The sequence below is a fragment of the Geodermatophilus africanus genome (assembly GCF_900107105.1).
In the GTDB taxonomy this organism is placed as follows: domain Bacteria; phylum Actinomycetota; class Actinomycetes; order Mycobacteriales; family Geodermatophilaceae; genus Geodermatophilus; species Geodermatophilus africanus.
Map to the genome: position 1 here is coordinate 1 of NZ_FNOT01000011.1, position 115,100 is coordinate 115,100.

Genomic DNA, 115,100 nt, shown 5'->3' on the forward strand with positions numbered 1-115,100 from the left:
CAGGAGGAGCCATGTCCGAGCAGAGCGTGCTGAGCCCGTTTCCCGGTGCGACGTCCCCGCCGACCCGGCTGATGCTGATCGGCGGGAACTGGGTGGAGGCCGTGGACGGCGACTGGCGGGAGATCGCCAGCCCGGCCCGCCGGGGCTCGGTGATCGCCCGGGTTCCGCGCGGCACCGCCACCGACGTCGACCGCGCCGTCGCCGCCGCCCGGGAGGCGTTCCCGGGCTGGCGCGATCAGCACTTCAAGGAGCGTCAGCGGGTGCTGCTGCGGATCGCCGACGCGCTGGAGGGCCGCGCCGAGGAGCTCGCCCGGGTCACCGCCGCCGACACCGGCAACGCGCTGCGCAGCCAGGCGCGGCCCGAGGTGGCGCTGCTGGTGGACCTGTTCCGCTACTTCGGCGGGGTCGCCGGGGAGGTCAAGGGCACCACGCTGCCGGCCGGGGCGACCCAGCTGCAGTACACCCGGCAGGAGCCGCTGGGGGTGGTCGGCGCGATCCTGCCGTGGAACTCGCCGCTGATGATCGCCGGGTTCAAGGTGCCGGCCGCGCTGGCCGCGGGGAACACCATCGTGCTCAAGGCCGCCGAGGACGCGCCGCTGTCGATCCTGCTGATGGCCGAGATCGGCGAGCAGTTCCTGCCGCCCGGTGTCCTGAACGTGGTCACCGGCACCGGCCGGGCGGCGGGCAACGCGCTGGTCGAGCACCCCGGCGTGGACAAGATCTCCTTCACCGGCTCCACCGAGGTCGGCCGCGGCATCGCCGGCCGGGCGGGGCAGCGGCTGGCCCACCTGTCCCTGGAGCTGGGCGGGAAGAACCCGTCGATCGTGTTCCCCGGCGCGGTGACCGACGAGCTGATCGAGGGGCTGGTGCTGTCCTCGCGGATCAGCCGGCAGGGCCAGAGCTGCACCGCCGGCTCCCGGCTGTTCCTGCACCGCGACGTGCACGACGAGGTGCTCGCCCGGCTGTCCGGGCGGCTGGGGTCGATGCGGGTCGGGGATCCGCTGGACGAGGCCAGCGACATCGGCGCGGTGATCAACGAGACCCAGTTCGGCTCCATCCGGGAGTACCTGCAGGACGGGCTGGCCGACCCCGCGCTGCACGTCGAGACCGGCGGGCTGCCGCCGACCGACGGGCCGCTGGCCGAGGGGTTCTTCCACGTGCCGACGCTGTTCTCCGGCGGCGACAACAGCTTCCGGCTGGCCCGCGAGGAGATCTTCGGGCCGGTGGTCGTGGCCATCGCCTGGAACGACGTCGACGACGTGGTCCGGATGGCCAACGACACCGCCTACGGGCTGGGCGCCTACGTGTGGTGCTCCGACATCGACCTGGCGCTCACCACCGCGCACCGGCTGGAGGCCGGCTGGGTGCAGGTCAACCAGGGCGGCGGGCAGGTCGTCGGGCAGTCCTACGGCGGCTACAAGCAGAGCGGCATCGGCCGGGAGGTGTCCCTGGAGGGCATGCTCGCCGGCTTCACCCAGACCAAGCAGGTCAACGTGCGCCTCGGCTCCGGCCCCACCCCCGCGCCCCGCACGGGACCCTGAGCACCTTCGCCTCTGACCCAGTCCCACATGTCCAGCTCGACCGTGTACCCGCCCTGCTGCAGCTGCCAGGCCAGCCGCTTGCCTAGCTGGTCTCCTGGCCGGCGTGGCTCCGGCGTGGCTGATGAAGAAGTCGATCTGCTACCGGATGGACGGCGCTGTGAAGGACGGTCCGGCTAAAATTTCACAGGTCCCACCGCTCGCACCGCTCTACCGTCACCGGGCCGGGAGGCACGATGAGCAGCTCCACCGGCCCGGCGCCGGCGACGCCCGAGCGCGAACGGTTGGTGGATCAGGCATACCGGCAGATCCGCGACGCCATCGTGGCGGTGCGCCTGCAGCCGGGGGCCCCGCTCGACGAGAAGGCGCTCAGTGCCTCCCTGGGACTGGGGCTCACCCCCATCCGTGACGCGCTGAAGCGGCTGACGCTGGAGAAGCTCGCGGTCACCTTTCCCCGCCGGGGGACCTATGTCTCCCCGATCACCATCGCCGACGAGGCCCGGCTCACCGAGGTCCGCGTGGAGCTCGAGGGACTGGCGGCGTCGCTGGCCGCAGGGCGGGCCACGGAGGACGACCACCGGACGTTGCTCGAGCGGCTGGCGGACCTGGAGTGCGGCAGCTTGGAGCGCGCTGACCACACCGAGTTGGACGCGAGGGTGCACCGGGCGATCTACGCCGCCGCCCACAACGACTTCCTCGAGGCCACCCTCAACCAGTACGCCAACCTGGCCTGGCGCATCTGGAACGTCGGGCTGGAGGAGCAGCGGGCGGTCGGCGAGCACATCCACAGCCAGCGGGCCGTCGTCGAGGCCATCGTGCGGGGGGACGCGGCCACCGCGCGGATGGCTGCCGAGCAGCACCTCCGCGGGTTCTCCGACGAGGTGCGGTCGGTGGTGCACGCCCGCGAGTGAGCGCCGGTCCCCGGGCGCGTGACCGGGGACGGCGTCGTCCCGACCTCCCGGCTCACCGAGCCACGTTGTGCATGACGTGCTTGGTCCGGGAGTAGTCGTCGAGCGCGTAGATGGAGAGGTCGCGACCGTAGCCGGAGCCCTTGAAGCCGCCCCAGGGGACCTCGTTCGCCAGTACGAGGTGGGCGTTGACCCACACCGTGCCGGCGTCCAGCTTCCCGGCGACATCGTGGCTGCGCCGGGCGTCGTCGGTCCAGACGGAGGCCGACAGGCCGTAGGGGACGGCGTTGGCGCGGGTCACTGCCTCGTCCTCCTCGGTGAAGGTCTCGATGGTGATGACCGGGCCGAAGATCTCCTCGCGGGCCGCCTCGGCGCCGTCCGGCACGTCGACCAGCACGGTCGGTGCGACGAAGTAGCCGTCGCCCTGGATCGCCCCGCCGCCGATGGCGGCGCGGAGTCCCGCCGCCTCGGCACGCTGCAGGTAGCCGGTGACCCGCTCGAAGTGGCCCTTCGAGATCAGCGGCCCGATCTCGACGTCCTCGCCGGCGCCGGGCTCGCCGACGACCATCGTGGCGACCTCATCGACCAGCAGCCGGGCGAACTCGTCCGCCACCGACTCGTGGACCAGCACGCGGCAGGCGGCCCCGCACTCCTGGCCGGAGTTCCAGTAGCCGGCGGCGCGCAGCGCGGTCGCGGCGGCCGCCAGGTCGGCGTCCGGAAAGATGAGCACCGGCGCCTTGCCGCCCAGCTCCAGGTGGACGCGCTTGAGCGACTCCGCCGCGGCGCGGGCCACCGCCTGGCCGCTCCGCACCGAACCGGTGAGCGCGATCATGGCGACGTCGGGGTGCTCGGCGAGCCGGGCGCCGACCACCGGGCCGAAACCGGTCACGACGTTGACGACGCCGGGCGGCAGGATGTCGGCCACCAGCTCGGCGAACTTCAGCGTGGTGAGCGGGGTCTGCTCCGACGGCTTGATGACCAGGGTGTTGCCGGCGGCCAGGATGGGCGCCATCTTCCAGGCGGCCATCAGCAGGGGGTAGTTCCACGGGGTCACGACCCCGATGACGCCGAGCGGCTCGCGCAGGATGACCGACAGGTGGTCCTCGGCGTAGCGGCCGGCGGCCACGGAGGTGGTCGCCCGCAGCGCCCCGGCCATGAAGCGGAACGTGTCGACGGTCTGGGCGACGTCGTCCTGGGCGACCGCCGGCGGCTTGCCGGTGTTGGCCGACTCCAGCCGCGCGAGCAGGTCGGCGTGCTGGGCGACGCGGTCGGCCACTCGGTGCAGCAGCTCGGAGCGCTCCTTGGGCGTCAGGCCGCCCCACGTGTCCTTCGCGGCGTACGCGGCAGCCACCGCGATATCGGTGTCCTCGACCGTGCCCTCGGCGACCTGGGCGATCGTGCGCGCGGAGCTCGGGTCGACCACGTCGATGGACGTGCCGGACCGACCCGGCCGGAACGCCCCGTCGATGAAGTGCTGGCCGGGAGGGAGGTCGCCCTCCTGGAGGAGGCTGCCGGGGGCCTGAGCCCGGCGGACAGCCGGCATCTCGCTCGTGGTCGAGTGGGACATGGGGGGTACCTCCGCAGGGGTGGGGGACAGCGACGCCGTCCGGGGTGTGCGGCTGGTCGGTGCGGACGGGGATGTGCGGGCCGGTCCCGGTGGCATCCCGCCATCGACGGGATGCCACCGGAACGCCGGCCGTGCTGTGTGCTCTCGGGTCAGGACGCGAGGATCGGGTCGCCGACTGCGGTGGCGAGTTTGGCGATGTGGGCGATGGCGTCGGGGTCGAGTTCGGCGACCGGTGGGCGGGGTGGGCCGACGGGGAAGCCGACCGCGGTCAGTGCCGCCTTGACCGCCGGGATGAACGGCTGGGCCATGATCGCGCCGATGAGGGGGTAGACCTGGGACCAGGCCCGGCGGGCTTCCTGGAGGTCGCCGGCGCTTACGGCGTCGTAGACGGCCACGAGCTCGGCGGGCACGACGTTGGCGGTGCCGGCCATGACTCCCGCGGCGCCCTCGGCCAGGGCGGACAGCAGCAGGCTGTCCCAGCCGACGAAGGTGGAGATGACGTCGCCGTGGTCGTGGATCAGCGCGGCGGACTGGGCCATGTCGACGGTGGTGTTCTTGATGTAGCGGATGTTGTCGACCTCGCGGGCCAGGGCGCCGACGGTGTCGGGGTCGAGGTCCACGCCGGTGGCGGGCGGCAGGTTGTAGAGCATCACCGGGATGTCGACGGAGCCGGCGACGGCGCGCAGGTAGGTCAACGTCTCGGCGACCGACAGCGCCTCGTAGTACGGGGCCACCGGCATGATCACGTCGGCGCCGGCGGACTGGGCGTGCCGGGAAAGCGCGATGGCCTCGGTGGTGCTGGTGGCGCCGGTCTGGGCGATCACCGGTACCCGGTGCGCGGCCTGGTCGACGACGGTCTCGACGACCAGGCGGCGCTCGTCGCCGCTGAGCGCGCTGAACTCACCGGTGGAGCCGCACGCCACGACGCCGTGCACTCCTCCCTCGATCGATCGGTCCACCAGGGCCCGCAACCTCGCCGCGTCGACGCTGCCGTCGTCGGCGAAGGGGGTGGCGAGGGCGGTGAGGACCCCGCGCAGCTGCACTGTCATTGGTCGTCTCCTTCGAAGTGGTCTGAGTTGTGGAGGACGCGGCCGCCCTGCAGGGAGGCCTTCTTCAGCCGGCGGTCAGCGGGAGGCTGCGCACCGTGTTCTGCTGGCGCTCGGTGGCCAGCAGGCTCGCGGCTTCCTGGGCGGCCGAGAACCCGGTGGAGATGGCGGTCTCGGTGTAGAGCGTTCCGAGGTAGTCGCCGGCCAGCAGCACCCGGCTGCCCCGCCGCATGAGGGACGGCTGGAGCGCGCCCCGGCCCGGGAAGGAGTACGGGGCGCCGGTCTCCCACCGCTGGACCTGCGCCTCGACGACCGAGTCGCCGAAGCCGGAGCCGAGGACCTCGTTCAGATCCTGCGTGTAGATGCGCAGGATCTCCTCGTCGCTCTTGGGCAGCAGGGTGCGCGCCAGGCTGGCCGGGGAGAACGTCATGATGCTGCTGCCCGGCTGCCGCACCTGCTCGCTGCCCCGCACCAGGCTGGCCTGGTTCAGCACGATGTTGAACGACCGCTTCGGTGTGGCGATGCCGTACGCGGCGTCCCAGCGTTGCGGCGTGGATTCGTCGGTGAGGAACGCCGCGCTCACGTACGGGCCGTAGACGATCTTCCCCAGGGCCTCGCGGACGTCCTCCGGGAGGTCCACGGCGACCCGGTGGCTGACCGTGGCCGGGGTGGCCAGGACGACGTAACGCCCCTCGACCTCGTCCTCCACGCCGTTGTGCCGGTACCGGACCACGACCGAGCGCTGCTTGTGGACGACCTCCACGACCTCGGTGTCGAGCTGCACGCGGTCGCCCAGGGCGACGGCGAGGCTCTCCGTCAGGGTGGACGGGCCCCCCACGATGTTCCGGTTCAGGCCCTGGCCGATGTTCCAGACCAGGCTGAAGTAGCCGATCCCGGCGCCGGCCGAGATCTCGTGCGGGTCACCGGCGGAGCGGGTGACCGTCGGGCGGAACAGCGCGTCCGCGTCCTCGGGCAGGTCGCCCACGAAGTCCTGGAAGCTGCGGCGGTTCTCGAAGTCGTAGATCCGCTGCTGGCGGACGGCCGGGTCCTCGCCGGGGCGCTGCCGGACGATGTTGGCGTAGCGCAGGACCTGTGCGCTCACCTTGACACCGGCCCTGAGCAGGGCGATGCGCGACGAGGTCGGCATGGGGATGCGGAACGGGTAGGCCTGGACCGGTCCCTTGGTCAGCAGCTTGCCGTTCATCGACAGACCTGCCAGGGAGCCGGGCACCTGCGCCGCGGTGACGCCGGCCTCGGTGAGGAGGGCGTCGGTGGACGACCCGGGTCCGGCGAAGACGTGCCCGCCCCAGTTCAGCCAGTACCGGCCACGTCGCTCCGAACGGATGCGGCCGCCCACTCGGCCGCCGGACTCCAGCAGCACGGTGTCCCAGTGCCGCAGCCTCCACCCGGCGGACAGGCCCGCCAGGCCGCCCCCGACGATGATGACGTCTTTCATGAAGCTCTTCCTTCAGTAGTGGAGACACGTCTCACGTGCTCTCCGTCGGAGTGGAGCTGCGGTCCTCGACGCCCTGCTCAGTGCGAGTACACGGCAGCCGCCTCGGTGAGGCTCATGCCCTTGGTCTCGGGTGCGAGCCACTGGGACAACCCCGCGCCGGCGGCGGCGACGACGGCGGCGATGAGCATGGTCGGTCCGGTGCCGAGCGTCTCGATCGAGATCGGCAGCAGGAACGTGCCCAGGGCGGCGCCGACCCGGCTGACCGCGGCGGCGAAGCCGGTGCCGGCCCCGCGGATCTCGGTGGGGAAGACCTCGCCCGGGTAGACGCCGGTCAGCGTGTTGTACCCGGCGTTGAAGAAGGAGAAGACCAGGAACAGGGTCAGCACGACGGCCGGCGGGGCACCGGTCCACAGGCCGATGACGGCCAGGACGGCGGCGCACAGCCACTGCGGCGGGATGGTCAGCGCGCGGCGGCCGAGCTTGTCGATCAGCAGGACCGTGGCCACGACGCCGGCGGTGGCGAGCGCGGAGAGCCCGACCCCGCCGGCGAGCGGGTCGTCGAGGCCGTAGGTCTCCAGCACGCTGGCGGCGAAAGTGGCGATCGCGAAGTACGGCGTCACGGCGCAGAACCAGAATCCCGAGGTGAAGACCGTGGCCCGCCAGTGCTGCTTGGAGAACAGCATGCCGAAGGTGCCCTTCAGGACGTCCTCGTGCTCGAGGTCGGCCAGGGTGTCGTCGGGCATGTACTTGTCGGCCAGGGCGCGGGCCTCGTCCCGGCGGCCCACGCTCCACAGCCAGCGGGGCGATTCGGGCAGTCCGATCCGGCCGAGGAACAGGGCCGCGGCGAGGAACGTGCTGGTGCCCAGGATGAACTGCCAGCTGAGGTCGGTGTTGTTGATCAGCAGGTAGCCGAACAGGAACGCGACCATGAAGCCGCTGTACCAGGCGATCGTCATGCCGCCGAGCAGGCGCCCGCGCAGGTGGGTGGGCGAGAACTCGGCCAGCATGGGCCACCCGACTCCGTACTCGATGCCGATCGCGATGCCCATCAGCAGCCGGATCGCCAGCAGCAGCCCCGGTGAGTCGACGAAGAACTGCAAACCCGACGCGACGGTGAACAGCGCGATGTCGAACATGAACACCGGCTTACGACCCAGCCTGTCGGTGACCCAGCCGCCGATCGGCGCGCCGACGAAGATCCCGATGAGCGCGGCCGCGGCGATCAGGCCCTCCATGAGCGAGGAGAGCTGCAGGTCTTCGGCGATCGTCGACGACAGCGGTCCGATGATGCCGAGGATGTAGCCGTCCAGGAACATGCCGCCGATCAGCACGGTGATCATCCTGATCAGGAAGCGCCGTTTGTTGACCGCCGCGGCACCGCCGCCCGGATCGGCGGCCGTGTTCCTCAGATCTGACATGGGTCTCTCCTGCCAGTAGGGGGTCGTTGACATCGGGTCCCGCTCCTCCTGCACCGCACCGGGGACGTTGGCGGGTCCTCGAGTGCGTGAGGCACGTCTTCGTCTGAACGGGACGGAGCAGGCAGTGGGGGACGTGGAGCCAGACGATGTGGCGGGTGGACTGCGGGATGAGCGATGTGGTGCGGGGGGCGGAAGGACCTGGGCACCCACCCGTCTGACATCGAGCTGATATACCAAGACAATGTAAGAGTGAGGCGCAGCTGTGTCAACGGTCACGGAGCGGCTGCTGCCGGCCGCGGTCGGCGCTCGCGCATCCGGCCAGGTCGGAGTGCTCGTCTCGCTGCGCTGCCGGCCCCGTCACGACCACAGCGATCCGCCGGTTCCTGAGCCCGGTCACCTGGCAGGGTGCCTCGCAGAGGTGCTGCCCGAGGAGCTCACCGACGACTACCGCTCCATCCCGCGCCAGGTCGACGGCGTCCTCCAGCCGCCGCGGTGACGCCGCGGGTCGTCTCATGAGCCGAAGGGCGACGGGGGCGTAGGGCCACGTGCAGCGCATGCGCGGAGTGGTCCGGCGACCGACACAGCAGAGCGCTGCGCACGGCGGCGAACTCGAGCGGGACGGCGATGGGTCCCGTAGGCCACGGCCCTGTCGAGGGGAACACCGGAGTGACTGCGCGGACACGATCGGGGTCGAGGGGACGCAGGTCGGGGTCCCCTCCGCCCGACTGAGGCGGGCCGGAACCCGAGGGGCCGTGTTGGAGAGATCCGACGTGTCCCCTCGGCCGCTTACCGGATGGGGTGACCACGGTCGTGACGACCGTGCGCGACGACGGATTCGCGCTGCCGTAGTACGACCCGGCGAGCAGCTTGGTCGGTGGTCGACTCAGTCGGTGGTCATGGCCCGCCGGCGGACCCGCTCGTCGTACCGGTCCCGCGCACCACTGACCGGTCTGCCGAGGTACTCGCCCAGCGTGACGCCGGCGGCGAGGGCGAGCCCGACGGCGGCGGCCCCGACGAGGGCGAGCAGCCCACCTTCGATGTCGGCGTCGACGACGATCGCGAACAGGCCGTGGTAGATCGCCAGCCCCGGCAGCAGGGGGACGATGCCGCAGACGGCGATGACCTGCGTCGGGACCCGCAGCCACTCGGTCAGCACCTCCCCGCAGAACCCGAGGACAACGGCCGCGACCCCGCCCGCCAGCGCCGGCCCGGCCCCCAGTCCGCCGGCCGCCCAGGACGTCGTCCACGCCAGGGCCCCGGCCAGCGCGGCGAGACCGACGGCGCGCGGCCGGGCATGGCTGGCCAGGGCCCAGCACCCGGCGATGCCGGCCGCCGCGGCCAGGGCGACGGCGAACCGCACGGGGGACAGCGAGGTGTCGACGACGGTCAGGGGCAGCTGCGCGCGCTGGGCCAGGTCGAGCACGCCGGCGATGCCCACGACGATGCCGGCGGTCAACGTCACTACCTCGAAGGCCCGCGCTCCGGCGGTCACCGGGAAGCCGCTGATCGCGTCCTGGGCGGAGCTCACCAGGGACAGCCCGGCGAGCAGCACGACGATGCCGGCGGCGACGACCAGGGAGCTGCGCACGTCGACGTCCCAGGCGAGCAACAGGACGGCGACGCCGGTGGCGAGCGCGGCCCCGGCCGCCTGCTGGAAGAACGGCGGCAGGCTGCGCCGGGTGAGCACGCGCAGCACCTGCTCGATCAGGGCGGTGGTCAGCGCCGCGATGAGGGCCTCCAGCCATCCGCCGCCGAGGAGGACCCCGACCGAGCCGGCCAGGCCGGCCCAGGCCAGCGTGTGCACGGTGCGGCGGTAGGTGGCCGGTGCCGACACGACGGCGTCCAGCCGGCGGTGCGCCTCCTCGACATCCCGGCCGCCCGCGCCGACCGCGCGGGCCAGGTCGTTGATCCCCTGCAGGCGGGTGTAGTCCGTCCGACTCGTGCCCACGATCCGCATCGCGGTCAGCGGCAGCGCGTCCTCCCGGTCGTAGCTGACCGTGAGGGACGTGTGGGTGATGTCGATCTGGCAGCTGGTCAGCCCGTAGGCGGCGGCGACCCGCAGCACCGTCGCGGTCACGTCCGCAGCAGCAGCGCCGACAGCGAGCATCGACTCCCCGATGCGCAGGGCCAGCCCCAGGGCAGCGTGCGCGGTGAGGTCGTCCATCCCGCTGCGCTGCGCCCGCAGCCCGATCGGCGCGGTCGGCGGGTCGGTCCCCGCGATCGCCCGCCACGCCCGCTCCGGGATACGCGCATACGGCATGTGACGATTCGGGGGCCAGGCGGGCACGCCTCCAGGCTATGGCTGGGGGAACTGACCAGCGGGCACCACGCAACCAGTCGTCCCATGACATCGGCAACAGTGGCTCGCGGGTGAGGTCGGGACGCGGCCGACGCGACCAACCTATGCCAACACATCACCCTCAACAGCCGACGGCAGCCGATGACGTCCGGCGATGGAGGGCCTCGCCGACCTGCACGTTCATCTTTGACCAAGCGCCGTCAACCCCGTCAGGATCAAACTCGCAGGGTTGAGGGCTTGGCGCTAACAGATGTCACTACGCTCGCGACGATTCAGGGGACTGGCTGAAGAAGAACTGGTGAAGGCTCCGGCCGCTGTGTGGTCTCACCTCTCAACGCCACCTGCCCTGGCTGGGGCGGACCGCGTCCGCAAGGACAGGTCGGGGTTGGAGCGGCGCTGAGGTGGACGACACGCCCGGATGCGGGAGAGTCTTACAGCAGCCAGTACAGCAACGCGCTCCGAACAGGGGCGCATCGGGCCGGACGCCGGCAAACGTCACAGGCCTCTGAGCTGCACTGTCGCACAGTCGCGAACCGTGGCGGACCCCTCGAATGTGACTGGGGGTCAAGGGCGAAGGATTCGGGTCGTGTCCGCTGTCAACGGGCGATGAAGGCGCACCGGTGGGCATTGGTCGCGGTCCCGGCAGCCTGTGACCCCGCGCCCGGCAGGCTCATTCGGTGAGGCTGCCTCGCCGGGGCGCCGGGGCGTCTGGTCCTCCGCCCGGGTCCGGTGCCGGCGCACTCGCCTCACGGCGGCGTCGTCGTCGTCGTCGTGGCGAGCAGGTCCTCGGCCAGTGCGGGATGGTCGATGAAGGGATTGCGGTTGCCCTGCCGGTCGAAGATGGCGGCGTTACGGTGCCGCTCCCACTCGGTGACCGGGTCCTGCTCGTGCCAGTCCAGCAGGATCTGCCGCCGCGGCGGTGGCATCTCGCCGGGTTGGACCTCCCCGGGATAGCGCAGCAGGAAGTAGCAGACGGCCCGCGCGGCGGCCCCCTTGCCGCGGGCCGGCTCGAACCCGTTGGCGTGGCTCTTGCCGCACTCGCCCCGCACCACCCGCAGGGCCGCGCGCACCGCGGTGGGCTGGGGGAAGTCCGTGAACTCGGTGAAGGGGGTGTTGCCACGGAAGCTGTTGCAGCCGGCCTCGCAGGCGAACAGATGGTGCAGGTCGCCGCGCATCGGCTGCCGCTTGGCGAACCAGCTCTGCGGCACCACGTGCTCGCAGTTGAACGGCAACGCCGCCTCCACTGCGGCCTCCATCTCGGCCGGCGCCGCGCCATCGGCCTGGGCGTGCAGGGTGGCGAGCCGGGCGGTCAGCTCCTGGGCGCGGGTCTCGGCGATGGCCAGGTCGGCGCGGATGAGCGCTTCGGGCTCCCACTCGTGACCGGTGTACAGGCTGCGCAGCAGGCCGGAGGGCTGTAGGTCCACCCACGGATACAGCTCCCGCGCCGGCTCGTACGCAGGCCTGCGCGTGTGCGAACGCGTCACCAGGTCGGCGTACTGGTCGAGCGCGACCCCGTGGTAGTAGGCGTCGGCGGCCACGGCGTCGGCCTCGGTGTCGTAGTAGACCCGGTTCCTGGCGGCCGCCGGTTCGGCCGGTGCGGCCGCCACATCAGCCGTCGCGACCCCCGACACCTGAAACGCCGCATCCGTGCTCACCCGGCAACACCTACAACCCGGCCGTCACGGCCGCGTCAACGCCTACCCCGGTCATGAACCGTCGCCATTCACTGACCGCTGTTCGTATTACTTGGACTATGACGAACCCCGTCGAGGTCTGCTCATCCTCACCCATGCGGGCTCTTTCGCTTGACAACCATTCTGCGCTCCTGATCTCTTTGCTCCATGGCTACCAAGACTCAAGTTGTTCTGATCGATGACCTCACCGGTGACCCGGCCGACACGACCGTGAAGTTCGCTCTGGACAGGACCGAGTACGAGATCGACCTCTCGGATGAGAACGCAGCGGAAATGCGGGACGAACTTGCTCGCTATGTTGACGCTGCGCGGAAGGTGACCGGCGGTGGACGCCGGAGCGCGCCTGTGGCGAAGCCGGCCTACGCCGGATACGACCCGGCCGCGGTGCGCGCGTGGGCGGCCGGGCAGGGCATCGAGGTCAGCGCCCGCGGGCGCATCAAGGCAGACGTCGTGGAGCGGTTCCGGGCCGCCGGCAACTGAGCCCACCGCCTCCGGTCGGCGCGGGCCGACGGGGGCGGGACGGGCCCCCGGGCGTCCTCAGCTGCTCCCGGTGCGGCCGGCGGTCAGCGGTTGACCATCTCGAGCAGGACGTCGGCGTGGCAGGACTGGTTCGGGGAGCACCCGTAGGCGAGATCGTGGCCGCCAAGAGATGTCCTTCGTCCACGGGGGAGCCGAGACTCCTCCTGGGAGGCGCAGCGGGCGCGACGGTGACCCGTACGCAGCTCCCCGTTCCCACAGCCCGGGAGGAGCGGTCATGCGGGTAGACGTCACGGTCGACACCAGCGCGCCACCGGAGGTCGTGTGGGCGGTCCTCTCGGACGTGGAGTCCTGGCCGACGTGGACGGCGTCGATCACCTCGGTACGCCCGGCAAGCCCGGACCCGCTGCAGGTTGGCTCGCGTGTCCGCATCAAGCAGCCGCGGCTGCCCGCCACCGTGTGGACCGTCTCGGATCTCGTCGAGGGGGAGCGGTTCACCTGGACCTCCACCGGCCCCGGGGTGACCACCCGCGCGTCTCACCGCGTCGTCGGGACCGCCGCAGGGTCACGGGCGACCCTGTCCATCGACCAGGCGGGTGTCCTCGGGCGGTTGGTGGGACGTCTCTACGGCGGCCTCACACGTCGCTACGTGGAGATGGAGGCCGCCGGCCTGAAGCAGCGGTCCGAGAGCTCCGCACCGCAGACGCGGCTGTGAGCAGTGGCGGCGGAACGCCTGAATCCCTCACGTCCCGCATCCCGCCTGGCCCCACCACTGTCCGAACGCCGAGCTGGTGCACACCTCGGTTGTGTCCCTGAGCGGCCACTCAAGGACAGCACATGGGGACCAGAACAAGGCTGATTCGGAACAAGCCGTCCGTAAGCCACGCGTTGGGAAGCGCATCGGGGCTAGCAGATGCCCGTTCGAGGGGTCCCCTGGCTCGAACCGCGCGGCCGGCCCTCCCGTCTCCGGCCAGCGCGCTGGGCTCGGGAGGCAGCACGATGAAGGCAGATGAGCGGGTCACCTGGGAGGACTGCCCGAACTGTCAACGGGCAGCGGCTGTGCTGGGTGAACGGGCGGCCCGTCGAGCACGACTGTCCGCGCGGCTGCTGCCTCAGCGCGGAGCAGGCCCAGGCCTTCGACGCCAGGCACGGTCGGCGGCCGGTCGACTGGTTGACGCGCTTCGTGAGCGCCTGGCGCGGTGTTCGCCTAGAGACCGCCCTCATGGCGAGCCGGGCCGGGGGTATCCCGGAGCGTCCCACTCAAGGACGGTCCGCAGCGTCTTGCCGGACCACCTCCATGAGGCGCTGACTCGTCGGGAGTGCGGGACGAAGGGCATGGTGACGGCCGACGTCAGAGGCGGATCTCGGCGACCAGTTGTGCATGATCGGACATGGTCCGACCAGGGCGATCGTTGCTGAGCTGGCTGTCGAACAGATGGTCGTTGAAGTACCGCAGGTTCATCACTTCCCCGATGCGTTGCGGATTGCGCTCGTAGAACTCCTGGCTCACGAGGATGTGGTCGAGGTTCTCATAGTGCCCGTTGAAGATGTGCGTATAGCTGACGTCGCGTCCGGTTCGGCGAACAGTGAGTTCGTAGGCCGAGTACAGCAGTCGGTCCCAGTAGGCCTTCCGCTCCTCGGGATCTCTCGGCCAGAACCGGGAGGGTGCGTCGCCCATGATGATGTCCGTGGTGACCGCGCGGGCGGCGTCATTGAGATCTCCGAGCACGATCACCGGTTGCGCGTTGCCGATGATCTCCTCAAGTACGAGGAACCGCAGAGCCGCCGCCTCGGCGGCGCGACGGATGAGCGCTCGCGCCTTGCCGAGTGCCTCCTCGCGCGGATCGTCTTCCGGCGCCTGCGGGTCCCGGATCGGCCGCTTGGACTTCAGGTGGGCGACGAAGACCGTCGAGGTCGTGCCCTGTTCCGGGTCGAGGACCACGCGGGTCCGCAGGATCGGGCGACTGAACGTCCCGACCGGCAGGGCGAGACCCTCGGCTTCCGCGTCCATCCCGGCCGGGAAGTCGCTGATGGTCGTGACCGGCTCGTCGATGGGCAGTCGGCTGGCCAGGCCGAGCCGTGGACCACTGGCCCCGTCGGCGCCCGGCGCCACGACCGTGCCGTCGGGGAACTGACCCGACCGGTTGCAGACATCACGCAGGGCCTCCTCGTGAAAGACTTCTTGGAAGCCGACCACATGCGCCTCCATGCGGTCCAGCTGCCCAGCAATCCATCTCGCCTTCCGGTCGTATTCGGCGGCCGTGTACGGCTTCTCGTCGGGGTAGTAGCGCTCGCCTTCCCGGGCGAGGTTGAGCACGTTGAACGTGCCGACCTTGATGTCCATATTCAGCCCCCCCATCATGGCGCGTCGGCATCCTCGGCTAGAGGGCGTCACCGCGACGTCACCGGGCGGACCAAAGCCAGCTCCGCCTCGCCCAGCTAGGTCAGGGCCCGGGTAAGGCTGCGGCCGCCGTCAGCGCGATCGGGTTGTCCAGGCCGAGCACCCGGCGGCAACGCCGCAGCGTGTCCTCGCCCAGCGCGCGGCCTGGCTCGGCCTCGCCCAGACGGACCAGGGCACCGGTCAGGGCGGCCGCGGCCAGAAGGGTGATGGCGTGGTCCGGGCCGAGCACTCGGCGGCAGCGCTCCAGCGTGTCCTCGCCCAGCGCGCGAGCCGACTCAGCCTCGCCCACCAGACTAAAAGCGCCGGTCAGAGCTGCCGCCGCCCCCAGGCTGATGACGTGGTCCGGGCCGAGCACCCGGCGGGCCACGACATCCTCACCCGGCGCCCAGTCCCACACGTCCAGCTCGACGGTCCAGCCGGCCTCCTGCAGATGCCAGGCCAGCCACTCCGCCCACCCGGTGTCCTGACCGGCGTGACTGATGAAGAAGTCGGTCCTCCGACCGCTCACGCATAAGCCCTACACCCCATCGCCCGCCGTAGGCGATACCCGGCGCTGCCGGTCGTCCGCGCCGGACGGTGCGCGCGGGAGCGGTTCGGTGTCCCCGTCGCCAATCTGTAGACAACCGGGTGTCCCTCAAGCCGCCTTCGGGGACACCGAGGACCTACGTGTGGAGGCCTCGAGGACCGCGGCGGCGCCGGTGGCTGCGACTTTGCGGCCGAAGTAGACGTCGGTGGTGATGGCGGTGTTGGCGCGGCCGAGCTGGTCGGCAGCGGCCCGGGAGGACAGGCCGGCGTAGTCCATCAGGGGTGGCCACGGTCGTGCAGAAGGTGTGGGAGGTGACCCAGTCGAAGCCGGCGGTGAAGGCGTCTCGCAGGTCGGCCTGGGTTTCGGAGGGATCGCGCCGGCCGCCCATGGGAGCGGGAGAGACCGGCCGACCTGCGGTCATCCGTGGTCGCGTTCAGGCGGGCAGCCCGCTCCTGCAGCGTCGCGACGCACCAGCGTGCCAGCAGCAGGGTGCGGGTTCCGGTGTCGGTCTTGCTCGTCTTGACGACCAGGCCCTGGCCGCGGACCCGCACCGCGGCCGCCCGGACCTCGATCGTCCCCGCCGGCCCTACGGCGCCTGGCATCACCGCCCCCGGCCACGCGGCCAGGGGTGGTGACGCCTGGCTGTGGTTGTCCGACCGGCCCGACGTCCTGCCCTGAGTGTGCCGCCGGGCGTCGACTGGCGGGACGGTGATCCAGGGCGACGTACTCACGACGCGCCGATGCCAGGGTCCCCGGTCATGGAGCTCGTCGACGTCGACTCCGCTGCCCCAGCGGGCTCGTCGAGGCGGGTCGCGGTGGCCTCGTAGCCGCCGCCGGGCCACTCCCAACGTCCGACGATGGTGCCGGCGTCACGGTCGATCCTGCCGCTGAAGCGCGCCGGGGAGTCCTTGGACCCGTGCCAGATCGTGAGGTCGTCACCCTCGATCCGCCAGAAGTACTCGAGCGCGAAGGAGCAGAACGGACCTGGTCCCTCGCTGCTGAAGAACATCGAGCGCAGCATGGCCTGGGCGTGGTCGTAGCCGATGTACTCGGCGCCCTCGTGCTCGTCTCCGTCGATCCTCGTCTCCTGTACGAGGAAGTGGCCGCCTGGCAGCCAGCGACGCGTCACCGTGCCCGTGAACGGCGCGCCGCCATCCAGGTCGCGGCCCTCAAGCCGCCATGTGCCTTCCAGCACATCGAGCTCGCGCAGCTTCGGGTGGGGCTCCGGTGCGCTGGGCCCGCCCGCCCGGTCGGTGTGGTCAGGCTCGGTCATCACGGCGGTCCTCCTCGAGGGACGGTGGTGGTCGGACCCGCGAGGCGCGCGAAACTCATCGCCGCGCTGTCGTCCGACCTCGGCGTGCCCCGACCCATGAGATGCCGCGCCCGGTGCACCGCGCTCGACTTGAACGCGGCTCGCGGCCACCTGCTGAGCGCATCCGGAGGAACGGCAGGAGGCCGAGGCGGTGGCGCACCGCGGACTTGATCAGGTCGAGGAGCCAGGTCGGCGCACCGTAGCGTGGAGTTCATGGGCCTCGACTCAGCACCGGACACCGAGGCGGTCTACCGAATCGCGACGGCCAACCGGCTGTTGGCGGCCGACATGTTCGCGGACCTCACTCCGGAGCAGTGGCGCACACCGAGCCTCTGCGCCGGGTGGACCATCCGCGAAGTCGCAGCCCACCTCCTCGAGCCTCTCGAGACCCAGGTCGGCACGCTCAAGCTGCTGGCCTACCTGGTGCGCTATCGCGGCTCGCTGGACCGCATGGTGGACGACACGGCCCGCAGGGTCGCGGCCCGACCCACCGACGAGCTCGTCAGCGGCCTGCGCGAGCGCGCCTCGACACGACTGGCACCACCGGTGGTCGGGCCGCTGGGTCCGATGACCGACACCTGCATCCACCTCCGTGACGCCGCCCGCCCTCTGGGTCTCGACGTCTGTCCGCCCCCGGCGAGCTGGCGTCCGGCCCTGGACTTCCTCGTCTCCACGCCAGCCAGCCGGGGGTTCATCCCCCGCGACCGACTCGTCGGCCTGCGCCTCGTCGCCACCGACCAGGACTGGCAGCACGGAGCGGGAGCCGAGATCCTGGGCAGCAGCGAGGCCGTCGCCATGGCGGTCTCCGGTCGCCCAGCCGCCCTCGACGACCTCACCGGCGCAGGTACCGATGTACTCCGCGCCCGAGTGGCGCCGTCCTCACCCGCCGAGTCGTAGGCCTGACCGATCACCGGCGGCGCCGGTCCCGCCGCTCTGACCCCACGCCACCGACTGAAGCTCGGCCGCGCGGTGGTCGAGCAGGGCTGGACGATCAGCTACGCCGCGGCGGTGTTCCACGTCTCCTGGCCCACGGCGGACAAGTGGGCCCAGCCGTACCGGAGCGGCGGGCCGGCGGCGATGGCCGACCGCAGCTCACGGCCGCACTCCGACCCCCCGGCACACACCCCGGCCGGTGGTCCGCAAGATCGTGCACCTGCGCTGGAAGAAGCGGCTGGGGCCGGTGGCCATCGCCGGCCGGCTCGGCCTGGCGCCCTCGACGGTGCACGCGGTGCTGGTCTGCTGCCGGCTCAACCGGCTCTCCCACGTCGACCGGGCCACCGGTGAGCCGATCCGCCGCTACGAGCACGACACCCCCGGGCTCGCTGCCGCACGTCGACGTGAGGAAGCTGGGCAACACCCCGACGGCGGCGGCTGGCGCTACGTCGGCCGCGCGCAGGGCAAGCGCAACCGCGCCGATACCGCCGACGTCGGCTGCAACGCCCGCCGCAACCCCGTGCTGGGCACGGCGTTCGTGCACACCGTGCTCGACGACCACAGCCGGGTCGCCTACGCCGAGATCCACGACGACGAGACCGCCACCACCGCCGCCGGCGTGCTGCGCCGGGCGGTGGCCCGGTTCGCCGCCCGCGGCGTCATCGTGCAGCGGGTGCTGAGGGACAACGGCTCGGCCTACCGCTCCCACGCCTGGCGCGACACCTGCGCCGAGCTGGGCATCAGGCCCGAGCGGACCCGACCCTACCGGCCGCAGACCAACGGGAAGATCGAACGCTTCCACCGCACCCTGGCCGACGGCTGGCCCTTCGCCCGCGTTTTCGGCGGCGAGTCAGCCCGCCGGAAGGCACTGCCGGCCTGGCTGAGGGGGTCCGGATCCCGATCAGTGACTCGGGCCGGGCGCGAGTGACGCCAGTTGACGTGCCGCCTCAGATTTCGGGACGGTCCTGCTGGACCTCACGTGCGGGGAGTTCCTCGACGGTCACGGGCGCGGGTGTGGCGGACCCGAAGACCCTCGTCGCGGCCGTGATCGTGCCCTTGAGGACGTGTTGCATGTAGTTCGCGGCGGCCATGGGACCCAGCCCGAAGGGCAGCAGCCCGGCCAGCAGCGGCGGTCCGACCGCCAGCGCCCATGCCCGGAGGATCTCCGACTGCGAGGCGGCGATCTCCTGCCGCTCCTCCGCCGTCAGGGCCGCCAGAGCGTCGTACGCAGCGGCCTGCTTCAGCAGCGACGCGTGGGCTCCCAGGATCGCGTCCGGACGGATCCGCCCGGTCTTGTCGAGCTTGACCGCGCCGTCGGTGAGGACCAGGAGGACGGCGATGCGGGTCAGTTCAGGGTCGGTGAGGTCTCTGTCGTGGAGCAGTCCGACCTTGATCGCCGCACTCACCGCCTCCTTCAGGACCTCCCTCAACGCGACCGGGAGCGCGGCGGCCGAGATCGCCGTCCCGTAACCCGGGAGGATCGACGGCAGGGAGTAGGAGACCGCTCGCGCCGCCCTGATCCGGTTTCCGCGCGTCACCTCACCGACCAGGTTCTCCGCTGGGACCAGCGGCTTGCCCGCACGGACCTTGTCGACGACCTTCTGGGCCTCCTCCAGGGAGGGTTGGAGCGTCCGGTTGATCAGCGCCATCGCACGCTCGACGGTCGACTCGATGTCGAACTCCGGCTTGGGGAAGGTGAAACCGCTGGTCATGTCGGTCTCCTGTTCGTAGGCGACCCCCGGAGGATGCCAGCGGGCCGCTCCCGAAGGGAGACGACTGCGTCCGACCCGTGGACCGGGTCCCCGACTGCTACGAGGCCTCCCCCGCGACGCTCCTGGCCGACCGCGGTAGCGGCTGCTCCGACGGCTCGGCGCACCATCCCGTGATCGTCCAGGATGTCGCGCACCGCCGAGGAGGACCGCTCGGTGAGCTCAGCGACGGACCGGCGGCGTACTGCGCGAGCTCGAACCCCTCGACTCGGGTCTGGACGCTGGGCTGCGGTCGGAACATCCCCGTACCCGGCGAAACTCGGTAGCCCCGAGCTACAGGTCTCCCCCCACCGGGCAGTGGCCGCCGACCAGGGTCACGGCTGCAGATCGATCAGCACCAGTGGTCCGGTTACGCGCGGCGTCGACCGCGGCCAGCGTGTCGTGTAGGCCTGCCGGGCCGATTCCCATTGCGGATCGCTGGACTCGACCACGCGCGCCGTGCCGTCGCGCAGTCGGCCGGCCAGGCGCACGGTCACCGGCTGGGGGATGCGGAAGTTGCGCCACCACGTGGCGCGCTCCCAGTGCTGGGGCCTGACCACGAGTTGCTCCCCAGCCTGCGCGTACTGCACCGGCAACGCGTACTCCCGGCGGCTACGACGCCCGATGTAGCGCAGCTCGATCGCCGCGGCGCTCAGCAGTCGATGCGCGCGCGATCGCAACACGGCGAGCACGATGGCGTTGCCCTGCGGCAGCTTGGTGCGCCTGCCCGCGCGGCGCCGCCACCGCCGGCGCACGCGGTCGACAGCGGTGATCGCCGCCCGCGTCCTGGGAGTCTTCGGCGTGCTGATCATGCTGTCCTCCCCAGCATCTGTCTGACCTCGACCTTGGCCTTCTCCGCGATCGGCGTGTTCCGCCGGGATCAGCGAGCCCCCGCTGCGCGGGACAGGTGCTGCAGCGCCGGACAGCACCGCCCCTGGGACGACGCGGATCTCGAAATGCCGCCCGGGGTGTCGCATGGGCCGGGCAGCAGGCCGACGAACGCGGCCGGCCTTCCGGCCGGCACCGCAGGGCCTTCGCGGATCCGGCGCCATGGCCTACCGACCTGTCGTGGACCAGCCGAGAAGACCGCACCTTCCGAGGGCGTGCGGCTCTCGACCGTGGGCGGGATCGACGCCTGTGCTTCCCCGCTGTCCGCACCCGTCGCACGGGAGGAGCGCCGAGCTTCCTGGTCTGATACACGTCCTCGGCGTTCGAGGCTCAGGTCTGTGACAAGGGCTCTCCGAATCTGCCGCGTGTTGACGGCGGTCCTCGCCCGGAGTCGTGGCGTCAGCGCGCCAGATCCTCGAGCGCCCCGACGGTGCGTGTCACGAGCGCCTACGTAGGGTTCTGGCGCTGCCGCTCGGCGCTGCGCTCGTGGTTGCCCTGCGGGCACTCGAAGCGCTCGCGCGACGACGCGTCGCTCGGGCCCACGGCTGGTCATCGCTCCGCCGATCGCCGGACAGCTCGCGCAGCATCCGCTGTGCGAGCTCGGGGAAGTCACCCGGGTCAGGTCGGTTGGTCGCCATTCGTTCCCCCCGCTCACGTCGAGCGTGTCGCGGGACCGAAGGGTGGCCTCGGCGACGACGCGACCGACGTACGCGGCCATGACCGGTGCCGGCAGTCGACCGATGACCGGGACCAACGAACCACCACCGCCAGCCGACGGCTGCCAATCCCGACCGACGCCGTGCGCAGCCGCTGATCCGTGTGTTCATCGCTGACCAGCCGCGGCCGCCCCCCCGAGATCGACTCGCAGGGTCATCGGTTCGAGTCCCATCGGAGGAGCAGATGGGAGCCGCGGACCAGCGTGTCTGCCGGTCGGGGGCCGTCGTCGTCAGCCAGCCGGACAGGTACCGCTGAGCACGTGCCGGTGATCCGGTCGGAGGTTGCCGTGGGCCGAGGACGACGGCGCGCGGCCGCTCTCGGGGTCACGACGTCGAGGGCGGACCGCTGCCTCTCGGCCTGTGGCGCCGCGCTGCCCCGCGCGCGGCGCCCCCCTCCGACGACGACGAGGCGAGTGCTCCCACCGGTCGGACGTCGGGGAACCGGGCCGGAGCGTCGGCGGAGGGGAGCGACGGACCGGTCAGGTCTGCTGGGTGCGCGCGGCGACGAGCTCTCCGCCGGCGTATCCCTCCACGCGCACGGTGTCGGCGCCGGCCACCCCGGTCACGGTGACGCTCGAGGCGCCGTCCGCCACGTCGGTGCTGGCCCGCGGTCGGCCGTCGACGTACACGTCGAGCCGCTCGATGCCCGCCGTCGTCACCTGCAGGGTGAGCGTGCCGCCGCCGTCGAGTGAGGACGTCAGCCGCAGGGTGCGCTTCGGCATCTGCTTCAGCAGCGCTCCGGCCGCGTCGAGGAGGTCGACGTTGTCCTCGAGCACGTCGCGGCGGGTCAGTTCGTGCCGGTGGTCCGGCACGATCCCGAGGTCCTCGAGCGGGGTGCCGGCCAGCTCCCCGACGCGGAGCGTGCGCCGGATGGAGACCCGCATCGCGGCACCGTTGGGCAGCGTCTTGTACGGGGTCTCCGGGTTGGCCTGCGGCCGCTCGAGCAGCTGCTTGAGCAGGCTGTGCGTCCACACGTTGGCACCGCCCGCTCCGGTGTTGTCGTCCACGCCGAGCACCGGACCGATCCCGTGGTCCTGGAAGCCGGCGGCGAAGATGTCGGTCGCCGAGTAACAGCGTGCGTCGGTGACGAGCACTACCGGGCCGGAGTAGCGCTGGCCTCTGCGGTTGGCGCCGTCGACCGGGGTGATTGGGAAGGCCGACGAGAAGGCCGACCCGGTCTCCACCGCCTGCTCCATCGACCGGAACCAGGCTCCCAGGTCGATGCCGCTCGGGTTGTCCTTGTGCTGGCGCACGACGGCCAGGTTGAGGGGGGTGCAGATGAACTGCACCGGCTCCGGGGTGATCCGGCGCGGCGTCAGCGTCTGCAGGGCGAACTCGCTGGCGTGGATGTGGCCGCCGCCGTTGCCGCGCACATCGAGGATGAGTCCCTCCTGCGGCAGCAGCTCGGTCAGGCGCACGAACTCGTCGACGAAGGCGTCGGGGTCGTCCACGTTGAAGGTGCGGATGCGCAGGTGGCCGTACGTGCCGGACGCGGTCACGACGCTGCGTGCGCGGAACACCAGCGGCATGGTCGTCGTCAGCTCGGCCCCGGCGGCGGCGGGCGTCGTCTCGACCTCGGCCTGGACGTCGGAGAGCTGCTGCTCCACGGCTCGCGGCGCGAACAGCAGCGCACGTGCGCGGCCGACGTCGTCCGCGAACAGGTCCAGCCCCATGGAGGCCGCGGCGGTGGTCGGCGCGTCGGCGTCGGCCATGGGCGGGACGTTGGGGCCGACCAGCCAGGGCTGGCGCAGCTCGTGGCGCACCCCGCCGGCGTCCAGGTAGCTGATGGTCACCCACTCCTCGTCCGGGGGCAGGTGCAGCCGCAGTGGCCGGAGGGTCAGGGCGTCGGTGCCGCGAGCCAGGCGGGCGGCCCGGTTGCTGCCGGCGAACCGGTCGCCGCTGACGGCCACGGCCAAGGCGATCGGCACCCCGTTCCAGTGGGTGACCTCGACACCACGGGTGAACGGTGGGTTGCTCACGCCCTCGGCCATGTGGCTGACGATGTACTTCTCCGCCCCGCCCTCCACACAGCGCTCCACCTGGAACGGCAGGTAGGCGACCATCCCGTTGAACGGGGTCGGCAGCACGTAGTTGGTGTGCAGGTCGCGCACCGAGTGGAAGATGCTCGACATCTCCCGGTGGAACTCCCGCTCCGGCGCCATCGTCGCATCGGTCTGCTGTCCGAGGCGGGCCCGCAGCAGCCGCAGCCGCTGCACCGGGTTGACCGCGTGCATGGCCGCTTTCAGGGGCAGGTGCACGTAGTTGCCCTCGAGCAGGATCAGTGCCTGCTGGACGATCGTCATGCGCTGGGCGTGGCTGAGGGTGCCGGCCGAGGTGACGAACTCCTGCAGCGGCACCGAGTCCGCGATCGGCGCCCCCGCGCTGCCGACCTGCACGGTCAGGTCGGCAGGCAGGGACTCGTCGGTGACGTCGTCCAGCGGACGACGGGGCGCCAGTACCTCGACGCGGGTGCTCGTGGTCATCGTTCGTGGCTCCTCACGTGGCATGTCGGCCGGAGGTCGGACGGCCGTTCGTGAGCAGGGGACCAAGGGGCCCGTCACCGGTACGTCACCGGTACGTCAACGGGCGCCCTCACCTGAGGCGGCAGACGTGCGCCGCGGCGACGTCACCGTGCACCAGCCGACCGGTGCCGACCGTGCTCGCCGCCGTGGCTGCGTGGGTCCGGCACCCGGCCGACGTCGCCGGCGGGACCGGCCGTCGGTGCGACGGGCTGCGACGGGTCGTGCTGCTCACCGGCACACCCGTTGGGAGCGCCGGACCGGCGCACGCCGCGGCCGGGGCCGCGGTCGCGCGGCCGGCCGCGGCTGTCCGCCCTGAGGTCCCGACTCGGGCGGATCGGTCGCGACGAGGCCGGCGAACCCGGTGAGTCGCAGCAGGCGCAGCACGCGCCGGGACCCGCCGGTGCGGACCACCAGCTCCGCACCGCGCGCCAGGCACCGCTGGTGCGCCCGCGCCAGCACGGCGACGCCGGCAGCGCCGAGGAAGGTCACCCCGCTCAGGTCGACGACGAGCACGCGCAGGCCGCGCTGCCGGGCCTGGGACTGCAGGCAGACCTCCAGCGCCGGGGCGGTGTAGGCATCGACCTCGCCGGTGACCTCGACGACCACGGACGTGGGGCGGGGGCCGGGCACGGCGACGACCGACAGCAAGTCACGGGGACCGGGGTCGGTCGGGGGAGCGGGCGTCTGCGGCACGGGCGACTCCTCGCGGGATGGTCACCCGTCGGCGCCGGGGGCGGGGGAGGGCGCCGACGGGTGGGTGCGGGCGGCTCAGCGCTCCTGCTGGCAGGACACGCAGCCGGCCGCGAACGGCCGGAACTCCAGCCGCTCGGCAGGGATGGCGCCGCCGCAGTACACGCAGGCGCCGTAGGTCCCGGCGGCGATGCGCGCCAGCGCCGCGTCGATCTCCTCGATCGTGCGCAGCAGTCCGGCCGCGCGGCGCTGCGCGACCGGGTCCGGCACGGAGGTGGCCGTCTCGGCCAGGGCGAGCTCGCGCTGCCGGACGCAGTCGGCCCGCTGGGTCTCGAGCAGCACCCGGGAGGGCGCGCGGTCCGGGGACGCGGTGGGGGGATCGGGGCTGAGGGTGGTCGTGGTGTCCTCCTGGGACGACGAGGACGCGTCCCGCCGGAGCGGGACGCGCACGGACGGGGCCGGCGACCCGGAGCGGGTCGGGGACCCGCCGGTGGCGCCCGGTCCTGACTGCGTCGCAGCACGTCCAGGCCGCGCAGCCCGCGGGCCCGCAGGCTCGTCGCCAGGGCCAGGAGTCCGCCGCCGGTGACCGGGGACGGGTGCTGCGCCGAGGACCCGGCCGGGCCGGAGGTCGGCAGGGCCTGCGGATCCACCCGGGTCACCTCTCCTCCTCGTCGCGGTCGGTGCGGAACGGGCGCGACGTCGGCCGGCCGGAGCGGGTGGCACCGGCGCACCGACGCCGGCGCCGCGGCGCCCCGTGACCGCACCGGCAGGGCCGGGCAGCCACCGGCCGAGGCCCGTCGGCCTCGCACCGGGACCCACCCTGCCCTCCGACGACCGGTCCGGACACGCCGGTTCCCGGTCAACTCGGGCCGGGGCAGGTTGCCGACGACCGGCAAGGGGCGGCGGTGCGGAGCCCGTCGATCCCGTGCAGAGGGGACCTGCCCGGTCGGCCGGGCCGCGGAGCGCCCGCCGTCCCCCGCGCTGGTGGAACCGCGGCGTGACGACCGAGGACTCGGTGCTGCTGGCCCTGGACCTCGTCGGCACGTTCGCCTTCGCCCACAACGGCGCCCTGACCGCGTTGCGCGTGGCCCGGCTCGACATCGTCGGCGTCGTCACGTTGGGCATGATCACGGCGCTGGGCGGCGGGATCATCCGGGACGCCCTGCTCGACGTCCACGGCCCCGCGACCGCGGTCGGTGCGGCGGCGCTGTGCTTCCTGATCCGCATGGTCGGCGTCCGCTACGACCTGGGTGCACCGATGCCCCGACGAGCCCCCGACACGGGGCCCGGCGACGCCGGGTCGCGCTGACCGGCGGTCGCTACGCCGACGAACCAGCAGGTGTACGGCACACCCAGCGTGGTGGGGATGACGCCGGAGTCCTCGCTGGCCGACTGCCGGCCGGACGGCCCGGCCCGCGCCCCGGGCGGCCGGCAGCCCGACCGGCGCGGCGGCCACCCGGCAGACCACTCCTCGTCGTCCCGGCCTCACTGCCAGGGCAGCCGGCCGCGGGCGCCCCAGTAGTCCCCGGGGTGCTGCGGCTCGACCAGCCCGCCGAGGTCGAGGCCGGCGACCCGGGTGCCGGCCGCGTTGCTGGTCAGCTGCGCCACGGTCACCGCGCCGCTGAGCACGACGTCGCACCACGGCCGGGCGAGCGCCGCCCCCAGCGCCACGGCGTCGACCCCGACGCCGTGCTCCCGCGCGGCCGCGGCGAGCGGGCTGCCGGCCGGCTGGCCGTGCCCGGTGAGGCGCCCGTTGGCGACGGCCTCCTTGACGACGACGCGCAGTCCGGCGTCGTGCGCCTCGGCCAGCGCGCCGGCCGCGGACGTCTCGAGCAGGTTCCAGGTCGACTGCACGCTGGAGAACAGCCGCACGCCGTCGACGGTGAGCGCCAGGCCCCGGCGGACGGCGGCGGCCTGCTCCGGCCCGGACGTCGAGAAGCCGATCTCGGTGCCCGCCGCCCGGACCTCAGCCAGCCGGCGCAGCAGCGGGCGGTCCGCCCACAGCGGGCTGTCGAGCGTCAGCGAGTGCACCTGGGAGAGCCGCAGCCAGGGGCCGAGCAGCTCGGTGGTCTCCCGGTGCTGGCGCTCGAACGCCGCCGCGGTGTGCTCCTTGACCTCGTGCCGGTCGGCGTCGGTGCGCCAGCCGCCCGTGTACCGGTAGCCCCACTTGCTGGCGACGAACGGCACCCGCTCGCGACCGCGCAGCCAGGACGCGAGGAACTCCTCCGCGCGCCCGTAGGAGCGGGCGGCGTCCACGTAGCCGATGCCCAGGGCCGCCGCGGCGTCGAGCAGCGCGAAGGCGCGGGCGGCCAGCGCTGCGGGGGAGCGGTCGGCGGGCAGGTCGCGGTCCCGGCCGAGGGTGATGTAGCCCGGCCGCCCGATCGCCGCGAGGCCCAGCCCCAGCACGGCGGACGGGCGGCTCCCGGTCCCGGTCATCGTCGTCCTCCCTGCCCGGTCAGCCCGGCACCTGGACGTCGAGCTGCAGCGGCAGGACGCCGGACGACGGTCCCACGTGCAGCCGGAAGACCCCCGCCTCGGTGGCCCAGCGGGAGCCGGTCTCGTCCCAGTGCCGGTAGGTGCGCCCGGGCAGGTCGACGGTCACCGCCACCTCCCCGCCGGGGTCGGCCTCGGCCGCCGCGAAGCCGGCCAGCCAGCGGACCGGCCGCTCGAGGGCGCTGTCCGGGCGGCTCGCGTAGACCTGCACCACCTCGCGTCCCCGCCGGCCGCCGGTGTTGCGCAGCCGCACGGTGACCGACGTGGCGTCGCCCTCGGCGGAGAGGTACTCCCACGTGGTGTAGCCGAGGCCGGAGCCGAACCGGAACCGCGGCTCCCGGCCGTCGCGGTCGTAGGCGCGGTGGCCGACGAGCAGGCCCTCGTCGTAGCGCAGCGTCCCGTCCACCGGGAGCGGGGAGGGCAGCCCCTCCTCGGTGGCCGGCCAGGTGACCGGCAACCGGCCCCCGGGCTCGGCGGCCCCGAGCAGCACGTCGGCGAGCGCGTTACCGCACTCCTGACCGGGGAACCAGGTCAGCAGCACCGCCGGCACCTCCTCCGCCCACGGCAGGAGCGCCGGGGCGCCGGAGTTCACGACCACCACCGTGCGCGGGTTGGCCGCCACCACCCGGCGGACCAACTCGTCCTGCCGGCCGGGCAGCGCGAGCGAGCTGCGGTCGAATCCCTCGCTCTCCACCTCCTCGGTGGTCCCCACGACGACGACGGCCACGTCGGCGTCCCGGGCCAGCGCCACGGCCTGCTTGAGCTCGGCGGCGTCGTCGGCCTCGCGCGCGAGGTTCAGCTGGCAGGTCACCGACTCCACGTCCGTGCCCTCGACGCCTCCGGCGGGTACCGGCACGTGGCGGACGACGACCTCGACCTCCTCGCCGGCCCGTAGCTCCAGCGCCACGGACTCCTGCGGGGGCCGCATCATGCCCTCGACGGGGTCCGCGCCCGGTGGCAGGCCGATCCGGGTGTCCAGGCGGACCTGTCCGCCGACCGTGACCCGGAACGAGCCGACGCCGGACACGCCGATCCGGTGGGCGCCGCCCTCGACGGCCCGCACGCGGGTGTACAGCTCGACCGCCTGCACCCGGTCCATCGGCACGCCCGGGCCGTAGGAGCCCAGCCAGGTGAAGGCCGCCGCCTCGCGCTCGTCGGTGCCGAGCACGGCGCCCTCCGCGTCGCGGAACCGCACCGCCACGCCGCGCCCGCCGTCGGGGCGGCGCAGCAGGTCGAGGTCCGCCGGCGGCAGGCGGTGCGTGCTGCGGCCGCCGCGGGCGTGCCCCACCTCGACGTCCGGCCCGAGGGCGGCGCGCAGCCCGGCCAGCGGGGAGACGGTGTACGGCGGGAAGACCGTCGCGCTGCCGCCGCCGAGGGTGCGGGCCTCGACCGCATTGGGCCCGAGGACCGCGACCCGCCGCAACCGGCTCCGCTCGAGCGGCAGCAGCGGGTCCGCCCCGGCGGCGACCGGCTCGTTGCGGGCCAGCACGAAGCCCGCAGCGGCGGTGGCCCGCAGCTCCGCGCCGACCTCCGCCGCGGACCAGGGGGCGGCGTCCCGGCCGGGGACCCCCTCCAGGGCGCCGACCCGTCCGGCGAGCCGCAGCACGCGGAGCACCTTGTCGTCGACGGCCGGCCCCGGTACCTCCCCGGAGCGCACCGCAGCGACGAGGGCGTCCCCCCAGGGGCCGCGCGGGCCGGGCATCACCAGGTCGAGCAACCCGTCCCCGGCCGCGGCGAGCGACCGGGCGGCGTACCAGTCCGACACCACCACCCCGTCGAAGCCCCAGTCGCCCTTGAGGACGTCGCGCTGCAGGGGGCTCTCGGTCATCGTCGTCCCGTTGACGCCGTTGTAGGCGGCCATGACCGCCCAGGCGCCGCCCTCGCGCACGATGGCCTCGAACGGCGCCAGGTACACCTCGCGCAGCACGCGCTCGCCCACCCGGACGTCGGCGGAGAAGCGCTCGCTCTCCTGGTCGTTGGCGACCAGGTGCTTGACGGTGGCCCCGACGCCCTCCTCCTGCAGCCCACGCACGTAGGCGACGCCGATCCGGGCGGTGAGCAGCGGGTCCTCGCTGAAGCACTCGAAGTGCCGCCCGCCGTAGGGGGTGCGGTGCAGGTTGACCGTCGGCGCGAGCAGCACGTCGACACCCCGGCGGCGGGCCTCCGCGGCCAGCAGCCGGCCCAGGCGCTCGACGCGGTCGACGTCCCAGGTCGCGGCCAGGGCCGTGGGGGAGGGGACGTTCGCGGCGGTGTCGCGTTCGTCCCAGCGCTCGCCGCGGACGCCGGCCGGCCCGTCGGAGACCACCAGACGGCGCAGCCCGACGGCCGGCTCGGGATGCAGCGACCAGGCGTCCGCCCCGGTGAGCAGGCGCACCTCCCGCTCGAGGTCCAGCCGGTCGAGCCGCTCGCGCAGGTCGTCGTCGTCCACGGGGCGTTCCGTCCTCGGCGGTGGAGGGGCAGCGGGCGGGCTGCGGCGCGGCCACCGCAAGGTCTAGTTCGGTCCGGCGGGCGCGGTCAACCGGAGTGCCGTGCATCCGACGTCGTCCCTCGGGCAGGCTGGTCGCCGTGAAGCTGCTGCTCCCCGACTCGGTCCCGCTCGCCCCCGCGCTGCCCGAGGGGGTCGAGGCGGTGCGCTACGACGCCACCGCGCCCGTGCCCGGCGAGCACCTGGACGCCGAGGCGCTGGTCGTGTGGGGCAACCGGGCGGACGACCTGCGCGCCGTCGCCGGCCGGATGCCGCGGCTGCGCTGGATCCAGACGCTCGCGGCGGGTCCGGACGTCGTCCTCGGCGCGGGCTTCCCGGACGACGTCGTCGTCACCTCCGGCGTGGGCCTGCACGACCGACCGGTCACCGAGCACGCCCTCACGCTGGTGCTCGCGCTGCTGCGCCGGGTGCCGCAGGCGATCGCCGCCCAGGCCGAGCACCGCTGGGCCGGCGAGCTCGGCGGGCTGCAGCCGCTGCACCCCGACGGCGCGGTCACCACGCTGCTCGGTGCCCGGGTGCTCGTCTGGGGTTTCGGCAACATCGGGCAGCACCTGGCCCCGCTGCTGCGGGCCCTCGGCGCGCAGGTGCGAGGCGTGGGGCGCAGCGCGGGGGAGCGAGCCGGGTTCCCCGTCGTGGCGGAGGACGAGCTGGACGCGGAGCTGCGGCGGACCGACGTCCTGGTGATGATCCTGCCCGCCACCGAGGCCACGACCCACGCCCTCGACCCCGCCCGGCTGGGCGCGCTGCCACGGCACGCGTTCGTCGTCAACGTCGGCCGCGGGACGACGGTCGACGAGCCCGCCCTCGTCGCCGCGCTCGCCGAGGGGCGCATCGCCGGTGCCGCGCTCGACGTCACGGAGGTCGAGCCGCTACCGGCCGACTCCCCGCTGTGGGACGCGCCGAACCTGCTGCTCACCCCGCACGCCGCCGGCGGCCGGCCGGTCGGCTCCGACGAGCTCGTCGCCGCCAACCTCGCGGCCCTGCTCGCCGGGGGCGAGCTGCGCAACGTCGTGGCGCGCTGACTCGGGGGCGGGCCGCGCCGCTCGGTCCGAGGAGCCGCGGTCGGCCGCCGGTGCGCGTCGGACCGGCGGCGCGGGTTGGTCCCGGTGGGCAGCGCGGACGACGATGAGCCCGTGGACGCACTCTCCAGCCCTGGTCCCACAGCCGGTGCCGCCGTGCGGTGCGCACCGTGACCGCCGACCGCCGCACCGCGGTGGTGACCGGCGCGGGCTCCGGGCTCGGCCGCGCCATCGCCCACGCGCTGCTGGCCGACGGCTGGTCCGTGGCGCTGCTGGGGCGCACCCGGCCCTCGCTGGAGGAGACGGCCGGGGCCGGGGACGCCGCGCTCGTGCTGCCCACCGACGTCGCCGACGAGCAGCAGGTGGACGCCGCCTTCGACGAGGTCCGCGACACCTGGGGCCGGCTGGACCTGCTGGTCAACAACGCCGGCACCTTCGGTCCCGCGGGCGAGGTCGACGAGGTCGCGGTCGCCGACTGGCGGGCCACCGTGGAGGTCAACGTGACGGGCGTCTTCCTCTGCGCCCGCGCCGCCGTCCGGCGGATGAAGGCCCAGGACCCGCCGGGCGGGCGGATCGTCAACAACGGCTCGATCTCCGCGCACGCGCCGCGGCCGGGCAGCGTCGCCTACACCGCCACCAAGCACGCCGTCACCGGCCTGACCAAGGCGATCGCGCTCGACGGCCGCGCGCACCGGATCGTCTGCGGCCAGATCGACATCGGGAACGCCGCCACCGAGATGACCGCCGGGATCGCGCACGGCGCCCGCCAGGCCGACGGCTCCGTCCGGCCCGAGCCCACCTTCGACCCGGCGCACGTCGCCGCGGCGGTGGTGCAGATGGCCCGGTTACCGCTCGAGGTCAGCGTCCCGTTCACCACGATGCTGGCCACCGGGATGCCCTACCTCGGGCGCGGCTGAGGGCTCCGCGTGCGCTTCGCCGTCAACACCTCCCTGCTCTTCGGCGACCTGCCGCTCGAGCGCCGGCCGCAGGCCGCCCGGGACGCCGGGTTCACCGCGGTCGAGTCGTGGTGGCCCTTCTCCTCGGTCGCGCCGGCCGACCGGGAGGTCGAGGCCTTCGCGCGGTCGGTCGAGGACGCCGGGGTGCGGCTGGTCGCGCTGAACTTCCCGGCCGGTGCGATGGCCGACGGGGAGCGCGGCCTGGTGTCCCTGCCCGGACGGGAGGCGGAGTGGCGCGACGCGGTCGCCGCCACGGTCGGCGTCGGGGAGCGGCTGGGCGTGCGGCTGTTCAACGCGCTGTACGGCAACCGGGCCGACGGCGCCACCCCCGCCGCGCAGGACGCGCTCGCCGTCGAGCACCTGGCCCTCGCCGGGCGGGCGGCGGCCCGCATCGGCGGCACGGTGCTGCTCGAGCCGCTCAGCGCCGCGCCCCGGTACCCGCTGCGGCGGGCGGAGGACGCGCTGGCCGTCGTCGACCGGGTGGCGGACGAGACCGGGGTGGGCGCGCTCGGCCTGCTCCTCGACCTCCACCACCTCGCGGTCAACGGCGAGGACCTCGACCGGGTGGTCGCCGTCCACGGCCCCCGGGCCGCGCACGTGCAGGTCGCCGACGTCCCCGGGCGGGGCGCGCCGGGCACCGGGCAGCTCGACCTGCCGCGGCACCTGCGCGATCTCGAGGACGGCGGCTACTCCGGCTGGGTCGCCCTCGAGCACCTGCCCGGGGACGGCGACCCGTTCGCCTGGCTGCCCCGGGAGGCCCGCGACGCCGGGTGACCGGGGACGGCGGTGTGCCAGGTCGGCGTCCGCGGCCTCCCCCGGTGGACGGACCGGCACTGGCCCGGGCGCGTCGGGTCTCGCAGATTCGTCGTCGACACCGTCCACGTCCCGAGGAGGACGCATGACCACCCCCTACTGGGTCGCCGGGGAGCCCCGGACCGGCACCGACGTCGTCGAGGTGCGCTCGCCGTTCGACGGCGCCGAGGCCGGGCGGACGACGAACGCCACCGCCGAGGACGTCGAGGCCGCGGTGTCGGCTGCCGCCGCGGCCCGCGCCGCCTGCGCGGCGCTCCCGGCCCACGCGCGGGCCGCCGCCCTCGACCACGTGTCCCGCCGGCTGGCCGAGCGCAGCGAGGAGGTCGCCGCGCTGATCACCGCCGAGTCCGGCAAGCCGCTGAAGTGGGCCCGCCTGGAGGTGGCCCGCGCCGTGTCGACCTTCCGCTGGGGTGCGGAGGAGGCGCGGCGCTGGTCGGGCAGCCTGCAGCGGCTGGACACCGACCCGTCCGCGACCGGGCGGATGGCACTGGTCCGGCGCGTGCCCCGCGGGCCGGTGCTGGGCATCGCGCCGTTCAACTTCCCGCTCAACCTGGTCGCCCACAAGGTCGCGCCGGCGATCGCCGCCGGGGCGCCGATCGTGGTCAAGCCCGCACCGGCCACGCCGCTGACCGCGCTGCTGCTCGGGGAGATCCTGGCCGAGACGGACCTGCCGGCCGGCGCCTGGTCGGTGCTGCCGGTGCCCAACGAGGTCGCCGCGCGGCTGGTGCAGGACCCGCGGCTGCCGGTCGTCTCGTTCACGGGGTCCGTGCCGGTCGGCTGGTCGATCCGCGAGTCGGCGCCGCGCAAGCACGTCACCCTGGAGCTCGGCGGCAACGCGGCGGCCGTCGTCGCCCCCGACCAGGACGACGCGGCGCTGGACTGGGCCGCCTCCCGGATCGCGACCTTCGCGATGTACCAGGCCGGGCAGTCCTGCATCTCGGTGCAGCGGGTGCTCGCCCACCGCGCGGTCGCCGACGCGCTGACCGCCCGCGTGGTGGAGGCCGTGGAGAAGCTGGTCACCGGCTCCCCGACCGACCCGGCGACGGACGTCGGGCCGCTCATCGACGAGCCGGCCGCCCGGCGGGTGGAGAGCTGGGTCGCCGACGCGGTCGCCGCGGGCGCCCGCGTGCTCACCGGCGGCAGCCGCGACGGCGCCACCTACGCGCCCACGGTGCTCACCGACGTCCCGGCCGACGCGAAGGTGTCCTGCGAGGAGGTGTTCGGCCCGGTCGTCGTCCTGGACGTCGTGGACTCCGTCGACGAGGCGTTCGCGCGGGTCAACGATGGCCGCTTCGGCCTGCAGACCGGCGTCTTCACCCGGGACCTGCAGGTGGCCTTCCGTGCGGCCGCGGTGCTCGAGGTCGGGGGAGTGGTGGTCGGCGACGTCCCGAGCTTCCGCGCCGACCAGATGCCCTACGGCGGCGTGAAGGACTCCGGCACCGGGCGGGAGGGTGTGCGCGCGGCGATGGAGGACCTCACCGAGGAGCGCGTCCTCGTCCTCACCGGCATCGACGTGTAGGACGCCGGAGGATCCCCCGGCCGCTCCCGACGACCTCGCGCTGCGTTCGACTCGGTCGTCTGCGACCGCCGTTGATCATGGGGTTGTTGCCGTCTCGCGCGGCGCGTCCGCGCGTGTCGCCGGCAACAACCCCATGATCGACTGATCCAGGCGTCCGGGCGACTCCCGAACACAAACGCTGAGCGCCCTCTCCCGTCGCGGGAGGGGGCGCTCAGCGTGTGTTCGGGGCGGACGCGGTCAGCGGCTCAGCTCTCCAGGTTGGCCATCACGTGCTTGACGCGGGTGTAGTCCTCGAACCCGTACATCGACAGGTCCTTGCCGTAGCCGGAGTGCTTGAACCCGCCGTGCGGCATCTCGGCGACCAGCGGGATGTGCGTGTTGATCCACACGCAGCCGAAGTCCAGCGCCCGGCTCATCCGCATGGCCCGGCCGAAGTCCCTCGTCCAGACGCTCGAGGCCAGCCCGTACTCGACCCCGTTGGCCCAGGCGAGGGCCTGTCCCTCGTCGGAGAACCGCTGCACGGTGATGACCGGGCCGAAGACCTCCTGCTGCACCAGCTCGTCGTCCTGCCGCAGCCCGGCCACGACGGTCGGCTCGACGAAGAAGCCGCGGTCGCCGATCCGGCGGCCGCCGGCGGTGATCTCGGCGTGGCCGGGCGCGCGGTCGAGGAACCCGGTGACGTGCGCGAGCTGGTTGGCGTTGTTCACCGGCGGCACGAGCGCGTCCTCGTCGCCGGCGCCACCCTCGTACGTCGTCCGCGTGTTCCGCGCCTGCTCGCTCAGCGCCGCGACGAAGTCGTCGTGGATGCCCGGCCCGGCCAGCACGCGGGTGGCGGCGGTGCAGTCCTGGCCGGCGTTGAAGTAGCCGGCGACCGCGATCGCCTCGGCCGCGGCCTCGAGGTCGGCGTCGTCGAAGACGACCACCGGGGCCTTACCGCCCAGCTCAAGGTGCACCCGCTTGACGTCGCGCGCGGCCGTCTCCGCCACTGCCATGCCGGCCCGCACCGACCCGGTGATCGACACCATCTGCGGCGTCCGGTGCTCCACGAGCGCCCGGCCGGTGTCCCGGTCGCCGCAGACGACGTTGAGGACGCCCGGCGGGAGGAACTCCGCGGCGAGCTCCGCCATCCGCAGCGTCGTCGCCGGCGTGGTGTCGCTGGGCTTGAGGACGACGGTGTTGCCGGCCGCGATCGCGGGCGCGAACTTCCAGACCGCCATCATCATCGGGTAGTTCCACGGCGTCACCTGGCCGATGACCCCGACCGGCTCGCGCCGGATCCAGGACGTGTGGCCGGACAGGTACTCCGCGGCCGCCTTGCCCTCGAGGTTGCGCGCCGCACCGGCGAAGAACCGGATCTGGTCGACCATCGGCGGGATCTCCTCGCTCGCGGTCAGCCCGATCGGCTTGCCGGTGTTGCGGCTCTCCAGCGCCACCAGCTCCTCGCCGTGCGCCTCGATCGCGTCGGCGATGCGGAGCAGCGCCAGGGATCGCTCCGAGGGGGTGGCGTCCCGCCAGCCCGGGAAGGCGCCCGCCGCCGCGGTGTAGGCGCGGTCGACGTCCTCGGCCGACGACACCGGCGCCGAGGCGAACACCTCGCCGGAGGCCGGGTCGACCAGGTCCATCCGGCGGCCGTCGGTGGCGTCGACGTGGTCCCCGCCGACGAAGTTGCGCAGCTCGAGCTTGTCGCTCACCGCAGGTCCCTCTCGTTCGTCTGTGCTGATCCGGTCGTCATGGTGCACTGTGACCGTGGATAGGTCCAGTGCCAGCGCCCGACTGCTGCGGATTCCGCAGCTCGGCCTCCGCGTCGACCTCCGTGAGGAGCTCCGATCCGGTGATCACCCGCTCAGCGAAGTGCTGGTGCATCCACGCCAGGTGGTCCTGCCGGCTGCGCATGATCCGCAGCGTGTCCCAGTTGGGGAACACCTGCTGCAGCACGTGGGTCTGCATCAGCCGCGGGTCGACCTCGTAGACGTGCTCGAAGGTCGTCTGGGCCACCTCGCTGACCCGCAGCGGCGCCGGTGGGGTGTGCTGCTCGGCGAAGCGGTAGGGCGCGGTTGCGGCCGGGCCGGTGGGCTGGTCATCGGTTCTCATCGGTGGTGTCCCTCCCGTAGGCCCGGTCGAGCAGGTACTTGCCCGGGTTCATGACGTTGTTCGGGTCCAGCGCACGCTTGACCTCGAGCATCACGTCGAAGCCCGTGCCGAGCTCCTGCGGCAGGAGGTCGACCTCGCCCTCCCGGCACGACCCGTGGCAGGCGCTCATCGAGCCGCCGTTGGCCAGGGCGACCGCGGCGATCTCCCGCTTGGCCTGCACCCACGCGGCCCACGCCGCGTCGTCGAGCCGCTGCTCCCAGATGCCGATGTCGATCTCGGTGAGGTAGTCGACGCCGGTGGCGGCCGAGGTGTAGGCGAACATCCCCCAGTCGTCGAAGACGTCGGTCTTCCGGCGCAGGTCGGCGACGATCTCGTGCCAGGCGCGGCTGACCGCCGGGACGTTGGAGTAGTTCACCGCCGCGTCCTCGCAGTGCCAGGACATCGGGATGACCTGGCCGTCCTTGGTCCGGCCGTGCAGCGGGGTGGCGTACCGGTCGTGCCGGGCCGCCCAGTCGCCCTCGGAGATCTCGTCGCCCAGGTAGCGGGCGCCGTGCTCCTTGGCGATCCGGAACAGCCGCCGGCCGCCGGCGCGCACCTCGTCCTCGTAGCCGTAGGCGACCGCGCACACCAGCGCCCGGACATCGGTCGGCTGCGGGATGTAGGCCTCGTCGTCCCGGCGCAGGTAGGCGACCTTGTGCTCGTCGAAGAGCACCGCGCCGGCGAAGGTGGCCACGCCGGCACGCGCCAGCGCGCCGACGCATTCGTAGGCGGCGTCGTAGTCGTCGAACGCCCAGAACGGCGAGAGCTCGGCCTCCGGCTTGGGGAACAGCTTGAGCGTCGCCTTCGTGGCGATGCCGAGCGTGCCCTGGTGCCCCATGAACAGGTGCTTGAGCTGGTAGCCGCTGGAGCTCTTGCTGATCTTGCGGCCGATGCCGTCGCCGACGTGCAGCACCTCGCCGGTCGGCAGCACGTGGTCGAAGCTGAGCACCAGGTCGCGGGTGTGGCCGTAGCGGGAGCCGATGAGCGACCAGCCGCTGGTCCCGATCCGCCCACCCACCAGCGAGCACGGGTAGGACGCCGGGTCGTCCGGGTAGAACAGCCCGTGCTGGGCCAGCCGCTCGTTGAGCTTGAGCATGCTGATGCCGGTGCCGACCGTGACGGTCCGGTTCACCAGGTCCAGCTCGTGGATCTGGTTCATCTTCTTGACGTCGACGACGATGCCGCGGCGGTGCGGGACGGCACCGTCGGTGAGCCCGGTGCCGCCGTCGCGGGGGACGACGGGGATGCGCAGGTCGTTGGCGATCTTCACCACCGCGGCCACCTGCTCGGTGGAGGTCGGCATGACCACGACGTCGGGCACCCGCTCGGACCAGCGGTGCACCGGGAACGGCGCCGGCACCCGGGCGCGGTTGTAGCGGTCGGTCTTCGCCAGCAGGATCTGGTCGTCGCCCAGCACCGGCCGCAGCGCCGTCACCAGGGTGGTGAGCGCGGCGTCGTCCAGCGGCTCCCGGGTGAAGGGAGCCGGTTCGGTGATCGTCATGGTCAGTGCCCTCCGCACCCGCAGCCGCCGGAACCGTTGCCGCAGCCGCCACCACCGCAGCCGCCGCGCGAGCTCCCGTGGGCCCGCCGGGCCCGGCCGGGGACGCCGGTGCGCTCCTGGGCGAGCCGGCGGTCGCCGACGTCCCCGCGGGAGCCGCCGACCGTGATGCCGAGCGACTGCGCGAACAGCTCGTGCAGGTCGACGACGTCGATGTCCTCCGCGTCACCGGCCTCCGACAGCGGGCGCTCCGACCACGGGCAGGCGCTGACGAGGGTGTCCACGTCGAGCTCGGCGGCCCGCTCGAGCCGCATCGCGCTGATCTTCGCGGTGAGCTCGGGCTTCTCGATCGGCAGCCCGCCGCCCCCGCCGGAGCAGTACGACCACTGGGTGACCCGGTCGACGTCCTCGAACCGGAGGCCGGGGATGGCGCGCAGCAGCTCGCGCGGCTCCTGCCAGATGCCCTTGCGCTTGTTGAGCCGGCACGGGTCGTGGTACGTGATCGCGCGGTCCACCGGCACGCTCGGGGTCAGTCGCCCCTCACGCAGCAGCTGGGCCAGCACCTCGATGACGAGCACGACCTCGATGTCGAACTCCTCGCCGAAGTACTTCGGGTAGTCCTCGGTGAAGCTGATGTAGTCGTGCGGGTCGAGCACGAGCAGGCGCTTGGTGCCCGTGGCCCGCCAGTCGTCCAGGTTGTGGCGGGCGAAGCGCTGGGCCTGCTCGGCGTAGCCCATCTCGGCCGCCGGGCCGCCGCAGCACCACTGCTCGCCCATCAACCCGAACTCGTAGCCGGCCATCTGCAGCATCTGGGCCACGGCCCGCGGCACCGACGTCCGGTAGAACGCGGCCTCGCAGTCGACGAACAGGACCGTCTCGCCGCCGATGGGGATGTCGAGGCCCTCGGCCCAGTCGCGCACCCGCTCCTGGCTGACCGGGGCCTCGCCCAGGACGGGCTCGTGCGTGCGCAGGTCGGTGCGCTCGTTCCAGACCTGCCAGTTCGGCTGGTGCACGCCGCTCTCGACGGCGAGCGAGCGGACCGCCTTGACGACGTCGACGGTGCGGGTGCGGAACCGGTAGAAGTCGCCGGTGAACAGCGTGTTCGGACAGCGCAGCTCGCAGGCGCCGCACTGGGTGCAGTTGACGTAGTCGGCGGCGATGTCCTCGATGTCGAGCTCACCGCGCTCCATCGCGACGACGTTGGCGTGGAACGCCGTCGGGGTCCACGACTCGTTGCGCTCGACCTGGGTGACCGGGCAGACCTCGCGGCAGAACTTGTGGCCGGACGAGTAACAGTTGTACGAGGTGTTGCGCCACTGCTCGACGAACGCCGCGGTCTTCGGGTCCTGGCGCGGCGCGGGGATCGGTCCGGCGAGCGTCTCCGCGTAGTCGGCGAGCTCCGGCGGGTTCGACGGGGCGCCCGGGGTGAACGGCTGGGAGAGGGCGTCGGCCCCCGGCGCCCGTTCGGGCTGGACCTGTGTCACTGCGTGCTCCTCGTCACAGGATGGCTGGGGTGGAGGCCACGCTAACGACCAAAACCTATGGAATCAACGGTTATGCCTGGGTTCCATTGGTGTCACACTTGGTCACACCCCGAACAGGAGGCGAGCGTGCAACTGCTCAGCGGTGACGCGCGGCGCGCCGTCTTCGCCCCGCTCGACGACGGCGCGCTGCGCAGCGAGGCCGTCGTCCGCCGCGTGGGGAGCGCCATCGCCCTGGGCCTCCTCGCGGACGGCGAGCAGCTGCCCACCGAGACCGACCTCGCCACCATGCTCAACGTCTCGACGGTGACCCTGCGGGAGGCGCTGGCCGAGCTGCGCAAACTGGGGCTGGTCGAGACCCGCCGGGGCCGCGGCGGTGGCAGCTTCGTGCGGTCGCAGGAGGACGTCCTCGCCGAGCTCGCCGACGCGCGCCTGGCCGAGCTGGGGACCACGGACCTCCGCGAGCTCGGCGACGTCCACAGCGCGGCCGCGGCGGCCGCGGCCCGCCTCGCGGCGTCCCGCGCCTCCCGGACGGAGATCGCCCGCCTGCGGGACATCGTCGACCGGCTGGCCTCGGCCGGCTCGGTCACCGGTCAGCGCCGCACCGACGGCCGCTACTACATCGAGCTGGCCGCCTCGGCCCAGTCGGTCCGGCTGACCATGCAAGAAATGGACCTGCACCTGGAGCTCGGCCAGCTGCCGTGGCCGCCGGCGCACGCCCCCGGGCTGCTCGACGTCATCGTCGCCGGCCACCGGGCCGTCATCGACGCGATCGAGGACCGCGACGCCGCCCGGGCCCGGGCCCTCACCGAGTCGCACATCGAGACGCGGACGCTCTGGGCCATCGAGCTGCGGCTGCAGCGCCTCGACGAACTGGCCGCACTGCAGCGGGAGGTCTCGTGACCCCTGGCGGGGCCGAGGAGGTCGCCCGGGTCGCCGCCGCGGTGTCCGACCTGGTCGAGCAGGTCTTCGTCACCGTCGCCCGGGTGCACGAGGCGGCGCTGCGCTCGATCGAGCGCGAGGGACCGCGGGCCGCGAGGTGGCTCCTGCCGGACGACGTGCAGGAGCTGCTGCGCGCCCCGGGGCAGCTCGCCGTCGGGCTCGGCCTGGTCGTGGCGCCGCGGCCCGCCGAGGGCCTGCCGCTGCGGCTGGAGTGGTGGCAGGTCGACCCGGACGGCGGGGAGCTGCACACCCTGGAGCCGGACCTGCGGCCGACGAGTCTGGGGTACTACGACTACACGGCCACCGAGTGGTACGACGTCCCGCGGCGGACCGGACGGCGACACGTCTTCGGTCCCCACGTCGACGTCCACGGCACCGGGCGCTACGTGCTGACGCTGACCGAGCCGGTCGGAGCCGGGAACGGGTTCGTCGGCGTGGCCGGCGCCGACGTCCCGGTGCGACGCTTCGAGACCCACCTGCTGCGGACCCTGGGGCGGCTGCCCGCGCCGTTCGTCCTGCTCAACGACGAGGACCGGGTCGTCCTCTCGACGGCACCGCGCCACCTCGTGGGCAGCCTGCTGCCGCCCGCCGCCGGGTCGACGGAGGGGGTGCGGGTCCCGGGTGCGCCCTGGCGGCTGCGGCTGGTCGACGACGGGCAGCTCCTCGCCGGCTGACCCGTCGGTCCGGCACCCCGGGACGGGGACGCAACACGAAAGCAACTCCGGGTGTCTTGTCCGATGAACTCTGGCTCTATAGGTTTCCGCCCGACCTTGTGGTCCGGGGCACCGCGGCGTCCGTCGGCGAGCCCCGCCACCGAGCCGAGGAGACCCGGTGACACCACCCGGAGCACACGGCGGGCGCACCGCCGACGACGCACAGCTGGCCGCGCTCGGCTACACCGGCGAGTTCGACCGCAGCATGGGCCTGTGGGCCAACATGGCCCTCGGCTTCACCTATCTGTCGCCTCTCGTGGGCGTGTACTCCCTGTTCGCCTACAGCCTCTCGATCGGTGGCCCGCCGGCGATCTGGTGGATCGTCATCGTGGGCGTCGGTCAGCTGCTGGTGTCGCTGGTCTTCGGCGAGGTGGTCTCGCAGTACCCGCTGGCCGGTGGCATCTACCCGTGGACGCGGCGGCTGTGGAACCGGCGCTACGCCTGGATCGTCTCGTGGGTCTACATCTGGGCGATCATCGTCACCGTCACCTCGGTGGCCGAGTTCGGCGGCGGGTTCGTCGCCGCGCTGTTCGGCATCGAGGCGACCCCGGGCGTGGCGTTGGCCACCGCGGTGGCGTTGCTGGTCCTCGCCTTCGTCATCAACTACAGCGGCACCCGGACGCTGGCCCGCATCGCCAAGATCGGCCTGGCCGCGGAGCTGATCGGCGTCATCGCGCTCGGCCTGTTCCTGCTGCTGTTCCGCCGCGAGCAGCCGTTCTCGATCTTCTTCGACACCCTGGGCGCCGGTGGCGAGGCCGGGTACGTCGGCACGTTCCTGGCCGCGGCGCTGTCCGGCCTCTTCCTGTTCTACGGCTTCGAGGCCTGCGGCGACGTCGCCGAGGAGGTCGCCGACCCGACCCGGCGCATCCCGCGGGCGATGATCCTGACCATCCTGGTCGGCGGCGTGTCGGGCTTCATCTCCTACGCCGGCTACGTGCTGGCCGCGCCGGACGCCCAGCTGCAGGCGATCATGGCCGGTGAGGACGTCGACCCGATCCCCACCATCCTGGAGAGCTCGCTGGGCACCGCGGGGTCGAAGGTCTTCCTCGTCGTCACCGTCGTCGCGTTCATCTCGTGCGTGCTCTCGCTGCAGGCCGCCGGCAGCCGGCTGCTGTACGCCTTCGCGCGGGACCGGATGCTCCCCGCCAGCGGCTGGCTGTCGCACGTCTCGGAGCGGCACGCCGTCCCCATCAACGCGCTGCTCGTCGTGTGCGTCGTCCCGGTGCTGATCTGCCTGTTCGTCTTCTGGCGGCCCGACAGCCTCGCCCGGGTCACCGCCTTCGCCGTGCTCGGCATCTACATCGCCTTCCAGGCGGTCGTGCTCGCCGCGCTGCGGCAGCGGCTGAGGGGCTGGCGGCCGGCGGGTCTGTGGAACCTGGGCTCGGCCGGCCTGGTCGTCAACGTCCTGGCGCTGGCCTACGGCCTCTTCGCGATCGTCCTGCTGCTCAGGCCCGCCCCCGGCACCGAGACGTTCCTCGACCGCTGGATCGTGGCGATCGGCCTGGTCATCGTGTCCGGCACCGGGTTGCTCTACCTGTTCCTGGCCCGGCCGGACCGGCACTCCGCGGACATCCCCGAGGGCGACGCCCACGAGGTCGCCCAGCACCTCCAGCAGATCCGGCGGGACGCCGGCGTCCCGGTGAGTGAGGAGATCCGATGAAGTTCAGCTATGCGATGCTGCCCGACTACTCCCTCGAGGAGTCGCTGCGGGCGATCAGGCTGGCCGACGAGCTCGGCTTCCACGCCGTCTACTCCGCCGACGAGACCTGGCACAAGGACCTGTGGCTGCTGTTCGCCGCCGCGGCCGCTCACACCTCGCGGATCAGGATGGGGCCGAGCGTCTCGCCGGTCACCCTGCGCGAGCCCACGCTCATCGCGCAGGCCGCGGCCACCCTCGACGAGCTCACCGGGGGACGGGCCGAGGTGGTGCTCTCCAGCGGCAACTTCGGCCTGCTGGCGCAGTACAAGCTGGACTGGACGAAGACCAAGCCGCTGTCGCGGGTCGTCGAGGCGGTGCACGTCGTCCGCACCCTGCTGGACGAGGGCACCATCACCTTCGACGGGCAGTTCTTCCGCTACGACGGCCTGTTCACCTTCGCCCGGCCGGTGCAGGAGCGGCTGCCGGTGAAAATGGGCGCGATGCGCGGGCCGAAGTCCTTCGAGGCCGCCGCGGAGCACTCCGACGGCTGTCACCACGCACTGAGCTACAGCCGCGAGGCCTACGAGTACGCCGCCGAGCACCTGCGGATCGGCGCCGAGCGGGCCGGCAAGGACTGGACGACGCTGGACTTCGGTGCGTGGGTGGTCGTGGCGGTGGGCCGGGACGGCGCGGCCGCCAAGGACGCCGCGCGGAGCATGGTCGGCATCTACGCCTCGTCGATGCCGGCCGAGCAGCTCGAACGGCACGGCATCGACGCGGCGCAGCTCAAGCCGATCATCGACGCCATCGGGAGCGGCGACCTGGCCAAGGGCATCGAGCTGACCACGCCGGAGCTCGCCGAGAAGCTGTCGTTCGCCGGCACCCCCGAGGAGGTGACGGCGAAGATCAAGGCGATCGAGCCGACCGGCGTCAACCACCTGATCGCCGCCATCACCGACGCCTCGATCGTCAAGACCTTCACCGGGCGCGAGCTGCCCGGCGTGGCGACGGTCGAGGAGCAGCTCCAGCTGATCCACGACGAGGTCATGCCCGCGTTCGCGTAGTCGAAGGAATCCCGGCCCCCGCCACTCGCCGGCCCCGTCCAGGGCACCGCCCCGAGCCTGCGAGGGGTGGGGAGAACGGGGCCCTTCGACCTGCACCGAGGCCGTTCCAGGACGTCACTGGGTCGGCGGGTGCAGGGCCAACCACAGCTCGGCCCGGACACCCGGGGAGTCCAGGTCGCGGCCGAGCAGCTCCCCGGCGCGCCCGATCCGCTTGCGCAACGTGTGCCGGTGCACCCCCAGCCGCGCCGCGGCCGGCTCCCACTGCCCGTGGGCGGCCAGCCAGGTGCGCAGCGACTCGACCAGGTCGCCGGGGCCGGCCCGGTCGGCGGCGACCAGCGGCGCGAGCGCGGCCTCGGCGAAGGCGGCGGTGGCGTCCCGGTCGAGCAGCGCCGCCAGGCCCCGGCCGGCGAGGTCGGCGAAGGCGGTGACCGGCGCGCCAGCGGCCCGGCCGTGGCCGGCCGCCTGCCGGGCCTGGCGCACGCCGTCGGCGAGCCGGTCCCAGGGCACAGGTGCGGCGGTGCCCAGGACGGCTCCCGGCACCCGCTCGGGCAGGACGGCGAGCCGCCCGGCCAGCGGGCCGTCGGCCGACACCAGGACGAGCAGGGCGTCGTCGAGCTCGGCCGACAGCACCGGCTCGCGGACGTGGGCGGCGGCGTCGGCGGCCACATCGACGGCGGCGGCCCGCTGCTCGGCGGTGCCCAGCACGGCCAGCGCCTGGACCGGCTCGCCCGGCAGCCGCTCGCCGAGGGCCGCCACGACCGGCCCGGCGGCGGCGGTCTGCCCGGCGAGCAGCAGCTGCAGGATCGCCGCCCGCAGCGCCGCGGTGCCGCTGTCGAGTGCCCGGGACTGCTCCAGCCGCAGTGTCAGCAGCAGCGCGGCGGCGTTGACCACGTGCCGGTCGCCTGCGGAGAACGGCCCCGGCCGCCCGACGGCGAGGAAGCCGCGCACCCGCGAGCCGGTGCCCAGCGACTGCAGCAGCACCGTCTCGCCGGGCTGGGTGAGCGCCGCGCCTGCCGGGGGCCGCGCCGTCCGCAGCCGGTCGACCGCCGCGGTCAGGCCCCCGGCGCGGCCGCGCGCCGCGGGTGGCGCGGCCTCCAGCGGCGTTCCGGCGGCGTCCACGAGCAGCGCCCAGCCGCCGAGGTGCCGGGCCAGCCGGTCGACGACGGTGCCCGGGGCGCCGGGCGCGACCGCGGCGCGGGTCAGCTCCCGCTGCACCGTGGACGTCCGGGTCACCGCCGCGTACTCCTCGGCGGCCAGCGCGCTGGACACCGTCCGCGAGAGCGCGATGAACGGCGTCTGCCGCGGCACCTCCAGCACCGCCAGCCCGTGCTCGTCGGCCGCGGCCACCAGCTCGGCGGGCACCGCGGCGTGGCTGAGGCCGGTGCCCAGGCCCAGGCCGACCACGCCGGCCGCGGCCAGCCGGCGGACGTACTCGCCGGTGCCCTCCGGGGTCAGCGCCAGGCCGGTGGTGAGCAGCAGCTCGCCGCCCTCGAGGAACGGCGTCGGGTCGGCCAGCTCGCTGACGTGCACCCAGGAGACGGCACGGTCCACCCGCGCGTCGGGGGTGTGCAGCGTCAGCTCGAGCGACGCGGAGCCGAGCAGGGTCGCGACGGTGACCGGCACGGGGGGACCTCTCGACGATCTGGACACCCGGACGCCCCGGGAGTGCCGATCCGGACGGTACCGGCGGAGACGTACGCCACGGACCCTGGACGCGAGGACCTCCCCCGTCGGGGGAGGCCGGCCCCACGAGGAGACAGCGATGACCGACCTGCTCACCGGCCCCCAGACCGTCGCCCAGGAGCGGCGCCTCGTCACCGAGCTGCCCGGTCCCCGCTCGCGCGAGCTGGCCGCCCGCCGGGCCGCCGCGGTCACCTCCGCCGTGGGCAGCGTCCTGCCGGTCTACGTCGAGCGCGCGGCCGGCGGCGTGGTGGTCGACGTCGACGGCAACTCCTTCATCGACCTGGGCTCGGGCATCGCCGTCACCAACGTCGGCCACGCCGCCCCGGAGGTCGTCGCCGCCGTCCAGGCGCAGGTCGCGGCCTTCTCCCACACCTGCTTCATGGTCGGCCCCTACGAGGGCTACGTCGCCGTCGCCGAGGAGCTCGACCGGCTCACCCCGGGCGACCACGAGAAGCGCTCGGCGCTGTTCAACTCCGGCGCCGAGGCCGTGGAGAACGCGGTCAAGGTGGCCCGGGTGGCCACCGGCCGCTCGGCCGTCGTCGTCTTCGACCACGCATACCACGGCCGCACCAACCTCACGATGGCGCTGACGGCCAAGAACATGCCGTACAAGCACGGCTTCGGGCCCTTCGCCGGCGAGGTCTACCGGGTGCCGATGTCCTACCCGTACCGCGACGAGCCCGGGCTGACCGGTGCGCAGGCCGCCGCGCGGGCCATCGACCTGATCGAGACGCAGATCGGCGCCGCCAACGTGGCCGCCGTGCTGATCGAGCCGATCCAGGGCGAGGGCGGCTTCGTCGTCCCGGCGCCGGGCTTCCTGCCGGCCCTGACCGAGTGGTGCCGCCGCTCGGGCGCGGTGTTCATCGCCGACGAGGTGCAGACCGGCTTCTGCCGCACCGGCGCGTGGTTCGCCTCGGAGCACGAGGGCGTCGTCCCCGACCTGGTCACCACCGCCAAGGGCATCGCCGGCGGAATGCCGCTGGCCGGGGTGACCGGCCGTGCCGAGCTGATGGACGCCGTCCACACCGGCGGCCTGGGCGGCACCTACGGCGGCAACCCGGTGGCCTGCGCCGCCGCGCTGGCCAGCATCCGCACCATGCGGGAGCTGGACCTGGGCGCCGCCGCCCGCGCGATCGAGGCCACCATGCTGCCGCGGCTGCGCGCGCTGCAGGAGCGCAGCGGCGTGGTCGGCGACGTCCGCGGCCGCGGCGCGATGCTCGCCGTCGAGCTGGTGAAGCCGGGCACCGACGAGCCCGACCCCGCGCTGACCAACGCCATCTCCAAGGCCTGCCACGCCGAGGGCGTCATCACCCTCACTGCCGGCACGCACAGCAACGTGCTGCGCTTCCTGCCCCCGCTGGTCATCGGGCAGGAGCTGCTCACCGAGGGGCTCGACGTCCTCGACGCCGCCTTCGACGCGCACGCGGGGAAGTGAGCGCCCCGGCCGCCGGCGCCGACCGCCGGCTGACCCTGCGTCCCGAGGGCCCTGCCGGGAGCGACCGGGTGGGCGGTCTGGTGACCTGGCCGGCCGCCCGGCCGCTGCTGGCCGACGTCGTGCCGGTCTTCGACCGGCTCGGCGTGCGGGTCGCCGACGCCGCCGCCGTCCCTGGGGACGACGGCGCGCCGGCCACCCGGCTGGAGCTGCTCCTGCCGCCCGGCACGGCGGCGGCCACGGCGCTGCCCCGCCTGGAGCAGGCCCTGGCCGCGGCCTGGGCAGGGGAGACCGAGCTCGACGGGCTCGCCCGCCTGACCGTCGGCGCCGGCCTGCCGGTCCGCGACGTCGCCGTCCTCCGCGCCGCCTGCCGCTACCTGGCCCAGGTCGGGCTGGGGCTCTCCCGCGGCTACGTCGAGGAGACGGTGCTCGCCGCGCCGGAGTTCGCCCGCGCCCTGCTGGCGCACTTCGCCGCCCGGCACGACCCCGACGCCGCCGACCCCGCGGCCGCCGCCTCGGCGGCGGAGCACCTGGCCGAGCTGCTCACCCGGACGACGAGCTTGGACCAGGACCGCATCCTCCGCGGCCTGCGCGACGTGCTCGCCGCCGTGGTGCGCACCAACCGCTACCAGACCGACGCGGCCGGGGCGCCCCGGCCGGCCCTGGCCCTGAAGATCGCCTCCGCGCAGCTGGACCTGCTGCCCGCACCGCGGCCGGAGGTCGAGACGTTCGTGTGCTCACCGGCCATGGAGGGGCTGCACCTGCGGGGCGCCCGCGTCGCCCGCGGCGGGCTGCGCTGGTCGGAGCGCCCGGAGGACTTCCGCACCGAGGTGCTCGGTCTGGTCAAGGCGCAGATGGTCAAGAACGCGGTGATCGTGCCGGCGGGGGCCAAGGGCGCGTTCGTCGTCCGGGAGGACCTGCGCGGCCTCGACCGGCCGGCGGTCCAGGACCGCGTGGCCCGCGCCTACCGCACCTTCGTCGACGCGCTGCTGGACGTCACCGACGACCGCGACGGCGACCGCGTCGTCCCCCCGCCGCGCACCGTGGTCCACGACGGCGACGACCCCTACCTGGTGGTCGCCGCCGACAAGGGGACGGCGACCTTCTCCGACCTGGCCAACGAGGTGTCCGACCGCCGCGGCTTCTGGCTGGGGGACGCGTTCGCCTCCGGTGGCTCCAGCGGCTACGACCACAAGGCCATGGGCATCACCGCCCGCGGCGCGTGGGTGTCGGTGCGCCGCCACCTGCGGGAGCTGGGGGTGGACCCCGACGGGCCGCTGACGGCGGTCGGCGTCGGCGACATGTCCGGCGACGTCTTCGGCAACGGGATGCTGCTGTCCGACGAGCTGCGGCTGGTGGCGGCCTTCGACCACCGGCACGTCTTCCTCGACCCGGACCCCGACACCGCGCGGTCCGCGGCGGAGCGGCGCCGGCTGTTCGCGCTGCCGGGCTCGTCGTGGGACGACTACGACCGCGGCGTCCTGTCCCCGGGCGGCGGCGTGCACCGCCGGGACGCGAAGTCGGTCCCGCTCTCACCGCAGGTGCGGGCCCGGCTGGGCGTGGCCGCCGAGGAGCTGTCGCCGGCCGAGCTGGTGCGGGCGGTGCTGCGGGCGCCGGTCGACCTGCTGTGGAACGGCGGCATCGGCACCTACGTCCGCGCCGCCCACGAGACCGACGGGCAGGTCGGCGACCGCGCCAACGACGCCGTCCGGGTGACCGCCGGGGAGCTGCGCTGCCGGGTGGTGGGGGAGGGCGGCAACCTGGGCCTGACCCAGCGCGCCCGGATTGCCGCGGCGCGCGCCGGGGTGGCGCTGAACACCGACTTCATCGACAACTCGGCCGGCGTCGACACCTCCGACCGCGAGGTGAACCTGAAGATCCTGCTGGCGGGGGTGCCCCGCGCCGAGCGGGACGTGGTGCTGCGCGCGGTCGAGGACGAGGTCGCGGCGGCGGTGCTGGCCGACACCGCGCTGCAGGTGCGGGCGCTGTCGGTGTGCGCGGCGCAGGCGCCGTTCCTGCTCGACCGGCACGCGCAGCTGATCGGCGACCTGGAGCGGCACGGCCTGGACCGCGACCTCGAGGTGCTGCCCTCGGAGGCGGAGGTCGAGCGGCTGCGCCAGGCCGGGGCCGGCCTGACCCGGCCGGAGGCCGCGGTGCTGCTCGCGCACTCCAAGAACCTGGTGCGCGAGGAGCTGCTGGCCAGCGACCTGCCCGACGACCCGTCGGTGGCCGGGGTGCTGGCGGCCTACTTCCCGCGGGCGGTGCGCGAACGCTGGCCCGACCGCGTGGCCGGCCACCCGCTGGCCCGCGAGATCACCGCGACCCAGCTGGCCAACGACCTGGTCAACCGGGTGGGACCGGGTTTCCTGCTGCGCCTGGAGGAGCGCCACGGCGTCCCCACGCCGGTGGCGGCGCGGGCCTACACGGTGGCCACGCGGGTGCTCGACCTCGACCCGCTGTGGGCGCTGGTGGACGACGACGTGCCGCTGGCCGTGGAGCGGCTGGCGCTGCCCGAGCTGCAGGCGGCCACCGAGCGCGCGGCCGACCGGCTGCTGGGACTGCACCGCGACCCCGCCGCCCTGACGGCGGCGGCACCGGCGCTGACCGCGGGCGTCGCCGGGCTGGAGCCCTCCGCGTGGCTGGGCCGGCCGGGTGCCGCGGGCGACCGGGCCCGCGCGCTGCGGGCCGAGCTGACCGCCGCGGGCGCGGGCCCGGAGCTGGCCGCGGGGGTCGCCGTCCTCGCGTCCCGGGCCGACCTCGTCGACCTGGCCGGCGTCGCCCGGACCACGGGGGTCGCCGTCGGCCGCGTGGTCGAGGCCGACGCCGTCGTGGAGCGGCTGCTGGCGCTGCCGGGGGTGCACGCCTGGACCGCCGAGCAGGCCGGCGTCTCGCACTGGGGCGTCGCCGCGCGGGCGGCGCTGCGGGACGAGGTCGACCAGCTGCGGTGGGACCTCGTGGCGGCGCTGCTGCGGGACGCCGACGCCGACGGCGACGCCGACGCCTTCGCCGGCCGGCACGCCGCGGCGCTGGCCCGCTTCACCGCCGTCCGCGAGCAGGCCGCGGCCGCCCGTGACGACGTCCTGGGCCGGGCGTGCGTGGTGGTGGCGGAGCTGCGCCGGCTGGTCCGGACCGTCGCCTGACGAGGGGGCCTTCCGCGATCATGGAGTTCGGGAAGCGACACGCCGTCCCGCCGCGGGGTGTCGCTTCCGGAACATCATGATCCCGACGGTTCAGCCACCCTCGCGCATCCTCCAGGGGGAGCCGTAGGCGGTCAGCAGGTCGAGGAACGGCACGGCGTCGAAGGCCTCCGGGCCGAGCACCCCGCTGCCCCGCCACTGCCCGGTCGCGAGCAGTTCCAGGGCCACCACGGGGTTGACCGCGGTCTGCCAGACCACCGCCTGCGACCCGTACTCGGCCATCGACCAGGCGTTGTCGACGACGTGGTACAGGTACACCCGGCGCGGCCGGCCGTCGGTCCCCGTGCCGCTGACCCAGAGCCCCGCGCACGTCCGCCCGGTCATCAGCTCGCCCAGCGAGGCCGGGTCCGGCAGCGCCGCGGCGACCAGGTCCCGCGGCGCGACCTCGACGTCCCCCACCCGGACCGGAACGGTCGAGTCCAGGCCCGTCTCGTGCAGCACCCGGAGCACCTGGACGACGTGCGCTCCGAGGCCGTACTTGAAGGTGACCCGCCGGGCGTCGACCCAGCGCGGCACCAGGAGCACCTCCTCGTGCTCCACGTTGACGCACTCGACCGCGCCGATGCCCTCGGGGAAGTCGAAGACCTCCGGCTCGCTGAACGGCTCGGTGGTGTACCAGCCCCTGTCCCGCTCCCACACGACCGGCGGGTTGAGGCACTCCTCGATCGTCGTCCAGATGTTGAAGGACGGCGCGAACGCGTGGCCCCGCACGGTCAGGTCGGACCCGTCGCGGACGCCGAGCTCGTCGATCTCGGCGAACAGGTGGTCGGCGGCGTAGCGGGCGAAGACGTCGGACAGGCCGGGCTCGACGCCCATGCCGACCAGGGCCAGCCGCCCGGCCGCCTCCCACTCACCGGCCAGCGCGAACTGCTCGTCGCCGAGCTTGACCCCGGTCAGCTCGTACGGGCGCTCGGGGTGCGGGCGCGACAGCGACATCGCCATGTCCAGGTAGTCGACGCCGGCGGCGAGCGACGCCCGGAACAGCGGCATCACGAACCGCGGGTCGGTCGCGTTGAGCAGCACGTCGCAGCCGTGCTCGGCGAGCAGGGCCCGGACGCCGGCCTCGTCGGAGGCGTCGACGCGGGCGGCGACGAACCGCGGGTCGCCCGCCGCGGCGACGGCCTTCCCCGCGCGGGCGGGGTCGAAGTCGGCGACGACGAGTCGCGTCACGAAGTCCCGGCGCGCCGCGATCGCCGTGACCGCGCTGCCGACGCCGCCGGCGCCGACCAGCAGGATGCGCATGCCCACCTCCACAGGAGGCGGACACCCTAGCGACGACTTCCGCGGTCAGGACAGGTCTCCGAATGCAGAACCCTTGTCGGACAGCCGGCCTGCTGCGATAACCGTCGGATGCAGCCGGACCCTCCCGACTCCACCGTCCGCCCGGGTGCGGAAGCCACCCTCCGCCCGGGCGCCATCGGGTTCCTCGACGCCCTCGTGATCGGTCTGGCCTCGACCTCGCCGGCCTACTCGCTGGCGGCGATCATCGGCGCGCTGGTGGCGCTCACGGGCGTCCACGCGCCCGGCGTGCTGCTGGCCTCGTTCGTGCCGATGCTGCTCATTGCGTCGGCCTTCGCCGCGCTCAACCGGGTCGACCCCGACTGCGGGACGACGTTCTCCTGGGTCACCCGGGCGATGGGGCCGTGGGCCGGCTGGATCGGCGGCTGGGCCATCACGATGACCGGCGTCCTGATCATCGGGTCGCTGGCCAACGTGGGCGTCGTCTTCACGCTGCGGACCCTGAACCTGGACTCGCTGGCGGAGAACACAGCGGTCGTGCTGGTGCTGACCGTCGCGCTCATCCTGCTGATGACCTGGATCTGCGTGCTGGGCACCGAGTTGTCGGCCCGGCTGCAGAACGCGCTGATCCTCGCCCAGACCGTCGCCCTGCTGCTGTTCGCCGCGGTCGCCACCTACCGGGGGGTGACCGGCGACAGCCCGCTGGGCGGCCTGGACCCGAGCTGGGACTGGCTCGACCCGTTCGGCGCCGGCGGGGCCGCGCTCACCGGGGGGCTGCTGCTCGGGGTGTTCGCGTACTGGGGCTGGGAGTCGGCCGTCAACCTCACCGAGGAGACCCGCGACTCCACCTCGACGTCCGGCCGCGCCGCGATCGTCTCGACCGTCGTCCTCCTGGTCACCTACCTCGCCGTCGCGATCGCCGTCCTGGCCTTCGCCGGCACCGACTACCTGGCCGAGAACGCCGACGAGGAGGAGGCGATCTTCGCCCTGCTGTCCACCGAGGTGATGGGCGGCTGGGACTGGGTCGTCCTCCTGTCCGTGGCCACGGCGGCGATCGCGTCGACCCAGACCACGATCCTTCCGGCGTCGCGGACCGGGCTGTCGATGGCCCGGCGGCACGCGTTCCCCCGCCGCTTCGGCCACATCTCGCCGCGGCACCGCACACCGGACGTGTCCACCTGGTGGGTGGGCGGCATCGCCAGCGTCTGGTTCGTGGTGGTGAGCCTGGTCAGCGAGAACGCGCTGTTCGACTCGATCACCGCGCTGTCGCTGCTCATCGCCTTCTACTACGCGCTGACCGGAATCGCCTGTGCCGTCTACCACCGCCGGCAGTTGACCCGCAGCGCGTCGGCGCTCCTGCTCATCGGGGTCGGGCCGCTGGTGGGCGCCGGGCTGCTGATCTGGCTGCTGGTGCTGTCGATCCGCGACCTCGCCGACCCGGAGAACTCCTACACCGGGCAGGCGTGGCTCGGCGTGGGCCCACCGCTGGTGATCGGCGTCGGAATCTTCGTCGTGGGGCTGGTGCTGATGGTCGTCTGGCGGGCGAGGGACAGCCGGTACTGGCAGGAGCGGCCGGGGATCGCCGGCGACCGCATCCACGTCGACGAAGACCTGCGGTGAGCATCGTCCCGGGCTACGACGAGTCGCCGGGGTCCCGGCCGGCCCTGGCGCTCTCCCTGGAGCTGGCGGCCGGGTCCGACGAGCCGCTGGTCCCCGTCGACGGCGTCGAGCCGCCCGGCGGTGTGGGGCCCAGGCGCTGATCGACGCCGCCCACCGGCACGACGGCCGGGTCGTCGTCGTGGGCACCCGGGGAGAGCCCGCTGCGCGGCGCCGTCGTCAGCTCGGTGTCGCACCGGCTGCTGCATCTGTCTGACCGGCCGGTCCGCTGTGTCACGGCGAGGGACGAGGGCTCCTGACCGGCCGTCCCGAGCGTCGGGCGTCCGGCCGGACGATCTTGCGCGTTCCTTGCGGGTGCGGCGCGGGAGCCCTGCGGTAGGGGGGTCACGGTCGTCACGTCGGCGGGGGACCCCGCCCGTGAGCGAGACCTGGAGACGATCGTGACCCTCACCCTCGACCGGCCCGACCAGCTGGCGCGCACCACCGCCGGCTCGGCTCCCCGCGTGCTGATCGTGGACGACCACCGGACGTTCGCGGAGCTGCTCTCCGGCGCCCTCCAGGCCGCCGGGATGGAGGTGGTGGGAACCGCGCACTCCGCCGCGCAGGCCGTCGCCATGGCGCAGGACGTGCAGCCGGACGTCGTGGTGATGGACATCCAGATGCCCCGGCAGGACGGGTTGTCCGCCACCCGTCGGCTGCGCGAGGTCGCTCCGACCACGGTCGTCGCGGTGGTCAGCGACCACCGCGACCCGGAGTGGGTGGTGCGCGCCAGCCAGGCCGGTGCGTCCGCGTTCATCCCCAAGGAGGGCTCGCTGGCCGAGATGATCGACGTCCTCACCCGGGTGCGGCACGGCCAGATGTTGATCGCCCCGTCCACGTTCGCGACCGCACCGACCGCCGGCAACCGCCCGGCGCCCGTGGACGAGGTCGTGCCGCGGCTGACCCGCCGGGAGCAGGAGGTGCTGGACTGCCTGGGCCGCGGGATGCACGTCAAGGCCATCGCCCGGGTCCTGGGGATCACCCTGGAGACCTGCCGGGGCTACGCGAAGTCGCTGCACGCCAAGCTCGGCGTCCACTCCCAGCTGGAGGCGGTCGTGAAGGCCCAGCACCTCGGACTGCTGCTGCCCGCGGCGGCCTGACGACCTCCCCCGTCGGCCGGTGGCTGTCCCGATCCGCCGGTGGTCAGGGTCAGGCCTCCGGTCCGGCACCAGGCCTCCGTCAGCACGTCGCGCAGGTGGCCGTTTGTTGCGGATCCCGTCGTCGTTACCGGCTCTGGATGCCAGAATCGTAGCGGTGAGCCACCCTCGCGAGCCATGTCGTCGCCGTCCTGGTCTGGCTACGATCCGGGGGCCCGGGTCCGTCGGGACCACCGCGCGGGGGAGGACTGGCATGAGCATCCGTCGGCAGTTCGTGCTGGACGACGTCTCGCGGGCGATCATCGAGCAGCTGCAGGAGGACGGCCGCCGTCCGTACGCCCGCATCGCCGCAGCGGTGGGGCTGTCGGAGGCCGCCGTCCGGCAGCGCGTGCAGCGGCTGCTCGACGCCGGCGTCATGCAGATCGTCGGGGTCACCGACCCGCTGCAGGTCGGCTTCTCCCGGCAGGCGATGGTGGGCGTGCGCACCGGCGGTGACGCCCGCGTGGCGGCCGACCGCATCGCCGCGTTCACCGAGGTCGACTACGTCGTCATCACGGCGGGTTCGGTCGACCTGCTGGTCGAGGTCGTCTGCGAGGACGACGACCAGCTGCTCGACGTCGTCGCCCGCATCCGCGCGGTGGAGGGCGTGGAGTCCACCGAGACCCACCTCTACCTCGGGCTGGCCAAGCAGACCTACGCCTGGGGCACCCGCGGCCCGCAGGGCGCGGCGTCCCCCGACGCCGGGCTCTGAGACCAGAGCCCACGGAGGTCGCGGGGGCCGCGACGGGGTCAGCCTCCGCGCCGGCCGGGCAGCGCCGCTCGGGGTGGGTGTCCACCGAACCGGCGGGTCACCTCGGCGGCGACCCGGGTCACTCGCAGGGCCAGCCCGTGGCGGGCCGCGGCATCCAGGGCCTCGGCGGGGAAGGTGACCGCGGCACCGGCCACCGGGTGCCCGGAGTGGTCGAAGACCGCCGCGGCCACGGAGGCGAAGCCCGGCGTGACCTGGCCGTCCTCGGTGGCGTACCCGCGCTGGCGGACCTCGGAGAGGACGCGCCGCAGGGCCGACAGGGACGTCGGGCCCGTGCCGTGCCGCTCGACGAAGGCGCTGGGGTCGGGGAAGAGCGCGCGGACCTGGATCGCCGGCAGGTGGGCGAGCACGGCCCGTCCGCTGGCCGTGAGCTGCGCGGGCAACCGGACGCCGACGTCGGTCACCAGGGGAGGGCGTCCGGGGGCCCGTTCCTCGACCACGTAGAGAACCTCCCGGCCGTGCAGCACCGCGAGGTGGGCGGTGCAGCCGACGGCGTCGACCAGCCGGCCCAGCACCGGCCGGGCCAGCCGGGCGAGGGGTTCCTGCCGCAGGTACGCGGACCCGAGCTCGAACGCGCTCACCCCCAGGCCGTACCGGCGCTCCTCGGGGAGGTGGACGACGAAGCCCGCGGCCATCAGCTCGGCCAGCAGGTGGTACGTCGTCGACCGCGGGAGATCGAGGTCCCGGGCCAGCGCCGCCGCGGGGACGGGGCCGGGATGGCGGGCCATCGTCTGCAGGACCGCGAGGGCCTGCCGAGCCGCGGGCACGCCTCCGCGGGGTCTCCGGCGGTCGCCGTCCGTCCTCGGCGTCACCCCCGGAGCGTAGGCAGGTGTCTGGCATACCGGACACCAGTGCGGCCGCACGGCTGGGATCGCCGTCCTCCGGGGTGTGCCATGACTCCGTGGACGCGGAGCGGATCGCAGTGGGCACCGGCCCGGTGGACCCGGACGACCTCGTCCGGGTCGCCCGCCACGGCGCCGGTGTCCGGCTCACCGACGGTGCGCTGGCAGAGATCGCCCGGAGCCGGGAGGTCATCGAGAAGCTGGCGGACGACGACCGGCCGCACTACGGGGTCTCCACCGGCTTCGGCGCGCTGGCCACCACGCACATCCCGGGGGACCGGCGCGCGCAGCTCCAGCGCAGCCTGATCCGCTCCCACGCCGCGGGCAGCGGTGCGGAGGTGGAGCGCGAGGCCGTGCGCGCCCTGATGCTGCTGCGCCTGTCGACGCTGGCCACCGGCCGCACCGGCGTGCGGGTGGAGACGGCTCAGGCCTACGCCGCGATGCTCGACGCCGGGCTCACCCCGGTCGTGCGCGAGTACGGCTCCCTGGGGTGCTCCGGTGACCTCGCGCCGCTGGCGCACGTCGCGCTGGCGCTCATGGGCGAGGGCGAGTTGCGGGACGCGGCGGGTCGCCTGCGGCCGGCGGCCGAGGCGCTCCGCGACCACGGGATCGAGCCGGTCGAGCTGGCCGAGAAGGAGGGGCTCGCGCTGGTCAACGGCACCGACGGCATGCTCGGGATGCTCGTCCTGGCGCTGGCCGACCTGCGCCGGCTGCTGACCACGGCGGACGTGGCGGCCGCCATGAGCGTCGAGGCGCTGCTGGGCACGGACGCCGTCTTCGCCGAGGACCTGCAGGCACTGCGTCCGCACCCGGGGCAGGCCGACTCCGCGGCGAACCTGCGGGCCCTGCTCGCGGGCAGCGGGATCATGGCCAGTCACCGTGGCCCGGAGTGCACCCGGGTGCAGGATGCCTACTCCCTGCGGTGCGCGCCGCAGGTCCACGGCGCCGCCCGCGACACCGCGGCGCACGCTGCGGCGGTGGCCGACCGGGAGCTGGCCGCGGCCATCGACAACCCGGTGGTGACCGTGGACGGGCGGGTGGAGTCCAACGGCAACTTCCACGGCGCCCCGGTCGCCTACGCGCTGGACTTCCTGGCGATCGCCGCCGCCGACGTCGCCGGCATGAGCGAGCGGCGCACCGACCGGTTCCTCGACGTCGCGCGCAACCACGGGCTCCCGCCCTTCCTGGCCGGCGACCCCGGGGTCGACTCCGGCCACATGATCGCCCAGTACACCGCGGCCGGGATCGTCAGCGAGCTGAAGCGCCTCGCGGTGCCCGCCAGCGCCGACTCGATCCCCTCCTCGGCCATGCAGGAGGACCACGTCTCCATGGGCTGGGCAGCGGCGCGCAAGCTGCGCCGCGCGATCGACGGCCTGACCCGCGTGCTCGCCATCGAGGTGCTGACCGCCGCTCGCGCGCTGGACCTCCGCTCCCCGTTGCGGCCGGCACCGGCCACGGCGGCGGTGCGGGACGCCGTCTGGGCGGCCGGCGTGCCGGGACCGGGATCCGACCGCCACCTGGCCCCGGAGATCGAAGCCGTCGTCGGCCTCGTGGACAGCGGCGCGCTCCTGGCCGCCACCGGCCTCGACCTGCACTGAGGAGGAACCCATGGACGGAGCCCGACCGGTCCGCGCCCCCCGCGGCACGACCCTGACCGCGCGGAGCTGGCAGACCGAGGCCCCCCTGCGGATGCTGCAGAACAACCTCGACCCCGAGGTCGCCGAGCGCCCCGACGACCTGGTGGTCTACGGCGGCACCGGACGGGCGGCCCGGGACTGGGCGAGCTACGACGCGATGGTGCGCACCCTGACCACGCTGGCCCCGGACGAGACGATGCTCGTGCAGTCCGGCCGCCCGGTCGGCGTGCTGCGCACCCACGAGTGGGCGCCGCGGGTGCTCATCGCCAACTCCAACCTCGTCCCGGACTGGGCGACCTGGCCGGAGTTCCGCCGGCTGGAGCGCCTGGGCCTGACCATGTACGGGCAGATGACCGCCGGCTCCTGGATCTACATCGGGACCCAGGGGATCGTCCAGGGCACCTACGAGACCTTCGCCGCCGTCGCCGCCAAGCGGTTCGGCGGCACGCTCGCCGGCACCCTCACGCTGACCGGCGGCTGCGGTGGCATGGGCGGTGCCCAGCCGCTGGCGGTCGCGCTCAACGGCGGCGTGTGCCTGGTCGTCGACGTCGACCCGAGCCGCCTGCGCCGCCGGGTCGAGCACCGCTACCTCGACGAGGTCGCCGACTCGCTGGACGACGCGGTGTCCCGCTGCCTCGCCGCCAGGGCGGAGCGGCGGGCGCTGTCCGTCGGCCTGGTCGGGAACGCCGCCACGGTGTTCCCCGACCTGCTCCGCCGCGGGGTGGACGTCGACGTCGTCACCGACCAGACCTCGGCCCACGATCCGCTGTCGTACCTGCCCGAGGGGGTGGACCTCGGCGACTGGCACGACTACGCCGCGGCCAAGCCGGAGGAGTTCACCGACCGGGCGCGGGCGTCGATGGCGAAGCACGTCGAGGCGATGGTGGGCTTCCTGGACGCGGGCGCGGAGGTGTTCGACTACGGCAACTCCATCCGCGACGAGGCCCGGCTGGGCGGGTTCGACCGGGCCTTCGCCTTCCCGGGCTTCGTGCCCGCCTACATCCGCCCGCTGTTCTGCGAGGGCAAGGGACCCTTCCGCTGGGCGGCCCTGTCCGGCGACCCGGCCGACATCGCGGCGACCGACCGCGCCGTGCTGGACCTCTTCCCCGACGACGACCACCTGCACCGGTGGATCCGTGCCGCCCGGGAGCGGATCGCCTTCCAGGGACTGCCGGCCCGCATCTGCTGGCTGGGCCACGGCGAGCGCGACGTCGCCGGGCTGCGCTTCAACGAGATGGTCGCCTCCGGCGAGATCAGCGCGCCGATCGTCATCGGCCGCGACCACCTCGACTGCGGCTCGGTGGCCTCGCCCTACCGGGAGACCGAGGCCATGGCGGACGGCTCGGACGCGATCGCCGACTGGCCGCTGCTCAACGCCCTGGTCAACACCGCCAGCGGGGCCACCTGGGTGTCGATCCACCACGGCGGGGGCGTGGGCATCGGGCGGTCGATCCACGCCGGCCAGGTGAGCGTCGCCGACGGCACCGACCTGGCCGCGGCCAAGCTGGCCCGCGTCCTGGCCAACGACCCCGGCACGGGCGTGATCCGGCACGTGGACGCCGGCTACCAGCGCGCCGAGGAGGTCGCCGCGGCGCGCGGCTTCCGGGTCCCGATGCGGGAGAGCTGATCGTCAGCCGACGACCTGCCGCCCGGCCTGCCACACCCCGGTGACCAGCGGGACGCCCGGCCGGTAGGAGAGGTGGACGTGCGAGGGTGCGTCCAGCAGGACGACGTCGGCGCGGGCGCCGACCCCGAGGTGCCCGACGTCGTCGCGCCGCAGCGCCCGCGCGCCGCCGAGGGTGGCCGCCCACACCGCCTCGTCGGGGGTCATCCGCATGTCCCGCACCGCCACGGCGATGCAGAACGGCATGTTGGTGGTGTAGCTGGACCCGGGGTTGCAGTCGGCGGCCAGCGCCACGGGAACGCCGGCGTCGATCAGGCGGCGGGCGTCGGGATAGCCCGCCCGGGTGGAGAACTCCGCCCCGGGCAGCAGGGTGGCGACCGTCCGGCTGGACGCCAGGGCCTCGACGTCGTCGTCGGTCACGTGGGTGACGTGGTCGGCGGAGGCGGCGTCGACCTCGACGGCGATCTGCACGCCCGGCCCGGGGCCCAGCTGGTTGGCGTGCACCCGGGGGAGCAGCCCGCGGGCGGCGCCGGCACGCAGGACCGCCCGGGTCTGGTCCCCGTCGAAGGCGCCGCGGTCGCAGAAGACGTCGATCCACCTCGCCACCGGTGCGCAGGCGTCGAGCATCGCCGAGCACACCAGGTCGACGTAGTCGTCCGGGCGGTCGGCGTACTCCGGGGGGACGACGTGCGCCCCGAGGAAGGTGACCTCCGCGGTGTGCTCGGCGGCGACCTCGAGGCTGCGCCGCTCGTCGGCGACGGTCAACCCGTAGCCGGACTTGCACTCGATCGTCGTGGTGCCCGACCGCCTCGCCTCGGCGACGAGGGCCGCGGTGGTGCGGTCGAGCTCGTCGCGGGGAGCCGCACGGGTGGCGGCGACGGTCGTCCGGATCCCCCCGGCCGTGTAGGGGCGGCCCGACATGCGGGCGGCGAACTCCGCCGTCCGGTCCCCGGCGAAGACCAGGTGGCCGTGGCTGTCGACGAAGCCCGGCAGGACCGCGCGGCCGCCCGCGTCCACCCGCTCGTCGGCGGCGCCCTCGGGGACCCGGCTCCGCGGTCCGGCCCAGGCGACGACCCCGCCGTCGAGGACCAGCGCGGCGTCGCGGACCAGGCCCAGCGAGCCCTCGCCGAGCGCGGGGTCGTTGGTGACCAGGGTGCCGATGCGGTCGATCAGCACGCCCCTGTCGCCGGCCGCCTCGCTGACGGGCTCCGGCCCCTGTCCGCTCACGGCAGCACCGCCGCTATGGCCGAGTCGAGCGCCGCGGGCACGTCGTCCACCGCGGTGTGCCGGCCGTCGGCGACCACCCTGCGGCCGCCGACGACGACCTCGCGCACGTCGGGGGCGCCGCCGGCGAAGACCACCGACTCCAGCAGGGTCGCCGGCCGCGCCCCCGCCAGCCGCACGGAGCCGAGCCCGACGGTGACGAGGTCCGCGAGTGCGCCGACGGCGAGTCGGCCGGTCTCCGGCCAGCCCAGGGAGGCCGCGCCGTCCCCGGTCGCGGCCCGGAGCAGCGCGGCCGCGCTCCAGTGGCCCCGCCGCTCGGTGGCCAGCCGTTCCCCGAGCTCCACGCCGCGGGCCTCCTCGAACAGGTCGATGACGGCGTGGCCGTCGCTGCCGAGGGACAGCGGGCAGCCGGCGTCGGCGAGTGCGCGGGCCGGCCCGATGCCGTCGGCGAGGTCCCGCTCGGTCGTGGGGCACAGGCAGACCGTCGTGCCCGACCGCCCGAGCAGGCCGGTGTCGGTGGCCGTGAGGTGGGTGGCGTGCACGGCGGTGGAGCGCGGGCCGAGCACGCCGGAGCCGGCGAGCAGCTGCGTCGGGGTGCAGCCGTGCGCCGCCAGGCAGGCCTCGTTCTCGGCGCGCTGCTCGGAGAGGTGGACGTGCAGCGGTGCGCGGCGCTCGTCCGCCCAGGCCGCCACGGTCCCCAGCTGGTCGGCCGGGACCGCGCGCACCGAGTGGATCGCCGCGCCGACGCGGGCCCGGGCGGTGCCGCGCAGCTGCGAGGCGCGATCGGCCCACGCCGCGGCGTCCCCGTCGCCGAAGCGCAGCTGCGGGCCCTGCAGGTCCTGGTCGAAGCCCCCGGACAGGTAGCAAGTGTCGAGCAGGGTGATCCGGATGCCGGCGTCGTCGGCGGCCGCCAGCAGCGCCTCCCCTACGGCGTTGGCGTCGGCGTAGGGCACCCCGCCGGGGCCGTGGTGCAGGTAGTGGAACTCCCCGACGCAGGTGACCCCGGCCAGCGCCATCTCCGCGTAGGTGGCCCGGGCCAGCGCGTGGCAGGAGTCCGGGGTCAGCGCGGTGGCGACGGCGTACATCTCCTCCCGCCACGTCCAGAACGTGCCGCCGGCCCGGTGGGTGCGCCCCCGCAGGGCCCGGTGGAAGGCGTGCGAGTGGCCGTTGGCCAGGCCGGGCAGGGTGAGCCCGCGCAGGTGGACGGCTCCGGGCGGACGCTCCGCACCTGGCCGCAGCGCCGCGATCCGCTCGCCGTCGACCTCGATCAGCACGTCGGCGTCCGCCCGGTCGCCGCCGAGCCACGCGTGGTCGGCGAAGAACGCCGTCACCGGCATGCCAGGTCCTCGAGCACCGCGGCCAGGGCGCGCACGCCGGCGGTGCAGTCGTCGGCGGTGGCGTGCTCGGCCGGGCTGTGGCTGACCCCGGTCGGGTTCCGCACGAACAGCATGGCCGTGGGCACCCGGGCCGCGAGGACCCCCGCGTCGTGGCCGGCGCCCGTCGGCAGCGCCGGGACCCCGCCCAGGACGGCGTCGATGCGGTCGCGCAGCCGCGCGTCGAAGTCGACGACGGGGGACCAGGACTCCTGCGTCACCCGGACCGTCGTGCCGTGGAGACTCCCCGCTCGTTCGGCGGCCGCGGTGATGCCGGCGACGAGGTCGGCGACGGTGGCGTCGTCGGGCGCGCGGCCGTCCAACCACGCCTCCACCCGCGAGGGGATCGCGTTGGTCCCGTTCGGGGAGACCTCGACTCTGCCGAAGGTCGCCACCGCGCCGGCCCGCTCGGCCAGCCCTCGCGCCGCCAGGACCGTCGAGGCGAACGGCAGCACCGGGTCCCGCCGGTCCTGCAGACGCGTGGTGCCGGCGTGGTTGGCCTCGCCCTCGAAGGAGCACCGCCAGCGGCCGTGCGGCCAGATCGCCGTGGCCACTCCCACGGGCTCGGCGGAGTGCACGAGCGCCTGCCCCTGCTCGACGTGCAGCTCCACGAAGCTGCCGATCCGCGCGAGCGCCTCGTCGTCGCGCCCCAGGTCGGCGGGGTCCGCGCCGGCCCGCCGCATCGCCTCGGCCAGCGTCAGGCCGTCGCGGTCCCGCAGGCCGCGCGCCCGGTCCGGGTCGAGCGCGCCGGTGAGCAACCGGCTGCCGACGCACGCGACGCCGAAGCGGGCGCCCTCCTCGTCGCTGAAGGCCACCACCGCGATCGGGCGCGCCGGCTCGACGCGCCGGGCGCGGAGCTCATCCACGGCCAGGAAGCCGGAGACGACCCCGAGCGGACCGTCGTAGGCGCCGCCGTCCGGGACGCTGTCGAGGTGGCTGCCGGTCACCACGGCACCGGCGGCCGGCGTCCCCCACCAGGCCCACAGGTTGCCGTTGCGGTCCTGCTCGCAGGCCATCTCGCGCTGCGCGGCCTGGTCGGCGAACCAGGTCCTCAGCTCCAGGTCGGCCGGCGTCCAGGCGGCGCGCCGGTAGCCGCCGGTCGTCCGGTCGCGGCCGATCCCGCCGAGCGCCGTCCAGGTCCGGGCGAAGCGCCGGTCCAGCGACTCCTCCATGGCCCCATCGCACACCGTCAGGACGGCGCGGCCCAGGTCCGCGGCGGCGTGGCTGTCTGTCATCCCAGACGGTCGGCCCCGCTCCGCGCGGGCGCCGGGCTCAGGCGCGGTTGAGCGCCAGGACCGACAACAGCTCGTAGCCCACGTGGGCCGCGGCGATGCCGGTGAGCTCGGCGTGGTCGTAGGGCGGGGACACCTCGACGATGTCGGCGCCGACCACGTCGACCCCGACCAGCCCGCGCAGCGTGTTGAGCAGCTCCCGGCTGGTGAGCCCGCCGGCCTCCGGCGTGCCCGTGCCCGGCGCGTGCGCGGGGTCGAGGACGTCGATGTCGATCGACACGTAGACCGGGCCGCCGGCCAGCCGGCCGCGCATCCGCTCCACGATGCTGCGCACGCCGTCGACCTCGTAGTCGTCGGAGCGGATCATCTGGAAGCCCAGGACGGCGTCGTCCTCGAGGTCCTGCTTGCCGTACAACGGGCCGCGGATGCCCATGTGCAGCGAGCGCTCCAGGTCGATGAGCCCCTCCTCGCTGGCGCGGCGGAACGGCGTGCCGTGCGTGTAGGGGGCGCCGAAGTAGGTGTCCCAGGTGTCGAGGTGGGCGTCGAAGTGCAGGACGGCGACCGGTCCGTGGTCGCGGGCCAGCGAGCGCAGGATGGGCAGCGCGATGGTGTGGTCGCCGCCGATGGTGAGCAGCTGGGCGCCGTCGGCCCGCAGCGCCGTCACCTCCCGGTCGATGGTGTCGATGGCCTCGCCGAGGTCGAACGGGTTGACGCCGATGTCTCCGGCGTCGGCCACCTGCTGGGTGCCGAAGGGCGTGGCGTCGAGCGCGGGGTTGTAGGGCCGGAGCAGCTTCGAGCCCGCCCGCACGTGGCCGGGCCCGAACCGGGCGCCGGGCCGGTAGCTGACGCCGGAGTCGAACGGCACCCCGAGGACGGCGACGTCGGCGCGGGAGACCTCGTCGAGGCGCGGCAGCCGGGCGAAGGTCGCCGGGCCGGCGTAGCGGGGCACCCGGGTGGCGTCCACGGGACCGATGGGCGTCTGCTCCTGCACGGGCTCTCCAAGGGCTCGGGGCGGGGTCGCGTCCCCCGTCCGGGTCGGCCGCCACTGTCAACTCGTGTTTCCCACTTGTCAACCTCCCGCGTCGGCTGGCTAGTGTCCGGGAGACCGGGGAGGTGGTCATGACGGCGGTTCCGGAGGGCACGGCGCGCGCGGACGGCGTGCCGCGGATCGGTGGGCGGCTCAAGGCGGTCAGGCAGGCGCGCCGGCTCACGCTCACCGACGTGGCCGAGGCCAGTGGGCTGACCAAGGGGTTCCTCAGCAAGCTCGAGCGCGACCAGGCCACCGCCTCGGTGGCGGCCCTGGTGCGGGTGTGCAACGCGCTGGGCATCTCACCGGGGAGCCTCTTCGAGGCCGCGCCGGGCGGGGAGGCCGTCCGCGCCGGCAGCTACCCGCCGATCGCCTTCGGCGGCCAGGGGCTGACCGAGTACCTGCTCACGCCCGCCGGCGAGCGGCGGATGCAGGCGATCCTCTCCGAGGTCGCCCCCGGCGGCGGCAGCGGCGCGGAGAGCTACGCGCTGCCCGCCGAGGTGGAGTTCGTCTTCGTGCTGGAGGGCGAGCTCGAGGTGACCGTGGCCGGCGAGGGGACCGTGCTGGGGCCCGGCGACGCGTTCACCTTCTCGCCCGGCACCGAACACGGCTTCCGCTCGCTGCGCACCGACGGGACCACCCGCGTGCTCTGGGTGTTCGCCCCGGCACTCTCGGAGGGGCGGGCCGCGCTCCCGTAGTCTGCCAGGAAACAGTAGTTGACATATGAGCAACCGATGGTGATGCTCGCTGCGACCCACGCCACAGGAGTCCGCGGAGGACTCTGGTGGCCGGACCCCGAGGCCCGGACGAGGCCGCAGAGGAGCGCACGTGAGCACACTCCAGGGCGGGACGGGCAGCGTCGCCCCGGCCCGCAGCCAGCTGTTCCGGCTCAAGCCGGTGGACGTCATCGTCGCCCAGCACCAGGAGGCCGGCGGGCACGGCCTGCGCCGGTCGATGAGCCTGCTGCAGCTGACCGCGCTGAGCATCGGCGCCACCCTCGGCACCGGCATCTTCGTCATCCTCGGCGAGGCCGTGCCGCTGGCCGGGCCGGCCATCGTGCTGAGCTTCGTCCTGGCCGCGGTGACCGCGCTGTTCTCGGCCCTGTCCTACGCCGAGCTGGCCGGCAGCATCCCCGTCTCGGGCTCCTCCTACTCGTACACCTACGCCACCATGGGCGAGCTCGTCGCCTGGGTCTGCGGCTGGTGCCTGATGCTCGAGTACGGCGTCTCGGTCGCCGCCGTCGCCGTGGGCTGGGGGGCCTACATCGACGACCTCGCCGCCAACACGGTCGGCGCGGTGCTCCCCGAGGTGCTGTCCGCGCCGCCCGGTGACGGCGGGGTGTTCAACGTGCCCGCCGTGGTCGTCGTGCTGCTCGCCATGGCGCTGCTGCTGCGCGGCACGAGCGAGAGCGCGCGGGTCAACACCGCGATGGTCGTGCTCAAGGTCGGCGTCCTGCTGTTCTTCTGCGTGGTGGCCTTCACCGCCTTCCGCGCCGGCAACCTCGCGCCGTTCGTGCCCATGGGCCTCGCCGGCGTCACCGCCGCGGCCTCCCAGGCCTTCTTCTCCTACATCGGCTTCGACGCCGCCTCGACCGCCGGCGACGAGGCGCGCGACGCCCGCCGCGACCTGCCGCGGGCGATCATGCTGTCGCTGCTGGTCGTCACGGTCGTCTACTGCCTGGTCGCCCTGGCCGCCGTCGGCGCGGTGCCGTGGCCGCAGATCAGCGGCTCGGAGGCGGCGCTCGCCGACGTGCTGAGCATCGCGACCGGGCAGACCTGGACGGCCGTGCTGCTCTCCATCGGCGCGGTCATCGCGATCGCCAGCGTCGTCCTGACCGTGCTGTACGGACAGACCCGCATCCTCTACGCGATGTCCCGCGACGGTCTGGTCCCGCCGGTCTTCGGCCGGGTCAGCGCCCGCCGGCGGATCCCGGTGGCCAACACCGTCATCGTCAGCGTCGTGATCGCCCTGCTGGCCGGCCTGGTCCCGCTCGGCGAGCTGGCCAACGCCACGAGCATCGGCACGCTGTTCGCCTTCGCGCTGGTCAACGTCGGCGTGGTGCTGCTGCGCCGCAGCCGGCCGGACCTGCCGCGCACCTTCCGGACGCCGCTGTACCCGATCACCCCGGTGCTGGGCGTGCTGTTCTGCGTCCTGCTGGTGCTCGGCCTGGGGTCGGCGACCTGGCTGGTGTTCCTCGCCTGGATGCTGCTCGGGCTGGCCGTCTACGCCCTCTACGGGTACCGCCACTCCGCGCTGCGGACGGGCGCGGACGTCCCGGGGGCCTGACCGTGCGGATCGCGCTGCTGCAGGGCCCGGCCGAGACGCCGGACCCCGAGGCCGGCCTGGCGGCCGTCGCCGACGCCGCCGCCCGGGCCGCCGCGGCCGGCGCCCGGCTGCTGGTCACCCCGGAGATGTCGCTGACCGGCTACGCCATCGGCGCCGAGCGGGTCGCGGAGCTGGCCGAGCCGGTGCCCGGACCGCTGACCGACCGGGTGGCGGCCATCGCCGCCGAGCACGGGCTCGCGATCGCGGTCGGGCTGCCGGTGCGCACGCCGGCCGGCGTGGCGAACACCGTCGTCGTCGTGGACGCCGACGGCGGGCTGCTGGCCCGCTACGCCAAGACGCACCTCTACGGCGACGTCGACCGCGACGCCTTCGTGCCCGGGGACGTCGGGGTCGTCCGGTTCCGGCTGGACGACCTCACCGTCGGGCTGCTGGTCTGCTACGACGTCGAGTTCCCCGAGGCGGTGCGGGCGCACGCCGTCGCCGGCACCGAGCTGCTCGTCGTCCCCACCGGGCTGATGGACCCCTACGGCTCCGTCGGCAGGGTGCTCGTGCCGGCCCGCGCCTACGAGAGCCAGCTGTTCGTCGCCTACGCCAACCGCACCGGCGCCGAGGGGGAGTTCGTCTACTGCGGCGCGAGCTGCGTGGTCGCCCCCGACGGCACCGAGCTGGCGCGGGCCGGCCGGGGCGAGGAGCTGCTGCTCGCCGACGTCGACCCGGCCGTCCTCACCGCCTCCCGCCGGGTGAACACCCACCTGGCCGACCGCCGTCCCGAGCTCTACCCCACGGAGACCCCCGCATGACCTCCGCCATCCCCGTCGCCGCCCACGAGCCGGGCGAGGCGCGCCCGGCCCGGCCGCTCACGATGTTCGGCCCGGACTTCCCCTTCGCCTACGACGACTGGCTCGCCCACCCCGCCGGGCTCGGCGAGGTGCCCGACACCGAGCTCGGCACCGAGGTCGCCGTCATCGGCGGCGGCCTGTCGGGCATCGTCACCGCCTACGAGTTGATGCGGCTGGGCCTCAAGCCCGTCGTCTACGAGGCCCACGAGATCGGCGGCCGGCTGCGCTCGACCCGGTTCGAGGGCCACCCCGGCGTGGTCGCCGAGATGGGCGCGATGCGCTTCCCGCCGTCCTCGACGGCCCTCTTCTCCTACGTGCGCGACCTCGGCCTGCGGACGACGCGCTTCCCCAACCCGCTCGACGTCGCGACCCCCAGCACCGTGGTCGACCTCAAGGGCGAGACGCACTACGCGCGCACCCTCGACGACCTGCCGCCGCTCTACCGCGAGGTCGCCGACGCCTGGCACGAGACGCTCGTGCAGGGCGCCCGACTGGAGGAGATGCAGCAGGCGATCCGCGACCGCGACGTCAAGACGGTCAAGGCGATCTGGGACGAGCTGGTCGAGCAGCTCGACGACACGACCTTCTACGGGTTCCTCGCCGCCTCGCCGGCGTTCCGCTCTTTCCGGCACCGCGAGGTGTTCGGCCAGGTCGGCTTCGGCACCGGCGGCTGGGACACCGACTACCCGAACTCGATGCTGGAGATCCTGCGCGTCGTCTACACCGCCGCCGACGACGACCACCTGTCCATCGTCGGCGGCTCGCAGCAGCTCCCGGTGGGGCTGTGGCGCCGCGAGGTCGAGGCGCCGGTGCACTGGCCGGCCGGCACCAGCCTGGCGTCGCTGCACGCGGGCGGGCGGCCGCTGCCCGGGGTGACCCGACTGCACCGCACCACGCCCAACTGCCTGACCGTCACCGACGAGGCCGGCGGCATCCGCACGTACAAGGCGGCGGTGTTCACCGCGCAGAGCTGGAACCTGCTCTCCCGGATCGCCTGCGACGAGGAGCTGTTCCCGATCGACCACTGGACGGCGATCGAGCGCACTCACTACATGGGCTCGACCAAGCTGTTCTGCCTGGTCGACCGGCCGTTCTGGAAGGACGTCGACCCGCGGACCGGCCGGCACCGGATGAGCATGACGCTGTCGGACCGGATGACCCGCGGCACGTACCTGCTCGACCAGGGCGAGGGCAAGCCCGGGCTGATCTGCCTGAGCTACACCTGGGCCGACGACTCGCTGAAGTGGCTGCCGCTGTCGGCGACCGAGCGCATGGAGGTCATGCTGACCTCGCTGCGGGAGATCTACCCGGACGTCGACCTGCGCCGGCACGTCATCGCCTCGCCGGTGACGGTGTCGTGGGAGTCCGAGCGCGACTTCATGGGCGCCTTCAAGGCCAACCTGCCCGGCCACTACCGCTACCAGCGGCGGCTGTTCACCCACTTCAAGCAGGACGAGCTGCCCGAGCAGTACCGCGGCCTGTTCCTCGCCGGCGACGACATCTCGTGGACCGCCGGCTGGGCCGAGGGCGCCGTGCAGACGGCGCTCAACGCGGTGTGGGGCGTCGTCCACCACCTCGGCGGGCGTAGTCACCCGGACAACCCCGGCCCGGGGGACCTGTTCGACGAGCTCGCGCCGGTGCGGCTGCCCGAGGACTGACAGCGCGGGGCCGGTCGGTACCGCACAGGTCGGGGCAGGCGCGAGCCGACCTGTGCGGTACCGCGGTCGATCAGAAGGGTGGCGGATCGCCTGCCGGCGGTGGTGACGACCGTGCATGGCCCTCGGCCGGTGGGTCAGGTGGCGGTGGTCGCAGTCCGGGTGGCCGGGTGGAGCGGGTGACGCCGCAGGGGGTGGTGACGTGCAGGGTGCCGTCGTCGTCCATGACGAACCGCCAGCCGCGGGCCAGCGTCTTGAGCCGGTGGTGGGAGCGGCACAGGCAGCACAGGTTGGCGCAGTCGGTCGCCCCGCCGTGCGCGTGCGGGACGACGTGGTCGCGGTCGGCCCAGCCGACCCGCTGCCCGCAGTGGGGGAACCGGCAGGCCCGGTCGCGGGTGGTGACGAAGGCGCGCTGGGTCGCGGTGGGGGTGTAGGCGTCGGTCGCCGGCGGCCGGTCGAGCGCCGGGCAGCCGCAGGCGGCGTCGGGATGGGCGGGGCAGCCGCGGCGGGCCAGCCGCGCCAGCCGGTCGGGGGTGACCGTGGCCCGCAGCGCGCCGTCGGCGTCGGTGAGCGCCAGGGTCACCGTGCCGCCCTCGGGGGCCTGCAGCTCCAGCGTGCCGAGCTGGGTGAGCAGCTCGCGCAGGTGCGCGGCGGTGATCGGCTGCCCGTTCATCTCACCGGGCTGGTCGCTCCGGCCGGCCAGCGCGTCCAACGCGGCGGTGATGGTCAGCTGGGCGGTGACCGCGGGCTGGCCGGTGTCCCAGGGCCGGCGGATCAGGTCGGCCAGCGCCGCGGCCCTCAGCTCGCCGATCGGCCGGGGATCACCGTCGCTCTTGAGCATCGCGGCGAGCTGGTCGACCACCGAGTAGCACTCCGCCGACACCGGGGTGGGCAGGTCCGCGGCCAGGGTCGACATGCCCTCCAGGGGTGAGGCGCAGGAGCGAACGTCGGCGGACCGCTGCGCCGCCTCCCGCCGCTGGTCGACCGCCTCGGCGCCGAGCTCGAGCAGCAGCGCCAGCGCCCGGGCCCGCAGCCGCCCGGTCGACAGATGAGTCGCCTCCAGCAGCACGATGGCTTCGACCGCCCGGGCGACCGCCGGAGAGGTCAGGCCGAGCACGTCGACCAGCACCTTGGCGCGCGGCTCATCCAGGACGCCGTCGGCCATGGCCGCCCAGGTGGCCGGCAGGTCTTCCCGGTAGGTCCAGGCGCGGTGGGCCAGGTTCGCGGCGGTGCGGCGGCCGCAGTTGAGCACCACGGCCAGCTCGGCGGTGAAGAACTGCGACACCCCGGGCAGCTCGGGCTCCGGCGCCCACGACCCCCGCGTCGCACCGGGCTGGTCCGATGGCGGGTCGAGGGTGTCGGGGGTGTCGTCGGCCAGCCCCAGCACCAGCTCGGCCTCGTAGGCGGCGTCCATGGCCTTGCGGGCCTGCACCCGCTGCAGTTCGGCGGCCTTCTGGTCCCGGGTCAGCGCACCGACCGGCAGCCGGGCGGTGGTTGGTGGACGGTCGAGCAGCCGCCCGACCAGCGCCGCCTCGATCGGCGTGCACAGGGCACCGGCTGACGTCATGACCCGAACATACGTACGAGATACGACAGTTCTGGCGGGTCCCGCGCCAGCCGAGATCCGCCCCATGCGGCCCGATCACCACGACGCGGGTGGCTCGCGAACGGGCGACTCCGATCGTCCAGAACTGTCGCCGCCCGCCCGAGGCCGAACCAATCGGTGGGGCGGTGGTCGACCGGACGAACGGTGGCAGTAGCGCCCTACCGGCCACTCGGCTCCCGGTGTCCTCGATGGGGCTGGCGGGGGATGTCCGGTTTGATCAGACCCTGCGGCGCTCAGCGGACCGAGGCCGCCGGATGTCGACACTCCGTGCGGTGGGCTCGGCGTCATCCCGGTGGGAACGTGCCCCGGCGGGCGTCCAGGAAGCGGCCGACGGACGGCTGGAGGGCCAGCACCGCCGCGGTGACTGCGGGCCCGGCGAAGAGGAGAGCGAGGACGAAGAACAGCATCCCCGAGACGAGGCCTCCGAAGGCGCCGACCCAGACCCACCACCCGGAGATGCCGACGACCACGGCGGCGGCCCCGATGAGGACGCGGCGGTCGAGGCCGTGGAACAGCAGCACCGCGCCGATGACCAGCGGCACGGCGCTGGCGAGCTCCCACAGCGCGACGACGCCACTCTGCTCGTACAGCTGGTCGTCCAGCGCGGCGAAGCTCATGGTCGCCATGGCGGTGAAGAAGCCGCCCGCCACCGACAGTCCGGCCAGCGAGCCGGCGAGGACGCAGGCGGCCACCGCCGGGCGCGGTGGGGGGACGTCGGCCGGGTGGAGCGCGGGAACTCCCGCGATGCCGTCCGGCCCCGCATCTGGGCCCGTCGGGGAGAACCAGCGCCGGGCCGGCTCGCCCGTGGTCAGGAGCAGCCCGGCGGTCGGCGCCACGGCGAAGAAGAGGAGGCCGGCACCGGCCGTGGCCGCGCTCTCCACCCACCCGTCGCCGAAGGGCAGGACCCACGCGACCGTCCAGAGGGCGGCCACGCCCAGCTGGGCGCCGAACGCCGCCAGCAGGGCTCGCCGGAGGTAGGGGGTACGGCGCCACAGCGCGACCGGCCCGAGGGCCAGGGTGAGGAGGGACGCGACCAGCCCCGCCGTGTCGAGGTGTCGTGCAAGCCCCGCGACGCCGGCGTACATGCCGCTCGAGAGGACGTCGAGCAGGCCCTGGCCGACGAGGAGCGTCACGGCGGCCACCACTGCACGCGGCCGACGAGGCCGGCGTGGGGCGACGTACCCGTGGGTCCTGCCGGGGCTCCCGACGGCGGGCATGCAGCGGATTGTCCGCCGACCGCAGTACCTCCTGAAGTCGCTCGCGAACGCTGCTGGGCGGACACGGCCTCGTCCTTCACGTGGCCTCCGCGTCGATGACCGGCATGAATGTCCGGCCCGACCGGCCGCCTGAGCGACGCCTCGCCACGGGGCCGTCGCTGCGGCCGACCAATCAGGTCGCCGGACGGACTCGGCGTCACCGCGAGCTGCCCATCGCGCTCACCCGACTCAGCACTCTCCCGGTTCGAGGGTGGGTGGCGTGACGTCGATCCGGTCCGCGTCGTTCTCGAGCCGGAGCTGGATGTACCCGACCGGCTCGCAGGCGACGTCGAAGCCGATGAGCGCGTCGCCCACCGTCTCGGCGTCCACGAACTCGGGCGAAGGCGAGAAGCACGTGACCGCGAACGGCCGCTGGGCGACGACGAGCGAGTCGTAACGCCAGTCGCCGTGATATGCGCCCGACGGCAGAGCGGCCTCCATGGTCGTCGCGAGGGTCACCTGCCACGCCGATCCCTGTGGGCGCCAGCTGGCGGCCTCGACGGAGAAGATCAGTTCACCGCCCTCGACCTCTTCTCCCCCAATGGGGTCCGCGCTCAGTTGGATCGCGGTCCAGCCATCCCCGGTCAGTGGCGGGCACGACGCGATCTCCGCTCCCGCCTCCTGGCCGCTCCCGCCCTCGTCAGTGGGACCCCACAGCCACCATGCCCCGGCACCCAGCGCGGCCAGCGGAGCCGCGACCGCGAGCGCGACCGGTCCGCCGCGGCGTCGCTGGGTCGGCGACGACGCCTTCCCGCGCAGCGACCGCATCAGACCATCGACGTCCTGGTGCCAGGTCTCGTCGTGCAGCACCACCGCCTGCCGCTGGGCCAGTCGCTGCAGCGCCTCGGGCAAGTCGGCACCCGCCGGCAGGGTGGCCCCGCCGACGAGCACGGGGACGACGCGCACATCACGGTCCAGCGCCCTGGCTATCTCCAGGCGCACGTAGTCGTCGGCGGCGAACAGCCGGGGCGACCCCTGCGGGGTCGACGCGGTGAGCCAGCCCGGCCCGATGACGGCCAACAGCGCGTCGCTGTCGTCGAGGGCGCGGTCGATCACCGCCGTGTAGTCCTGACCCGGGGCGATGTCGAGCACGTCCTGGAACACGCTCCTCGGCCCCATGCGCGCGTGCAGCGCATCGGCCAGCCGTCCGGCGTACCCGCCCACATCACCGCGGCGGTAGCTCAGGAAGATCCGCACCGCACGCTCACCCTCGTGCACCCCAACGGCGCCCGGCCGCTCCCGGCAGAGCCTCCCACCGCGGGCCGGCTGCGACAACGAGCACCCGCTCGAGGGATGCCCGTGCCGTCACGAGGCTCCCGGCCCACCTGCCGATGGTCAGCCGGGGACGCCGCCACGCAGTGCGCCGCACCCGCGCACCGCGGCGAGCAGCAGCGCGACGACCGCCAGCAGGCCCGCAACTGGCCCGCCCCAAGCGGCTGCGCCGGTCGCGGTGGTGTGCACGTGCGCGCCGAGGACCGGCGGGTGGGCGGCGAGCATCGCGGTCGTCAGGACGACGTGCAGCGCCCACGCCGCCCGGCCCGGCCGGCGCCACAGGTGCACCGCGCACAGCAGGCAGGCCGCCGACAGCAGAGCGCTGCCGAGCTGCGGCGCGGCGAGCAGACCGAGTCCGTGCACCGCGGCGCACCCTGCCGCGGCGCCCGCCGCGCTGCGCGCGAGGAGTCGCGGCAGGGCCGCCGCACCGAGCGGCTGGAGGGCGGCCGCGTTCAGTGGCAATGACCCGGGGCCGGCGGCACGTCGAGCGCGGGGTTGCGGTCGAAGAAGCCGACCGGCTTGAGCTCGAAGGACACCACGTCGACGGGCATGACCGGCCAGTCCTCGGGCCGCGGGACGTGGTGGATGCCGAAGACGTGCCACAGCACCAGGTCGGTGTCGGCGACCGGCCGGTCGGCCTTCGTCCACTCGGGCAGCCCGGCGTCCCGGCGGCTCTGGTTGCAGAACTCACCGGAGGGCCAGCGCTCCTCCTCGTCGAACCGGCTCACCCACACCGGGTGGTCGATGACCTGTGCCCGCTGCCGGAACGGCGCGCTCGGGTCGGCCAGCGCCGGGATCGCGGCGTTCGGGTAGAGCTTGTAGCCGGGCGCCGTCCCGAGGCGGTTGGGCTTGGCCCGGTTGACCACCTTGAACGACCGCTGGGTGGCGAAGTCGACGTCCAGCCGCCCCTCGGACTCGGTCTCCACCGCGCGGCTGCGGGTGACGACGGCGAGGCCGTACGGGTTGTCCTCCGACACCGGGAGCGCCTCGCTCTCGGTGACGACGAGGGTGTTCTCCGGGCCGTCGACCTCCATGTCGAGCCGGGCGACGACGAAGTGCTGGTGGATGGGCGCGTAGGTGCGCTCGTCGACCACGGTGCCGTAGGCGGGCGGGGTCTGGTGGTAGGCGCTGGTCACCATGATCCCGGTGGCGCGGACCTCGCACTGGATCGTGCCGTCCTGGTAGAAGCGCCAGTAGGTCAGGTACTCGTAGTTGGCCACGGTCGCGTGGAACGAGACGACCATCCGCCGTGAGCGGCGCACCTCGGCGCCGGCCTGCTCGTCGACGTGCTTCCACAGCACGCCGTCGTCCTCCTCGTGCAGGCAGATGGCGTTCTCGATCGTGTACGGCTCGCCGCGGGTGTCGTGCAGGACGGCGTCGACGTAGGTGATGTCGCCGAGGCAGTCGCAACCCAGCTTCAGCGACGTCGTCATGAAGCCCAAGCCCCACTCGCCGATGTCGAAGGCGGTGCGCCGGTGGTGGTCGGGGCTGGGGTCGCGGTAGGGCACGACCATCTCGGCGAACGACATCCGGTGCGCGATCGGGCGACCGTCGTAGGAGACCCGGTGGATCACCAGGCCCTCGCGGTGGTTGAAGCCCAGCCGCATCGACCACTTCTGCCAGCGCAGCTCGTGCCCGTCGAGTTCGAACGAGACGCCCTCGGGCTGGGTGATCTGCAGCGGCCGGACGTCGGCGCGCTGCTCGAGGCCCGGCACGAGGGAGGGCACGTACTCGCCCATGACGGCGGGCTGCGCCGGCGGCGGGGTGTCCTCGATCTGCAGCAGCTCCATCGTGTTGAGGTCGACGACGAAGTGCAGGCCCATGACCGGGTTGGCGTAGGGGTTGCCGTTCGGGACCGAGCGGCGCCAGACGTCGGTCCAGCCGACCCGGCGGTCCTGCAGGCCCTGGGGGATCAGCGAGTGGCCGTAGGCCCAGGTGTCGATGAGCACCAGGTCGAGGTCGGTGATGCCGCGCCGGGCGAGCGCCTCGATCACGTCCGGGTGCTGGATGAGCACCTCGTGCGCCTCGTGCCACTCGTCGAGGGTCATGTTGGCCTGCTCGCCGGGCACCGCATCCCAGGAGACGACGGCGTCGTCGGTGAGCGAGACGACCGCCTTGTACGGCGTCCCCTGGTCACGGCTCCAGGCGGTCACCCGGGCCTCGCGGCGGATCGGGTCGCCGGGGGAGAACGCGCGGACGACGTCCTTGGCCGGCTCGCGCAGCTCGATGGAGGCGAACCGCCACCGCTCGTCGACAACGCGGTCGCGACGCACGATCGCCGCGGCGGCGCGGAACTCGTCGGCGGTCAGCGGGTCGAGCGGGTGCGGCGTGCCGGCAGCGGCCCGGCCGTCGGCCGTGCCGGTGGCGTGGCAGGACGTCGCGAGCTCGGTCATGACGGGTCCTCCTGGGTGTCGGGGCGGTTCGCGAGCAGCGGGACCGACGGGTCCCAGCGGGTGCCGTCACGGGCGTCGCGACGACGGCGGGCGATGGCCGAGAGCGCCTCGAGGACGACCCGGTTGGCCAGCGCCGCGGTGATGTCGGCGTGGTCGTAGGGCGGGCTGACCTCGACGACGTCGACGCCCACCACGGGCAGCTCCAGGCACAGCCGGCGGACGGCGTCCAGCAGCTGGCGGGCGGTCAGCCCACCCGGCTCCGGCGTCCCGGTGCCGGGGGCGTGCCCGGGGTCGCAGACGTCGATGTCGACCGACAGGAAGACGCCGTCGCACTCGTCGGTGGCGGTGGCCGACGCCTCGGTGAGGCAGGCGTCCAGCCCCCGGTGGCCGATCTCGGTCATCTCGTAGGAGCGCATTCGCTGCGCCGCCATCCAGTCCAGCGTCTCCGGCGGCGGCCAGTAGCCGCGCAGCCCGACCTGCAGGAACCGGTCGCCGCGCAGCGCGCCGGACTCGATGAGCCGGCGCATCGGCTGCCCGTGGCCCCACAGCGAGCCGAACTCGATGTCGCCGGTGTCGGCGTGCGCGTCGAAGTGGATCATCGAGACGCGCCCGTGGCCGAGCACGTTGGCCACGCCCTTGGCGTCGGCGAAGGCGATGGAGTGGTCGCCGCCCAGCACGACGGGGATGGCGCCGGAGCGGGCCACCGTCTCGACGGCCGCCTCCAGCGCGCCCAGCGCCGTCTCGATGTCGCCGGAGTACATCTCGACGTCCCCGGCGTCGAGCACGCGCAGGTCGCGCAGCCCGTCGGTGCGCAGCGCCAGGCTCGGCCGCGACCCGTCGTGGGCCAGGTAGTCGGTCATCCGGATGGCCTGCGGCCCGAACCGGGTGCCCGGGCGGTGCGAGGTGCCGCCGTCGAACGGCGCGCCCAGGACGACGACGTCGGCGCCGGCGAACGACGCCGGGTCGGACAGGTCGCAGCGGTCGACGCCGAGGTAGGTGATGTCAGGCCCGAACTGGGCGCCGTAGCGGGTCATGGGGTCGAGGTCCGATCGGTCGTGCGGTGGGAGAGGGGACGCAGTACGCACGCCCCAAGGCGACGGAATCCGTGCTTTGAGAGAGGCTATACGACGGATCCAGTGCCGCCAAGCCTCCCGGAGGTCCCGGTCGGCTCCTCAGCCGCCAACCGATCCGCACCGGTGGACGATGCTGCCACCGACGGTGGTGAGGACGGCGGGGGCGTCGGCCAGCTCGTCGGGTGGCGCCTGCAACGGGTCGACGGCGAGGGCCGTGAGGTCGGCGCGCATGCCCGGGGTGATGCGTCCCGCGCACCCGTCCTCGCCGGCCGCCCAGGCGGCCTGCGTGGTGTACCCCTGCAGGGCCATCAGCGGGGTCAGCCCCTGGTGCGGCTGCACCGGGGGGACGTCCGGCTCGCCCGCCGGACGGCGCAGCTGCGCATCGGCGAGGACCCGCCGGGGGTCGAAGGGCGCCACGGGCCAGTCCGACCCCAGCACCAGCGGCACGCCCGCGTCGCGCAGGTCCCGGCAGCGCCAGGCGCGGCCGGCGCGCTCCGGGCCGAGCCGGGCGGACCAGTTGTCGGTGTGGTCGGCCCGGGTGAAGTGGGTGCAGTGGGTCGGCTGCATGCTCGCCACGACTCCCTGCCGTACGAAGGCCCCGATGAGTGCGCTCGGCAGCGTCTCGATGTGCTCGATGCGGTGCGGCCCGGCCGCCGGGCGGTCCAGCCCGGCCAGGGCACCCAGCGCGTGGCGGACGCCGGCGTCGCCGATCGCGTGCGTGGCCGTCGGCACCCCCGCCGCGGCCAGCGCGCGCACCGCCCGGGCGTACTCGGCCGGGTCCGGCCAGAAGCTCTCGGTCGACTCGCCCAGCGCGTCGGGCTGCTCGAGCCAGGCCGTCCCGTTGTCGACCGTCCCGTCGATCATGAACTTGACCCCGCCGACGGCCCACCTGCGACCGCGCTGCCCTTGCAGGTGCACCAGCTCGGCCAGCCCGTCGGCGTCCACGCCGGGCACGCACCACGGCGCGAAGCGCAGCCGCAGCGGCAGGTCCTGGGCCTCCTCGGCCGCCGCCACCACGGCCCGGCTGTCCCCGAGGAGGTCCATGACGTGACCGCCGGTCAGCCCGGTGGCCGCCATGGCCGCGAGGAGGTCGAGCAGCTGCCGCGCCCGCACCGGGACCGGGTCGAGCGGGACGTGGTCCTGCACCAGGTCCATGGCGGCCGCCTCGAGCAGCAGGCCGGTCGGGTGTCCGGCGTCGTCGCAGACGACGACGGCCCGCTGGGCGAACGACCGGGGGCCGTCCACCCCGCTGATCTGCAGCGCCCGGTCGGTCGCGAGCGCGGAGTGCGCGTCGAAGAGCCGGACGAACGCCGGCCGCCCGCCCAGGGCCGCCTCCAGCGGGGCGTTGGTGACGGGGGTGCCCGCGAAGAGGTTGGGGTCCAGTCCCCACGCCTGGACCCACGCGTCCGGCTCCCGGCCGGCCGCCGCGGCGGCGAGCAGGTCCTGCGCCTCCTCGAGCGTCCGGGCTCCGGAGAGGTCGACGTCCGCGGTCAGCTGCAGGCCCATCACCGGGTGCAGGTGGCCGTCGGTGAGGCCCGGCGTCAGCGTGGCCGCGCCGAGGTCGACGACCTCGGTCCGGGCGCCGCGCCAGTCGGCGACGTCGCGGCGGGTCCCGGTGGCGACCACGAGGCCGCCGGCGATCGCGACCGCCTCGACCGGCGGCCCCCCGCCGGTCAGCGTGTGCACGGTGTCGGTCGTGAGGACCAGGTCGGCGTCCACGGGTGCGGCTCCGTCTCAACGGTCGTGGGTGGTGGCGAGCAGGTCCGGGGTGGGGGCGGCGTCGACGTCCGCCCCCTCACCGATCCCCGCGTAGCGCTCCGGGCGGCGGGCGCGCAGCCACAGCGCGGCCGCCGTCCCGACGGCGAGCGTCAGCGGCACGATGCCGACCAGCAGGACGTTGACCGTCGTCGACGCGGCGGTGAGCAGCTCGATGTTGTCGACCAGGACGTAGGTGGCCACGGCCAGCAGGACGCCGGACGCGACGCCGGCGCCGACGGCGCCGGGGGTGGCGGCGGCGCGGTTGCGGCGGTGGAAGTACGCCACCGTGGCGGCGGCCGTCATCGTCTGCAGGACGAGGACGCCGACGACCCCCGGCGTGTTCACCCAGAGCAGCAGCTGCTCGTAGGGGTCGGCCCCGGCCGCGGCGAACACCCCGATGACGACGACGGCGAGGGCCGTCTGCAGGAGGCCCGCCCGGTACGGCGACCCGAACCGCGGGTGCACCGTCCCCACCCAGCGCGGCAGCACGCCGTCCCGGGAGAGCGCGAACGCGTAGCGGTTGATCGCGTTGTGGAAGGCGATCTGCGAGGCGTAGACGCTGCTGACGACGAGCAGGTGCATGAGCGTGCTGGCCCACGGCCCCACGTACGTCTCGATGACGGTGAAGAACATGCCGGCGAGGTCGCCCTCGGCGGCGGCCACCGCCTGCTCGCTGCCGAACGCCTGCACCACCGACCAGACGACGAAGCAGTAGAAGACCGCCATGAAGCCGACCGCGAGATAGGTGGCCCGCGGGACGGTGCGCTCGGGGTCCCGGGCCTCCTTGCGGTACAGCACCGTGGACTCGAAGCCCATGAACGCCGCGAAGCTGAAGGCCAGCACGCCGGCCATGCCGGGGCTGAACACCGCGTCGGCCGTGAAGGAGGCCGCGTCCAGCCCGGACGCGCCACCGTCCACCAGGACGCCGACGGCCATCAGCAGCAGGATGCCGGTCTCCAGGACGAGCAGGACGCCGAGCACCTTGGCGCCCACGTCGATGCCCAGCCAGCCGACGAGCAGGACCAGGCCGACGGCCACGAGGGCGATCACCGGCCAGGGGACGTCGACGCCGAAGACGTCGGCCAGGGTGGCCTGCGCCTGCACGGCGAACAGGCCGTACACCCCGATCATCAGCGCGTTGTAGGACACCAGCGCGAGGAGCGCGGCAGCGAGGCCCCACGTCGGACCCAGCCCCTTCGCGATGTAGGCGTAGAAGGCGCCGGCGCTGCCCACGTACCGGGTCATGCGGGTGAAGGCGACCGCGAAGACGGTGAGCACGACGCCGGAGGTCAGGTAGGCGACGGGGGCGCCGATGCCGCCGACCAGGATGGCGAGCGGGGCCACGCCGGCCATGACGGTCAGCGGGGCGGCCGCGGCGACCACCATGAACACGAGGCTGCCGGTGCCCAGGACACCGCGCTTGAGGTGGCCGCCGCCGTCGGGCGGGACGGCGACGGGGGGAGGGGAGGAGGCGGGCACGGCGGTCCTTCCAGGGCCGGGGGTGCTTAACCGAATGGCGTTCGGTTAAGATGGTGGCCGGCCTCACCGATGTCAAGAGGGGTCGGTGAGCAGGACGGCGTGGAGGAGGGGTGCGTGACGCAGCGACGGAGACGGCTGCTGGACGTCGAGGCGATCCTCGACGCGGCACTGGCCTGCATCGACGAGCGGGGCCGGCTGACGATGGCGGACCTGGCCACGCGGCTCGGGACCAGCGCGTCGTCGATCTACCACCACGTGAGCGGCCGGCCGGAGATCGTCGAGCTGCTGCGCGAGCGGCTGGTCGCACACCTCGAGATCCCGCCGCTGGACCGGTCGGACTGGGGGGACCAGGTCGTTTCCTGGATGCGCTCCTACCGCCGGGCGCTCGCCGAGCACCCCAACCTCATCCCGCTGCTCAGCGAGCAGACGATGACCGCCGGCTCGGTCCTGGTCGGGTACGACCGCGTGGCCGGCCTGCTCGGGACCGCCGGCTTCCCCGAGGAGCAGGTCATGCTCTGGGTCAGCGTCCTGGACAGCTACGCGCTGGGCGCCGCGCTCGACCTCGCCGCCCCCGACGAGGTGTGGCGCGCCTCCGGTGGCGACACCCCGGCCCTGGACGCCGCGCTGCGGGCGGCACCGCAGGGGCGGGCGCGGGCCGACGCGGCGTTCGAGCTGGGCCTGGAGGCGCTGCTCGCCGGGATGCGGAGCCGGCTGCCCGTCGGCCTGATCTGAGCCGGAAGCTCCTCGTACGGGTTCACTCGACGGAATGGGTGAACGCCGTGCTGACACGCACGCGAAACAGTCGTGCTGCATGCTGCTGGCGCTCGGATCCGTGCACGACGGCTGCGCCGGAGTGTCGATGGGGCCCGAGCCGGGTGTACACGATGGCGTCTTGCTCCCCGTCCGGTGGCCTGGCTGGCTGTCGGCTGTGAGGCGCGGCACACCCGCCGGCTGAGGACAGGCCGCTTCGTGCGGTGCGACGAGAGGAGGGCCGCATGGCGGTGAAACAGGACCGGGGGACCGGGCAACAGGCCGATCTGCGGGCCAAGGGGTTGGCGGGCAACTCGGTGGGCCTGCTGGCCAGCGTGGTGCTCGGCGTCTCGAGCATCGCGCCGGTGTACGCGCTGACGGCCACCCTCGGCCCCACGGTGACCGAGGTCGGCCTGCAGATGCCGGCGATCTTCCTGGCCGGCTTCCTGCCGATGCTGCTCGTCGCCTACGCCTACCGGGAGCTCAACCGGGTGGCGCCGGACTGCGGGACGTCGTTCACCTGGACGACGAAGGCGTTCAACCCCTACGTCGGCTGGCTGTGCGGCTGGGGCGCGCTGCTGGCCACGGTGATCGTGCTGTCCAACCTCGCCGGCGTGGCGGTGTCCTTCTTCTACCTGCTGCTCGGCGAGATCACCGGGTCGGAGTCGGTGGCGACGCTCGGCGACGACACGGTCGTCAACGCCCTCACCTGCGTGGCGTTCGTCGCCGTCGCCACCTGGATCACCTACCGGGGTGTGGAGGCCACCAAGCGCGTGCAGTACGTGCTGGTCGGCTTCCAGATGGTCGTGCTCGCGGTGTTCGCCGTCCTGGCGCTGGTCAAATCCGGCTCCGCGCCGGGCGCCATCCCGTTCGACGCCTCCTGGCTGGACCCGATGGCCATCACGAGCTTCAGCGCCTTCACCGCCGGGCTGTCCCTGTCGCTGTTCATCTACTGGGGCTGGGACACCTGCCTGACGGTCAACGAGGAGACCGCCGGCAGCGCCCGCACCCCGGGCCGGGCCGCCCTGCTGACCATGCTGGTCATCATCGTGACCTACGTCGGCGTGGCGATCGTCGTGCAGATGTACGCCGGCATCGGGACCGAGGGCACCGGCCTGGGCAACCCCGACACCGGGGACAACGTCTTCGCCGCGCTGGCCGGCCCGGTCATGGGCCCAGGCCTGGCGTTCCTGCTCTTCCTGGCCGTCGTCGCCAGCTCGGCGTCGTCGCTGCAGACCACCTTCCTGCCGACCACCCGGACCATGCTGGCGATGGGCACCTACGGGGCCCTGCCCCAGCGGCTGGCCGAGGTGCACCCGCGCTTCCGGGCGCCGTCGACCGCCACCCTGGTCGCCGGGGCCGCCACGGCGGTGTTCTACGTGGGCATGACGATCATCAGCGAGAACGTGCTCATCGACACGATCTACGCGCTGGGCCTGATGATCTGCTTCTACTACGGCCTGACCGCCTACGCCTGCGTCTGGTACTTCCGGCACGAGCTGCGGCGCAGCGCCCGCGACCTGGTGTTCAAGGGCGTCCTGCCGCTGCTGGGCGCGCTGATGCTGACCGCGGTCTTCGTGCAGACGGCCGTCGACACCCTCGACCCGGCCTACGGCAGCGGCTCCTCGGTGTTCGGCGTCGGCAGCGTCTTCGTGGTCGGGATCGGGCTGCTGCTCCTCGGGGTCGTGCTCATGCTCGTCTGGCGGGCGCGGCACCCGGAGTTCTTCCGCGGCCAGACCCTGCGGGTCGACACCCCGTCGTTGGTCTTCGACGAGTGACCCCGACCCGGTCCGACTAGCAGCGCGGCCCGCCTCCCCTGCAGGGGAGGCGGGCCGCGCCGTCGTACGGGGGTCGGGCACGGAGGCCGTCGTCGACGCCGACCCGGGTCCACGTGCGTCCGTGCCCCACTGGTGCGCTCGCTGCGGGATCCTGGTCGCCGGCCTACGGCGGTGGGGGAGCTGGGATGCGGATCGCACTGGCGAGTGACCATGCGGGCTTCGACCTCAAGGGGGAGATCGCGCAGCTCCTCGCCGAGCACGACGTCCGTGACTTCGGCACGCACGACAGCGCGGCGTGCGACCTCCCGGACTTCGTGTACCCCGCCGCGCTGGCCGTCGGCGAGGGGCGTGCGGACCGAGGGGTCTTCGTCGACGGGGTCGGCTACGGCAGCGCGCTGATCGCGAACAAGGTCCCCGGCGTGTATGCGGCGGTCTGTCAGGACCCGTTCTGCGCGACGCTGGCCCGGTCCCACTCCGACACGAACGTCCTCTGCCTGGGCGCGAAGGTCATCGGGTCGGCGCTCGCGGTCGAGACGGTGCGGGCATGGATGGCGACGGACTTCCTCGCCGACGTGCCGAAGTACGTGGCTCGTGTGCAGAAGGTGCGGGACATCGCGGAGCGGCACGTCCGGGGAGCGTCGTGACCGCCCGGCCGGAGCCCGACGAACCGCGCGGCCCACCTCCCCTGGGGGAGGCGGGCCGCGCCTTCGGTCGGAGGGTCAGCGCTCGCCGGCGCCGACCACCAGGGGCTGCTCGGCCCGCGGTCGGGCGGCCGGCCGCTCCAGCGCGGCGCCCTCGACGTCGAGGGTGGGCAGCCAGCGCAGCCAGCGCGGCAGCCACCACGCCTTGTCGCCGAGCAGGGCCAGGGCCGCGGGGACGAGCACCATCCGGACGACGAAGGCGTCGAAGGCGATGCCGGCGGCCAGCGCGAAGGCGATCGACTTGATGGTCGCGTCGCCGGAGGGCACGAAGCCCGCGAACACCGAGAACATGATCAGGGCGGCCGCGACGACGACCGGGGCGGCCTGGCGGAAGCCGGTGCGGACGGCCTCCAGCGGCGCGGCGCCGTGGCTGTGCGCCTCGTGCATCCGGGACACCAGGAAGATCTGGTAGTCCATCGCCAGCCCGAACAGGATGCCGATGACCAGGATCGGCGTGAGGCTGATCAGCGGGCCGGTGCCCTCGAGGTTGACCAGGTCGGCCAGCCAGCCCCACTGGAACACCGCGACGGTGGCGCCGAGCGCGGCCCCGACGGTGAGCACGAAGCCCAGGACGCCGACCAGCGGCACCAGCAGCGAGCGGAAGACCAGCACGAGCAGCACCAGGGCCAGGCCCACGACCAGGGCCAGGTAGACCGGCAGCGCGGCGTCCAGGCTCGCGGCGACGTCCACGCTGACCGCCGTGGCGCCGGTGACCGAGGCCTGCGCGCCGTCGACGTCGGCCAGCAGGTCCCGGAGGTCGGCGACGAGCTGCTCGGTGGCCGGGTCGGTCGGGCCCGACTGCGGGATGACGCTGACCAGCGCGGCCGTGCCGTCGGCGCTGGGCACTGGCGGGGTCACGAGCGCGACGTCGTCCAGGCCGGGGATCTCGCCGGCGGCCGCCGTCGCGGCCGGCACCGCGCCGTCGCCCTCGAACAGCACGGTGAGCGGGCCGCCCGCGCCCTCACCGAAGCCGTCGGCCAGCAGCTGCTCGGCCCGGGCCTGCGTGCTGTCCTCCGGCGGGGTCTGCACCAGCGTGGTCTGCATGGAGAAGAACGGGACGGCGACGGCGCCCAGCGCGACGACCGTCAGCAGCAGGGCGACCAGACGGTGGCGGGTCACCGTGGCGACCCAGCCGGCCAGGAAGCCCGCGCTGGCCGCGTGGTGGGTGTGCGCCCGGCCCCGCTGCCTCGTGGGCAGCGCCCGCACGCCGAGGAAGCCCAGCGCGGCGGGGACGAGGGTCAACGCGACGAGGACCGCGACGACGATGGTGCCGGCTGCGGCCAGGCCCATCTGGGTGAGGAACGGAATGCCGGCGACGAACAGCCCGGTCAGCGCGATGACGACGGTGAGCCCGGCGGTGACGACCGCGGAGCCGGCGGTCCCGACGGCCGTGGCGACCGCGGTGCCGACGTCGGCGCCCGAGCGCAGCTCCTGGCGGAACCGGCTGACGATGAACAGCGCGTAGTCGATGCCCACGGCCAGACCGAGCATCGCGGCCAGGATCGGGGTGGTCGACGACAGGTCGGTGAAGCCGGTCGCGATCGTGATGCCGAGGACGCCGATCCCGACGCCGACGACCGCGGTCAGCAGGTTCATGCCGGCGACGACCAGCGAGCCGTAGGTGACCGCGAGCACGACGAGCGCGACGACCACGCCGATCACCTCGGCGGGCCCGCCGACGTGCGGCGGCGCCTGGATGGCCTGGCCGGTGACCTCGACGGTGAGCGCGCCGTCCCCGGCGTCCTCCACCGCGGCGATGAGTGCGTCCTGCTGCTCGGGGGTGACCTCGCCGACCGGCGCGGCATACGTCACGGTGCTGTAGCCGGTGGTCAGCTCGGGGTTGACCGACGGGGCGGCCGGGTCCAGCGGGTTGCTGGCCGAGACGACGCCGGGCAACTGCCCCAGCTCGGCGACCAGCGCGCCCAGGGTCGCGGCGCTCGCGGGCGTGGTCAGCGACTGACCGTCCGGGGCCACGACCACGACCTGCGCGGTGGCGCCGCCTGCCGCGCCGAACTCCTCGCTGATCCGCTCCAGCGCGGTGGTCGACTCCTGGCCGGGGATCGCGAAGCTGTCCGACGTCTCGCCGGCCAGCGTGACCGCCCCCGCGCCGCCGCCGACGAGCAGCACGAGCCACACGAGGACGACGGCTCCGCGGTGCCGGTGCGAGAAGGCACCGAGCCGGGACAACAGAAGTGCCATGGGGGATCAGGCCTCCACCTGGTCGGGATGGGGAGAAGCGGCGTCCGGACGGCGGTGGCCCAGCGCGTCGAAGCAAGTGGCGACGATGTGCTGCCGCCACGCGGTGGTCCGGTCGTGGGCGTGCGCCGCCAGGGTCAGGACGGCCAGCGCGGCGAGCGCGCCCACCACCCGGACCGAGCGCGGGGCCTCCATGGCGTCGGGGTCGACGCCGAACACGTGCAGCACCAGGTGGGTCACGGCCGGGTCCGGCTCGGCGTCGCTGTCGGTCACCGGCGCGAGGAGCAGCGCGACCAGCCCGGGGTGGGCCAGCGCCACGTCGACGAGGACCTCGAGCGCGCGCCGGTCGCGTACCGGACCGGGGGGCAGGTCGCCCACCTGGTCGAGCACCCGCTGCCCCAGCGTGCCCGCCTGGGCCAGCACCGCCTCGTGCAGGGCGTCCTTGCTCGGGTAGTGGTGCAGCAGCCCGGTCTTGGACAGGCCGACGGCGTCCGCGACGTCCTGCACCGAGGTCTTGGCGAAGCCGCGCCGGGCGAAGAGAGCGGCAGCCCGGTCGAGGATGCCCTCGTCGACCTGCTGCCGGAACGGTCGTACCACGGGGAGGACGGTACGTGTCTCCCGACCACTTCGGTCGGTCGACAGACCAGATCGGTCGGTCCGCTTCGTCACACCCCGCTGCTCAGCCGGTCCGGGCCGGAGACGGGACCAGGACGGGAAGCGACTCGTAGCCGCGCAGGACGATCGTGCGGCGACGGCGGCCGGGGCCCGCGGCGGCGAGGTCGGGGAAGCGCTCGAACAGCGCCCGCAGCGCCACCTCGCCCTCCATCCGGGCCAGCGCGGCGCCGAGGCAGTAGTGGATGCCGCTGGAGAAGGCGACGTGGTCACGGGCGTTGCCGCGCGTCACGTCGAAGGCGTGCGGGTCGGGGAACACCCGCGGGTCGCGGTTGGCCGCGGCGAGCAGGCACAGCACCAGCTCGCCCTCGGCGATCGGCACCCCGTGCACCGTGGTGTCGCGCGTGGCCCGCCGTCCGGTCCGCTGCACCGGGGACTCGACGCGGAGGACCTCGTCCACGGCGTTCGGCCACAGCGACGGGTTCTCGGCCAGCAGCCGCCGCTGGTCGGGGTGGGCGAACAGCAGCGCGGCGCCGTTGGCGACCAGGTTGACCGTCGTCTCGAAGCCGGCGCCGAAGACGAGGGCGGCCGTGGCCAGCAGCTCGTGCTCGGTGAGCCCGCTGCCGTCGTCGTCGGGCGTGGTCACCAGCGTGGAGAGCAGGTCGTCGCCGGGGGAACGGCGCAGCTGCCGCAGGTGCCCGCGGAACCAGGCGTCGAGCTCGCCGAGGTTCCGCTCGACGCGGCGGTGGGTGCGCAGGTCCACCCCCATGTCCAGGCTCGGGGCGGCGCCGTCGCCCCAGGCCAGGAACTGCTCGCGCATCGCCACCGGGACGCCGAGCACCTCGGAGATCACCGTGACCGGCAGCAGGCTCGCGTAGCGCGCGACCAGGTCGACCCGGCCGGCGTGCGCGGCGGCCTCGCGCTCGACGTCGTCGAGCAGCTCGCCGGCGATCGCCTCGGTGCGGTCGCGCAGCCGGGCGACGGCGCGGGCGCTGAAGGCCCGGGTGACCAGCCGGCGGTAGCGGGTGTGCTCGGGTGGGTCGACGGCGAGCATCGACGGCGCGTCGATGGGGCCCACGCTCGGCCGCGGGCCGGCCAACCGCAGCGCCGCCTGCAGCAGCGGTGGCACGCCGTCGGTGCGGGAGCCGCCGATCTGCCCGAAGTCGTCGCTGCGCAGGACGTCGGTGCACACGTCGTGGTGGACGCTGACCCGCGCGAACGCGCCGCCGGCGAACGGTGCCGCGGTGCGCAGCCGTTCGTAGTGGCCGTAGGGGTCCTCGCGGACGACCGGGTCGGAGAGCACCTCGGCGTCCGGGTTCCCCGCCCGGGCGCGGGCCCGGATCGCCAGCCGCATCGCCCCGTGGGTCGCGGCCCAGCGGACCGTCCTGCGCACCACCACGTGCCGCCCCCGTCCCGAACCATGACCCCATCCTGCGTGACGCTGCCCACCCCGGGTGGGTCGCTCCGCACCGGGCGCCCCGGCGTCGAGGTGCAGACTGCCCCACCGAGCCGCCCCGCCGGCGCCGCTGGGGACCCGTCGCCCGTCTCGTCCCTTCCCTTCCTGCAGGGGGGTGCCGCACCCCACCAGGGGTCTGGGAGGCTCAGCGGGCCGTCCCGACCCCGGAGGAGTGCGCTGTGTTCACCAAGGTGCTGGTCGCAAACCGAGGCGAGATCGCGGTGCGGGCGTTCCGCGCGGCGTACGAGCTGGGTGCCGAGACGGTGGCGGTCTTCCCCTGGGAGGACCGCAACTCGGTGCACCGGCTCAAGGCCGACGAGAGCTACCAGATCGGCGAGGAGGGGCACCCGGTCCGGGCCTACCTCTCGGTCGACGAGATCGTGCGGGCCGCGCAGCGGGCCGGGGCCGACGCGGTGTACCCCGGCTACGGCTTCCTGTCGGAGAACCCGGAGCTGGCCGAGGCCTGCGCGCAGGCCGGGATCACCTTCGTGGGCCCGCCGGCGTCCGTGCTGGAGCTGACCGGCAACAAGGCGCGGGCGATCGCCGCGGCCCGGGACGCCGGCCTGCCGGTGCTCGCCTCGACCGAGCCCAGCGCCGACCTGGACGCGGTGCTGGCGGCGGTGGAGGGCATGCCGTTCCCGGTGTTCGTCAAGGCGGTCGCCGGCGGCGGCGGGCGCGGGATGCGAAGGGTGGAGGACCCGGCCGAGCTGACCGCGGCGGTGCAGGCGGCGATGCGGGAGGCCGAGGCGGCCTTCGGGGACGCCACGGTGTTCGTCGAGCAGGCCGTGGTCGACCCGCGGCACATCGAGGTGCAGATCGTCGCCGACGGCGCCGGGGACGTGGTGCACCTGTTCGAGCGGGACTGCTCGGTGCAGCGCCGGCACCAGAAGGTCGTCGAGCTGGCGCCGGCCCCGAACCTGGACCCCGCGCTGCGCGAGCGGATCTGCGCCGACGCGGTCGCCTTCGCCCGGGCGATCGGCTACGTCAACGCCGGCACCGTCGAGTTCCTCCTCGACCGGCAGGGCCGGCACGTCTTCATCGAGATGAACCCGCGGATCCAGGTCGAGCACACGGTCACCGAGGAGGTCACCGACGTCGACCTGGTGCAGAGCCAGCTGCGGATCGCCTCGGGGGAGACCCTCGCCGACCTGGGCCTGTCGCAGGACACCATCGTGCTGCGGGGTGCGGCGCTGCAGTGCCGGATCACCACCGAGGACCCGGCCAACGGCTTCCGCCCGGACACCGGCCGGATCACCACCTACCGATCCCCGGGCGGGGCCGGCATCCGCCTGGACGGCGGGGCGTCCCTCGGCGGGCAGGTCGAGGCGCACTTCGACTCGATGCTGGTGAAGCTGACCTGCCGGGGACGGACCTTCGACCTCGCGGTGGCCCGGGCGCGGCGGGCGGTCGCGGAGTTCCGCATCCGGGGGGTGGCCACCAACATCCCCTTCCTGGCCGCGCTGCTGGACGACCCGGACTTCGCCGCCGGGCGGGTGACGACGTCGTTCATCGACGAGCGGCCGCACCTGCTCACCGCGCGCAGCTCCGCCGACCGCGGCACCCGGCTGCTCACCTACCTGGCCGACGTCACGGTGAACCAGCCGCACGGGGAGCGCCCGCACCTGGTCGACCCCGTGGGGAAGCTGCCCGCCGTCGACCTGGCCAGCCCGCCGCCGGACGGCTCCCGGCAGCGGCTGCTCGCCGCCGGCCCGGAGGCCTTCGCCGCCGAGCTGCGCGCGCAGACCGCGCTCGCGGTCACCGACACCACCTTCCGCGACGCGCACCAGTCGCTGCTGGCCACCCGGGTGCGCACCAAGGACTTGCTCGCCGTCGCCGGGCACGTGGCCCGCACCGTCCCGCAGCTGTTCAGCCTGGAGGCCTGGGGCGGGGCCACCTACGACGTCGCGCTGCGGTTCCTGCACGAGGACCCGTGGGACCGGCTGGCCGTACTGCGCGAGGCGGTCCCGAACCTCTGCCTGCAGATGCTGCTGCGCGGCCGCAACACCGTCGGCTACACGCCCTACCCCGAGGCGGTCACCGACACCTTCGTCCGCGAGGCCGCCGCCACCGGGATCGACGTCTTCCGCGTGTTCGACGCGCTCAACGACGTGTCGCAGATGCGCCCGGCCATCGACGCGGTCCGGGGGACCGGGACGGCGGTCGCCGAGGTGGCGCTCTGCTACACCGGCGACCTCTCCGACCCCGGCGAGACGCTCTACACGCTGGACTACTACCTGCGGCTGGCCGAGCAGATCGTCGACGCCGGCGCGCACGTCCTGGCGATCAAGGACATGGCCGGCCTGCTCCGGCCACCGGCCGCCGCCCGGCTGGTGAGCGCGCTGCGGGAGCGCTTCGACCTGCCGGTCCACCTGCACACCCACGACACCGCCGGCGGCCAGCTCGCCACCCTGCTGGCCGCCTGGCAGGCCGGGGTCGACGCGGTGGACGGCGCGGTGGCCTCCATGGCCGGGACGACGAGCCAGCCGCCGCTGTCGGCGATCGTCGCCGCGACCGACGCCACCGAGCGGGCCACCGGCCTGGACCTGGCCGCGGTCAACGACCTCGAGCCCTACTGGGAGGCGGTGCGCCGGGTGTACGCGCCGTTCGAGTCGGGGCTCCCGGCGCCGACCGGACGGGTGTACACGCACGAGATCCCCGGGGGGCAGCTGTCGAACCTGCGCCAGCAGGCCATCGCCCTGGGCCTCGGGCAGCGCTTCGAGGAGGTCGAGGACGCCTACGCCGCCGCCGACCGGCTGCTGGGCCGGCTGGTCAAGGTCACGCCGTCGTCCAAGGTGGTCGGCGACCTGGCGCTGCAGCTGGTCGGCTCCGGAGTCAAGGTCGAGGACTTCGCCGCCGAGCCCGGGAAGTACGACCTGCCGGACTCGGTCATCGGCTTCCTGCGCGGCGAGCTGGGGGACCCGCCCGGCGGCTGGCCCGAGCCGTTCCGCAGCCGGGCGCTGGAGGGCCGCCGTCCCGCCGAGCCGCCGGCCGAGCTCTCGGCCGAGGACGAGCGCGGCCTGGCCGAGACGCCCCGGGAGACCCTCAACCGGCTGCTCTTCCCGGCGCCCACCCGCGAGTTCCAGGCCCACGACGAGCAGTACGGCGACGTCTCCGTGCTGCCCACCAAGGAGTTCCTGTACGGCCTGCGGCCCGGCGACGAGCGCGCCGTCGACCTCGAGCCCGGCGTCACCCTGCTCATGGGCATCGAGGCGATCGGCGACCCCGACGAGCGCGGCATGCGCACCGTGATGTGCTCGCTCAACGGCCAGCTGCGACCGGTGTCGGTGCGCGACCGCTCCGTCGACGCCGCGGTCAAGGCCGCCGAGAAGGCCGACCGCAGCGACCCCGGCCAGGTCGCCGCGCCGTTCGCGGGCGTGGTCACCCTGCAGGTGGGGGAGGGCGACACCGTGGAGGCCGGGCAGGCGATCGCCACGATCGAGGCGATGAAGATGGAGGCCGCGATCACCGCGCCGGTCGCCGGCACGGTCAAGCGGCTGGCCATCGGCGGTGTCCAGCAGGTGGAGGGCGGTGACCTGCTCGTCGTCCTGTCCTGAGCGGCGGCGGCCGGCCGGCTCCGTCAGCCGGCCGGCCGGCCGCCTCTCGGCGGCACCAGGTCACGGGCGGCGGCGACCGGGCCTGTGGACGGCGGCCACTCTGGCGCTGTTCCACGCGCGATCGCGCTGCTGCACCAGCGCGCACGCTGCAGGAACCGCGCGAGAGTGGCGATGAGCATCGCCGCGACGCTCTCCGGACCCGTCAGCTGACGAGGACCACGACGAGCGTGCGCGGGCCGTGGACGCCCTCGACCCGCTGCAGCTCGATGTCGCTGGTCGCCGACGGGCCGCTGATCATCGTCAGCGGTGCGTTCGGGTCCAACCGGGGGAGTGCCTCGGGGACGCTGCCGACGACCTGCCCGGCCTCGACGACGCACACCAGGCAGTCGGGCAACAGCGAGACCGCCCGCCGTCCCGACAGCGGGGAGCCGTCGAGGACCAGCGTGCCGGTCTCGGCGATCGCCACGGCCACCCCGGTCAGCGTCGCGGCGAACGCGGCGAGCTCGACGGCGGGCCGGGCGTCGTCCTCGGTGGCGCCCTCCGGCCGCCACCCGGCCGGCACCCCGGGGGCCACGACGACCGACGCGGGGTCCCAACCCGCACCCAGCCCGGTGTCGAGGGCGGCGGCGACCGTGGCCCCCACCTCGTCCGGGCCGCAGTGCAGCACCGAGGCCTTGTAGTCCTCCAGCCTGTCGACCAGGACCTCGCGCAGCTGCTCGGCCGGGCGCTCGTCGGCCGTGCGGTAGTCGCGGGGGACCACCACGTCGGGCCGGCGCTCGCCGAGCGCGGTGCGGATCCGGCTGAGCACCTCCTCGCGCGCGCTCATCGTCCGTGCTCCCGCGCCCAGGCCTGCGTGAAGGTCTCCCGCGGCGGGGTGGGCAGGTCGCGGCTGCGGGTCCAGCCCGAGACCGGTGGTGGTAGCACCGGCGGCAGCGTCGGCTTCCCGCGGGCGAGCAGGCGACCGAGGCCGGCGGCCCGCTGGGTCAGCCGCCACAGCCGCGGGTGCGACATCGCCTTCGACAGGGCCCGGAAGGCGACCGCCTCCGGCGTGGTCCGCTCCTGGGCCTCGACGTGCTCGGCGCGCAGGTGCACCAGGATCGAGGGGATGTCGATGGCCACCGGGCAGGCGTCGTAGCAGGCGCCGCACAGCGACGAGGCGTACGGCAGCGACGCGTTGTCCTCGACCCCGGTCAGCTGGGGGGAGAGGACGGCGCCGATCGGGCCCGGGTACACCGAGCCGTAGGAGTGCCCGCCGGTGCGCTCGTACACCGGGCAGACGTTGAGGCAGGCCGAGCAGCGGATGCAGTGCAGCGCCTCGCGGCCCACCTCGTCGGCGAGCACCGCCGTCCGCCCGTTGTCGAGCAGCACGAGGTGGAACTCCTGCGGGCCGTCGCCGGGGGTCACGCCGGCCCACGTCGAGGTGTAGGGGTTCATCCGCTCGCCGGTGGAGGAGCGGGGCAACAGCTGCAGGAAGACCTCGAGGTCCCGCCAGGTCGGCACCAGCTTCTCGATGCCCATGACGGTGATCAACGTCTGCGGCAGGGTCAGGCACATCCGGCCGTTGCCCTCGCTCTCGACGACGGCAAGGGTGCCGGTCTCGGCGACGGCGAAGTTGGCGCCGCTGATCGCCACCCGGGCGCGCAGGAAGCGCTCGCGCAGGTGGGTGCGGGCCGCCATGGCCAGGCGGCGCGGCTCGTCGGGCAGGTCGCGGTCGGCGTCCGGGCCCTGGAACTGCGGCATGGTGCGCAGGAAGATCTCGCGGATCTCGGCGCGGTTCTTGTGGATCGCCGGCACCAGGATGTGGCTGGGCGCGTCGTCCCCGAGCTGCACGATCAGCTCGGCGAGGTCCGTCTCGTGCGCGGTGATGCCGGCGGCCTCGAGCGCCTCGTTGAGGCCGATCTCCTGGGTGGCCATCGACTTGACCTTGACGACCTCGTCGGCGCCGGTGGCCTGCACCAGCCGGGTGACGATGGCGTTGGCCTCGTCGGCGTCGCGCGCCCAGTGCACGGTGCCGCCGCGGGCGGTGACCTGGTCCTCGAGCTGCACCAGCAGCTCGTCCAGCCGCGCCATCGTCGACTGCTTGAGCGCCTTGCCGGCCTGGCGCAGCTCCTCCCAGTCGGGCACCTCGCCGACGACCTTGGCCCGCTTGGCGCGGATGGTGCTGGTCGCGTGGCCGAGGTTGGCGCGCAGCTGGCCGTCGCGCAGCGCGTCGCGGGCGGCGTCCGGGAAGGAGCGGTCACCGCGCAGGTGGCCGACGCCGCGGGGTGCGGTGGGCAGGCCCAGGAAGGTCGTCCCGGACCGGGGCGCGCCCGGGGCCAGCGGCGTGGGGGCGGGGCGCTCGGGGGCGGTGGTCATGCCGACACCGCCGGTCGAGTCGTCTGCTGCGGGCTCACGGCGTCCTCCGTCGAGGCCAGGATCTCGGCCAGGTGCACGGTGCGCGTCCCGGACCGCAGCCGCGAGAGCCCACCGCCGATGTGCATGAGGCAGGAGGCGTCACCGGCGGTGCACACCTCCGCGTGGGTGGACAGCACGTTGGCCATCTTGTCGGTCAGCATCGCCGTCGAGGTGTCGGAGTTCTTGATCGAGAAGGTGCCGCCGAAGCCGCAGCACTGCTCGGCGGCCGGCAGCTCGACCAGGTCCAGACCGCGCACCGCGCGCAGCAGCTGCAGCGGCCGGTCGCCGACCCGCAGCAGCCGCAGCGAGTGGCAGGTCGGGTGGTAGGTCACCCGGTGCGGGTAGTAGGCGCCGACGTCGGTCACGCCGAGGACGTCGACGAGGAACTGCGACAGCTCGTGGGTGCGCTCGGCCAGCGCCTCGGCCTCGGCGGCCAGCCCCTCCTCACCGGCCCGCCGCAGCACCATGGCCTGCTGGTGGTGGATCGAGGCCACGCACGACCCGGACGGCGACACGACCACCTCCGCGCCGGCGAAGGCGCGCACGTGGTTGGCCACGATCGGCACCGCCTCGCGGCGGTAGCCGGTGTTGACGTGCATCTGCCCGCAGCAGGCCTGCCCCGGCGGGACGACGACCTCGTGCCCCAGCCGCTCCAGCAGCCTGGCCGTCGCCATCGCGACCTGCGGCGCCACCGTGTCCACCAGACACGTGGCGAACAGCGCCACCCTCATGCCGCTCCCTCCCCGCCGCGTCGTCGCGGCGCACCCTGCCGTCATACCGCACGACGGGGAGCTGCGCCCCCGTGGCGGACACGGCGTCTGCACGCCGACGGCCGGGCGCGGTCCCTCTGGGGGTGCGCCCGGCCGGGGAGCCGGCGGTCAGGGCTCGACGGTGACCTTGATGGCCTCGCCCTTGGCGACGATGTCGAAGGCCTCCAGGACCCGGTCCAGCGGGAGGTGCACCGTGATCAGGTCCTTGACCGGGACCTCGCCGCTGGCGATGTACTCCAGGGCCCGCTTGTTGTGCGAGGGGGCCGACCCGTTGGCGCCCATGATCATCAGCTCGCGGTAGTGCACCAGGTTGGAGTCGCACTGGATGAAGGGGTTGGTCTTGGGCAGCCCGCCGAAGAAGGAGATGCGGCCGCGTCGGGCCGCCATCCGGATCGCCTGCTCCTGCGCGACGTTGGCGGCCGTCGCGGTGATGACGACGTCGGCGCCCCGGCCGTCGGTCAGCTCCTTGACCCGCTCGACGACGTCGACCTCCCGGCCGTTGAGGACCTCGTCGGGCTTCACCGCGTCCGCCGACATCGCCAGCCGGTCGGCGAGCACGTCGATGAGGAACACCCGGCTGGCCCCGTTGGCCCGTGCCAGCCGGATGTGCAGGCAGCCGATCGGGCCGGCGCCGAAGACGACGACGGTGTCGCCCTCCCCGACGTGGACCAGCTCCTGGGCGTTGATCGCGCAGGCGAACGGCTCGGCCGCGGAGGCCTCGTCGAAGCCGATGTTGTCCGGGATCCGGTTGAGCCCGTCGACCTTGAGCACCTGCCGGGGCACGATCATGTACTCGGCGAAGCCGCCGTCGTACTGGTAGCCCACCGAGGTCTGGTTCTCGCAGACCGCCATCCAGCCCTTGCGGCACTCGTAGCACTCGCCGCAGGGCACCGCGGCGATCACCTGTGCGCGGTCACCGACCGACCAGCCGCTGACCTCGGCACCTACCTCGACCACCTCGCCGGCGACCTCGTGACCGATGATCCGCGGCGGGCTCAGGTTCTGGTGCCCGTTGTGGAAGATCTTCACGTCGGTGCCGCAGGTGGAGCAGTTGCGGACCCTCAGCTTCACCTCGTCCGGGCCGCACTCGGGCTCCGGGGCGTCCTCGATCCGGACGTCCTCGGGTGCGTAGAAACGCAAGACCTTCATCTGTCCCCACCTCGTCGTCGCATCGCCGGGCTCAGTCCTCGTTGACCGCGTGCAGGAGCGCGTACACCTCCCCGGCGGTGCCGGCGGCGATCAGCTTCTGCACCTCGTCCTCGTCGGAGAAGACGATGGCGATCTTGTTGAGGATCTCCAGGTGACCGCCCTCGACCCCGGCGACACCGACGGCGAAGCGCACCTCGTTGCCGTCCCAGTCGATGGGCGAGTCGTAGCGCACCACCGAGAGGGCCGACCGGGTGATGGTGTCCTTGGACTCGTTGGTGCCGTGCGGGATGGCCAGGTAGTTGCCCATGTAGGTGGACACCGACCGCTCCCGCTCGAACATGGCGTCCACGTAGGCCGGGGCCACCGCGCCGGCGTCGACCAGGATCTGCCCGGCCTCGCGGATCGCGTCGTCCTTCGTCGTCGCCGTGCCCGGGACCCGTACCTGGGAGGGGCCGAGGATGTCACTCACCGGCTGCCTGCCCCTCCGTCGCCGGGCGGGTCACTGCTGGGCCCCCGACTCGTGCGCATTGGTCACCTTCAGCTCCTCGACGATCGCGTCGTACTTCGGGCTGTTCATGAAGTTGTCGACCGACACGTGCTCGGCCGACGGCGACATGCTCTGCGCACGCGGCGTGAGGTCCTGGTGCGTGACGATCAGGTCGACGTCGTCGGTCAGGTTCGCGATCGCCTGGTTGGTGACGGTGACGTCGGAGAACCCGGCCTTCTTGATCTTGTTGCGGAGGACCGACGCGCCCATCGCGCTGGACCCCATGCCCGCGTCGCAGGCGAACACGATGTTGTGGATCGGCCTGCGCTGCGCCGCGCCGGCACCGGCTGCCGCACCGCTGCCGCCGTGGGCCATGCCGGCCGCCTCGTACTGGTCCTCGACGGCTTCCTCGGTGGCGGTGAGCGTCCCGGCGACCGAGCTCTTCTTGCCCTTCATGGCCTCCATCGAGGCGGTGGCCTCGGTGAGGTCACCCGTCTGCTTCCGGCTCATCTTGAGCAGCAGGGAGCAGATGACGAAGGACGTCGCCGCGGACAGGAGGACCGACAGGATCACACCGACGAAGCTGCCACCCGGCGTCTGCGCCAGCACCGCGATGATCGAGCCCGGGGCGGCCGGTGCCCGCAGGCCGGCGTCGAAGACGGCGAGGGTCCCGATGCCCACCATGCCGCCGGCGATGGCACCCAGCAGCAGGATCGGCTTGGCCAGCACGTACGGGAAGTAGATCTCGTGGATGCCGCCGAAGAAGTGGATGATCGCCGCGGCGGGCGCGGTGCTGCGGGCCATGCCGGTGCCGAAGATGCAGTACGCCAGCAGGACGCCCAGGCCGGGGCCGGGGTTGGCCTCGAGCAGGAACAGGATCGACCGGCCGTCCTCCGCGGCCTGCTGCACGCCCAGCGGGGTGAGCACGCCGTGGTTGATCGCGTTGTTCAGGAACAGCACCTTGGCCGGTTCGATGATGATGCTGGCCAGCGGCAGCAGCCCGTTGTCGACCAGCCAGTCGACGCCGTTGCCCAGCGCCCGGGAGACGACCTCGATGACGGGGCCGAAGGTGAAGAACCCCAGGACGGCGAGCGCCGCGGACGCGATGCCGGCCGAGAAGTTGTTCACCAGCATCTCGAAGCCGGGCTTGATCTTGCCGTCCCAGAGCTTGTCGAGCTGCTTCATCACCCAGGCGGCGAACGGGGCCATGATCAGCGCGCCCAGGAACATCGGCTGCTCGGTGCTGACGATGACGCCCATGGTCGCCACCGCGGCCACCACGGCACCGCGTACGCCGTAGACCATCCGGCCGCCCTGGACCGCGATCAGCAGCGGCAGCATGTAGCGGATCATCGGGCCGACCAGGCCGGTGTTCGGCTCCCCGGCCTCGTTCTCCCCGAACCCGCCGAGCCCGGGGACCGGAGTCCAGCCGGTCTCGATGAAGAACGCCGTCACGATGCCCCAGGCGATGAAGGCGGCGATGTTCGGCATGATCATGCCGGACAGGAAGGTGCCGAACTTCTGCACCGCAATGCGGGCGCCGGAGCTCTTGGTCGCTGTCTCTGCTGTGGTCACGGTCTGCCTCAGCTCTCCCGTCGATGACCGCGGGCACGCGTCCGTCCCCGTCCCGAGGAGCGGCGCGCCGTCGTGGCGAAGTGTCGGCAGTCACATCTCCGGTCGTCAAGGGGGAGTGCAAAGATGGGCGCGGAGCGCTCATCTGAGCAGGAGGTCGGGGATGATCACCCAGCTTGCCGGTCCCGCGTCCCTGGTGCTCTCGGCCTCGGTGGCGCGCCGCTACTACCTGGACGGGCGCTCGAAGACCGAGATCGCCGACGAGTTCGGCCTCAGCCGGTTCAAGGTCGCGCGGCTCATCGAGACCGCCCGCGCCACCGGCCTGGTCCGGATCGAGATCGGGCACCGCGGCCTGATCGACGTCGACCTGTCCGCCCGGGTCCAGGACGCGTACGGGCTCGAGCACGCCGTCGTCGTGGACACCCCGGAGGGCCCGCCGGCCGACGTCCGCCGGCAGCTCGGGCAGGTCGCCGCCGAGCTGCTCGCCGAGATCACCGGACCCGACGACGTGCTGGGGGTGGCCTGGTCCCGCTCGGTCGGTGCGATGGCCCGGGCGCTGCCGCGGCTGGCCGCCGTCCCCGTCGTCCAGCTCACCGGCGCCGTCGCCCTGCCCGACGGTGACGAGACGTCGATCGACGTCGTCCGCGACGTGGCCCGGGCCGCCGGCGGGCCGGCCTACGTCTTCTACGCGCCGTTCACGCTCCCCGACGCGGCGACCGCGCGGGCGCTGCGCGGGCAGCGGGAGGTAGCCCTGGCCTTCGGGCAGCTGCCGCGCGTCACCAAGGCCGTGGTCGGTGTGGGGCTCTGGGCGCCCGGCCGGTCGACGCTCTACGACACCGCCCGCGAGGCCGACCGGGTGGAGCTGACCCGGCTGGGCGTCTGCGCGGAGGTCTCCGGGGTCCTCCTCACCGCCGACGGCGAGCCCGTCCGCGCCGCGCTGAGCGAGCGGGTGATCGGCATCGACGCCGAGCAGATGCGCGCGATCGCCGAGGTCATCGCGATCCCGTACGGCGTGGAGAAGGTCACGGCGGGGCGGGCCGCGCTGCGCAGCGGGCTGGTGCAGGGCCTGGTCACCCACCGCACGTTCGCCCAGGCCCTGCTCGACGGGTGAGTCCGGGAGTGACCGAGCCGGAGGTCCCGCTGCCCGGGGGCGTGGCGAACCGCGGACTCGTCGTCCGGGTGGGGGACACCGTCCGCCGCCCGCTGCGCAGCACCAGCCCGGCCGCCCACGCGCTGCTCCGCCACCTCGAGGACGTCGGGTTCGTGGGGGCGCCACGGTTCCTGGGCGTGGACGAGCGGGGACGGGAGGTGCTGAGCTACGTGCCCGGGTCGACCGTCCTGCCGCCCTACCCGGCGTGGGCACTCACCGACGAGGCGCTGGTCAGCGTTGCGGAGCTGCTGCGCTCCTACCACTCCGCCGTGGCCGGCTTCGACCCGTCGCCGTACCCGTGGCCGACCTCCCCGCCGGCGGCGTTCCGCGGCGAGCTGGTGGGTCACAACGACCTCAACCTGGACAACGTCGTCTTCCGCGACGGGCGGGCGGTCGCGCTCATCGACTTCGACCTCGCCGGCCCCGGCTCGCGGGTCTGGGACGTCGCGTGTGCCGCCCGGCTGTGGGCGCCGGTACGACCGGACGCGACCATCCGTGACGCCCGGCGCGGCCGCGGTCTGCGCCGGTTGCGGCTGTTCCTGGACGCCTACGGGGCCGACGACGGCGACCGCCGACTCCTGCCCGCCGCGCTCCAGCAAAACCAGGAGTGGTTCTGCACGCTGATCGCGCGCTACGCGGCGGCCGGGCACCAGGGGTTCCTGGAGTACTCCCGCTCGGACCTGCGCATGCAGGCCGACGCCTACCGGGCCTGGCTGGCCGAGGCCGGGCCCGCGCTGGCGGCCGCCCTGCGGTCCTGACGCCCGGCCGGGTCAGGAGCCGTGGCGGCGACGCTCGATCGCCTCGAGCACCGTCTTGCGGCCCCTGCCCAGCTCCCGCTCGGCGCGTTCGGCGCGATCGAGCTGCGAGTCCCCGCTCATCGCCGACACCCGCCGGCGGGCCTCGGCCGCGTCGACGTCGAGGAGCTCGGCGGCCTTCCGTGCCTCCTTCGCGGCGTCGGTGTTGGCCACGTGCTGCTCCTCGCCGTGCCGCTTCCGGGAGTCGGTGGCCCGCTTCTCGGCGTCGCTGAGCAGCTGCCAGGCGGCGTCGGGCAGGTAGCGCGACGTGCCGTCGGCGCCGCGGGCGCGGTCCCCGCCGTCGGCGGTGTGCCACTCCTGCTCGGTCCACTCCTCGAGGTGCCGCTGGGCCGCGGTGCGCTCGCCCTCGTGGCGGTAGCCACCGCCATGGGCCTCGTACTCGTGCGTGAGCAGCTGGCTCTTGCGGGCGCTCCACTGCCCCGGCCGCCCGCCGCGGTCGCCCGCCTTGATCTCCTCCTTGAGCCGCGCGCGCAGCTCCGGGTCCGTGTAGTCCTCCGCGTAGTCCTCCGCAGACTTCCCGCTCATGGCCGCCGGGGTACCCACGGTGTAGCGACTCCACCCGCGCGGGTCATCGACGGTCCGCACCGGCCTCCCCGCCGGTCAGCACGCGGGTGACCACGGGGGAGGGGCGCAGCTCCACCGGCCGGCCGGCGAGCTCGGCGGCCTCGACGTGGTCGAGCAGCAGCTCGCGCCCGGGCTCGGACAGCGCGGTGACCGACCGGGCGTCGATCCGGTCGACCCGTGCCGGCTCGCGGCCGTAGCGCCGCCAGAAGTCGTCGACGGCCGCGGCGTCGACCGCGCCGGCCAGGCACAGCAGCCGCCCGCCGGTGGTGTTCAGAAGGCGGACGACGCCGCGCCTCCCCGCGCTCTCGGGGGTCTCCGGGCTCACGGCCCCAGTGTGCGGCGGTGGACGGCGCGCGGCTCCGGGCGCTCGCGGGCGTCCCGGGTCGGGCCGGCGTCTCGGGGGTCGCGGTGCGGGTCGGCGTCCGTCGCGGAGGATGGGCGCGTGAACGACAGCGTCGACGTCGCAGACCCCGGGACGGCCCAGCGCCTCGCCGCCGAGGTGGCGGCGGCCGCCCGTCGGCTGGCCGGGGTGGCCGAGCGGACGCCGCTGCAGCGCAGCGCACGGCTGTCCGCGGCGACCGGCGCCGACGTGTGGGTCAAGCGCGAGGACCTGCAGGTCGGCCGGTCCTACAAGATCCGCGGCGCCTACAACACGATCAGCCAGCTCGACCCCACCCGGCAGGCCGCCGGCGTCGTCTGCGCCAGCGCCGGCAACCACGGGCAGGGCGTCGCCCACGCCTGCCGGGCCCTGGGCGTGCACGGCTCGGTCTTCGTCCCGGGGACGACGCCGCGGCAGAAGCGGGACCGCATCACCGCCCTCGGTGGGGAGGTGGTCGACCTGGTGGTCACCGGCGACACCTACGACGAGGCGGCGGCCGCCGCACTCGCCCACGCGCGGGACACCGGCGCCACGCTGGTGCCGGCCTTCGACGCCGTCCCCACCGTGATCGGGCAGGCGACCGTGGCGCTGGAGCTGCTCGAGCAGCTGCCCGCCCCGCCCGACGTCGTCGTCCTCCCGGTGGGTGGCGGCGGGCTGCTGGCCGGCTGCGCCACCTGGTTGCGGCGGCGCAGCCCCGGCACGCGCGTCATCGGCGTGGAGCCGGTCGGGGCGGCGAGCATGGCCGCCGCGCTCGGCGCCGGGGGACCCGTGGAGCTGCCGCAGCTCGACACGTTCGTCGACGGCGCCGCCGTCCGCCGGGTCGGGGACGTGACGTTCCCGCTGGTGCGCGACTCCGGCGCCGAGCTGGTCGCGGTCCCCGAGGGGCAGATCTGCACCGAGATGCTCGACCTCTACCAGGTGGACGGCGTCATCGCCGAGCCCGCCGGGGCCCTGGCCAGCGCCGCGCTGACCGGCGGGCTGGTCCCGGTCGAGCCGGGGCAGACGGTGGTCTGCCTGCTGTCGGGCGGCAACAACGACGTCAGCCGGTACGGCGAGGTGGTCGAGCGCTCGCTGGTCCACCGCGGCCTCAAGCACTACTTCCTCATCGAGTTCCCGCAGGAGCCCGGTGCGTTGCGGCGCTTCCTCGACGAGGTGCTCGGCCCGGACGACGACATCGTGCTGTTCGAGTACGTCAAGCGCGACAACCGGGAGACCGGCGCCGCCCTCACCGGCATCGAGCTCGGCAGCGCGGCGGACTTCCCGGCGCTGCTGGCGCGCATCGAGGCCAGCCCGCTGCGCATCCAGCACGTCGCGCCGGGGACGACGGCCTACCGCTTCCTCGTCTGAGTCCCGCGCTGAGCCGCCCCGTGCCGACGCAGGTGACCGCACGGCCGCTGACCGCGAGCGACCGCGAGCTGCTGCGGACGGCGACCCTCGCGAACGTCAACTGGACGGGGGAGCAGCGGTTCACCGCTCGCGACGTCGACGAGCGTCCCGACCTGCGCCACTACACGGTGTTCCGCCCCGGGCGCGGTGACCTCGGGTTCGTCGCCGAGCGGCAGGGCCTGGTGGTGGGCGTGGTCTGGGCGCTCCTCCTCGGCGCCGAGGACCCCGGCTACGGCTTCGTGGCCGACGGCGTCCCGGAGCTCGGCCTCTGCGTCTGGTCCGGATACCGGGGGCAGGGCATCGGCGGCCGGCTGCTCCGGCAGGCGCTGGCCGAGGCGCGCCGCCGGGGGGTGCGGCAGGTCAGCCTGAGCGTCGAGGCCGGCAACCCGTCGGTGCGCCTCTACCGCGCCGCCGGCTTCGCCCCGGTCCCGGGCGCCGCCGCCGGGACCATGGCCGTCGACCTGTGACCCGGCCGCCGGTGGGGGACGCGCGACTCAGCTCCAGTCGATGCGTGCAGCGAGGGCGTGCAGCCGCTCGCCGAACACCGGGTCGAGCGAGCCGGCCCAGGCCACCCGGCCGAGGACGTGCTCGCTGAAGGTCGCCGGGTCGTGCCCGCGGGTCTGGCCGGTCCAGCCGTGCCGCGCACAGTTGTGCAGCAGCGCGCGCAGCGCATCCCGCTCGGGCCGGGGCAGCGTTGGCCGGGTGTTGACGACGGCGCCCAGCACCTGCTGCCGCGAATCGGCGCCGGCCACCCGGGTCTTGGCCGGGTTCACCCGGAACCCCTCCTCGGCGGCGACCTCGGTGACCAGCGACGCGCACTGGTCGGCGCGGAGCCGGCGGTCCCCGGAGAAGGTCAGGTCGTCGACGTAGCGGGTGTAGCGGGCGCCGACGGTCGCCGCCAGGCCGGCCAGCCGGCGGTCGAGGCGGAAGCAGACGAGGTTCGCCAGCGCGGGCGAGGTCGGGGCGCCCTGCGGCAGGTGCAAGGTGGTCAACCGTTCGCCGAGCCGCCGGTGCCGCTCCCGCGCGCCCGCGCCGGACGGCACCGGCAGCGCGCGCCACACCCCTGCCGGCGCCGTCGTCGTCACCAGCCCGGTGAGCAGGTGGGCGACCGGCTCGGTCAGTCCCACGGTGCCCTGCAGCAGCCCCCAGACCCTCGGTGCGGTCACCGAGGCGAAGAACGCCTCCAGGTCCATCCCGAGGACGACGGCGCGGCTGGTGTGCGGCGCGGCTGCCGTCCGCACCGACCGGCCCGGCACGCAGCCGTGGGCGGCGTCGTGCACCGGGACCCGGGCGAGCACGTGCCGCAACAGCGGCCGCTGCACCTCCTCGAGCCGCGCCTTGGGCTCGGCCAGCAGCCGCACCCCGCCGCGCCGCTCGACGGCGTGCCAGCGGTAGTGGCGCAGCGGCTCACCGACCGTGCGCTCCAGCCCGCGGACGTCGGCGAACCAGGCGAGCTCGCCGTGGTCGAGGTCGAGCAACCGGGCCAGTGCGGCGGCGTCCGCGAGCGGGGCGACGCCGAAGCGGTCGCGCGCCACCGCCGTGGCCCTCGGCTGCCGGTGGACGACGCGCGGCGGACTGCCCATCCGCTCCCAGCCCTGCGTGCGCTGGACGAAGAGCGTTAGCTCCCGCGGCCGGTCGACCGGCGCCGCGGCGTACGCGGCGAGCACCTCGTCGACCAGCGTGCCGATCCAGCGCGGTGCCCGCGCGAACCCGAGGGCGACCGCGACCCGGCGGGACCATCGTGCGCCGGGACCAGGGCCCCGGCGAGCAGCGCCGTGGCGGTGCCGGAGGCGGTGCGGGCCGAACGCGGGCGGGCCGTCACCGGCGTGCGCGGCGGGGGAGGCAGCCTCTCCCTGAGGGAGTCGCCAGGTCGTGCGCGGAGCGCTCCTGGTGGCGGCTGACGTGGTGTCTGGCTCGCTGCGCTGCCCCGGGGTTGCCCCCGGGAGACCGGTGCGTGCCGGTCGTCCTGCCCGCCCCACCGCGCACGGGCGTCACCGTAGCGGCGGCGGGGGCGTGGTGTCCGCGGGCTCGGCCGGGGCGCGGCGACCGCCTCACCGCGACGACGGCGGCACCCCGGTCGCCCACTCCGCCGGCGGCCGGCGCTTCACGACCGGGCGGCGCGGGCGGGGCCGCGCCGGGACCGCCGGGACACCGGGGACCGGTCGCTCCCGGGATGGGTCAGGACGGCGTCAGGTCCGTGCGGTGCAGCACCCGGCCGCCGACGTCCCGCAGCTCCACGGTCATCACCCCGCTGTCGCCGTCGATGCGGACGTGCCCGAGGAACTGGGAGGAGTCGTTGGGCTCCTCGCCCGCCCGCCGGCCGGTGCGGGAGAAGATCACCTCCGGCCCGAACGTCCCGTCGAGTTCGCTCGGCCCGAAGGTGCCCGCGTGCAGCGGCCCGGACACAAACTCCCAGAACGGGTCGAAGTCGACGAAGGTCGCGCGCTCCGGGGAGTAGTGGTGGGCTGCCGTGTAGTGGACGTCGGCGGTCAACCAGACGACGTTGCGGACGCCGTGCCGCCTGAGGTCCGACAGCAGCCGGGCGACCTCCTGCTCCCTGCCCAGCGGCCGGCCGGGGTCGCGGTTGGCGATGCCCTCCTGGTCGAGCTCGCCGTCGGGGACGACCAGCCCGATCGGCATGTCCGACGCGACCACCTTCCACAGCGCCCGCGACCCCGTGAGCTGCCGGGTGACCCGCGCCAGCTGCTCCTCGCCGAGGATGCGCGTGTCCGGCCCGTCAGCGGCGAGGTTGCCGGTGTTCGGGCCGCGGGAAGTGCGCAGGTCGAGGGCGACGACGTCCACCAGCGGGCCGTACGGCAGCATCCGCTGCACCCGGTCGCCGCCGATGGGTGTGTACTCGTGGAAGGCCTGGCGGGCGCGGGCGGCGAGCGTGTCGACGTCCCGGACCGTGTACCGCTCGTCGGTGAGCACCTCGCCCGGGTACCAGTTGTTGGTGACCTCGTGGTCGTCCCACTGGACCACCAGGGGCACCTCGGCCGCCATCCCGCGCAGGTTGGCGTCGAGCAGGTTGTAGCGGTACTGGCCGCGGTACTCGTCGAGCGTCTCGGCCACCTTGCTCTTCTCCGGCGTGACGACGTTGCGCCAGACCGTGCCGTCGGGCAGGGTGACGCGCTCCTGCAGCGGCCCGTCGGCGTAGACGTTGTCGCCGGAGTGCAGGAAGAAGTCCGGCTGCAGGCGGCGCACCGCCTCGAAGCCGGTCATGCCGCCGGTGTCGGGGTTGATGCCCCACCCCTGGCCGGCGACGTCCCCCGACCAGGCGAAGGTGACGTCGCGCCGGTCGCGGGGCGCGGTGCGCAGCCGGCCGACCACCGGCTCGCTGTCGTGCCCGTCGGCGTCGAACCGCACCCGGTAGAACAGCTCGGTCCCGGCCGGCAGGCCGTCGAGGTGCACCCGACCGGTGTGGTCGGTGTCCGGTCCGACGTCGAGCCGCCACCGCCCGCGGGGCCGGCGGAAGTCGGCCGTGGCCGCGACCTCCACCAGCATCCGGGCCGGGCGGTCGGTCTTGGACCAGACCACGGCCGAGCGGGTCGTGACGTCCCCGCTCTGCACGCCCCACCGGACCTCCGGCCGCGAGCGCACCAGGGTGGGCGCGCCGGACGCCGCGGGGACGGGACCGCCGAGGGCGCCCAGGCCGACCCCGGCGCCGAGGACCGCCGCCCCCTGCAGCAGGCGCCGGCGGGACAGGCCGTCCGCGGCCGGGACAGGGAGGTGGGACACGGTCGGCTCCGTCCTCGGGGGTGCTCCGTCCCGGCCCACGCTGGTTGCCCGATCGGACGCCGGGACGACGCGGCGGTGCACGGCGCCCGAGCAGCGGGTGAACACGGGAGCCCTCCTGCCGGCCGGTCTCCGAGGCACGGGTGTATCCACGCATGTGGCACGGGGAGGAGTTCCCAGCTCACCGCTCTGGACCCCCTGCACCGCCGCTCTCCCGGGCGACGTGCGGACCTGGTGGCCGGTGGCTCCTGATCCCAGCGAGGCCACGGGACGCTGACAGCTCCGTCACAGGTTCCGGTCCGACCATCTCCTGGAGGGCTGGATCCGCCGGCCGCAGACCGAGGAGACCACCGTGCGCAAGAAGTTGGTCGTCGCCGCCGCCGCAGGCGCCCTGACGCTGACCGGACTGGCCGTGGCCGTTCCCGCCGTCGCCGCCACCGACGAGACCGACGGCACGTCCACGTCCGTCGTGGACCGCATCAAGGACGCGCTCTCCGGCCTGGTGGACGACGGGTCGATCACCCAGGAGCAGGCCGACGAGGTGGCCACCACGCTCGACGGCGCCGGCTTCGGCCACCACGGCCACGGCGGCTGGTTCGGTCTCGAGACCGCCGCCGAGACGCTGGGCATGACCGAGGACGAGCTGCGCACCGCGCTCGAGGCCGAAGGCGCCACCCTGGCGTCGATCGCCGAGGAGCAGGGCGTCGCGGTCGACACGCTCGTCGACGCCCTGGTCACGGAGAAGCAGGAGCGCATCGCGGAGGCAGTCGAAGAGGGCATGCCCCAGGACGTGGCCGACGAGCGGCTGGCCGACCTGGAGGAGCGGGTCACGGAGTGGGTCAACGCCACCCACGAGGACATGCCGCACGGCGGCGGTCCCGGCTGGTGGGGCCATCGTGGCGGCGACGACGACTGACGTCCTCCGCCGCAGCGGCGCCGTCCCCGGTGGGGGCGGCGCCGCTCTGCTGTCGGCCGGAGGGTGGACGGCGGCGCGCGGAAGAGGTTAGCCTCGCCTTACCGCGCCCGGACGGGCGGGAGCACGAGGCGAAGGAGATCCGCGTGGGGCTGCGACTGCCGGTCGGCGACGTGACCGTGCTCCTGGGCCCGGCCGCCGCCCGCCGCCGGGTGATGGCCGCGCTGGACGACGACAGCGGCCGCTGCGCCTCCGGGCACTCCGCCGTCCGCGTGCACCGGCTCGCGGCCGCCGCGGACGACGACGTGCACCGGCGCGTGGCGGCCGTCGAGGCCGTGCGCGAGGTAGGGGCGACGATCGTGCTCATCGACCGCCTCACCGACGGGCTGACCGCGCCGGACCGTCGCACCGTGCTCGCCGCACTGCGCCCGGTGGCCACCGGCGGCCGTGCGGTCCTGGTGGACGACGACGACCCGGTCGCCGCGCTGGCCGTGGCCGACGGTGCGCTGCGCGCCGACCCGGCCGGGGGGCTGTCGGCAGAGTCCCTAGGGGACCTGGACTACCTGGCCTCGTAGCTGAAGGACCCCGCTGCCCCCCGTGAAGGGCCCTCCTGCCCTCCTGCCCTCCTGCCCTCCTGCCCTCCGCCACTCGCAGGCTCGCGGCGGGCCCCTGCAGGAGGACCGGCAGGGGCCCGCCGCGGGACCCTGCAGCGGGGCCGTCCAATCAGGTCACCTGGCCTCGTAGGTGAGGCAGTCGGCGGCGTCGGTGCTCGGCCCGACGCGGACGCTCGGGGCGTGGCACTCGAGCTTGTCGTTGTGCACGCAGTCGGAGCGGTGGCAGGCCCCGACCAGTCCGTTGCGGTCCAGCCCGCCGCGGAAGCTGATCTCCACGAAGGTGCCGCAGTGGGCGTGGTCGCCGCCCACCGTGATCGCGCCCGCGTGACAGTTGTGCTCGGCGTTGTACGAGCAGCTGTCGACCGCGCAGTTCTGGACCTGGGGCATGTCCTGGAGAGAGGTCATGCACCAGGTTGGCACGTCCCCGACGGGCCCGCCAGCAAGCTGAGCCTGACCTAACGCGCAGGTCAGACCCCTGGCAGCGGAACCCGGACGGCGGCATCCCACAGCGTTCCCACAGCCGGCGCACCGCCGACGCCGAGCCCGGGCGGGGAGCATGGGCGCAGAGACGGGAGGAGGTGGCCGCACGTGGTCGTGCAGACCGGATCGGCCCCCACCGCGGCGCGAGGGGCCCGCGGGCACGGGGCGCCGCAGGGCGTCCTGGTGGTGGTCGGCGGGCTCCCCGGGAGCGGCAAGACGACGCTGCTGCGCCGGCTCCTGGGCGAGCGCGACCCGGGCGTCGTCGACCTGGACTCCGAGGACGTCGCCGCCCGGCTGCAGGACGTGGCGCCGGCCGTCCCGTACCGGGTGGTCCGGCCGCTGGTGCACGCCTGCCACCGGGTGCGGGTGCTGCGCGTCGTCGCCGGGCCGGCACCGGTCGTCGTCCTCACCGATCCGTGGACCCGGCCGTGGTGGCGCGCCGCCGTCCTGTCCGCCGCGCGGCGGGCCGGGCGCTCGGTGCGGCTGGTGCTCCTCGACGCGTCACGGGAAGTCGCCGAGAGCGGGCAGACCGCTCGCGGGCGGGCGATCCCGGCGCGGTCGATGCACCGGCACGCCACCCGCTGGCGAACCCTGCTGCAGTCGGTCGCGGGACCGGCCGGCGGCGCCGGGCGGGCGGCGGTGACCGTCGTCGACCGGTCGCGGGCCGACCGGCTGACGCTGGCCGACGTGCTCGGCCGTCCCGCGGCCTGAGACCCATCCCCGGACACCGGGTGGCCCCGGGAGCGGTCGGGTAGGGGGCGCCGGTGGAGGAAGTCCTGCGAGACGCGCTCGGTGTCCTGGTGCCCGTCGTGGAGGCATGCGGCGCCGCGGTGATCGTCGTCGGCGCGCTGTGGGCCTTCGTGCGGTTCGTCGTGGTGGGGATGCGGGACCGGGACGCGCGGGCCTTCGTGCCCGTCCGGCTTACCCTGGGCCGCTTCCTCGCCCTGGGCCTGGAGTTCCAGCTGGCCAGCGACGTGCTGCGGACGGCGGTGGCGCCCAGCTTCCGCGAGCTCGGCCAGCTCGCCGCGGTGGCCGCGATCCGGACGGCGCTGAACTACTTCCTGGCCCGGGAGATCGACGAGGAGCGCCGCCAGCTCGCCGAGGAGCGGGCGCACGGCGACACCGCGGCGCGGCCGGCGTGAGCACGGCGCTCCAGAACGCCGGCGTGGCGCTGGCGCTGGTGGCGACCGCGGCGGCACTGCTCGCCGGCCTGGTGGCGCTGGTGGCGACCCGCCGTCCGGCCGCGGCGCTGCCGGTGTTCCTCGACCTGCTCACCGCGGCCGGCCTGCTGCGGCTGGTCGGCGGACCGGGCTGGCCGGCCCTGGCCACCGCCGCCGCGATCCTGGTGCTGCGCCGGCTGATCGGCCTGGGGCTGCGCGCCGGCGGGCGCACCTGGGCCGCCCGGCCGGACCGCCCGACCCGCCTGCCGCAGCTGCGCCGGCTGGTGCGCCCGGCCTGGCGCGCCTGAGCCGATTCCGTCCGGCGCGGTTCCCTCACGCAGGGCCAAGACGCGCGCGCGGGCGTTGACGTCCGGGGGCAACCCCGGGTTGGTTCTTGACACCGGGTGTCGCACAGATGCCCCGGCCAGGGGGAGCGCCACATGCCGGCGTGGACGGTGCAGGTCGCGGAGGACCAGAACGAGCGAGTCGAGGCCGGGATGCTGGCCACAGAGGCGGGAACACTCATCGCGTTCTCGGAGGAGGGGCTGGTGCTGCGCGCCTGGGCCCCCGGCCAGTGGCGGACCGTGCGCCACCTCGAGCCGGTGGAGGCGTTCCACGGCGGGGCGGGCAGCAGGGGCGACGTGCTGACCTGGATGCCACGCGGCTGAGGCAGCCCGGCGCCGGCCCCGGTCCCGGTCCCACGACAGTCGAAGGGCCGCCGGGCCGGGGAGCGCGGTCGTAGGGTCGCCGCCATGCTGCCCCCCGTCGTCGACGTGTCCTGGCTGCGCGAGCACCGCGGCGAGGTCGTGCTCGCCGACGTCCGCTGGTACCTCGACGGCCGGTCCGGCCGTGTCGCCTACGACGCCGGGCACCTGCCGGGTGCGGTCTTCGTCGACCTCGACCGCACGCTGGCCGCGCACGCCGGGCCCGGGACCGGGCGGCACCCGCTGCCGGAGCCGGAGGTGTTCGCGGCGGGGATGGCCGCGCTCGGCATCGGCGACGACGATCCCGTGGTGGCCTACGACGACGCCGGCGGGGTGGTCGCCGCCCGGCTGGTGTGGCTGCTGCGGGTGACCGGGCACGACGCCGCGCTCCTGGACGGCGGCACGGCGGCGTGGGACGGGCCGCTGGAGCAGGCCGTCCCGGAGCGGGCGCCGGCGGTCTTCACCCCCCGCCCGTGGCCGGCCGACCGGCTGGCGGGGGTCGACGACGTCCTCGACCCGGCCGCGGTGGTGCTCGACGCGCGCGACCCCGAGCGGTACCGGGGGGAGCGCGAGCCGGTGGACCCGCGCGCCGGCCACGTGCCCGGCGCGGTCAACGTGCCCGCTCGCGCCAACCTCGGTGCCGACGACCGTTTCCGGCCCGTCGAGCAGCTGCGCGCGACGTTCGCCGCGGCCGGGGTCACCCGCGACAGCGACGTCGTCGCCTACTGCGGCTCCGGGGTGACGGCGTGCCACGACCTGCTCGCGCTGGAGCTCGCGGGCTTGCCGCAGGGGCGGCTCCACCCGGGCTCGTGGTCGCAGTACAGCACCGATCCGGACCGGCCGGTCGCCGTGGGCGACCGGCCGTCCTGACCGGGGCCGGTCAGGGGACGACGGCGAGCAGCGGCCCCGGGTGGGCCGGGGCGACCTCCACCTGGGCCGGGAACGCCTGGGCGGCGGCGGGCCGGGGGCGGCCGAACAGGTAGCCCTGCGCGTGGGAGCAGGCCAGCCGGCCGAGGACGGCGTGCTGCTCCTCGGTCTCGACGCCCTCGGCGACCACCTCGAGGTCCAGGCTGCGCGCCAGCTCGATGATCGAGGCCACCAGGGTGGTCGACCGGCCGCCCGAGCCCAGGTCCTGCACGAAGCTGCGGTCGATCTTCACGACGTCAGCGGGCAGCCGGCGCAGGTAGGACAGGCTCGAGTAGCCGGTGCCGAAGTCGTCGATGGCGATGCGGACGCCCAGCCCGCGCAGCGCGCGCAGGCTGTCGACCACGGCCTCGACGTCCTCGATGAGGACGCTCTCGGTCACCTCGAGGGTCAGCTGCGCGGCGGGCAGCCCGCTGGCGGCCAGGGTGCCGCGGACGGTGGCCACCACGTCGTCGTCGATCAGCTGCCGCGCCGAGAGGTTGACCGCGATGTCGATCGGCCGGCCGGCCCCCCGGGACCACCGCGCGGCCTGGGCGGTCGCCTCGGTGAGCACCCAGCGGCCGATCTCGACGATGGCGCCGCTCTCCTCGGCCAGCGGGATGAACTCCAGGGGCGGGACGAGCCCGCGTGTGGGGTGCTGCCAGCGCAGCAGCGCCTCGTAGCCGGTGGTCGCGCCCTCGGCCAGCTCGACGGTCGGCTGGTAGTGGACGGCGAGCTGCCCGGCGGCGACGGCGGAGTCGAGGTCGGTGATGAGCTCGGCCTTGGACTGGGCGGCCAGCTCCATTCCCTCCGCGTAGACGACCACGCGGTTCTTGCCCGAGGACTTGGCGAGGTACATCGCCAGGTCGGCGTTGCGCAGCAGCGTGTCGGCGGAGCGGTCCCCGGCGGTGGTGGAGTCGGCGACGCCGATGCTCACCCGCACGTGGACCGGCCGGCCATCGACGACGACCGGGTCGACGAGGGCGCCGAGCAGGCGCTCGCCGACCTCCGCGGCCGTCTGGGCGGAGCCCGCGACCACGACGGCGAACTCGTCGCCGCCGAGCCGGGCCACCTGATCGACCGAGCGCACGCAGCCCACGAGCCGCTCGCTCACCGTCGTCAGCAGCTCGTCGCCCGCGGCGTGGCCGCGGGAGTCGTTGACGTCCTTGAAGTCGTCGAGGTCCAGGAACAGCACGCTCGTGGGACCGGACCGCTGGGCCAGCATCCGCGCGGTGGTCTCCAGCAGCAGCGTGCGGTTGGCCAGGCCGGTGAGCGGGTCGCGCAGCCCCTGCTGCTCGTTGAGCCGCCAGGCAGCGAGGTGGGCCAGGGACGCGGCCAGCACGAACGCCCCGTGCACCAGGGTCCACGTCCACGGCGAGTGCTGCGCGCTGCCGTGCCCGAAGACCGCGTGCGGCAACAGCGTCCCGACGACGCCGTGGTGGGCGAGGACGACGACCAGCGCCATCCCGAAGGGCACCCAGTTCTGGTACAGCGCCGCGAGCCCGACCATGACGAAGAAGTGGAAGTGCGCCTCGGTGAGGCCTTCCAGGAGGTAGACCAGGACGACCGAGGCGGCGAGCAGGCTGGCCGTCGCCGCGGCGGAGCGCAGGCCGCGGCCGGCACCGGGCAGGGCCGTGAACACCAGCGGGTAGGCGACCGCGAGCGCGAGCAGCAGGGCGATCAGCGGCGATCGGCCGAGCAGCAGCGCCAGGACCCCCAGCCCTCCCGCCTGCGCGGCGGCGACCCGGAGGACGGCCCGGTGACGCCGGTGCCAGACCTCGTGGGGCAGGTGGCGGCCCTCGGGCAGGGCCGTCGCGAGCCACTGGTGCAGTCCCTGGAACATGCAGCTGTCCTCGGCGTCACGACCACGGCTCTCCAGCGCCGTCCGGAGCGCCTCACCCGTCCGGAGGACGTGCTGCGCCGGCCGGTCCCGACTGGCCGCCGGCCGGCAGGTCGGTCAGGGTGCGAGGGGACGCCGGAGAGCCGGTCCGGCCGGCCGGTGCGGCACGGCGCCGTGCGCGAGTGCGAGGAGGTCCTGCGATGCGGGCCATGGTCTACCGGGGTCCCTACGCGGTGCGGGTCGAGGAGAAGGACGTCCCCCGCATCGAGCACCCCAACGACGCGATCCTGCGGGTCACGCTGGCCGCGATCTGCGGCTCGGACCTGCACCTCTACCACGGCCTCATGCCGGACACCCGGATCGGCCACACCTTCGGTCACGAGTTCATCGGCGTCGTGGAGCAGGTCGGGTCGTCGGTGCAGCACCTGCAGGTCGGCGACCGGGTCATGGTGCCGTTCAACATCTCCTGCGGGTCGTGCTGGTTCTGCGCCCGCGGGCTGTACTCCAACTGCCACAACGTGAACCCGAACGCCACGGCGGTCGGCGGCATCTACGGCTACTCGCACACCACCGGCGGCTACGACGGCGGCCAGGCGCAGTACGTGCGGGTGCCGTTCGCCGACGTCGGGCCGGTGCGGATCCCCGACTGGATGCACGACGAGGACGCCGTCCTGCTGACCGACGCCGCCGCGACCGGCTACTTCGGCGCGCAGCTGGGCGGGATCGCCGAGGGCGACACGGTCGTCGTCCTCGGTGCCGGGCCGGTCGGCCTGATCGCCGCCCAGTCCTCGTGGCTCATGGGCGCGGGCCGGGTCATCGTCGTCGACCACCTGCAGGAGCGGCTGGAGAAGGCGCGGACCATGGCCTACGCCGAGGTGCTCGACTACGACGAGCACGACGACGTCGTGGTCGAGCTGAAGAAGCAGACCGACTTCCTCGGCGCCGACGTCGTCATCGAGGCGGTCGGCGCGGAGGCCCACGGCAACCTCCTGCAGCACGTGACCGGGACCAAGCTCAAGCTGCAGGGCGGCTCGCCGGTCGCGCTGAACTGGGCCATCGACGGGGTGCGCAAGGGCGGCACCGTCTCCGTGGTCGGCGCGTACGGGCCGATCCCCAACGCGGTGAAGTTCGGCGACGCGCTGAACAAGGGGCTCACGCTGCGGATGAACCAGACACCGGTGAAGCGGCAGTGGCCGCGGATGTTCGAGCACGTGCGCAACGGCCACCTGACGCCGCGGGCGATGGTCACCCACCGGTTCCCGCTGGAGGACGTCGCCGAGGCCTACCACGTGTTCTCCGCCAAGCTCGACGGCTGCATCAAGCCGCTGATCCTGCCCAGCGCGGCCTGAGGGAGCGACCGTGACCGACCCCGACATCCCGAGCGCCTACGTCCGGGACAAGCGCACCCCGCCGCCGACCCGCGAGGAGCTGCGGGCCCGGATCCCCGGCTGGGGCGCTGACCTCGACCCCGCGGACCGGCCCTCGTACCCGAAGCTGCAGTACCCGGCGGACACCGGTGCGCACTGGGACTTCCCGGAGCGGCAGCCCGGCGGCGAGGGCAGGGAACGGTCGATCGAGCACGCCTTCGTGACCCCGGTCTTCGGCACCGCCCAGCCGCTGCGGGGACTGTCGGGCGGCGTGCGCCGGTTCGCCTACCGGCGCTTCAGCGAGGGCCGTCTGGCGCACTGGCTGCTGCTCATCGTCGGCGACCGGATCGACGCGTGGGGGAGCCACCTGCGCTCGTTCGCCTCCAGGCGCCCCGACGTGCCGGCGTCCGGGCTGCGGAGCGAGCTCACCCACGGCGGGCTGCGCTCGCGGCGCGGCCGCAGCGACGCCCGCCACCAGGTGCTCGACCCGGTCGTCGTCGCCGGGCCGTGGGTGGCCGGTGCCGCGGTGACCTACACCGGCGTCCGCCGCCTGGTGCGGGTCCTGCGCCGCTGACGGACCGAACGGCGCCGCTCCCATCGACGTGCTCCGGCCGCGGCGGTGGACGTCGCGAGCGGCTACACCGTCCGGCTCGCCGTCGGCGTGGACACCGGCACGACCCCGACCGGCGGCGGGCTCGGCGGCGACGGCGCGCCCTCCGGCGTCCCCGGTGGCACGCCGCCCGGCGGCACCCCACCGACCGGAGCACCCCCCGCCCCGCCGAGCGACTGACGCGGCGGCCGGCCGTCCCCAGCGTCGGTGACCGGCCCCCCGTGCCGTGTCCCGGCCGCTGGTGCAGGCTGCCGTGGACACCCGCCCCACCCGAGCCCGAGAGGACCCCATGCCGAGCACCGTCAGCCGCTCGCTGCCCGCGCTGTTCCGACTGTTCGGGTTCCGGCGGGAGTTCGCCGACCCGGAGGCCATGCTGCGCGGCGTGCGGGACCGCATGGTGCGCCCCGTCCCGTACGGGCCGCCAAGGGGACTGCGCTCGGTCGAGATCGAGGTCGACGTCCGGCACGACACCGGCTGGCCGGTCTACCGCGTCCTGCCGCGACACCGCACGCCGACCCGTGCCGCCGTCTACGTCCACGGCGGCGCCTGGGTCAACCAGATCCACCCGCTGCACTGGCGGCTGGTCGCCGGGCTCGCCGCCCGCAGCGGCACCGCGATCACCGTCCCGATCTACCCGCTGGCGCCCGTGGGGACCGCGGCGACGGTCGTGCCGGCCGTCGCCGACCTGGTCGCCGCGCTGGTCGACCGGTACGGCGCCGGGCAGGTCGCCGCCCTGGGTGACTCGGCCGGCGGGCAGATCGTGCTGTCCGCGGCGCAGCTCCTCCGGGACCGGGGCGTGCCGCCGCTGCACCGGACGGTGCTCGTCTCGCCCGCGCTGGACCTGACCCTGGACAACCCCGAGATCGACCTCGTCGAGCCGCAGGACCCGTGGCTCGCCCGGCCGGGCACCCGGGCGGCGATCGAGCTCTGGCGGGGCGACCTGTCGATCAAGGACCCGTTGGTCAGCCCGCTGTTCGGGGAGCTGGCCGGGCTCGGGCCGCTGACCGTCTTCAGCGGCACCCGGGACATCACCAGCCCGGACACCCGGTTGCTCGTCAGCCGCGCCCGCGCGGCCGGTGTGCCGGTCGACCACCACGAGGAGGCGGGTCTCGTCCACGTGCACCCTCTCCTGCCGGTGCCCGAGGGGCGGCGGGCGCGGCGGCTCATGGCCGCACTGCTCGACGACTGACGCCGTCGATCGGGTCCTCCCCGAGTCCGGCCATCGGTCCTCCGCTCGCCCCGGGGCGTGTCGACGACGCGGCAGCGACCGCCCGGCTGCGAGATGGTGGACAGGAGTCGAGGGGGGATGACGGTGAGGACGGTCGCGATCGCATGTCAGGGCGGCGGCAGCCACACGGCGTTCACCGGCGGTGTGCTGCAGCGCCTGCTGGCCGACCAGGACCACCGGGTCGTGGCGCTGTCCGGCACCTCCGGTGGTGCGGTCTGCGCCCTGCTGGCCTGGTACGGCCTGCTGACCGGCGGCGCGGCCGAGGCCGGCCGGCTGCTGGAGCGCTTCTGGGAGGCCAACGCCGCCACCACGCTGAGCGGGAAGCTGGCCAACGCCTGGCTGGTCGGTCTGGCTCGGCTGGAGGGGCGGGTGTCGCTGCCGACGGTGAGCCCGTACGCCTACCCGGACGTCGCCGGTCCCGCCCTCACCGACCTGCTGACCGACCACGTGGACGTCGACCGGCTCGCCCGGCTGCAGGAGTCCCCGCCGGAGGACCAGCCGCTGCTGCTCGTCGGCGCCGTCGACGTCCTCAGCGGCGACTTCCAGGCCTTCTCCAGCCGGCGCGGGGAGATCACCGTCAACGCCGTGCTCGCCTCGGCCGCCGTCCCGCTGCTCTTCCGCGCCGTCGAGGAGCGGGGCCGCTTCTACTGGGACGGGCTGTTCAGCCAGAACCCACCGGTGCGCGAGCTGCCGGACGCCGGGCCGGAGGAGATCTGGGTGGTCCGGATCAACCCGCGCGCCCGGGCCACCGAGCCGAAGTCGGTGGGCGCCATCGCGGACCGGCGCAACGAGCTGGCCGGCAACCTCTCGCTGGAGCAGGAGCTGTACGTCATCCGCAAGGTCAACGGGTGGGCGGACCGTCTCGGCCCCCCGTATCGGCGCATCGAGGTCCGGGAGATCACCCTGGATTTCGACCTCGACCTGCCCAGCAAGCTCGACCGCAACCCCGCCTTCCTGCGCCGGCTCTTCGACGCCGGGCGGGAGCAGGCGGACGCCTTCCTGGCCGGGCTGCCCCGCTGACCGCAGGCCTGCCGGTCTCCCGGCGTCCCCGCCAGAGGGCTGACCCTGCTCGCCGAGAGTCGTCCGTGACGTGGCGTGCGGACATGCGGGGACGGGCCGTTCGTCCCTGCCGCCACTCCGATGGCCAGGGTGAGGGTGGGCGGGTCCTGGAAGCCCGGCCCCTACCACCGTGGTGCTCGAGGTCCGGCCCGGAACTTCCCCGCACCCGACCCCGAGGCCCGTCATGACCGCAGT

99 protein-coding genes and 1 pseudogene (1 of these 100 running past the window's edge) are annotated in these 115,100 nt (G+C 74.2%); 49 read left to right on the plus strand and 51 right to left on the minus strand.

Annotated elements, in window-relative coordinates; translation table 11 throughout:
• The first annotated feature begins 11 nt into the window (after positions 1-11).
• Together BLW63_RS17945 and BLW63_RS17950 are read left to right on the plus strand one after the other, a co-directional pair.
• A complete protein-coding gene (locus BLW63_RS17945) occupies positions 12-1,541 on the plus strand; it encodes an aldehyde dehydrogenase family protein (RefSeq protein WP_091159278.1) in 1,530 nt (509 codons plus the stop codon).
• 233 nt (positions 1,542-1,774) lie between these two features.
• Positions 1,775-2,449, plus strand: coding sequence for a GntR family transcriptional regulator (locus BLW63_RS17950; protein ID WP_091159279.1), 675 nt, complete (start codon positions 1,775-1,777; stop codon positions 2,447-2,449).
• A gap of 52 nt (positions 2,450-2,501) precedes the next feature.
• Here the strand turns inward: BLW63_RS17950 and BLW63_RS17955 are convergent, their stop codons facing one another.
• The 4 genes from BLW63_RS17955 to BLW63_RS17970 all read right to left on the minus strand — a co-directional run bounded on the left by BLW63_RS17955 (position 2,502) and on the right by BLW63_RS17970 (position 7,933).
• Positions 2,502-4,013, minus strand: a complete 1,512-nt coding sequence (locus tag BLW63_RS17955) for an aldehyde dehydrogenase family protein (RefSeq protein WP_091159280.1) — start codon at positions 4,011-4,013, stop codon at positions 2,502-2,504.
• 149 nt (positions 4,014-4,162) lie between these two features.
• Positions 4,163-5,062 carry a 4-hydroxy-tetrahydrodipicolinate synthase gene (dapA, locus tag BLW63_RS17960; RefSeq protein ID WP_091159281.1) on the minus strand — a complete coding sequence of 300 codons (900 nt, stop codon included), beginning with the start codon at positions 5,060-5,062 and terminating at the stop codon, positions 4,163-4,165.
• Positions 5,063-5,126: 64 nt separating this feature from the next.
• On the minus strand, positions 5,127-6,515 hold the full coding sequence (locus BLW63_RS17965; protein ID WP_091159282.1) for a protoporphyrinogen/coproporphyrinogen oxidase: 1,389 nt from the start codon (positions 6,513-6,515) through the stop codon (positions 5,127-5,129).
• 77 nt (positions 6,516-6,592) lie between these two features.
• Positions 6,593-7,933, minus strand: a complete 1,341-nt coding sequence (locus tag BLW63_RS17970; RefSeq protein WP_091159283.1) for an MFS transporter — start codon at positions 7,931-7,933, stop codon at positions 6,593-6,595.
• A gap of 262 nt (positions 7,934-8,195) precedes the next feature.
• On the opposite strand from BLW63_RS17970, the gene BLW63_RS26940 reads away from it, so the two are divergent.
• Positions 8,196-8,429 carry a hypothetical protein gene (locus BLW63_RS26940; RefSeq protein ID WP_170856840.1) on the plus strand — a complete coding sequence of 78 codons (234 nt, stop codon included), beginning with the start codon at positions 8,196-8,198 and terminating at the stop codon, positions 8,427-8,429.
• A gap of 387 nt (positions 8,430-8,816) precedes the next feature.
• Here the strand turns inward: BLW63_RS26940 and BLW63_RS17975 are convergent, their stop codons facing one another.
• Both BLW63_RS17975 and BLW63_RS17980 read right to left on the minus strand, forming a co-directional pair.
• Positions 8,817-10,193: a threonine/serine exporter family protein gene (locus tag BLW63_RS17975; RefSeq protein ID WP_091159284.1), complete on the minus strand. Its 1,377-nt coding sequence runs from the start codon at positions 10,191-10,193 to the stop codon at positions 8,817-8,819.
• A gap of 785 nt (positions 10,194-10,978) precedes the next feature.
• Positions 10,979-11,887, minus strand: coding sequence for an endonuclease I family protein (locus tag BLW63_RS17980; protein ID WP_091159285.1), 909 nt, complete (start codon positions 11,885-11,887; stop codon positions 10,979-10,981).
• Between the two features lie 186 nt (positions 11,888-12,073).
• Between BLW63_RS17980 and BLW63_RS17985 the strand changes: the two genes are divergently transcribed.
• Positions 12,074-12,406 carry a histone-like nucleoid-structuring protein Lsr2 gene (locus BLW63_RS17985; RefSeq protein ID WP_091159286.1) on the plus strand — a complete coding sequence of 111 codons (333 nt, stop codon included), beginning with the start codon at positions 12,074-12,076 and terminating at the stop codon, positions 12,404-12,406.
• Positions 12,407-12,680: 274 nt separating this feature from the next.
• Positions 12,681-13,118, plus strand: coding sequence for an SRPBCC family protein (locus BLW63_RS17990; RefSeq protein WP_091159287.1), 438 nt, complete (start codon positions 12,681-12,683; stop codon positions 13,116-13,118).
• A gap of 636 nt (positions 13,119-13,754) precedes the next feature.
• Here the strand turns inward: BLW63_RS17990 and BLW63_RS17995 are convergent.
• The 4 genes from BLW63_RS17995 to BLW63_RS18010 form a co-directional block, all read right to left on the minus strand.
• Complete coding sequence (locus tag BLW63_RS17995) at positions 13,755-14,747, minus strand: endonuclease/exonuclease/phosphatase family protein (RefSeq protein ID WP_170856841.1); 993 nt, start codon at positions 14,745-14,747, stop codon at positions 13,755-13,757.
• Positions 14,748-14,847: 100 nt separating this feature from the next.
• Entirely contained in the window at positions 14,848-15,312 is a 465-nt protein-coding gene (locus BLW63_RS18000) for a toll/interleukin-1 receptor domain-containing protein (protein WP_091159292.1), read from the minus strand.
• A 126-nt stretch (positions 15,313-15,438) separates the two neighbouring features.
• Positions 15,439-15,606, minus strand: a complete 168-nt coding sequence (locus BLW63_RS26945; protein ID WP_170856842.1) for a hypothetical protein — start codon at positions 15,604-15,606, stop codon at positions 15,439-15,441.
• Positions 15,607-16,057: 451 nt separating this feature from the next.
• Positions 16,058-16,603 (minus strand): DUF1579 family protein, encoded by a 546-nt coding sequence (locus BLW63_RS18010; protein WP_139263653.1) that lies wholly within the window; start codon positions 16,601-16,603, stop codon positions 16,058-16,060.
• Positions 16,604-16,855: 252 nt separating this feature from the next.
• On the opposite strand from BLW63_RS18010, the gene BLW63_RS18015 reads away from it, so the two are divergent.
• Both BLW63_RS18015 and BLW63_RS18025 read left to right on the plus strand, forming a co-directional pair.
• The gene (locus BLW63_RS18015) at positions 16,856-17,539 is read left to right on the plus strand and encodes a maleylpyruvate isomerase family mycothiol-dependent enzyme (protein ID WP_091159565.1); all 684 of its coding nucleotides are present in this window, start codon (positions 16,856-16,858) and stop codon (positions 17,537-17,539) included.
• Positions 17,540-17,548: 9 nt separating this feature from the next.
• Positions 17,549-18,458: pseudogene (locus BLW63_RS18025) on the plus strand (IS481 family transposase); the annotation flags it as partial.
• 64 nt (positions 18,459-18,522) lie between these two features.
• On the opposite strand, the gene BLW63_RS18030 reads toward BLW63_RS18025, so the two are convergent.
• From BLW63_RS18030 to BLW63_RS18050, 5 genes are all read right to left on the minus strand, one after another.
• Positions 18,523-19,287 (minus strand): type 1 periplasmic-binding domain-containing protein, encoded by a 765-nt coding sequence (locus tag BLW63_RS18030; protein ID WP_091159305.1) that lies wholly within the window; start codon positions 19,285-19,287, stop codon positions 18,523-18,525.
• 371 nt (positions 19,288-19,658) lie between these two features.
• A complete protein-coding gene (locus tag BLW63_RS18035; RefSeq protein WP_091159307.1) occupies positions 19,659-20,135 on the minus strand; it encodes a nitroreductase/quinone reductase family protein in 477 nt (158 codons plus the stop codon).
• A gap of 1,271 nt (positions 20,136-21,406) precedes the next feature.
• Positions 21,407-23,410, minus strand: a complete 2,004-nt coding sequence (locus BLW63_RS18040) for a S41 family peptidase (RefSeq protein ID WP_091159310.1) — start codon at positions 23,408-23,410, stop codon at positions 21,407-21,409.
• Between the two features lie 267 nt (positions 23,411-23,677).
• On the minus strand, positions 23,678-24,142 hold the full coding sequence (locus BLW63_RS18045) for an STAS domain-containing protein (RefSeq protein WP_091159312.1): 465 nt from the start codon (positions 24,140-24,142) through the stop codon (positions 23,678-23,680).
• Positions 24,143-24,217: 75 nt separating this feature from the next.
• On the minus strand, positions 24,218-24,589 hold the full coding sequence (locus BLW63_RS18050; RefSeq protein ID WP_211517159.1) for a TraR/DksA family transcriptional regulator: 372 nt from the start codon (positions 24,587-24,589) through the stop codon (positions 24,218-24,220).
• A 547-nt stretch (positions 24,590-25,136) separates the two neighbouring features.
• Here BLW63_RS18050 and BLW63_RS18055 point away from each other — a divergent pair.
• The gene (locus BLW63_RS18055; RefSeq protein ID WP_091159315.1) at positions 25,137-25,448 is read left to right on the plus strand and encodes a trimeric intracellular cation channel family protein; all 312 of its coding nucleotides are present in this window, start codon (positions 25,137-25,139) and stop codon (positions 25,446-25,448) included.
• Between the two features lie 176 nt (positions 25,449-25,624).
• Here BLW63_RS18055 and BLW63_RS18060 read toward each other — a convergent pair whose 3' ends face one another.
• A complete protein-coding gene (locus BLW63_RS18060) occupies positions 25,625-26,575 on the minus strand; it encodes an aldo/keto reductase (protein ID WP_091159317.1) in 951 nt (316 codons plus the stop codon).
• 19 nt (positions 26,576-26,594) lie between these two features.
• Positions 26,595-29,060 (minus strand): beta-glucosidase family protein, encoded by a 2,466-nt coding sequence (locus BLW63_RS18065; RefSeq protein ID WP_091159320.1) that lies wholly within the window; start codon positions 29,058-29,060, stop codon positions 26,595-26,597.
• 137 nt (positions 29,061-29,197) lie between these two features.
• Between BLW63_RS18065 and BLW63_RS18070 the strand changes: the two genes are divergently transcribed.
• The 4 genes from BLW63_RS18070 to BLW63_RS18085 all read left to right on the plus strand — a co-directional run bounded on the left by BLW63_RS18070 (position 29,198) and on the right by BLW63_RS18085 (position 33,424).
• Positions 29,198-30,139: a phosphoglycerate dehydrogenase gene (locus BLW63_RS18070; RefSeq protein WP_091159321.1), complete on the plus strand. Its 942-nt coding sequence runs from the start codon at positions 29,198-29,200 to the stop codon at positions 30,137-30,139.
• A gap of 167 nt (positions 30,140-30,306) precedes the next feature.
• Entirely contained in the window at positions 30,307-31,053 is a 747-nt protein-coding gene (locus BLW63_RS18075; RefSeq protein ID WP_244522652.1) for an SDR family oxidoreductase, read from the plus strand.
• A 9-nt stretch (positions 31,054-31,062) separates the two neighbouring features.
• On the plus strand, positions 31,063-31,866 hold the full coding sequence (locus BLW63_RS18080; RefSeq protein ID WP_091159326.1) for a hydroxypyruvate isomerase family protein: 804 nt from the start codon (positions 31,063-31,065) through the stop codon (positions 31,864-31,866).
• A gap of 124 nt (positions 31,867-31,990) precedes the next feature.
• Positions 31,991-33,424 (plus strand): aldehyde dehydrogenase family protein, encoded by a 1,434-nt coding sequence (locus BLW63_RS18085; RefSeq protein ID WP_091159328.1) that lies wholly within the window; start codon positions 31,991-31,993, stop codon positions 33,422-33,424.
• 245 nt (positions 33,425-33,669) lie between these two features.
• Here BLW63_RS18085 and BLW63_RS18090 read toward each other — a convergent pair whose 3' ends face one another.
• The 4 genes from BLW63_RS18090 to BLW63_RS18105 are packed head-to-tail and all read right to left on the minus strand — an operon-like array spanning position 33,670 to position 38,536.
• Complete coding sequence (locus tag BLW63_RS18090) at positions 33,670-35,115, minus strand: gamma-aminobutyraldehyde dehydrogenase (protein ID WP_091159331.1); 1,446 nt, start codon at positions 35,113-35,115, stop codon at positions 33,670-33,672.
• A gap of 37 nt (positions 35,116-35,152) precedes the next feature.
• Entirely contained in the window at positions 35,153-35,515 is a 363-nt protein-coding gene (locus tag BLW63_RS18095; protein WP_211517160.1) for a hypothetical protein, read from the minus strand.
• A complete protein-coding gene (locus BLW63_RS18100; protein WP_091159333.1) occupies positions 35,502-37,055 on the minus strand; it encodes an FAD-binding oxidoreductase in 1,554 nt (517 codons plus the stop codon). Before BLW63_RS18100 ends, BLW63_RS18095 begins: the two co-directional genes overlap by 14 nt.
• A gap of 2 nt (positions 37,056-37,057) precedes the next feature.
• A complete protein-coding gene (locus BLW63_RS18105; RefSeq protein WP_211517161.1) occupies positions 37,058-38,536 on the minus strand; it encodes a (Fe-S)-binding protein in 1,479 nt (492 codons plus the stop codon).
• Between the two features lie 126 nt (positions 38,537-38,662).
• Here BLW63_RS18105 and BLW63_RS18110 point away from each other — a divergent pair, with 126 nt between their 5' ends.
• The 4 genes from BLW63_RS18110 to BLW63_RS18125 all read left to right on the plus strand — a co-directional run bounded on the left by BLW63_RS18110 (position 38,663) and on the right by BLW63_RS18125 (position 42,891).
• Complete coding sequence (locus tag BLW63_RS18110; protein WP_211517162.1) at positions 38,663-39,436, plus strand: FadR/GntR family transcriptional regulator; 774 nt, start codon at positions 38,663-38,665, stop codon at positions 39,434-39,436.
• Positions 39,433-40,149 carry a PDC sensor domain-containing protein gene (locus tag BLW63_RS18115; RefSeq protein WP_091159338.1) on the plus strand — a complete coding sequence of 239 codons (717 nt, stop codon included), beginning with the start codon at positions 39,433-39,435 and terminating at the stop codon, positions 40,147-40,149. Before BLW63_RS18110 ends, BLW63_RS18115 begins: the two co-directional genes overlap by 4 nt.
• Positions 40,150-40,306: 157 nt before the next feature.
• A complete protein-coding gene (locus tag BLW63_RS18120) occupies positions 40,307-41,848 on the plus strand; it encodes an APC family permease (protein ID WP_211517163.1) in 1,542 nt (513 codons plus the stop codon).
• Entirely contained in the window at positions 41,845-42,891 is a 1,047-nt protein-coding gene (locus BLW63_RS18125; protein WP_091159340.1) for an LLM class flavin-dependent oxidoreductase, read from the plus strand. Before BLW63_RS18120 ends, BLW63_RS18125 begins: the two co-directional genes overlap by 4 nt.
• Positions 42,892-43,005: 114 nt before the next feature.
• Here BLW63_RS18125 and BLW63_RS18130 read toward each other — a convergent pair whose 3' ends face one another.
• On the minus strand, positions 43,006-44,514 hold the full coding sequence (locus tag BLW63_RS18130) for a helix-turn-helix domain-containing protein (RefSeq protein WP_211517164.1): 1,509 nt from the start codon (positions 44,512-44,514) through the stop codon (positions 43,006-43,008).
• A gap of 139 nt (positions 44,515-44,653) precedes the next feature.
• Between BLW63_RS18130 and gabT the strand changes: the two genes are divergently transcribed.
• Both gabT and BLW63_RS18140 read left to right on the plus strand, forming a co-directional pair.
• Positions 44,654-46,009, plus strand: coding sequence for a 4-aminobutyrate--2-oxoglutarate transaminase (gene gabT / locus BLW63_RS18135; RefSeq protein WP_091159343.1), 1,356 nt, complete (start codon positions 44,654-44,656; stop codon positions 46,007-46,009).
• A complete protein-coding gene (locus BLW63_RS18140; protein WP_091159345.1) occupies positions 46,006-49,146 on the plus strand; it encodes an NAD-glutamate dehydrogenase domain-containing protein in 3,141 nt (1,046 codons plus the stop codon). Before gabT ends, BLW63_RS18140 begins: the two co-directional genes overlap by 4 nt.
• A 90-nt stretch (positions 49,147-49,236) precedes the next feature.
• Here BLW63_RS18140 and BLW63_RS18145 read toward each other — a convergent pair whose 3' ends face one another.
• Positions 49,237-50,445, minus strand: a complete 1,209-nt coding sequence (locus BLW63_RS18145; RefSeq protein WP_091159348.1) for a saccharopine dehydrogenase family protein — start codon at positions 50,443-50,445, stop codon at positions 49,237-49,239.
• A gap of 108 nt (positions 50,446-50,553) precedes the next feature.
• Between BLW63_RS18145 and BLW63_RS18150 the strand changes: the two genes are divergently transcribed.
• The 4 genes from BLW63_RS18150 (at position 50,554) to BLW63_RS18160 (ending at position 53,946) form a co-directional block, all read left to right on the plus strand.
• A complete protein-coding gene (locus BLW63_RS18150; protein WP_091159351.1) occupies positions 50,554-52,062 on the plus strand; it encodes an APC family permease in 1,509 nt (502 codons plus the stop codon).
• Complete coding sequence (locus BLW63_RS27425) at positions 52,059-52,202, plus strand: hypothetical protein (protein ID WP_211517165.1); 144 nt, start codon at positions 52,059-52,061, stop codon at positions 52,200-52,202. The genes BLW63_RS18150 and BLW63_RS27425 overlap by 4 nt, the downstream gene beginning before the upstream one ends.
• A gap of 297 nt (positions 52,203-52,499) precedes the next feature.
• Complete coding sequence (locus BLW63_RS18155; RefSeq protein WP_091159354.1) at positions 52,500-53,198, plus strand: response regulator transcription factor; 699 nt, start codon at positions 52,500-52,502, stop codon at positions 53,196-53,198.
• A 250-nt stretch (positions 53,199-53,448) separates the two neighbouring features.
• Positions 53,449-53,946 carry an Lrp/AsnC family transcriptional regulator gene (locus BLW63_RS18160; protein WP_091159357.1) on the plus strand — a complete coding sequence of 166 codons (498 nt, stop codon included), beginning with the start codon at positions 53,449-53,451 and terminating at the stop codon, positions 53,944-53,946.
• Between the two features lie 38 nt (positions 53,947-53,984).
• On the opposite strand, the gene BLW63_RS18165 is transcribed toward BLW63_RS18160, so the two are convergent.
• Positions 53,985-54,770: an IclR family transcriptional regulator gene (locus tag BLW63_RS18165; RefSeq protein ID WP_244522653.1), complete on the minus strand. Its 786-nt coding sequence runs from the start codon at positions 54,768-54,770 to the stop codon at positions 53,985-53,987.
• 134 nt (positions 54,771-54,904) lie between these two features.
• On the opposite strand from BLW63_RS18165, the gene hutH reads away from it, so the two are divergent.
• Both hutH and hutU read left to right on the plus strand, forming a co-directional pair.
• Entirely contained in the window at positions 54,905-56,443 is a 1,539-nt protein-coding gene (gene hutH, locus BLW63_RS18170; RefSeq protein ID WP_091159359.1) for a histidine ammonia-lyase, read from the plus strand.
• Between the two features lie 10 nt (positions 56,444-56,453).
• Positions 56,454-58,109 carry a urocanate hydratase gene (gene hutU / locus BLW63_RS18175; protein ID WP_091159362.1) on the plus strand — a complete coding sequence of 552 codons (1,656 nt, stop codon included), beginning with the start codon at positions 56,454-56,456 and terminating at the stop codon, positions 58,107-58,109.
• Between the two features lie 3 nt (positions 58,110-58,112).
• On the opposite strand, the gene hutI is transcribed toward hutU, so the two are convergent.
• The 4 genes from hutI to speB (BLW63_RS18195) are packed head-to-tail and all read right to left on the minus strand — an operon-like array spanning position 58,113 to position 62,926.
• Positions 58,113-59,333 (minus strand): imidazolonepropionase, encoded by a 1,221-nt coding sequence (gene hutI / locus BLW63_RS18180; protein WP_244522654.1) that lies wholly within the window; start codon positions 59,331-59,333, stop codon positions 58,113-58,115.
• Complete coding sequence (locus BLW63_RS18185; protein ID WP_091159365.1) at positions 59,330-60,667, minus strand: formimidoylglutamate deiminase; 1,338 nt, start codon at positions 60,665-60,667, stop codon at positions 59,330-59,332. Before BLW63_RS18185 ends, hutI begins: the two co-directional genes overlap by 4 nt.
• The gene (locus BLW63_RS18190; RefSeq protein ID WP_091159368.1) at positions 60,658-61,938 is read right to left on the minus strand and encodes an allantoate amidohydrolase; all 1,281 of its coding nucleotides are present in this window, start codon (positions 61,936-61,938) and stop codon (positions 60,658-60,660) included. Before BLW63_RS18190 ends, BLW63_RS18185 begins: the two co-directional genes overlap by 10 nt.
• Before the next feature lie 37 nt (positions 61,939-61,975).
• The gene (gene speB / locus BLW63_RS18195) at positions 61,976-62,926 is read right to left on the minus strand and encodes an agmatinase (RefSeq protein WP_091159371.1); all 951 of its coding nucleotides are present in this window, start codon (positions 62,924-62,926) and stop codon (positions 61,976-61,978) included.
• A gap of 128 nt (positions 62,927-63,054) precedes the next feature.
• Here speB (BLW63_RS18195) and BLW63_RS18200 point away from each other — a divergent pair, with 128 nt between their 5' ends.
• From BLW63_RS18200 to BLW63_RS18215, 4 genes are all read left to right on the plus strand, one after another.
• Positions 63,055-63,660, plus strand: a complete 606-nt coding sequence (locus tag BLW63_RS18200; RefSeq protein WP_091159374.1) for a helix-turn-helix domain-containing protein — start codon at positions 63,055-63,057, stop codon at positions 63,658-63,660.
• A 130-nt stretch (positions 63,661-63,790) separates the two neighbouring features.
• Positions 63,791-65,248 carry an amino acid permease gene (locus BLW63_RS18205; RefSeq protein ID WP_211517166.1) on the plus strand — a complete coding sequence of 486 codons (1,458 nt, stop codon included), beginning with the start codon at positions 63,791-63,793 and terminating at the stop codon, positions 65,246-65,248.
• A 2-nt stretch (positions 65,249-65,250) separates the two neighbouring features.
• Positions 65,251-66,048, plus strand: a complete 798-nt coding sequence (locus tag BLW63_RS18210; RefSeq protein WP_170856843.1) for a carbon-nitrogen hydrolase family protein — start codon at positions 65,251-65,253, stop codon at positions 66,046-66,048.
• Positions 66,045-67,745, plus strand: coding sequence for a flavin monoamine oxidase family protein (locus tag BLW63_RS18215; protein WP_091159376.1), 1,701 nt, complete (start codon positions 66,045-66,047; stop codon positions 67,743-67,745). The genes BLW63_RS18210 and BLW63_RS18215 overlap by 4 nt, the downstream gene beginning before the upstream one ends.
• Before the next feature lie 70 nt (positions 67,746-67,815).
• On the opposite strand, the gene BLW63_RS18220 is transcribed toward BLW63_RS18215, so the two are convergent.
• The 8 genes from BLW63_RS18220 to BLW63_RS18255 all read right to left on the minus strand — a co-directional run bounded on the left by BLW63_RS18220 (position 67,816) and on the right by BLW63_RS18255 (position 78,579).
• Positions 67,816-69,309 carry an HNH endonuclease signature motif containing protein gene (locus tag BLW63_RS18220; RefSeq protein ID WP_091159378.1) on the minus strand — a complete coding sequence of 498 codons (1,494 nt, stop codon included), beginning with the start codon at positions 69,307-69,309 and terminating at the stop codon, positions 67,816-67,818.
• Positions 69,310-69,632: 323 nt separating this feature from the next.
• Entirely contained in the window at positions 69,633-70,481 is an 849-nt protein-coding gene (locus BLW63_RS18225; RefSeq protein ID WP_139263659.1) for a hypothetical protein, read from the minus strand.
• A 312-nt stretch (positions 70,482-70,793) separates the two neighbouring features.
• Positions 70,794-71,801 carry a toll/interleukin-1 receptor domain-containing protein gene (locus BLW63_RS18230; RefSeq protein ID WP_170856844.1) on the minus strand — a complete coding sequence of 336 codons (1,008 nt, stop codon included), beginning with the start codon at positions 71,799-71,801 and terminating at the stop codon, positions 70,794-70,796.
• Between the two features lie 138 nt (positions 71,802-71,939).
• The gene (locus tag BLW63_RS18235) at positions 71,940-72,239 is read right to left on the minus strand and encodes a hypothetical protein (RefSeq protein WP_139263661.1); all 300 of its coding nucleotides are present in this window, start codon (positions 72,237-72,239) and stop codon (positions 71,940-71,942) included.
• Positions 72,240-72,328: 89 nt separating this feature from the next.
• Positions 72,329-74,269 carry a primary-amine oxidase gene (locus BLW63_RS18240; protein ID WP_091159389.1) on the minus strand — a complete coding sequence of 647 codons (1,941 nt, stop codon included), beginning with the start codon at positions 74,267-74,269 and terminating at the stop codon, positions 72,329-72,331.
• Positions 74,266-75,303 (minus strand): agmatinase, encoded by a 1,038-nt coding sequence (speB, locus tag BLW63_RS18245; RefSeq protein ID WP_091159391.1) that lies wholly within the window; start codon positions 75,301-75,303, stop codon positions 74,266-74,268. The genes BLW63_RS18240 and speB (BLW63_RS18245) overlap by 4 nt, the downstream gene beginning before the upstream one ends.
• Before the next feature lie 138 nt (positions 75,304-75,441).
• Positions 75,442-77,061 carry an amidohydrolase gene (locus BLW63_RS18250; protein ID WP_091159393.1) on the minus strand — a complete coding sequence of 540 codons (1,620 nt, stop codon included), beginning with the start codon at positions 77,059-77,061 and terminating at the stop codon, positions 75,442-75,444.
• Positions 77,062-77,076: 15 nt separating this feature from the next.
• On the minus strand, positions 77,077-78,579 hold the full coding sequence (locus BLW63_RS18255) for an APC family permease (protein ID WP_211517167.1): 1,503 nt from the start codon (positions 78,577-78,579) through the stop codon (positions 77,077-77,079).
• Between the two features lie 114 nt (positions 78,580-78,693).
• Between BLW63_RS18255 and BLW63_RS18260 the strand changes: the two genes are divergently transcribed.
• The 3 genes from BLW63_RS18260 (at position 78,694) to BLW63_RS18270 (ending at position 81,751) form a co-directional block, all read left to right on the plus strand.
• Complete coding sequence (locus tag BLW63_RS18260) at positions 78,694-79,311, plus strand: TetR/AcrR family transcriptional regulator (protein ID WP_211517168.1); 618 nt, start codon at positions 78,694-78,696, stop codon at positions 79,309-79,311.
• Positions 79,312-79,574: 263 nt separating this feature from the next.
• Positions 79,575-81,107 (plus strand): APC family permease, encoded by a 1,533-nt coding sequence (locus BLW63_RS18265; protein WP_091159398.1) that lies wholly within the window; start codon positions 79,575-79,577, stop codon positions 81,105-81,107.
• A gap of 185 nt (positions 81,108-81,292) precedes the next feature.
• On the plus strand, positions 81,293-81,751 hold the full coding sequence (locus BLW63_RS18270; RefSeq protein WP_091159400.1) for an RpiB/LacA/LacB family sugar-phosphate isomerase: 459 nt from the start codon (positions 81,293-81,295) through the stop codon (positions 81,749-81,751).
• A 75-nt stretch (positions 81,752-81,826) separates the two neighbouring features.
• Here the strand turns inward: BLW63_RS18270 and BLW63_RS18275 are convergent, their stop codons facing one another.
• From BLW63_RS18275 to BLW63_RS18285, 3 genes are all read right to left on the minus strand, one after another.
• On the minus strand, positions 81,827-84,007 hold the full coding sequence (locus BLW63_RS18275; protein ID WP_091159403.1) for an MMPL family transporter: 2,181 nt from the start codon (positions 84,005-84,007) through the stop codon (positions 81,827-81,829).
• A gap of 6 nt (positions 84,008-84,013) precedes the next feature.
• Complete coding sequence (locus tag BLW63_RS18280) at positions 84,014-84,601, minus strand: TetR/AcrR family transcriptional regulator (protein WP_091159405.1); 588 nt, start codon at positions 84,599-84,601, stop codon at positions 84,014-84,016.
• Positions 84,602-84,683: 82 nt separating this feature from the next.
• Positions 84,684-86,015, minus strand: coding sequence for a cytochrome P450 (locus BLW63_RS18285; RefSeq protein ID WP_244522655.1), 1,332 nt, complete (start codon positions 86,013-86,015; stop codon positions 84,684-84,686).
• Positions 86,016-86,251: 236 nt separating this feature from the next.
• On the opposite strand from BLW63_RS18285, the gene BLW63_RS18290 reads away from it, so the two are divergent.
• Positions 86,252-89,626 (plus strand): pyruvate carboxylase, encoded by a 3,375-nt coding sequence (locus tag BLW63_RS18290; protein ID WP_091159408.1) that lies wholly within the window; start codon positions 86,252-86,254, stop codon positions 89,624-89,626.
• A 202-nt stretch (positions 89,627-89,828) separates the two neighbouring features.
• Here BLW63_RS18290 and BLW63_RS18295 read toward each other — a convergent pair whose 3' ends face one another.
• From BLW63_RS18295 to BLW63_RS18315, 6 genes are all read right to left on the minus strand, one after another.
• A complete protein-coding gene (locus BLW63_RS18295; RefSeq protein ID WP_091159410.1) occupies positions 89,829-90,452 on the minus strand; it encodes a LutC/YkgG family protein in 624 nt (207 codons plus the stop codon).
• On the minus strand, positions 90,449-91,981 hold the full coding sequence (locus tag BLW63_RS18300; protein WP_211517169.1) for a LutB/LldF family L-lactate oxidation iron-sulfur protein: 1,533 nt from the start codon (positions 91,979-91,981) through the stop codon (positions 90,449-90,451). Before BLW63_RS18300 ends, BLW63_RS18295 begins: the two co-directional genes overlap by 4 nt.
• Entirely contained in the window at positions 91,978-92,751 is a 774-nt protein-coding gene (locus tag BLW63_RS18305) for a (Fe-S)-binding protein (protein WP_091159413.1), read from the minus strand. Before BLW63_RS18305 ends, BLW63_RS18300 begins: the two co-directional genes overlap by 4 nt.
• Positions 92,752-92,898: 147 nt before the next feature.
• Positions 92,899-93,939, minus strand: a complete 1,041-nt coding sequence (locus tag BLW63_RS18310) for a zinc-dependent dehydrogenase (protein ID WP_091159416.1) — start codon at positions 93,937-93,939, stop codon at positions 92,899-92,901.
• Between the two features lie 31 nt (positions 93,940-93,970).
• A complete protein-coding gene (locus tag BLW63_RS27430) occupies positions 93,971-94,408 on the minus strand; it encodes a PTS mannitol transporter subunit IIA (RefSeq protein WP_211517170.1) in 438 nt (145 codons plus the stop codon).
• Positions 94,409-94,438: 30 nt separating this feature from the next.
• Positions 94,439-96,001, minus strand: coding sequence for a PTS mannitol transporter subunit IIBC (locus BLW63_RS18315; RefSeq protein WP_211517171.1), 1,563 nt, complete (start codon positions 95,999-96,001; stop codon positions 94,439-94,441).
• 160 nt (positions 96,002-96,161) lie between these two features.
• Between BLW63_RS18315 and BLW63_RS18320 the strand changes: the two genes are divergently transcribed.
• Both BLW63_RS18320 and BLW63_RS18325 read left to right on the plus strand, forming a co-directional pair.
• Positions 96,162-97,109, plus strand: coding sequence for a sugar-binding transcriptional regulator (locus BLW63_RS18320; RefSeq protein WP_091159418.1), 948 nt, complete (start codon positions 96,162-96,164; stop codon positions 97,107-97,109).
• 8 nt (positions 97,110-97,117) lie between these two features.
• Positions 97,118-97,906, plus strand: coding sequence for a phosphotransferase (locus tag BLW63_RS18325; RefSeq protein WP_244522656.1), 789 nt, complete (start codon positions 97,118-97,120; stop codon positions 97,904-97,906).
• Between the two features lie 12 nt (positions 97,907-97,918).
• Here the strand turns inward: BLW63_RS18325 and BLW63_RS18330 are convergent, their stop codons facing one another.
• Together BLW63_RS18330 and BLW63_RS18335 are read right to left on the minus strand one after the other, a co-directional pair.
• Positions 97,919-98,488 (minus strand): hypothetical protein, encoded by a 570-nt coding sequence (locus tag BLW63_RS18330; protein WP_091159423.1) that lies wholly within the window; start codon positions 98,486-98,488, stop codon positions 97,919-97,921.
• Between the two features lie 43 nt (positions 98,489-98,531).
• On the minus strand, positions 98,532-98,852 hold the full coding sequence (locus BLW63_RS18335) for a hypothetical protein (RefSeq protein WP_091159425.1): 321 nt from the start codon (positions 98,850-98,852) through the stop codon (positions 98,532-98,534).
• A 117-nt stretch (positions 98,853-98,969) separates the two neighbouring features.
• On the opposite strand from BLW63_RS18335, the gene ilvA reads away from it, so the two are divergent.
• A complete protein-coding gene (gene ilvA, locus BLW63_RS18340; protein WP_091159428.1) occupies positions 98,970-100,253 on the plus strand; it encodes a threonine ammonia-lyase IlvA in 1,284 nt (427 codons plus the stop codon).
• A gap of 20 nt (positions 100,254-100,273) precedes the next feature.
• Positions 100,274-100,759 (plus strand): GNAT family N-acetyltransferase, encoded by a 486-nt coding sequence (locus BLW63_RS18345; protein WP_091159430.1) that lies wholly within the window; start codon positions 100,274-100,276, stop codon positions 100,757-100,759.
• A gap of 27 nt (positions 100,760-100,786) precedes the next feature.
• On the opposite strand, the gene BLW63_RS18350 is transcribed toward BLW63_RS18345, so the two are convergent.
• Positions 100,787-101,959 carry a reverse transcriptase family protein gene (locus BLW63_RS18350; RefSeq protein ID WP_091159433.1) on the minus strand — a complete coding sequence of 391 codons (1,173 nt, stop codon included), beginning with the start codon at positions 101,957-101,959 and terminating at the stop codon, positions 100,787-100,789.
• Positions 101,960-102,470: 511 nt separating this feature from the next.
• Positions 102,471-104,030, minus strand: a complete 1,560-nt coding sequence (locus tag BLW63_RS18355) for an alkaline phosphatase D family protein (RefSeq protein ID WP_091159599.1) — start codon at positions 104,028-104,030, stop codon at positions 102,471-102,473.
• Positions 104,031-104,379: 349 nt separating this feature from the next.
• Here BLW63_RS18355 and BLW63_RS18360 point away from each other — a divergent pair, with 349 nt between their 5' ends.
• Both BLW63_RS18360 and BLW63_RS18365 read left to right on the plus strand, forming a co-directional pair.
• The gene (locus tag BLW63_RS18360) at positions 104,380-104,943 is read left to right on the plus strand and encodes a hypothetical protein (protein ID WP_091159436.1); all 564 of its coding nucleotides are present in this window, start codon (positions 104,380-104,382) and stop codon (positions 104,941-104,943) included.
• Positions 104,944-105,086: 143 nt separating this feature from the next.
• A complete protein-coding gene (locus BLW63_RS18365; RefSeq protein WP_091159438.1) occupies positions 105,087-105,515 on the plus strand; it encodes a hypothetical protein in 429 nt (142 codons plus the stop codon).
• A 153-nt stretch (positions 105,516-105,668) separates the two neighbouring features.
• Here BLW63_RS18365 and BLW63_RS18370 read toward each other — a convergent pair whose 3' ends face one another.
• Complete coding sequence (locus BLW63_RS18370; protein ID WP_091159440.1) at positions 105,669-105,959, minus strand: DUF1540 domain-containing protein; 291 nt, start codon at positions 105,957-105,959, stop codon at positions 105,669-105,671.
• A 183-nt stretch (positions 105,960-106,142) separates the two neighbouring features.
• Here BLW63_RS18370 and BLW63_RS18375 point away from each other — a divergent pair, with 183 nt between their 5' ends.
• From BLW63_RS18375 to BLW63_RS18395, 5 genes are all read left to right on the plus strand, one after another.
• Complete coding sequence (locus BLW63_RS18375; RefSeq protein WP_091159442.1) at positions 106,143-106,745, plus strand: AAA family ATPase; 603 nt, start codon at positions 106,143-106,145, stop codon at positions 106,743-106,745.
• Between the two features lie 53 nt (positions 106,746-106,798).
• On the plus strand, positions 106,799-107,176 hold the full coding sequence (locus tag BLW63_RS18380) for a DUF1622 domain-containing protein (protein WP_091159444.1): 378 nt from the start codon (positions 106,799-106,801) through the stop codon (positions 107,174-107,176).
• Positions 107,173-107,502 (plus strand): hypothetical protein, encoded by a 330-nt coding sequence (locus tag BLW63_RS27435; RefSeq protein ID WP_211517172.1) that lies wholly within the window; start codon positions 107,173-107,175, stop codon positions 107,500-107,502. Before BLW63_RS18380 ends, BLW63_RS27435 begins: the two co-directional genes overlap by 4 nt.
• Positions 107,503-107,634: 132 nt before the next feature.
• Positions 107,635-107,862 carry a hypothetical protein gene (locus tag BLW63_RS18390; protein WP_091159446.1) on the plus strand — a complete coding sequence of 76 codons (228 nt, stop codon included), beginning with the start codon at positions 107,635-107,637 and terminating at the stop codon, positions 107,860-107,862.
• Between the two features lie 84 nt (positions 107,863-107,946).
• Complete coding sequence (locus BLW63_RS18395; RefSeq protein WP_091159449.1) at positions 107,947-108,768, plus strand: sulfurtransferase; 822 nt, start codon at positions 107,947-107,949, stop codon at positions 108,766-108,768.
• A 10-nt stretch (positions 108,769-108,778) separates the two neighbouring features.
• On the opposite strand, the gene BLW63_RS18400 is transcribed toward BLW63_RS18395, so the two are convergent.
• Positions 108,779-110,644, minus strand: coding sequence for a putative bifunctional diguanylate cyclase/phosphodiesterase (locus BLW63_RS18400; RefSeq protein WP_091159451.1), 1,866 nt, complete (start codon positions 110,642-110,644; stop codon positions 108,779-108,781).
• A 197-nt stretch (positions 110,645-110,841) separates the two neighbouring features.
• Between BLW63_RS18400 and BLW63_RS18405 the strand changes: the two genes are divergently transcribed.
• The 6 genes from BLW63_RS18405 to BLW63_RS18425 form a co-directional block, all read left to right on the plus strand.
• A complete protein-coding gene (locus BLW63_RS18405) occupies positions 110,842-111,990 on the plus strand; it encodes a zinc-dependent alcohol dehydrogenase (RefSeq protein ID WP_091159454.1) in 1,149 nt (382 codons plus the stop codon).
• Positions 111,991-112,000: 10 nt separating this feature from the next.
• Entirely contained in the window at positions 112,001-112,582 is a 582-nt protein-coding gene (locus BLW63_RS18410) for a hypothetical protein (protein ID WP_091159456.1), read from the plus strand.
• 45 nt (positions 112,583-112,627) lie between these two features.
• The gene (locus BLW63_RS26250) at positions 112,628-112,798 is read left to right on the plus strand and encodes a hypothetical protein (RefSeq protein ID WP_211517173.1); all 171 of its coding nucleotides are present in this window, start codon (positions 112,628-112,630) and stop codon (positions 112,796-112,798) included.
• 109 nt (positions 112,799-112,907) lie between these two features.
• The gene (locus BLW63_RS18415; RefSeq protein WP_091159458.1) at positions 112,908-113,807 is read left to right on the plus strand and encodes an alpha/beta hydrolase; all 900 of its coding nucleotides are present in this window, start codon (positions 112,908-112,910) and stop codon (positions 113,805-113,807) included.
• 117 nt (positions 113,808-113,924) lie between these two features.
• Positions 113,925-114,866: a patatin-like phospholipase family protein gene (locus BLW63_RS18420; RefSeq protein WP_244522657.1), complete on the plus strand. Its 942-nt coding sequence runs from the start codon at positions 113,925-113,927 to the stop codon at positions 114,864-114,866.
• Positions 114,867-115,089: 223 nt separating this feature from the next.
• A protein-coding gene (locus tag BLW63_RS18425; protein WP_091159463.1) for an epoxide hydrolase family protein crosses the window boundary here: on the plus strand, positions 115,090-115,100 show its 5' end (the start). The gene runs 1,216 nt beyond the window's last position; 11 of the gene's 1,227 nt are visible here — the first part of the coding sequence; the start codon lies at positions 115,090-115,092; the stop codon falls past the right edge of the window.

Bases quoted from the DNA above. Each gene is read 5' to 3' on its own strand.
- BLW63_RS17945 (WP_091159278.1), top strand. From the start codon at position 12: ATGTCCGAGCAGAGCGTGCTGAGCCCGTTTCCCGGTGCGACGTCCCCG.
- BLW63_RS17950 (WP_091159279.1), top strand. From the start codon at position 1,775: ATGAGCAGCTCCACCGGCCCGGCGCCGGCGACGCCCGAGCGCGAACGG.
- BLW63_RS17955 (WP_091159280.1), bottom strand. From the start codon at position 4,013: ATGTCCCACTCGACCACGAGCGAGATGCCGGCTGTCCGCCGGGCTCAG.
- dapA (WP_091159281.1), bottom strand. From the start codon at position 5,062: ATGACAGTGCAGCTGCGCGGGGTCCTCACCGCCCTCGCCACCCCCTTC.
- BLW63_RS17965 (WP_091159282.1), bottom strand. From the start codon at position 6,515: ATGAAAGACGTCATCATCGTCGGGGGCGGCCTGGCGGGCCTGTCCGCC.
- BLW63_RS17970 (WP_091159283.1), bottom strand. From the start codon at position 7,933: ATGTCAGATCTGAGGAACACGGCCGCCGATCCGGGCGGCGGTGCCGCG.
- BLW63_RS17975 (WP_091159284.1), bottom strand. From the start codon at position 10,193: ATGCCGTATGCGCGTATCCCGGAGCGGGCGTGGCGGGCGATCGCGGGG.
- BLW63_RS17985 (WP_091159286.1), top strand. From the start codon at position 12,074: ATGGCTACCAAGACTCAAGTTGTTCTGATCGATGACCTCACCGGTGAC.
- BLW63_RS17990 (WP_091159287.1), top strand. From the start codon at position 12,681: ATGCGGGTAGACGTCACGGTCGACACCAGCGCGCCACCGGAGGTCGTG.
- BLW63_RS17995 (WP_170856841.1), bottom strand. From the start codon at position 14,747: ATGGACATCAAGGTCGGCACGTTCAACGTGCTCAACCTCGCCCGGGAA.
- BLW63_RS26945 (WP_170856842.1), bottom strand. From the start codon at position 15,606: ATGGACTACGCCGGCCTGTCCTCCCGGGCCGCTGCCGACCAGCTCGGC.
- BLW63_RS18010 (WP_139263653.1), bottom strand. From the start codon at position 16,603: ATGACCGAGCCTGACCACACCGACCGGGCGGGCGGGCCCAGCGCACCG.
- BLW63_RS18015 (WP_091159565.1), top strand. From the start codon at position 16,856: ATGGGCCTCGACTCAGCACCGGACACCGAGGCGGTCTACCGAATCGCG.
- BLW63_RS18030 (WP_091159305.1), bottom strand. From the start codon at position 19,287: ATGACCAGCGGTTTCACCTTCCCCAAGCCGGAGTTCGACATCGAGTCG.
- BLW63_RS18035 (WP_091159307.1), bottom strand. From the start codon at position 20,135: ATGATCAGCACGCCGAAGACTCCCAGGACGCGGGCGGCGATCACCGCT.
- BLW63_RS18040 (WP_091159310.1), bottom strand. From the start codon at position 23,410: ATGACCACGAGCACCCGCGTCGAGGTACTGGCGCCCCGTCGTCCGCTG.
- BLW63_RS18060 (WP_091159317.1), bottom strand. From the start codon at position 26,575: ATGACCGGGACCGGGAGCCGCCCGTCCGCCGTGCTGGGGCTGGGCCTC.
- BLW63_RS18085 (WP_091159328.1), top strand. From the start codon at position 31,991: ATGACCACCCCCTACTGGGTCGCCGGGGAGCCCCGGACCGGCACCGAC.
- BLW63_RS18095 (WP_211517160.1), bottom strand. From the start codon at position 35,515: ATGAGAACCGATGACCAGCCCACCGGCCCGGCCGCAACCGCGCCCTAC.
- BLW63_RS18100 (WP_091159333.1), bottom strand. From the start codon at position 37,055: ATGACGATCACCGAACCGGCTCCCTTCACCCGGGAGCCGCTGGACGAC.
- BLW63_RS18125 (WP_091159340.1), top strand. From the start codon at position 41,845: ATGAAGTTCAGCTATGCGATGCTGCCCGACTACTCCCTCGAGGAGTCG.
- gabT (WP_091159343.1), top strand. From the start codon at position 44,654: ATGACCGACCTGCTCACCGGCCCCCAGACCGTCGCCCAGGAGCGGCGC.
- BLW63_RS18145 (WP_091159348.1), bottom strand. From the start codon at position 50,445: ATGCGCATCCTGCTGGTCGGCGCCGGCGGCGTCGGCAGCGCGGTCACG.
- BLW63_RS18150 (WP_091159351.1), top strand. From the start codon at position 50,554: ATGCAGCCGGACCCTCCCGACTCCACCGTCCGCCCGGGTGCGGAAGCC.
- BLW63_RS18160 (WP_091159357.1), top strand. From the start codon at position 53,449: ATGAGCATCCGTCGGCAGTTCGTGCTGGACGACGTCTCGCGGGCGATC.
- hutU (WP_091159362.1), top strand. From the start codon at position 56,454: ATGGACGGAGCCCGACCGGTCCGCGCCCCCCGCGGCACGACCCTGACC.
- BLW63_RS18185 (WP_091159365.1), bottom strand. From the start codon at position 60,667: ATGCCGGTGACGGCGTTCTTCGCCGACCACGCGTGGCTCGGCGGCGAC.
- BLW63_RS18190 (WP_091159368.1), bottom strand. From the start codon at position 61,938: ATGACAGACAGCCACGCCGCCGCGGACCTGGGCCGCGCCGTCCTGACG.
- BLW63_RS18200 (WP_091159374.1), top strand. From the start codon at position 63,055: ATGACGGCGGTTCCGGAGGGCACGGCGCGCGCGGACGGCGTGCCGCGG.
- BLW63_RS18215 (WP_091159376.1), top strand. From the start codon at position 66,045: ATGACCTCCGCCATCCCCGTCGCCGCCCACGAGCCGGGCGAGGCGCGC.
- BLW63_RS18220 (WP_091159378.1), bottom strand. From the start codon at position 69,309: ATGACGTCAGCCGGTGCCCTGTGCACGCCGATCGAGGCGGCGCTGGTC.
- BLW63_RS18240 (WP_091159389.1), bottom strand. From the start codon at position 74,269: ATGACCGAGCTCGCGACGTCCTGCCACGCCACCGGCACGGCCGACGGC.
- speB (WP_091159391.1), bottom strand. From the start codon at position 75,303: ATGACCCGCTACGGCGCCCAGTTCGGGCCTGACATCACCTACCTCGGC.
- BLW63_RS18265 (WP_091159398.1), top strand. From the start codon at position 79,575: ATGGCGGTGAAACAGGACCGGGGGACCGGGCAACAGGCCGATCTGCGG.
- BLW63_RS18270 (WP_091159400.1), top strand. From the start codon at position 81,293: ATGCGGATCGCACTGGCGAGTGACCATGCGGGCTTCGACCTCAAGGGG.
- BLW63_RS18275 (WP_091159403.1), bottom strand. From the start codon at position 84,007: ATGGCACTTCTGTTGTCCCGGCTCGGTGCCTTCTCGCACCGGCACCGC.
- BLW63_RS18295 (WP_091159410.1), bottom strand. From the start codon at position 90,452: ATGAGCGCGCGCGAGGAGGTGCTCAGCCGGATCCGCACCGCGCTCGGC.
- BLW63_RS18300 (WP_211517169.1), bottom strand. From the start codon at position 91,981: ATGACCACCGCCCCCGAGCGCCCCGCCCCCACGCCGCTGGCCCCGGGC.
- BLW63_RS18305 (WP_091159413.1), bottom strand. From the start codon at position 92,751: ATGAGGGTGGCGCTGTTCGCCACGTGTCTGGTGGACACGGTGGCGCCG.
- BLW63_RS18310 (WP_091159416.1), bottom strand. From the start codon at position 93,939: ATGAAGGTCTTGCGTTTCTACGCACCCGAGGACGTCCGGATCGAGGAC.
- BLW63_RS18320 (WP_091159418.1), top strand. From the start codon at position 96,162: ATGATCACCCAGCTTGCCGGTCCCGCGTCCCTGGTGCTCTCGGCCTCG.
- BLW63_RS18330 (WP_091159423.1), bottom strand. From the start codon at position 98,488: ATGAGCGGGAAGTCTGCGGAGGACTACGCGGAGGACTACACGGACCCG.
- BLW63_RS18370 (WP_091159440.1), bottom strand. From the start codon at position 105,959: ATGACCTCTCTCCAGGACATGCCCCAGGTCCAGAACTGCGCGGTCGAC.
- BLW63_RS18390 (WP_091159446.1), top strand. From the start codon at position 107,635: ATGCCGGCGTGGACGGTGCAGGTCGCGGAGGACCAGAACGAGCGAGTC.
- BLW63_RS18395 (WP_091159449.1), top strand. From the start codon at position 107,947: ATGCTGCCCCCCGTCGTCGACGTGTCCTGGCTGCGCGAGCACCGCGGC.
- BLW63_RS18400 (WP_091159451.1), bottom strand. From the start codon at position 110,644: ATGTTCCAGGGACTGCACCAGTGGCTCGCGACGGCCCTGCCCGAGGGC.
- BLW63_RS18405 (WP_091159454.1), top strand. From the start codon at position 110,842: ATGCGGGCCATGGTCTACCGGGGTCCCTACGCGGTGCGGGTCGAGGAG.
- BLW63_RS18415 (WP_091159458.1), top strand. From the start codon at position 112,908: ATGCCGAGCACCGTCAGCCGCTCGCTGCCCGCGCTGTTCCGACTGTTC.
- BLW63_RS18420 (WP_244522657.1), top strand. From the start codon at position 113,925: ATGACGGTGAGGACGGTCGCGATCGCATGTCAGGGCGGCGGCAGCCAC.